112 protein-coding genes, 1 tRNA gene, 3 pseudogenes and 1 riboswitch (2 of these 117 cut by a window edge) are annotated in these 109,096 nt (G+C 71.7%); of the genes and pseudogenes, 65 read left to right on the forward strand and 51 right to left on the reverse strand.

Features of this window, described 5'->3' with window-relative positions:
• Nucleotides 1-221: the 3' portion of a winged helix-turn-helix transcriptional regulator gene (locus OO67_RS03380; RefSeq protein WP_033297077.1), read on the forward strand. It extends 151 nt beyond the left edge of the window; the window shows 221 of its 372 coding nt (coding positions 152-372); its start codon lies beyond the left edge, outside the window; the stop codon is at nt 219-221.
• A gap of 34 nt (nt 222-255) precedes the next feature.
• On the opposite strand, the gene OO67_RS03385 is transcribed toward OO67_RS03380, so the two are convergent.
• The 6 genes from OO67_RS03385 to OO67_RS03410 all read right to left on the reverse strand — a co-directional run bounded on the left by OO67_RS03385 (nt 256) and on the right by OO67_RS03410 (nt 5,783).
• Nucleotides 256-1,680, reverse strand: coding sequence for a sensor histidine kinase (locus OO67_RS03385; protein WP_033297078.1), 1,425 nt, complete (start codon nt 1,678-1,680; stop codon nt 256-258).
• Entirely contained in the window at nt 1,677-2,408 is a 732-nt protein-coding gene (locus OO67_RS03390; protein WP_033297079.1) for a response regulator transcription factor, read from the reverse strand. Before OO67_RS03390 ends, OO67_RS03385 begins: the two co-directional genes overlap by 4 nt.
• Nucleotides 2,409-2,451: 43 nt before the next feature.
• Nucleotides 2,452-2,637 carry a hypothetical protein gene (locus tag OO67_RS03395; RefSeq protein WP_033297080.1) on the reverse strand — a complete coding sequence of 62 codons (186 nt, stop codon included), beginning with the start codon at nt 2,635-2,637 and terminating at the stop codon, nt 2,452-2,454.
• 13 nt (nt 2,638-2,650) lie between these two features.
• Nucleotides 2,651-3,817, reverse strand: coding sequence for a S1C family serine protease (locus OO67_RS03400; protein WP_033297081.1), 1,167 nt, complete (start codon nt 3,815-3,817; stop codon nt 2,651-2,653).
• A 94-nt stretch (nt 3,818-3,911) separates the two neighbouring features.
• Nucleotides 3,912-4,955, reverse strand: coding sequence for a LacI family DNA-binding transcriptional regulator (locus OO67_RS03405; RefSeq protein WP_033297082.1), 1,044 nt, complete (start codon nt 4,953-4,955; stop codon nt 3,912-3,914).
• A 24-nt stretch (nt 4,956-4,979) separates the two neighbouring features.
• Nucleotides 4,980-5,783 carry a winged helix-turn-helix transcriptional regulator gene (locus OO67_RS03410; RefSeq protein WP_033297083.1) on the reverse strand — a complete coding sequence of 268 codons (804 nt, stop codon included), beginning with the start codon at nt 5,781-5,783 and terminating at the stop codon, nt 4,980-4,982.
• A 297-nt stretch (nt 5,784-6,080) separates the two neighbouring features.
• Between OO67_RS03410 and OO67_RS03415 the strand changes: the two genes are divergently transcribed.
• From OO67_RS03415 to OO67_RS03445, 8 genes are all read left to right on the forward strand, one after another.
• Nucleotides 6,081-7,040, forward strand: a complete 960-nt coding sequence (locus tag OO67_RS03415; protein ID WP_078597617.1) for an alpha/beta hydrolase — start codon at nt 6,081-6,083, stop codon at nt 7,038-7,040.
• Between the two features lie 41 nt (nt 7,041-7,081).
• Nucleotides 7,082-7,336, forward strand: a complete 255-nt coding sequence (locus OO67_RS03420) for a MoaD/ThiS family protein (protein WP_033297085.1) — start codon at nt 7,082-7,084, stop codon at nt 7,334-7,336.
• 10 nt (nt 7,337-7,346) lie between these two features.
• Complete coding sequence (locus OO67_RS03425) at nt 7,347-8,756, forward strand: membrane protein (protein ID WP_033297086.1); 1,410 nt, start codon at nt 7,347-7,349, stop codon at nt 8,754-8,756.
• A gap of 156 nt (nt 8,757-8,912) precedes the next feature.
• Nucleotides 8,913-9,608: an LmeA family phospholipid-binding protein gene (locus tag OO67_RS03430; RefSeq protein ID WP_033297087.1), complete on the forward strand. Its 696-nt coding sequence runs from the start codon at nt 8,913-8,915 to the stop codon at nt 9,606-9,608.
• 250 nt (nt 9,609-9,858) lie between these two features.
• A complete protein-coding gene (locus OO67_RS40760) occupies nt 9,859-9,939 on the forward strand; it encodes a putative leader peptide (protein WP_350310325.1) in 81 nt (26 codons plus the stop codon).
• Between the two features lie 139 nt (nt 9,940-10,078).
• Nucleotides 10,079-10,918, forward strand: a complete 840-nt coding sequence (locus tag OO67_RS03435) for a sulfurtransferase (RefSeq protein ID WP_033297089.1) — start codon at nt 10,079-10,081, stop codon at nt 10,916-10,918.
• A 66-nt stretch (nt 10,919-10,984) separates the two neighbouring features.
• Nucleotides 10,985-11,272, forward strand: a complete 288-nt coding sequence (locus OO67_RS03440; RefSeq protein ID WP_014154938.1) for a DUF1416 domain-containing protein — start codon at nt 10,985-10,987, stop codon at nt 11,270-11,272.
• 152 nt (nt 11,273-11,424) lie between these two features.
• Nucleotides 11,425-11,763 (forward strand): DUF3099 domain-containing protein, encoded by a 339-nt coding sequence (locus OO67_RS03445; protein WP_033297090.1) that lies wholly within the window; start codon nt 11,425-11,427, stop codon nt 11,761-11,763.
• 41 nt (nt 11,764-11,804) lie between these two features.
• On the opposite strand, the gene OO67_RS03450 is transcribed toward OO67_RS03445, so the two are convergent.
• A complete protein-coding gene (locus OO67_RS03450; RefSeq protein WP_033297091.1) occupies nt 11,805-12,167 on the reverse strand; it encodes a DsrE family protein in 363 nt (120 codons plus the stop codon).
• Between the two features lie 84 nt (nt 12,168-12,251).
• On the opposite strand from OO67_RS03450, the gene OO67_RS03455 reads away from it, so the two are divergent.
• From OO67_RS03455 to ygfZ, 4 genes are all read left to right on the forward strand, one after another.
• On the forward strand, nt 12,252-12,500 hold the full coding sequence (locus OO67_RS03455; protein ID WP_033297092.1) for a hypothetical protein: 249 nt from the start codon (nt 12,252-12,254) through the stop codon (nt 12,498-12,500).
• A 259-nt stretch (nt 12,501-12,759) separates the two neighbouring features.
• Nucleotides 12,760-13,332, forward strand: coding sequence for a heme-binding beta-barrel domain-containing protein (locus tag OO67_RS03465; RefSeq protein ID WP_033297095.1), 573 nt, complete (start codon nt 12,760-12,762; stop codon nt 13,330-13,332).
• A gap of 76 nt (nt 13,333-13,408) precedes the next feature.
• Complete coding sequence (locus OO67_RS03470) at nt 13,409-13,882, forward strand: Fur family transcriptional regulator (RefSeq protein WP_033298645.1); 474 nt, start codon at nt 13,409-13,411, stop codon at nt 13,880-13,882.
• Nucleotides 13,883-13,912: 30 nt separating this feature from the next.
• Complete coding sequence (gene ygfZ, locus OO67_RS03475) at nt 13,913-14,878, forward strand: CAF17-like 4Fe-4S cluster assembly/insertion protein YgfZ (RefSeq protein WP_033297096.1); 966 nt, start codon at nt 13,913-13,915, stop codon at nt 14,876-14,878.
• Nucleotides 14,879-14,918: 40 nt separating this feature from the next.
• Here the strand turns inward: ygfZ and dtd are convergent, their stop codons facing one another.
• Nucleotides 14,919-15,368, reverse strand: coding sequence for a D-aminoacyl-tRNA deacylase (gene dtd / locus OO67_RS03480; RefSeq protein ID WP_033297098.1), 450 nt, complete (start codon nt 15,366-15,368; stop codon nt 14,919-14,921).
• Nucleotides 15,369-15,483: 115 nt separating this feature from the next.
• Between dtd and OO67_RS03485 the strand changes: the two genes are divergently transcribed.
• The 3 genes from OO67_RS03485 (at nt 15,484) to OO67_RS03495 (ending at nt 18,533) form a co-directional block, all read left to right on the forward strand.
• Complete coding sequence (locus tag OO67_RS03485; RefSeq protein WP_033297100.1) at nt 15,484-16,158, forward strand: RsiG family protein; 675 nt, start codon at nt 15,484-15,486, stop codon at nt 16,156-16,158.
• A 53-nt stretch (nt 16,159-16,211) separates the two neighbouring features.
• A complete protein-coding gene (locus OO67_RS03490; RefSeq protein ID WP_033297101.1) occupies nt 16,212-17,195 on the forward strand; it encodes an asparaginase in 984 nt (327 codons plus the stop codon).
• A gap of 81 nt (nt 17,196-17,276) precedes the next feature.
• The gene (locus OO67_RS03495) at nt 17,277-18,533 is read left to right on the forward strand and encodes a GNAT family N-acetyltransferase (RefSeq protein ID WP_033297102.1); all 1,257 of its coding nucleotides are present in this window, start codon (nt 17,277-17,279) and stop codon (nt 18,531-18,533) included.
• A gap of 93 nt (nt 18,534-18,626) precedes the next feature.
• On the opposite strand, the pseudogene OO67_RS03500 reads toward OO67_RS03495, so the two are convergent.
• The 4 genes and pseudogenes from OO67_RS03500 to OO67_RS03515 all read right to left on the reverse strand — a co-directional run.
• Nucleotides 18,627-18,779: pseudogene (locus OO67_RS03500) on the reverse strand (HAD-IA family hydrolase); the annotation flags it as partial.
• A gap of 41 nt (nt 18,780-18,820) precedes the next feature.
• A complete protein-coding gene (locus OO67_RS03505; protein WP_033297104.1) occupies nt 18,821-19,318 on the reverse strand; it encodes a TIGR03618 family F420-dependent PPOX class oxidoreductase in 498 nt (165 codons plus the stop codon).
• 152 nt (nt 19,319-19,470) lie between these two features.
• Nucleotides 19,471-19,959, reverse strand: a complete 489-nt coding sequence (locus OO67_RS03510; RefSeq protein ID WP_033297105.1) for a MarR family winged helix-turn-helix transcriptional regulator — start codon at nt 19,957-19,959, stop codon at nt 19,471-19,473.
• A gap of 50 nt (nt 19,960-20,009) precedes the next feature.
• Entirely contained in the window at nt 20,010-20,345 is a 336-nt protein-coding gene (locus OO67_RS03515; RefSeq protein ID WP_033297106.1) for a hypothetical protein, read from the reverse strand.
• Nucleotides 20,346-20,423: 78 nt separating this feature from the next.
• Between OO67_RS03515 and OO67_RS40765 the strand changes: the two genes are divergently transcribed.
• Nucleotides 20,424-20,837 (forward strand): hypothetical protein, encoded by a 414-nt coding sequence (locus OO67_RS40765; protein WP_033297107.1) that lies wholly within the window; start codon nt 20,424-20,426, stop codon nt 20,835-20,837.
• A gap of 22 nt (nt 20,838-20,859) precedes the next feature.
• Here the strand turns inward: OO67_RS40765 and OO67_RS03525 are convergent, their stop codons facing one another.
• Together OO67_RS03525 and OO67_RS03530 are read right to left on the reverse strand one after the other, a co-directional pair.
• Complete coding sequence (locus tag OO67_RS03525; RefSeq protein ID WP_033297108.1) at nt 20,860-21,453, reverse strand: DinB family protein; 594 nt, start codon at nt 21,451-21,453, stop codon at nt 20,860-20,862.
• Nucleotides 21,454-21,631: 178 nt separating this feature from the next.
• A complete protein-coding gene (locus OO67_RS03530) occupies nt 21,632-22,519 on the reverse strand; it encodes an NAD(P)-dependent oxidoreductase (RefSeq protein ID WP_033297109.1) in 888 nt (295 codons plus the stop codon).
• A 48-nt stretch (nt 22,520-22,567) separates the two neighbouring features.
• Here OO67_RS03530 and OO67_RS03535 point away from each other — a divergent pair, with 48 nt between their 5' ends.
• From OO67_RS03535 to OO67_RS03550, 4 genes are all read left to right on the forward strand, one after another.
• On the forward strand, nt 22,568-22,918 hold the full coding sequence (locus tag OO67_RS03535) for a winged helix-turn-helix transcriptional regulator (RefSeq protein ID WP_033297111.1): 351 nt from the start codon (nt 22,568-22,570) through the stop codon (nt 22,916-22,918).
• Between the two features lie 386 nt (nt 22,919-23,304).
• A complete protein-coding gene (locus OO67_RS03540; protein WP_033297112.1) occupies nt 23,305-23,814 on the forward strand; it encodes a helix-turn-helix domain-containing protein in 510 nt (169 codons plus the stop codon).
• Nucleotides 23,815-23,842: 28 nt separating this feature from the next.
• Nucleotides 23,843-24,505, forward strand: coding sequence for a hypothetical protein (locus tag OO67_RS03545; protein WP_033297114.1), 663 nt, complete (start codon nt 23,843-23,845; stop codon nt 24,503-24,505).
• Between the two features lie 117 nt (nt 24,506-24,622).
• Nucleotides 24,623-24,958 carry a DUF2516 family protein gene (locus OO67_RS03550; protein WP_033298647.1) on the forward strand — a complete coding sequence of 112 codons (336 nt, stop codon included), beginning with the start codon at nt 24,623-24,625 and terminating at the stop codon, nt 24,956-24,958.
• Here OO67_RS03550 and OO67_RS03555 read toward each other — a convergent pair.
• The 3 genes from OO67_RS03555 to OO67_RS03565 form a co-directional block, all read right to left on the reverse strand.
• Nucleotides 24,940-26,289 (reverse strand): PP2C family protein-serine/threonine phosphatase, encoded by a 1,350-nt coding sequence (locus OO67_RS03555; RefSeq protein ID WP_033297115.1) that lies wholly within the window; start codon nt 26,287-26,289, stop codon nt 24,940-24,942. The two genes, OO67_RS03550 and OO67_RS03555, sit on opposite strands and share 19 nt — an antisense overlap.
• 450 nt (nt 26,290-26,739) lie before the next feature.
• Nucleotides 26,740-27,807: a C40 family peptidase gene (locus OO67_RS03560; RefSeq protein WP_033297116.1), complete on the reverse strand. Its 1,068-nt coding sequence runs from the start codon at nt 27,805-27,807 to the stop codon at nt 26,740-26,742.
• Nucleotides 27,808-28,043: 236 nt separating this feature from the next.
• Complete coding sequence (locus OO67_RS03565) at nt 28,044-28,829, reverse strand: class I SAM-dependent methyltransferase (protein WP_033297118.1); 786 nt, start codon at nt 28,827-28,829, stop codon at nt 28,044-28,046.
• Between the two features lie 191 nt (nt 28,830-29,020).
• On the opposite strand from OO67_RS03565, the gene mshA reads away from it, so the two are divergent.
• Both mshA and OO67_RS03575 read left to right on the forward strand, forming a co-directional pair.
• Nucleotides 29,021-30,370: a D-inositol-3-phosphate glycosyltransferase gene (gene mshA, locus OO67_RS03570; RefSeq protein WP_033297119.1), complete on the forward strand. Its 1,350-nt coding sequence runs from the start codon at nt 29,021-29,023 to the stop codon at nt 30,368-30,370.
• A gap of 46 nt (nt 30,371-30,416) precedes the next feature.
• Nucleotides 30,417-30,923 (forward strand): type III secretion system chaperone family protein, encoded by a 507-nt coding sequence (locus OO67_RS03575; protein ID WP_033298648.1) that lies wholly within the window; start codon nt 30,417-30,419, stop codon nt 30,921-30,923.
• Nucleotides 30,924-30,939: 16 nt separating this feature from the next.
• Here OO67_RS03575 and OO67_RS03580 read toward each other — a convergent pair whose 3' ends face one another.
• Nucleotides 30,940-31,917: a phosphotransferase family protein gene (locus tag OO67_RS03580; RefSeq protein ID WP_033297120.1), complete on the reverse strand. Its 978-nt coding sequence runs from the start codon at nt 31,915-31,917 to the stop codon at nt 30,940-30,942.
• 224 nt (nt 31,918-32,141) lie between these two features.
• On the opposite strand from OO67_RS03580, the gene OO67_RS03585 reads away from it, so the two are divergent.
• Nucleotides 32,142-32,921, forward strand: coding sequence for a hypothetical protein (locus OO67_RS03585; RefSeq protein ID WP_033297121.1), 780 nt, complete (start codon nt 32,142-32,144; stop codon nt 32,919-32,921).
• 21 nt (nt 32,922-32,942) lie between these two features.
• Here OO67_RS03585 and OO67_RS03590 read toward each other — a convergent pair whose 3' ends face one another.
• From OO67_RS03590 to OO67_RS03605, 4 genes are all read right to left on the reverse strand, one after another.
• Nucleotides 32,943-33,185 (reverse strand): hypothetical protein, encoded by a 243-nt coding sequence (locus OO67_RS03590; protein ID WP_033297122.1) that lies wholly within the window; start codon nt 33,183-33,185, stop codon nt 32,943-32,945.
• Nucleotides 33,182-33,430 carry a hypothetical protein gene (locus tag OO67_RS03595; protein WP_033297123.1) on the reverse strand — a complete coding sequence of 83 codons (249 nt, stop codon included), beginning with the start codon at nt 33,428-33,430 and terminating at the stop codon, nt 33,182-33,184. The genes OO67_RS03590 and OO67_RS03595 overlap by 4 nt, the downstream gene beginning before the upstream one ends.
• A gap of 88 nt (nt 33,431-33,518) precedes the next feature.
• The gene (locus OO67_RS03600; RefSeq protein ID WP_033297124.1) at nt 33,519-34,031 is read right to left on the reverse strand and encodes an NUDIX domain-containing protein; all 513 of its coding nucleotides are present in this window, start codon (nt 34,029-34,031) and stop codon (nt 33,519-33,521) included.
• Between the two features lie 47 nt (nt 34,032-34,078).
• Nucleotides 34,079-34,507, reverse strand: a complete 429-nt coding sequence (locus tag OO67_RS03605; RefSeq protein WP_033297125.1) for a VOC family protein — start codon at nt 34,505-34,507, stop codon at nt 34,079-34,081.
• Nucleotides 34,508-34,644: 137 nt separating this feature from the next.
• On the opposite strand from OO67_RS03605, the pseudogene OO67_RS03610 reads away from it, so the two are divergent.
• Nucleotides 34,645-34,982 (forward strand): annotated as a pseudogene (locus OO67_RS03610) (hypothetical protein); the annotation flags it as partial.
• 100 nt (nt 34,983-35,082) lie between these two features.
• A complete protein-coding gene (locus OO67_RS38895; RefSeq protein ID WP_167748630.1) occupies nt 35,083-35,517 on the forward strand; it encodes a hypothetical protein in 435 nt (144 codons plus the stop codon).
• Between the two features lie 176 nt (nt 35,518-35,693).
• Here OO67_RS38895 and OO67_RS03620 read toward each other — a convergent pair whose 3' ends face one another.
• Nucleotides 35,694-36,455 (reverse strand): phosphoglyceromutase, encoded by a 762-nt coding sequence (locus OO67_RS03620; protein ID WP_033297127.1) that lies wholly within the window; start codon nt 36,453-36,455, stop codon nt 35,694-35,696.
• A gap of 205 nt (nt 36,456-36,660) precedes the next feature.
• Between OO67_RS03620 and OO67_RS03625 the strand changes: the two genes are divergently transcribed.
• Complete coding sequence (locus tag OO67_RS03625; RefSeq protein WP_033297129.1) at nt 36,661-37,932, forward strand: MDR family MFS transporter; 1,272 nt, start codon at nt 36,661-36,663, stop codon at nt 37,930-37,932.
• Between the two features lie 73 nt (nt 37,933-38,005).
• Here the strand turns inward: OO67_RS03625 and OO67_RS38900 are convergent, their stop codons facing one another.
• Entirely contained in the window at nt 38,006-38,146 is a 141-nt protein-coding gene (locus tag OO67_RS38900; RefSeq protein WP_167748631.1) for a hypothetical protein, read from the reverse strand.
• Between the two features lie 183 nt (nt 38,147-38,329).
• Nucleotides 38,330-39,007: a phosphate signaling complex protein PhoU gene (gene phoU / locus OO67_RS03630; protein ID WP_033297130.1), complete on the reverse strand. Its 678-nt coding sequence runs from the start codon at nt 39,005-39,007 to the stop codon at nt 38,330-38,332.
• A 198-nt stretch (nt 39,008-39,205) separates the two neighbouring features.
• Here phoU and phoR point away from each other — a divergent pair, with 198 nt between their 5' ends.
• Both phoR and phoP read left to right on the forward strand, forming a co-directional pair.
• The gene (gene phoR / locus OO67_RS03635; protein ID WP_033297131.1) at nt 39,206-40,474 is read left to right on the forward strand and encodes a two-component system sensor histidine kinase PhoR; all 1,269 of its coding nucleotides are present in this window, start codon (nt 39,206-39,208) and stop codon (nt 40,472-40,474) included.
• 5 nt (nt 40,475-40,479) lie between these two features.
• Nucleotides 40,480-41,151, forward strand: coding sequence for a two-component system response regulator PhoP (phoP, locus tag OO67_RS03640; protein WP_465269737.1), 672 nt, complete (start codon nt 40,480-40,482; stop codon nt 41,149-41,151).
• A 55-nt stretch (nt 41,152-41,206) separates the two neighbouring features.
• On the opposite strand, the gene OO67_RS03645 is transcribed toward phoP, so the two are convergent.
• Nucleotides 41,207-41,863, reverse strand: a complete 657-nt coding sequence (locus OO67_RS03645; protein WP_033297132.1) for a hypothetical protein — start codon at nt 41,861-41,863, stop codon at nt 41,207-41,209.
• Nucleotides 41,864-42,524: 661 nt separating this feature from the next.
• On the opposite strand from OO67_RS03645, the gene OO67_RS03650 reads away from it, so the two are divergent.
• From OO67_RS03650 to rlmB, 9 genes are all read left to right on the forward strand, one after another.
• Nucleotides 42,525-43,007 carry a CarD family transcriptional regulator gene (locus OO67_RS03650; RefSeq protein ID WP_006380568.1) on the forward strand — a complete coding sequence of 161 codons (483 nt, stop codon included), beginning with the start codon at nt 42,525-42,527 and terminating at the stop codon, nt 43,005-43,007.
• A 343-nt stretch (nt 43,008-43,350) separates the two neighbouring features.
• Nucleotides 43,351-44,115 (forward strand): 2-C-methyl-D-erythritol 4-phosphate cytidylyltransferase, encoded by a 765-nt coding sequence (gene ispD / locus OO67_RS03655; RefSeq protein ID WP_033297133.1) that lies wholly within the window; start codon nt 43,351-43,353, stop codon nt 44,113-44,115.
• A gap of 13 nt (nt 44,116-44,128) precedes the next feature.
• A complete protein-coding gene (ispF, locus tag OO67_RS03660; RefSeq protein ID WP_382055264.1) occupies nt 44,129-44,671 on the forward strand; it encodes a 2-C-methyl-D-erythritol 2,4-cyclodiphosphate synthase in 543 nt (180 codons plus the stop codon).
• Between the two features lie 216 nt (nt 44,672-44,887).
• Complete coding sequence (locus OO67_RS03665; protein ID WP_033297134.1) at nt 44,888-45,478, forward strand: GNAT family N-acetyltransferase; 591 nt, start codon at nt 44,888-44,890, stop codon at nt 45,476-45,478.
• A 46-nt stretch (nt 45,479-45,524) separates the two neighbouring features.
• Nucleotides 45,525-47,042, forward strand: a complete 1,518-nt coding sequence (locus tag OO67_RS03670; protein WP_033297135.1) for an ABC transporter substrate-binding protein — start codon at nt 45,525-45,527, stop codon at nt 47,040-47,042.
• A 4-nt stretch (nt 47,043-47,046) separates the two neighbouring features.
• Entirely contained in the window at nt 47,047-48,759 is a 1,713-nt protein-coding gene (locus tag OO67_RS03675) for an ABC transporter permease subunit (protein ID WP_033297137.1), read from the forward strand.
• On the forward strand, nt 48,756-50,012 hold the full coding sequence (locus OO67_RS03680; protein WP_033297138.1) for an MFS transporter: 1,257 nt from the start codon (nt 48,756-48,758) through the stop codon (nt 50,010-50,012). The genes OO67_RS03675 and OO67_RS03680 overlap by 4 nt, the downstream gene beginning before the upstream one ends.
• Before the next feature lie 60 nt (nt 50,013-50,072).
• Nucleotides 50,073-51,470, forward strand: coding sequence for a cysteine--tRNA ligase (gene cysS, locus OO67_RS03685; RefSeq protein WP_033297139.1), 1,398 nt, complete (start codon nt 50,073-50,075; stop codon nt 51,468-51,470).
• A 106-nt stretch (nt 51,471-51,576) separates the two neighbouring features.
• Nucleotides 51,577-52,533: a 23S rRNA (guanosine(2251)-2'-O)-methyltransferase RlmB gene (gene rlmB, locus OO67_RS03690; RefSeq protein ID WP_033297140.1), complete on the forward strand. Its 957-nt coding sequence runs from the start codon at nt 51,577-51,579 to the stop codon at nt 52,531-52,533.
• A gap of 34 nt (nt 52,534-52,567) precedes the next feature.
• Here rlmB and OO67_RS03695 read toward each other — a convergent pair whose 3' ends face one another.
• Entirely contained in the window at nt 52,568-53,191 is a 624-nt protein-coding gene (locus OO67_RS03695) for an NUDIX hydrolase (protein WP_033297142.1), read from the reverse strand.
• A 29-nt stretch (nt 53,192-53,220) separates the two neighbouring features.
• A complete protein-coding gene (locus OO67_RS03700) occupies nt 53,221-54,702 on the reverse strand; it encodes a hypothetical protein (RefSeq protein ID WP_033297143.1) in 1,482 nt (493 codons plus the stop codon).
• Between the two features lie 162 nt (nt 54,703-54,864).
• Here OO67_RS03700 and OO67_RS03705 point away from each other — a divergent pair, with 162 nt between their 5' ends.
• Nucleotides 54,865-56,502 (forward strand): DoxX family protein, encoded by a 1,638-nt coding sequence (locus tag OO67_RS03705; RefSeq protein WP_244300034.1) that lies wholly within the window; start codon nt 54,865-54,867, stop codon nt 56,500-56,502.
• A 73-nt stretch (nt 56,503-56,575) separates the two neighbouring features.
• Here the strand turns inward: OO67_RS03705 and OO67_RS03710 are convergent, their stop codons facing one another.
• From OO67_RS03710 to OO67_RS03720, 3 genes are all read right to left on the reverse strand, one after another.
• On the reverse strand, nt 56,576-57,295 hold the full coding sequence (locus OO67_RS03710; protein ID WP_033297146.1) for a nucleotidyltransferase family protein: 720 nt from the start codon (nt 57,293-57,295) through the stop codon (nt 56,576-56,578).
• A gap of 36 nt (nt 57,296-57,331) precedes the next feature.
• On the reverse strand, nt 57,332-57,745 hold the full coding sequence (locus OO67_RS03715; RefSeq protein WP_033297147.1) for a hypothetical protein: 414 nt from the start codon (nt 57,743-57,745) through the stop codon (nt 57,332-57,334).
• Between the two features lie 224 nt (nt 57,746-57,969).
• Nucleotides 57,970-59,106, reverse strand: coding sequence for an ABC transporter ATP-binding protein (locus OO67_RS03720; RefSeq protein ID WP_033297148.1), 1,137 nt, complete (start codon nt 59,104-59,106; stop codon nt 57,970-57,972).
• A 175-nt stretch (nt 59,107-59,281) separates the two neighbouring features.
• On the opposite strand from OO67_RS03720, the gene OO67_RS03725 reads away from it, so the two are divergent.
• A tRNA-Thr gene (locus OO67_RS03725) sits at nt 59,282-59,356 on the forward strand.
• 15 nt (nt 59,357-59,371) lie between these two features.
• On the opposite strand, the gene OO67_RS03730 is transcribed toward OO67_RS03725, so the two are convergent.
• The gene (locus OO67_RS03730; RefSeq protein ID WP_051709113.1) at nt 59,372-60,001 is read right to left on the reverse strand and encodes a TetR/AcrR family transcriptional regulator; all 630 of its coding nucleotides are present in this window, start codon (nt 59,999-60,001) and stop codon (nt 59,372-59,374) included.
• A 316-nt stretch (nt 60,002-60,317) separates the two neighbouring features.
• On the opposite strand from OO67_RS03730, the gene OO67_RS03735 reads away from it, so the two are divergent.
• The 4 genes from OO67_RS03735 to OO67_RS03750 are packed head-to-tail and all read left to right on the forward strand — an operon-like array spanning nt 60,318 to nt 65,173.
• A complete protein-coding gene (locus tag OO67_RS03735; RefSeq protein ID WP_033297150.1) occupies nt 60,318-60,917 on the forward strand; it encodes a (2Fe-2S)-binding protein in 600 nt (199 codons plus the stop codon).
• Nucleotides 60,914-61,906: an FAD binding domain-containing protein gene (locus OO67_RS03740; protein WP_033297151.1), complete on the forward strand. Its 993-nt coding sequence runs from the start codon at nt 60,914-60,916 to the stop codon at nt 61,904-61,906. The genes OO67_RS03735 and OO67_RS03740 overlap by 4 nt, the downstream gene beginning before the upstream one ends.
• Nucleotides 61,903-64,029, forward strand: a complete 2,127-nt coding sequence (locus tag OO67_RS03745) for a xanthine dehydrogenase family protein molybdopterin-binding subunit (RefSeq protein ID WP_033297152.1) — start codon at nt 61,903-61,905, stop codon at nt 64,027-64,029. Before OO67_RS03740 ends, OO67_RS03745 begins: the two co-directional genes overlap by 4 nt.
• Complete coding sequence (locus OO67_RS03750; protein WP_033298652.1) at nt 64,022-65,173, forward strand: XdhC family protein; 1,152 nt, start codon at nt 64,022-64,024, stop codon at nt 65,171-65,173. Before OO67_RS03745 ends, OO67_RS03750 begins: the two co-directional genes overlap by 8 nt.
• A 30-nt stretch (nt 65,174-65,203) precedes the next feature.
• On the opposite strand, the gene OO67_RS03755 is transcribed toward OO67_RS03750, so the two are convergent.
• The gene (locus OO67_RS03755; RefSeq protein ID WP_033297153.1) at nt 65,204-66,604 is read right to left on the reverse strand and encodes an NAD(P)/FAD-dependent oxidoreductase; all 1,401 of its coding nucleotides are present in this window, start codon (nt 66,602-66,604) and stop codon (nt 65,204-65,206) included.
• A 63-nt stretch (nt 66,605-66,667) separates the two neighbouring features.
• Here OO67_RS03755 and OO67_RS03760 point away from each other — a divergent pair, with 63 nt between their 5' ends.
• Both OO67_RS03760 and OO67_RS03765 read left to right on the forward strand, forming a co-directional pair.
• The gene (locus tag OO67_RS03760; protein ID WP_033297155.1) at nt 66,668-67,579 is read left to right on the forward strand and encodes an aminoglycoside phosphotransferase family protein; all 912 of its coding nucleotides are present in this window, start codon (nt 66,668-66,670) and stop codon (nt 67,577-67,579) included.
• Between the two features lie 37 nt (nt 67,580-67,616).
• On the forward strand, nt 67,617-68,093 hold the full coding sequence (locus OO67_RS03765; RefSeq protein ID WP_033297157.1) for a GNAT family N-acetyltransferase: 477 nt from the start codon (nt 67,617-67,619) through the stop codon (nt 68,091-68,093).
• 125 nt (nt 68,094-68,218) lie between these two features.
• Here OO67_RS03765 and OO67_RS03770 read toward each other — a convergent pair whose 3' ends face one another.
• Complete coding sequence (locus OO67_RS03770) at nt 68,219-69,415, reverse strand: FAD-dependent oxidoreductase (protein ID WP_033297159.1); 1,197 nt, start codon at nt 69,413-69,415, stop codon at nt 68,219-68,221.
• 131 nt (nt 69,416-69,546) lie between these two features.
• On the opposite strand from OO67_RS03770, the gene OO67_RS03775 reads away from it, so the two are divergent.
• A complete protein-coding gene (locus OO67_RS03775; RefSeq protein WP_382055271.1) occupies nt 69,547-70,245 on the forward strand; it encodes a pentapeptide repeat-containing protein in 699 nt (232 codons plus the stop codon).
• 15 nt (nt 70,246-70,260) lie between these two features.
• Here OO67_RS03775 and OO67_RS03780 read toward each other — a convergent pair whose 3' ends face one another.
• From OO67_RS03780 to OO67_RS03790, 3 genes are all read right to left on the reverse strand, one after another.
• Complete coding sequence (locus tag OO67_RS03780) at nt 70,261-70,758, reverse strand: hypothetical protein (protein ID WP_033297163.1); 498 nt, start codon at nt 70,756-70,758, stop codon at nt 70,261-70,263.
• A gap of 61 nt (nt 70,759-70,819) precedes the next feature.
• Nucleotides 70,820-71,446, reverse strand: coding sequence for a response regulator (locus OO67_RS03785; protein WP_033297166.1), 627 nt, complete (start codon nt 71,444-71,446; stop codon nt 70,820-70,822).
• Nucleotides 71,443-72,663, reverse strand: a complete 1,221-nt coding sequence (locus tag OO67_RS03790; protein ID WP_078597753.1) for a histidine kinase — start codon at nt 72,661-72,663, stop codon at nt 71,443-71,445. The genes OO67_RS03785 and OO67_RS03790 overlap by 4 nt, the downstream gene beginning before the upstream one ends.
• A gap of 374 nt (nt 72,664-73,037) precedes the next feature.
• Between OO67_RS03790 and OO67_RS03795 the strand changes: the two genes are divergently transcribed.
• A complete protein-coding gene (locus OO67_RS03795) occupies nt 73,038-73,595 on the forward strand; it encodes a GlcG/HbpS family heme-binding protein (protein ID WP_033298653.1) in 558 nt (185 codons plus the stop codon).
• A gap of 270 nt (nt 73,596-73,865) precedes the next feature.
• Here OO67_RS03795 and OO67_RS03800 read toward each other — a convergent pair whose 3' ends face one another.
• Nucleotides 73,866-74,441, reverse strand: a complete 576-nt coding sequence (locus OO67_RS03800) for a TerD family protein (protein WP_033297170.1) — start codon at nt 74,439-74,441, stop codon at nt 73,866-73,868.
• Between the two features lie 172 nt (nt 74,442-74,613).
• Between OO67_RS03800 and arfB the strand changes: the two genes are divergently transcribed.
• Nucleotides 74,614-75,048, forward strand: coding sequence for an alternative ribosome rescue aminoacyl-tRNA hydrolase ArfB (arfB, locus tag OO67_RS03805; protein WP_033297172.1), 435 nt, complete (start codon nt 74,614-74,616; stop codon nt 75,046-75,048).
• Nucleotides 75,049-75,136: 88 nt separating this feature from the next.
• On the opposite strand, the gene OO67_RS03810 is transcribed toward arfB, so the two are convergent.
• Complete coding sequence (locus OO67_RS03810) at nt 75,137-75,643, reverse strand: flavin reductase family protein (RefSeq protein WP_033297174.1); 507 nt, start codon at nt 75,641-75,643, stop codon at nt 75,137-75,139.
• Between the two features lie 347 nt (nt 75,644-75,990).
• Between OO67_RS03810 and cdgB the strand changes: the two genes are divergently transcribed.
• A complete protein-coding gene (gene cdgB, locus OO67_RS03815; protein ID WP_033297176.1) occupies nt 75,991-77,637 on the forward strand; it encodes a diguanylate cyclase CdgB in 1,647 nt (548 codons plus the stop codon).
• Between the two features lie 132 nt (nt 77,638-77,769).
• Nucleotides 77,770-78,765, forward strand: a complete 996-nt coding sequence (locus OO67_RS03820; RefSeq protein ID WP_033297178.1) for a carbohydrate-binding protein — start codon at nt 77,770-77,772, stop codon at nt 78,763-78,765.
• A 124-nt stretch (nt 78,766-78,889) separates the two neighbouring features.
• Here the strand turns inward: OO67_RS03820 and OO67_RS03825 are convergent, their stop codons facing one another.
• From OO67_RS03825 to OO67_RS03835, 3 genes are all read right to left on the reverse strand, one after another.
• Nucleotides 78,890-79,822 carry a 1-phosphofructokinase family hexose kinase gene (locus OO67_RS03825; RefSeq protein ID WP_033298654.1) on the reverse strand — a complete coding sequence of 311 codons (933 nt, stop codon included), beginning with the start codon at nt 79,820-79,822 and terminating at the stop codon, nt 78,890-78,892.
• 160 nt (nt 79,823-79,982) lie between these two features.
• The gene (nagA, locus tag OO67_RS03830; protein WP_033297179.1) at nt 79,983-81,137 is read right to left on the reverse strand and encodes an N-acetylglucosamine-6-phosphate deacetylase; all 1,155 of its coding nucleotides are present in this window, start codon (nt 81,135-81,137) and stop codon (nt 79,983-79,985) included.
• Nucleotides 81,137-82,030 carry an ROK family protein gene (locus OO67_RS03835; RefSeq protein ID WP_244300079.1) on the reverse strand — a complete coding sequence of 298 codons (894 nt, stop codon included), beginning with the start codon at nt 82,028-82,030 and terminating at the stop codon, nt 81,137-81,139. Before OO67_RS03835 ends, nagA begins: the two co-directional genes overlap by 1 nt.
• Nucleotides 82,031-82,256: 226 nt before the next feature.
• On the opposite strand from OO67_RS03835, the gene OO67_RS03840 reads away from it, so the two are divergent.
• From OO67_RS03840 to otsB, 3 genes are all read left to right on the forward strand, one after another.
• Nucleotides 82,257-83,534: an ABC transporter substrate-binding protein gene (locus tag OO67_RS03840; protein ID WP_106972702.1), complete on the forward strand. Its 1,278-nt coding sequence runs from the start codon at nt 82,257-82,259 to the stop codon at nt 83,532-83,534.
• A gap of 14 nt (nt 83,535-83,548) precedes the next feature.
• Entirely contained in the window at nt 83,549-83,803 is a 255-nt protein-coding gene (locus OO67_RS03845) for a DUF3263 domain-containing protein (RefSeq protein WP_033297186.1), read from the forward strand.
• 226 nt (nt 83,804-84,029) lie between these two features.
• A complete protein-coding gene (gene otsB / locus OO67_RS03850; protein WP_033297189.1) occupies nt 84,030-84,878 on the forward strand; it encodes a trehalose-phosphatase in 849 nt (282 codons plus the stop codon).
• Here the strand turns inward: otsB and OO67_RS03855 are convergent.
• Both OO67_RS03855 and OO67_RS03860 read right to left on the reverse strand, forming a co-directional pair.
• A complete protein-coding gene (locus tag OO67_RS03855; RefSeq protein ID WP_033297191.1) occupies nt 84,865-86,256 on the reverse strand; it encodes an alpha,alpha-trehalose-phosphate synthase (UDP-forming) in 1,392 nt (463 codons plus the stop codon). The genes otsB and OO67_RS03855 overlap by 14 nt on opposite strands.
• A 70-nt stretch (nt 86,257-86,326) precedes the next feature.
• Nucleotides 86,327-87,277, reverse strand: coding sequence for a glucosyl-3-phosphoglycerate synthase (locus OO67_RS03860; RefSeq protein ID WP_033298655.1), 951 nt, complete (start codon nt 87,275-87,277; stop codon nt 86,327-86,329).
• Between the two features lie 153 nt (nt 87,278-87,430).
• Nucleotides 87,431-87,558, forward strand: a riboswitch (SAM riboswitch).
• A gap of 18 nt (nt 87,559-87,576) precedes the next feature.
• Between OO67_RS03860 and thrC the strand changes: the two genes are divergently transcribed.
• The 5 genes from thrC (at nt 87,577) to OO67_RS03885 (ending at nt 95,145) form a co-directional block, all read left to right on the forward strand.
• Entirely contained in the window at nt 87,577-88,875 is a 1,299-nt protein-coding gene (gene thrC, locus OO67_RS03865) for a threonine synthase (protein ID WP_033297193.1), read from the forward strand.
• A 28-nt stretch (nt 88,876-88,903) separates the two neighbouring features.
• Nucleotides 88,904-89,179: a MoaD/ThiS family protein gene (locus tag OO67_RS03870; protein ID WP_033297195.1), complete on the forward strand. Its 276-nt coding sequence runs from the start codon at nt 88,904-88,906 to the stop codon at nt 89,177-89,179.
• A 446-nt stretch (nt 89,180-89,625) separates the two neighbouring features.
• Nucleotides 89,626-89,832: a cold-shock protein gene (locus tag OO67_RS03875; RefSeq protein ID WP_003967346.1), complete on the forward strand. Its 207-nt coding sequence runs from the start codon at nt 89,626-89,628 to the stop codon at nt 89,830-89,832.
• Between the two features lie 308 nt (nt 89,833-90,140).
• Nucleotides 90,141-91,763, forward strand: coding sequence for a chaperonin GroEL (gene groL, locus OO67_RS03880; protein ID WP_033297197.1), 1,623 nt, complete (start codon nt 90,141-90,143; stop codon nt 91,761-91,763).
• 595 nt (nt 91,764-92,358) lie between these two features.
• Nucleotides 92,359-95,145, forward strand: coding sequence for a glycosyl hydrolase (locus OO67_RS03885; RefSeq protein ID WP_033297199.1), 2,787 nt, complete (start codon nt 92,359-92,361; stop codon nt 95,143-95,145).
• Nucleotides 95,146-95,177: 32 nt separating this feature from the next.
• On the opposite strand, the gene OO67_RS03890 is transcribed toward OO67_RS03885, so the two are convergent.
• Entirely contained in the window at nt 95,178-96,218 is a 1,041-nt protein-coding gene (locus OO67_RS03890; RefSeq protein ID WP_033297203.1) for a LacI family DNA-binding transcriptional regulator, read from the reverse strand.
• A gap of 390 nt (nt 96,219-96,608) precedes the next feature.
• Between OO67_RS03890 and OO67_RS03895 the strand changes: the two genes are divergently transcribed.
• Nucleotides 96,609-99,200, forward strand: a complete 2,592-nt coding sequence (locus tag OO67_RS03895) for a glycoside hydrolase family 9 protein (RefSeq protein WP_033298656.1) — start codon at nt 96,609-96,611, stop codon at nt 99,198-99,200.
• Nucleotides 99,201-99,292: 92 nt separating this feature from the next.
• Here the strand turns inward: OO67_RS03895 and OO67_RS03900 are convergent, their stop codons facing one another.
• A complete protein-coding gene (locus OO67_RS03900) occupies nt 99,293-100,195 on the reverse strand; it encodes a hypothetical protein (RefSeq protein ID WP_033297205.1) in 903 nt (300 codons plus the stop codon).
• 386 nt (nt 100,196-100,581) lie between these two features.
• On the opposite strand from OO67_RS03900, the gene OO67_RS03905 reads away from it, so the two are divergent.
• Complete coding sequence (locus OO67_RS03905) at nt 100,582-101,151, forward strand: hypothetical protein (RefSeq protein WP_033297216.1); 570 nt, start codon at nt 100,582-100,584, stop codon at nt 101,149-101,151.
• A gap of 41 nt (nt 101,152-101,192) precedes the next feature.
• On the opposite strand, the pseudogene OO67_RS03910 reads toward OO67_RS03905, so the two are convergent.
• Nucleotides 101,193-101,480, reverse strand: a pseudogene (locus OO67_RS03910) (RNA polymerase subunit sigma-24); the annotation flags it as partial.
• Nucleotides 101,481-101,620: 140 nt separating this feature from the next.
• Nucleotides 101,621-102,262, reverse strand: coding sequence for a TetR/AcrR family transcriptional regulator (locus tag OO67_RS03915; RefSeq protein ID WP_033297223.1), 642 nt, complete (start codon nt 102,260-102,262; stop codon nt 101,621-101,623).
• 59 nt (nt 102,263-102,321) lie between these two features.
• On the opposite strand from OO67_RS03915, the gene OO67_RS03920 reads away from it, so the two are divergent.
• On the forward strand, nt 102,322-103,275 hold the full coding sequence (locus OO67_RS03920) for an NAD(P)-dependent alcohol dehydrogenase (protein ID WP_033297225.1): 954 nt from the start codon (nt 102,322-102,324) through the stop codon (nt 103,273-103,275).
• Between the two features lie 15 nt (nt 103,276-103,290).
• Here the strand turns inward: OO67_RS03920 and OO67_RS03925 are convergent, their stop codons facing one another.
• On the reverse strand, nt 103,291-103,944 hold the full coding sequence (locus OO67_RS03925) for a response regulator transcription factor (protein ID WP_033297226.1): 654 nt from the start codon (nt 103,942-103,944) through the stop codon (nt 103,291-103,293).
• Nucleotides 103,945-104,190: 246 nt separating this feature from the next.
• On the reverse strand, nt 104,191-104,784 hold the full coding sequence (locus OO67_RS03930) for a CGNR zinc finger domain-containing protein (protein ID WP_033297229.1): 594 nt from the start codon (nt 104,782-104,784) through the stop codon (nt 104,191-104,193).
• 92 nt (nt 104,785-104,876) lie between these two features.
• On the opposite strand from OO67_RS03930, the gene OO67_RS03935 reads away from it, so the two are divergent.
• From OO67_RS03935 to OO67_RS03945, 3 genes are all read left to right on the forward strand, one after another.
• On the forward strand, nt 104,877-105,671 hold the full coding sequence (locus OO67_RS03935) for an MBL fold metallo-hydrolase (RefSeq protein WP_033297232.1): 795 nt from the start codon (nt 104,877-104,879) through the stop codon (nt 105,669-105,671).
• A gap of 119 nt (nt 105,672-105,790) precedes the next feature.
• Nucleotides 105,791-106,876 (forward strand): LLM class flavin-dependent oxidoreductase, encoded by a 1,086-nt coding sequence (locus OO67_RS03940; RefSeq protein ID WP_033297235.1) that lies wholly within the window; start codon nt 105,791-105,793, stop codon nt 106,874-106,876.
• 276 nt (nt 106,877-107,152) lie between these two features.
• Complete coding sequence (locus OO67_RS03945; RefSeq protein WP_051709118.1) at nt 107,153-108,424, forward strand: MFS transporter; 1,272 nt, start codon at nt 107,153-107,155, stop codon at nt 108,422-108,424.
• Nucleotides 108,425-108,443: 19 nt separating this feature from the next.
• Here the strand turns inward: OO67_RS03945 and OO67_RS03950 are convergent, their stop codons facing one another.
• A protein-coding gene (locus OO67_RS03950) for a sensor histidine kinase (protein ID WP_033297237.1) crosses the window boundary here: on the reverse strand, nt 108,444-109,096 show its end. Its footprint extends 1,033 nt past the window's final position; the window shows 653 of its 1,686 coding nt (coding positions 1,034-1,686); the start codon falls outside the window, past its right edge; its stop codon occupies nt 108,444-108,446.

Here is a 109,096-nt window from a genome sequence, read left to right on the forward strand (position 1 = left end):
TCTACGAGCTGCGCGAGAGCATCCAGGGCATCAGCGAGAAGATGCTCTCCCAGACCTTGCGCGCGCTGGTCGAGGACGGCCTGATCTGGCGGAAGGTGGAGCCGACGACGCCCCCTCAGGTCACCTACGGGCTGACCGAGTTCGGCCGGGACGTCGGCGAGCCGCTGACGGAGCTGTTCGACCGGATCACGCGGCGGCTGTCACCGCGCAGCGCGGGATAGCGGGCCCCGCCGACGGCTCTGAGCCGCCCCGCCCTCACCCCTCCGGCGGTGGCGTCGGCGCCCCCGGCAGTCTGATCGACGCCACCGTGCCGGCTCCGCCCTCCGCCGGGCTCAGGGCGACCTCGCCGCCGGCGTGCTGGACCGTGCGGGCCACGATGGACAGGCCGAGGCCCGAGCCGGGGAGCTGACGGGCCGAGGGGGAGCGCCAGAACCGGTCGAAGACGTGCGGGAGGTCCTCGGCCGGGATGCCGGGGCCGTGGTCCCGTACGGTCAGTTCGCCGCGGTGCAGGTTCACCTCGATCGTTCCGCCGGCCGGGCTGAACTTCACCGCGTTGTCGAGCACGTTGACGACCGCCCGCTCCAGGGCCGCCGGTTCGGCGCGTACGTACCAGGGGGCCAGCTCGGCGGTGATGGTCAGCTCGGGGCCGCGCAGCCGGGCACGCTGCAGGGCGTTACGGGTGATCTCGTGCAGCGCGACCACCTGGAGGGGGCCGGGCTGGGCGGCGTCGGGACGGGAGAGCTCCTGGAGGTCGCCGATGAGGGCGGCCAGCTCGGTCATCTGGGCCTTGACCGAGGACATCAGTGCCCTGCGGTCGTCGGGCGGGATGGCGCGGCCCGTGGCGTCACTGCGGGCGAGCAGCTCGATGTTCGTACGGAGCGAGGTGAGCGGGGTGCGCAGTTCGTGCCCCGCGTCCGCGATCAGCTGCGACTGGCGGTCGCGGGAGGTGGCCAGGGAGCCGGCCATGGCGTTGAACGAGCGGGACAGGCGGGCGATCTCGTCCTCGCCCTCGACCGGGATCCGGACGGTGAGGTCCTCGGTCTCGGCCACGTGCGCGACGGCGTGCGCGAGGTCGTCGACGGGGCGCAGCCCGGTGCGGGCGATCCACAGGCCCGCGGCACCCGCGCCGACGACGCCGATGCCCGAGACGAGGAGCAGCACCCAGGCGAGGGTGGAGAGGGGGTCGGTGACCTCGCTCAAGGGGCGGGCGATGGAGACCGCTAGGCTCCCTGAACCCGCGCCGGGGTCGCCCCGGACGGCCAGGGGGGAGGTGTGGACACGCATGTCCTCACCGTTCTCGGCGGTCGCCGAGTGCAGGGCGTAGGCCCGTTTCCGCTCGGCCACCTCCCGGTCCCGGTCGCCGACAGGCAGTTTCGAGGCGGCGTCGGGAGCGATGCACACCGTGCCCTGGGAGTCGATGAGCTGGACCGTCGCACCGGTGAAGGGCCGGGGCGGCAGCGGGGTGGTGCCCCGGCAGTAGGCGTACAGATCGGCCAGGTAGGGCTCGTCCACCTTGGAGCCGCGCAGCGACTCGTCCAGCTGGTGCTCCAGCTGCTCCCGCGTCACGAACCAGCAGGCGGCGGCCACCGCTGCCACCGCGACCGCGACCGCCATGGCGACCAGCAGGGCGAGGCGTGAGCGGAGCGGCAGTGCGCGGAGCCGGCGGGGGAGGCCGGTCACCCGTCACCGCCGCCGGAGCGCAGGGCGTAACCGACGCCCCGGACCGTGTGGACGAGGCGGGGCTCGCCCCCCGCCTCCGTCTTGCGGCGCAGGTACATCACGTACACGTCCAGGGAGTTGGAGCTGGGCTCGAAGTCGAAGCCCCAGACCGCCTTGAGGATCTGCTCGCGGGTCAGCACCTGCCGGGGGTGGGCCAGGAACATCTCCAGGAGGGTGAACTCGGTGCGGGTCAGCTCGACCCGGCGGGTACCCCGGGTGACCTCGCGGGTGTTCAGGTCCATGCGGAGGTCCGCGAAGGACAGCACGTCGTCGTCGGGGAGCGGTCCGCCCGCCGCGACGGCGTACGAGCTGCGGCGCAGCAGGGCGCGGATGCGGGCGAAGAGCTCGTCCAGCTCGAAGGGCTTGACGAGGTAGTCGTCGGCGCCGGCGTCGAGACCGGTGACCCGGTCGCCGACGGTGTCACGGGCGGTGAGCATCAGGATGGGCGTGGTCGACCCGGTGGACCGGATGCGCCGGGCGGCGGTGAGGCCGTCCATGCGGGGCATCTGGATGTCCAGGACGATCAGGTCGGGGGCGTACGACTCGGCCTTGGCCAGGGCGTCGTAGCCGTCCACGGCCACCTCCGTCCCGTACCCCTCGAACGCGAGGCTGCGTTGCAGCGCCTCGCGTACGGCGGGCTCGTCGTCGACGATCAGGACGCGCTGGGGATCGTCTTCGGCGGGGCTCATCGCTTCTTCGTCCTCTTCCCTCGTTCCGGGTGTGCTGCGGCTCTCAGCCTCGCACGGCCGCCGCGCGGCGTCGCGCGGCACGTCGCCCGCGGCCGGTGCCGCTGCGGACCTCGGACGGGCGGGCACCGGACGCGGCGGCGGTGACCGGGGCGGCCAGTTCTGCGGCCAGGGCCAGCGGGAGGGCCAGAGCGGCCGGGCCGGCGGCCACGGGACCGGTGTCGGGGTTCATCGGGACCTCCTCGTCAGGAGCCGTCGCCGGCGCGCAGGGCGTCCAGGTCGGCCTTGAGGGTGTTGACCGGGATGGCGAAGCCGAGGCCCACGCTGCCCGCCGCCGAACCACCGGAGGCACTGGCCGAACTGGGCGAGTACATCGCGGAGTTGATGCCGATGATCTCGCCGTTCATGTTGATCAGCGCGCCGCCGGAGTTGCCGGGGTTGAGTGAGGCGTCTGTCTGGATGGCCTTGTACGTCGTCTTGGACGAGCCGGTGTCGCCGTTGAACTGCTGTCCGCCGAACTCGAACGGCCAGTTCTGGCCGCCCTGTTGTTGCTGCTGTTCCGGCTCCTCGTCCTTGGCGACCGTGACGTCGCGGTCCAGCGCCGAGACGATGCCGCTGGTCACCGTGCCGGTCAGACCCTCGGGGGAGCCGATCGCCACGACCTGGTCGCCGACCTTCACCGACGAGGAGTCGCCGAGCGAGGCCGTCTTCAGTCCGCTCGCGCCCTGGAGCTTGATGAGCGCCAGGTCCTTGTCCGGGTCCGTACCGACGACGTCGGCCGTGTACGTCTTGCCCGTGCTGAGGGCCACCTCGATCTTGGAGGCGCCGGAGATGACGTGGTTGTTGGTGACGATCTCCCCGTCCGCCGTGATGACGACACCGGAACCGGTGGCCTCGCCCGACGAGGACGTCGCGCTGATCTCGACGATGGCCGGCGACACGGCCGCCGCCACACCGGAGACCGTGCCGGCGCTGCTCTGCGAGACGGTGGTGCCGCTGACGACGCCGCCGGAACCGGAGCTGCCGGAGCCACCGCCCGCGAGCTCGCCGATGAGGGTGGCGGTGCCGCCGCCGATCGCCGCGGCGGCGATCGCCACGGCGGCCAGCAGCGCGAGCGGCCTCTTGACCCGGCGCTCGGGCTTCGGGGTGTCCGGGGCCGGGAAGGGCTGGGGCGCCGGGGCGGGCCAGGCGTAGGCGGCGGTGGGCTCCTCGGCGGTCGGCCGCCCGGGTCCGTAGGCCGGGGGCGGCGGGTAGGCCGCCTCGCCACCGCCGTACGCGGCGCCGGCGTACGGACCGGTGCCGTGCGAAGCGCCGGCGTACGACCCCGTGCGGTAGGCGCCGTCGTCGTACGAACCGTTGTCGTGCGAGGGGGACATCGGGGACTCGCCGCTCGGGCGGTGGCTGTCGGTCATGTCTACGAGAGTGGCCAGCGAACATGAGAGCAGCCTGAGTACGTCCTGAGAAGCCCGGCAGAACCTCGTATGCCCGAAATAAGGAAGCGCCCCGCTACGGCGCGGGCACCGTCGGCTCGCCGCAGCCGCACGACCGGCGCACCACCAGAGCGGACGGGAACTGCTTCAGCCGCTCGCGCCTCGAACCCGAGACCCGCAGCGAGTCGTCGAGGACCAGGTCCACGGCTGCCCGGGCCATCGCCGGACGGTCCGAGAAGACCGTCGTGAGCGGCGGATCGGTCAGCCCGGCCTCCTTCACGTCGTCGAAGCCCGCGACCGCGAGCTCACCCGGCACGTCGATGCGCAGCTCGCGCGCGGCCCGGAGCACCCCGATGGCCTGGTCGTCGGTCGAGCAGAAGATCGCCGGGGGCCTGTCGGGGCCGGAGAGCAGCTTCAGGGCCACCTGGTAGGCGTCGTAGCGGTTGTAGGGGGCGTGGAAGAGCCGGCCCTCCGTCGGCCGCCCGGCCTCCTGCATCGCCCGGCGCCAGCCCTCGATGTGGTCGGCGACCGGGTCACCGACCACCGGGGTCGACTCCATGCCGCCGAGGCACGCCACGTAGGCGTTGCCGTGCTCCAGGAGGTGGCGGGTGGCGAGCTGGGCGCCGCCGACGTCGTCGGTGACGACCGCGACGTCGTCGATCGCCTCGGGGCGTTCGTGCAGCAGGACCACACGGGCGTCCCATGCCTCTATCTCGGCGGCCGCGCGCTCACTCGGACCCTGGCTGACCAGGATCAGCCCGGAGACCCGCATGCCGAGGAAAGCCCGCAGATAGTGGACCTCGCGCTCGTCGCGGTAGTCCGAGTTGCCGACGAGCACCATTTTCCCGCGCTCGGCCGCCGCCTGTTCGACCGCGTGCGCCATCTCGGCGAAGAACGGCTGCCGGGCGTCCGGCACGATCATCCCTATGAGGTCGGTGCGCCGCGAGGCCATGGCCTGGGCGACCCGGTCGGGCCGGTAGCCCAGCTCTTTGATCGCGGCCAGCACCCGCTCGCGCGTGGCCGGGGCGACCGGCCTGGGTCCGTTGTTGATGACGTAGCTGACGACCGCTGTCGAGGTCCCCGCCAGTCTCGCCACATCGTCCCGCGTCACCTTGGCCACGCGCGGCAGTCTACGCGGATCGACCTACCGCTTGGCAGGCCGGACCGGGGCTTCTTCCACGATTTCGGCATCCGCCGACTGCTCCGTACGGGTGACCTCCCCGTCCGCGGGCCTGGACGCCGCCTTGGCCTTGGCGTCCTCGCCTCCCCGGTCCGCCTTCTCGGGGGTGACGAAGCGGTAGCCGACGTTGCGCACGGTGCCGATCAACGACTCGTGCTCCGGGCCGAGCTTGGCCCGCAGCCGCCGTACGTGGACGTCGACCGTGCGGGTGCCGCCGAAGTAGTCGTAGCCCCAGACCTCCTGGAGCAGCTGGGCGCGGGTGAAGACCCGGCCCGGGTGCTGGGCGAGGTACTTGAGCAGTTCGAATTCCTTGAAGGTCAGGTCGAGGACCCGGCCCTTGAGCTTGGCGCTGTACGTCGCCTCGTCGACCGACAGGTCGCCGTTACGGATCTCCATGGGGGAGTCGTCGGCGGTGATCTGCTGGCGGCCGGTTGCCAGCCGCAGCCGGGCTTCGACCTCGGCGGGGCCCGCGGTGTCCAGCAGGACGTCGTCGATGCCCCAGTCGGCGGTGACGGCCGCGAGACCGCCCTCCGTGACGACGAGGATCAGCGGACAGCCGGGTCCGGTGGACCGCAGCAGCTGACAGAGCGAGCGCACCTGGGGGAGGTCGCGACGGCCGTCGATGAGAATGACGTCGGCACCAGGGGTGTCGACGAGGGCTGGCCCCTCGGCGGGGGCCACCCGCACGCTGTGCAGCAGAAGGCCGAGGGCGGGGAGCACCTCCGTCGACGGTTGAAGGGCATTCGTCAGAAGCAGCAGTGAACTCATCGCCGCCCACCTGCCTGGGTCGTCGGTCGATCGTGCACGTTCAGCTCGCCCATTACGTCGGTCCTCCTCGTTCCCTGCGAGAGGGGCACTCCCGGGTCGGACCCGGGGGAGTATGCGGCACTGCTTCGTACTCCCGTACGGCCATCACCCGCGACGGCCGTCATACGGTTCTTACCTTGCGGCCCCGCGCCCGGGGACCGCTGAGCTTGTGGAAACGTCGCCGTAACAACGCTCGGAAAGCACAAAAGGACCCGGGGGCTGCTTTGCCCGGATCCTCTTCGCAGCAGAATAGCCCACATGAGTTCTGTGTCCGAGGGTCGTTTCTCGAGTTCTTCTGTTCCCTCGATCACGCCGGCCCCTCGGCGCACCACGTTGCTGACCGGTGACGGGGTCCGTATCGAGGCGGTGTACACCCCGTGTACGGCGGGTTCCGGGGGCGCCGAAGGCGGTCGGTCCGGAGGGACCGCCGTCGTCCTCGCGCACGGGTTCACCGGCAGCGTCGACCGGCCGGCGCTGCTGCGGGCCGCCGAGGTGTTCGCCCAGCGTACGGCCGTGATCACGTTCTCCTTCCGGGGCCACGGAAGGTCCGGCGGACGGTCCACCGTGGGTGACCGCGAGGTCCTGGACCTGGCGGCCGCGGTCGCCTGGGCGCGGTCGCTCGGACACCGTCGCGTCGTTACGGTCGGCTTCTCCATGGGCGGCTCCGTGGTGCTCCGGCACGCCGCTCTGTATACGGCTCGGGAAGCCGGTGAATCCGCGATCGAGAAACCCGGGACAGCGGGAGCCGAACGGGTGGAGCGGCGCGCCGGAGCGCATAAGGCGCATGAGGGGCGCGTGGGAGCGCGCTTTGGCGGATCGCATGCGCTGGCGGACGCCCATACGGACGTGGTCGTCTCCGTGAGCGCACCGGCCCGCTGGTACTACCGGGGCACCGCCCCGATGCGCCGGCTGCACTGGGTCGTCACCCGTCCCACGGGCCGGCTGGTCGGCCGCTACGGCTTCCGCACCAGGATCCACCGCGAGGACTGGGACCCCGTGCCGCTCTCGCCGGTGGAGGCCGTCCCGCTGATCACCGCGCCCCTGCTGATCGTGCACGGCGACCGCGACCCGTACTTCCCCGTCGACCACCCGCGGATGCTGGCAGGAGCGGCGGGCGACGGGGCGGAGCTGTGGCTGGAACACGGCATGGGCCACGCGGAGAACGCCGCTGACGGGGGACTGCTGGCCCGCATCGCCGACTGGACGGAGTCGGCGTGATTCATGATGGACAGCCGACGTACGACGAAAGGGGTGCTGCCATGGCAGCGGGGACGATCCGCTACTGGGCCGCGGCCAAGGCCGCAGCGGGGACCGCGGAGGAGCCGTACACGGCGGAGACACTCGCCGAGGCGCTCGACGGTGTGCGCGAGCGGCACCCCGGTGAGCTGACGCGTGTACTGCTCCGATGCTCGTTCCTGATCGACGGGGATCCGGTGGGGACCCGAGGTCATGAGACCGTACGGCTTGCCGAGGGCGGCACGGTCGAGGTGCTCCCGCCGTTCGCAGGAGGGTGAACCGCAGACCATGAGCAACAACGATCAGCAGTATCCGTACGACCCGGGACACGGGCGGCAGCAGGACGGGCAGCAGCAGCCCTACGACCCGGCGTACGGGCAGCAGGACCAGCAGCCGGTGTTGGGGCAGCAGGACCAGGTGCCCGCCTACGGGCAGCAGCCCTACGACCCCGCGTTCGGACAGCAGGACCAGGTGCCCGCGTACGGACAGCAGCCCTACGACCCCGCGTACGGGCAGCAGAGCCCTGATCCGGCGTACGGGCAGCCGACCCCTGACCCCGCGTACGGGCAGCAGCCCGCGCAGCCCGCGTACGGGCAGCAGCCCGCGCAGCCCGCGTACGGGCAGCAGCCGTACGCGCAGCAGCCGCCGCTGTACCCGGAGCCCGCCGTGTACCCGGAGCGGGGCGGTCCCCAGGCCGCCGGCGGCCAGGGCGCGGCCCAGACGTGGGAGGGCCAGACCTGGGACACCCGCTACCAGCCGACGATCCAGCCGCAGCACCACCGGGCGGCACCCCCCGCGCAGGTCGCTCCGGGTGCCCACCCGCTGCCGCCCGAGGCTCCGGCGGCCCCGTCCGCCCCGTCCGCCCCGCCCCCACCGAGGGCTTCGGCGACGGCTCCCGGCGGCTCCGACTACAGCGCGCCCACCACTCTGGGCAACAGCCGGATCACCGACGCCCAGCGAGCCCGTGCCGAGGGGCGTTCGCCGATCATCGCGCCGGGGATGCAGCCGGCCGCGATCACCGCGGGACTCGGGCTGCTCCTCGCCCTCGGTGCCTCGGTCGGGCCCTACGCCCTGCTCGTGCCCCTGGTGCTGCTCCAGGCCGTGACGGCCGCCGGGTGGTTCCGGCTCAACGGCATGTGGCCGGCCAGGCAGGGCATCGCGCTCGCGTTCGCCGGCGGTGTCGTGGCCGATGCCGTGCTGCTCGCTGCGGGCCGGAGCAACGCTCCGGCGGCCATCCTCGGCACGCTCGGTGTCTGGGTGCTGCTCACGCTCGTCCTCCAGCTGCGCAGCCGTGCCGGGGCCGACGAGCGGATGTACGGCCTGACGGCCACCGTCGCGTCGGCCGCGCTCGCCGTGCTGGCCGCCGGGCACCTGGCGGCCGTCCCGGACGCGGTGACGGTGGGCGGTGTCGCGGTCGCCGTGGCCGTGCTCGTCAGGGCCCTGCCGCTGCCCGGGCCGGCCTCGGTCGTCGTGGCGCTGCTCGCCTCGGCGGGCGCGGGCCTGGCCGCCGGAGGGCTCACGGACTTCGGTGCACAGGCCGCGTTCCTGGGGTTCGCGGCCGGCGGCTGCGCGCTGATCGGGCTGCGGGTCGCGAGCTACGACTACCCGTCCCGCTTCGTGCACATGACGGCAGGGGTGGCGCTGCCGCTCACCGCCGCTGCTCCCGCCGTGTACCTGATCGGCCGTGCGATCGCCTGACGTACCGGGCGTGCCTGACGTCCCCTCACGCCTTTCCCCGCTGCCGGGGAACCGGCCGGGCCCTCTGCTCGTCGATCATTCCGGGTGCGCCGCACCGGCGGCAGTAGGCTCACGTGCACCAGAGGTCCGGCCGGTCCGAGTGGGGGAACGACAAGCATGCGAGCACTGCGCATACTGCTGATCATCGCCGTGGTGCTGGGCGGCGTCTTCGTCGCCGTGGACCGCGCCGCCGTGTACTTCGCGGAGTCGGAGGCCGAGGGGCGGGTCGCTTTCGGTGGCGCGGAGGCCGGTTCGACCGATGTCTCGATCAAGGGCTTTCCCTTCCTGACGCAGGTCGCCGGGTCGGAGTTCGACCGTGTCGACGTCACGGTCAAGGACATCCGGGCCAGCGCGGCCGGGCGGGCCATACGGATCAGTGAGATCCAGGCCCAGCTGCGGCAGGTCACGCTGGGCGCGGGCTACTCCAGTGCGACGGCCTCCCGGGCCACCGGGACGGCCGTCATCTCGTACGCGGCCCTCACCGAGGCCGCCGACGAGGGCGTCACGGTCGCCTACGGCGGCGACGGCAAGGTCAAGGTCACCGGCTCCGTCCGGATCCCGCTGCTGGAACAGACGGTCACGCGCAGCGTGCTCTCCACGGTCACCCTGGTCGACGGCGACACCGTCAAGGTGCGCGCCGACGAGGTCCCGGGTGAGGGCATCCCCGGCCTGGAGGGCCTGGTCAGGAAGAAGACCGACTTCGAGCGCGGTATCGGCGGGCTGCCCGAAGGCCTGAAGCTGGAGAAGATCGAGGTGGCGCCGGGCGGCCTGGAGATCTCGATGACCGGCGCCGACATCCGGCTGGCGGGATGACAGCGGCACATGGGCGGCTCCGGATGACTTCCGGCGAGGCCGGGTAGAGACGCTGCGGGCGGGCGCACCGGGTGCGATCCAGATATTGAGACGAGCCCGTCCGATCCGTAGATGCCCCTCGGGCCGGGCCGCCGGATCCGAGGACCCCGAGCTGGTCGGGCGGGGCGCTCGTCCCACATCGCGGACGATCGTGTCTCATCATCCGACACGACGGTGACATCTCCGCCCGTACCTCCCTACGATCGGACGCATGAAGCGACAGGCGGACCTCACGAAGCGGCGGGCAGTAGACCTGTGCCGCGTCGCCGCCATGCTCTGTCGCACTTTCTGAGCGGGACCTTCCCCGTTTCCCCCGGCCCTTCGACCACGTCAGGGCCGAATCCGTGCCTTCCGTACGCGTTCCGCTCCGAGCCCGCGCGTACACCGCACTCCGCACCACCCCGCCGCAGACTGCCCCGGAGGAGAAACACATGAGCCGCGCAGACGTTCTGGTCGACGCCGACTGGGTCGAGGCCCACATCGACGACCCGCAGGTCGCGATCGTCGAGGTCGACGAGGACACCTCGGCCTACGAGAAGAACCACATCAAGAACGCGATCCGGATCGACTGGACCAAGGACCTCCAGGACCCGGTCCGCCGTGACTTCGTCGACCAGGCCGGCTTCGAGAAGCTCCTGTCCGAGAAGGGCATCGGCAACGACACGCTGGTCGTCCTCTACGGCGGCAACAACAACTGGTTCGCCTCGTACGCGTACTGGTACTTCAAGCTGTACGGCCACGAGAACGTCAAGCTGCTCGACGGCGGCCGCAAGAAGTGGGAGCTCGACTCCCGCGACCTGACCGACGCGGTCCCGACGCGCCCGGCCACCCAGTACAAGGCCAAGGCCCAGGACGAGTCGATCCGCGCCTACCGCGACGACGTCGTGGCCGCCATCGGCAGCCAGAACCTCGTCGACGTGCGTTCGCCCGACGAGTTCAGCGGCAAGCTGCTCGCCCCGGCGCACCTCCCGCAGGAGCAGTCGCAGCGCCCCGGCCACGTGCCGAGCGCCCGCAACATCCCGTGGTCGAAGAACGCCAACGACGACGGCACGTTCAAGTCGGACGACGAGCTCAAGGCCCTCTACGAGGACGAGAAGGTGGACCTGTCCAAGGACACCATCGCGTACTGCCGCATCGGTGAGCGCTCCGCGCTCACCTGGTTCGTCCTGCACGAGCTGCTCGGCCAGGAGAACGTCAAGAACTACGACGGTTCGTGGACCGAGTACGGCTCCCTCGTGGGCGTGCCGATCGAGCTCGGCGCCAACAAGTAGTCCGACGCCGACACGGCATTCCGCAGGACCCGATCAGCAGGACCCCGACCCGAAGGACAGAACACCATGTGTGGAGCACAGGCCGGCGGCCCCGACGCTTCGACGATCAAGCCGGGCGAGACGACCATCCAGGGCAGCGTGACCCGCGACGGCGAGCCCGTCACCGGCTACGTCCGTCTGCTGGACTCGACCGGTGAGTTCACCGCCGAGGTCCCGACCTCGGCGACCGGACAGTTCCGCTTCTACGCGGCCGAGGGCACCTGGACGCTCCGCGCCCTGGTACCGGGCGGCACCGCCGACCGTACGGTCGTGGCGCAGACCGGTGGCCTCGCAGAGGTCGCCATCGCCGTGTAGTCCGCGCGCACATACGGCCGGAGGGCCGCACCCCAGGGGGTTGGACGCCACCTGGACAGGGGTGCGGCCCTTCGCGCCGTCCGCCCGGCCCCGGCTCAGCCCCGGCTCCGCCCGGCATGCGCTTCCTCGCCGCGGAGCCCTACGCTGGAGACATGTACGCCCGGCGCAGGCGCGCCTATTTCCTGATGATGGGCGGATGCCTCTTCCTCTTCGTCTCCGCCTGGGCCTTCGTGCGGCTCTGGTCCGTACCGGCGGCCGTGGCGATGTGCGTGGTCGCCATGGTCATTCCGCCCGTCGCGGCGGTCGTCGCCAACCGCCGGGGTCCTGAGGACCGTTGGTGGGACGACGCCGCCTCGCCGGACGCAGGGTCCGACGAGTCCCGGCAGCCACGGCGGGAGTCCCGGCCCCGGTCGCCCAGGGAACAGCCCACGGGTGACCCGACGTCGGACGCGTGGTGGGACGAGCTCGACGGCAGGAACCGCCGCCGGTAGCCCGGCGGGGTCTCCGGACCAGTACCGGCAGGGTCTCCGGGTCAGTAGACGAGGGCCTGGGTGCCGTCCGTCATGGCCTCCTGCACGAAGACCTGGGCGCCGGCGATCCGCACGCCCTCCAGCACGTCCTTCTCCGGGATGTCGCGGCGCGCCGCACACTGGGTGCAGAGCGTGATCCCGCCGCCCGCGAGGACCGAGTCGATCAGATCGGGCAGCGGCGCGGCGTGCGGCAGTTCGAATTCGGCGGCGCGTCCCGGAAGGGCGAACCAGGCCGACTCGCCGGTCAGCCACAGCGAGACCTCCACCCCGCTGGCGACGGCCACGGCCGCCACGGTGAAGGCCTGTGAGCAGCGCTCGGGGGAATCGGCTCCTGCGGTCACCTTGATCACGAGCTTCTTCGGCATGTACCGACTGTAATCCCCGGCCGGACGACCTCCCCTGTGACCTGTGGGTCAGTTGTGTGCGCGGGTAATGGAACCCGCTCCCTGGTGATCCCGCTCGCCGGGACGGCCGAACCCTCCTTCGACGAGGAGTGGTCCGCGGCGGACGGACCGGAGTGCACCACGGCGCACGTGTACTCCGAGCCCGAGCCCTACGGGGCCGAGCAGGTCCGCCACGCCTACGTGCTGGCCGGGGACACCGTCGCCCTGGTCGTCCACGGGCGGAAGGGCGCGGCCGGCACGGAGACGGTTCCGTTCCACCAGACCGTGGTCCTGCAGAACCAGCTCCTGGGCTGAACCGGCCGCGCCCGGGGGAAACCCCGGACCGCCGTGCCGGGCCCCCACCCATTAGGCTGGGGGCCCGGCCGCCTGCTGCCGTCACGCCGTTCGTACCGAGGAGCTCCCGTGCTTGAGGTTTTCTTCTCCGCCCTGCTGGTCCTGGTCTGCGTCGGCGTGCTCGCCTTCGCCGCCGTGACCGTGAAGAAGCTGTACCAGGGCCAGCGCTGACCCTCGCCGAACACTTTCCGTACACCCTCACAGATCGTCTGAGCCGCTCATGATCGAGATTCCGTCCGACCTCCACCCGGACCTCGTGCCGCTGGCCTTCCTCCTCGGCAACTGGGCGGGTGCGGGCGTCGCCGACTTCCCCGGCGCCGAGAAGTGCAACTTCGGCCAGGAAGTGACCTTCAGCCACGACGGCCGTGACTTCCTCGAGTACGTCTCGCACTCCTGGGTGCTGGACGCCGACGGCAAGCAGGTCAAGCCCCTCGAGTCCGAGTCCGGCTACTGGCGCATCGACAAGGACCGCAAGGTCGAGATCGTCATGGTCCGCGACCAGGGCGTCGTCGAGGTCTGGTACGGCGAGCTGGCGAAGCAGAAGCCGCAGATCGACGTCGTCACCGACGCGGTGGCCCGCACCGCCGCCTCCGGCCCCTACAGCGGTGGCAAGCGTCTCTACGGCTATGTGAACAGCGACCTGATGTGGGTCGGCGAGAAGGCCACCCCCGACGTGGAGCTGCGGCCGTACATGTCGGCGCACCTGAAGAAGGTCGTCACCCCGGAGGAGGTCGCCGCGATGGCGAAGAGCCTCGGGGACATGCCCGACGACGGCATCGCGTTCTTCAAGTAGTCGGTCCCGGGCCGGCCGACGGGCCCGCCCGCCCGTGTCCGTCGGGCCCGTGCTCACCCCGCCCTACACTGGGGCTGTGGTGAGCACCGACTGGAAGACCGATCTTCGGCAGCGTGGCTACCGGCTGACGCCCCAGCGTCAGCTCGTCCTGGAGGCCGTCGACACCCTGGAGCACGCGACCCCCGACGACATCCTCTGCGAGGTGCGCAGGACGGCGTCGGGCGTGAACATCTCCACCGTCTACCGGACCCTCGAGCTCCTCGAGGAGCTCGGGCTGGTCAGCCACGCCCACCTCGGGCACGGCTCCCCGACGTATCACCTGGCCGACCGCCACCACCACATCCACCTCGTCTGCAGGGACTGCGCGGACGTCATCGAGGCGGACGTCGACGTGGTCGCCGACTTCACGGCGAAGCTGCGGGGCGCGTTCGGCTTCGAGACCGACATGAAGCACTTCGCGATCTTCGGACGCTGCGCCGACTGCACCGCGAAGGCCGGTGAGGCGGCGGCCGCGGCCGGACCGCCGGAGGGCCCCGACAGCGCCGGGTAGTCCGGGCGGCGCGGGTCGTACGCTGGTCGCATGAAGAGCCCCTTGCTGTCCCTGCCCGGCGCCGTCCCCGCCGAGGGGCGCGACGAAGGCGTCGCCGCGCACTACGGCGACCTGTTCCGTGAGCAACGCGCCCTCGCCGACGGCAGCGGCCTCGTCGACCTCTCGCACCGGGGGGTCGTCACGGTCACCGGCGACGACCGGCTGACCTGGCTGCACCTGCTGCTCACCCAGCACGTCAGCGACCTGGCGCCGAACCAGGCGACCGAGGCGCTGATCCTCTCCGCCAACGGCCACATCGAGCACGCCCTCTACCTGGTCGACGACGGCACGACGGTGTGGATGCACGCCGAGCCGGAGACCCGGGAAGCGCTGGTCGCGTACCTGGAGTCGATGAAGTTCTTCTACCGGGTCGAGGTCGCCGACCGCACCGAGGACTTCGCCGTCGTGCACCTGCCGGCCGGTTCGATCGCCCAGGTCCCGGACGGAGTGGCCGTCCGGGAGACGGCACACGGCCGCGATCTCTTCCTGCCCCGGGCCGAGCTGGAGACGTACGCCGCCGCGCACGGCCCGGTGGCCGGGATCCTGGCGTACGAGGCGCTGCGCGTCGAGGCGCACCGCCCGCGCCTGGGCTTCGAGACGGACCACCGCACCATCCCGCACGAACTGGGCTGGATCGGCAGTGCCGTGCACCTCCAGAAGGGCTGCTACCGCGGCCAGGAGACCGTCGCCCGTGTCCACAACCTGGGGAAGCCGCCGCGCCGGCTCGTCTTCCTGCACCTCGACGGCAGCGAGGTGCACCTGCCCGGTCACGGGGCGCCGGTCCGGCTCGCCGCGGACGGGGAGGAGGGCCGTCAGCTCGGTTTCATCACGACCTCGGCCCGCCACCACGAGCTGGGGCCGATCGCCCTGGCACTGGTGAAGCGGAACGTCGCGGTGGACGCGGAACTGCTCGCGGGTGACACCGCTGCGGCCCAGGAGACGGTCGTCGAGCCGTAGAGCGGCCACGCGCGGGCGGCCTGCCGGGCCGCCCGCGCCGCTACACCTCGACCAGCACGGTGAACGGGCCGTGATTCGTGAGCGAGACCCGCATGTCCGCCCCGAACCGGCCCGTCTCCACCCGCGCGCCGAGCGCGCGCAGCTGCGCCACCACCTCGTCGACCAGCGGCTCGGCGACCTCGCCCGGCGCGGCGGCGTTCCACGTGGGCCTGCGGCCCTTCCTGGCGTCCCCGTAAAGAGTAAATTGCGAGATCACCAGCAACGGCGCGTTCACGTCCGAGCAGGACTTCTCGTCCTCCAGTACGCGCAGGGTCCAGAGCTTGCGGGCGAGCTGCGCCGCTTTCTCCCTGGTGTCCCCGTGGGTGACTCCCACCAGCACACACAGTCCCTCGCCGACGATCTCGCCGACCGTCCCGGTCCCCGACGGATCGTCCGCGGCGCCCGCCACGGTGACGCTCGCACCGTCCACTCTCTGTATCACTGCACGCATACAGACCAACCTATCTTGGGCCGAACGGGTACAGAGCACCTGCGTGAACACCCTGCGTAGTGGCACCATGCACGATGTCGGTGTGCCGACGCACCGGTCGAGGGGACGGAACATCATGACGACACGTGGAACCGGGCCATCACCCAGGGCCGTACCAGGGACACGCACAGCCGCCGGCTTGCGGCCGCCGGTGCAGCGGACCGTTGCCGCGCCCGGCCAGCTGCCCGCCCTGCCCGTACAGCTGCCCGGAGCGGTGTCCGTGCCCGGCCAGACCGGGGGCGGTGCGGTCGAAGGCCTGGCGTCCGTCCGTCCACAGCCCGAATTCGGCGGGCTGCGGCTGCCGGATCTGCGCACCCTGCGCCGCGACGCCCAGCGCGACGAGGCGGACCTCAGTTACGTACGCCGTCTGGTGCAGGGCCGGATCGACATCCTGCGGGCCGAGCTCGCCCGTCGGGTGGACCCCGAGTCGCCCGTCGTGGACCGGCTCTCGGAGATCCTCGCCGACACCCCGTCGGTCCACCGTTCCTCCGCGCGGCACGTCACCCTCACCACCCCGCGCAGCGACGAGTACCGGCAGCTGGCGGCGGACACCCTCGCCGAGGTCGAGCTCTCGGATCTCGACGCCCGTACGGACGAAGAGCTGCTGACCGCCATGGCGCGGCTCGTCCGCTACGAGCAGCAGGTGTCTAGGCGCCGTCACCGGCTCCAGCGGACCGTCGACGATTGCAGCGCGGAGATCGCCCGCAGGTACCGTGACGGGGAAGCACAAGTAGAGGACCTGCTCGCCTGAAGCGACCCTTCCGGGGGTGGGTCACGCCCGCCCCCGGAAGGCCACCCGCCAGCATGACGTCCTCCATAGCCCCGTCCCCGTCGCCGTCCTCCGCGCCCGTGCTCCCGGTCCTGGCCGAGGTCGTGCGGTCCGGCTTCACCGAGGGCCACCACAGGGGGTCGCTGGTCGTCCTGGCAGCGGACGGAAGCGTCGAGCTCGCGCTCGGCGACCCGGCGGCCCCGGTCTTCCCGCGCTCGTCCAACAAGCCGATGCAGGCCGCCGCGATCCTGCGGGCCGGGCTGGACCTCTCGGGGGAGCGGCTGGCACTGGCCGCGGCGAGCCACTCGGGTGAGGACTTCCACCTCGCCCTGGTGCGCACGATGCTCGCCGAGCACGGGCTGGAGGCCGGCGATCTGCAGACCCCGCCCGACCTTCCGCTGGACCCGGTCGAGGCGGAGGCCTACCTCGCCGCCGGGGGCGTGCGGGAGCCCCTCACCATGAACTGCTCCGGCAAGCACGCGGCGATGCTCGCCGTCTGCGTACGCAACGGATGGGACACGGCGTCCTACCTCGACCCGTCCCACCCGCTGCAGCGGCTGGTCGGCGAGGTCGTCGCGGAGGCGGCGGGCGAGCCCGTCGCGGCGGTCGGCACGGACGGCTGCGGGGCACCGCTGATGGCGATCGGGCTGGTGGGCCTGGCCCGTGCGTTCCGCGCCTTCGTGCTGGCGGAACCGGGCACGGCGGAACGCCGTGTCGCGGACGCGATGCGGGCGCACCCGGAGTACGTCGCGGGCACGCGGCGGCCGGACACCTGGCTGATGCGGGAGGTGCCGGGAACGCTCTCCAAGATGGGCGCGGAGGCGGTCCAGGCGGTGGCGCTCCCCGACGGCAGGGCCCTGGCCTTCAAGATCGACGACGGGTCCATCCGCGCCCTGGGCCCGGTGCTGGCCCGCTCCCTCGAACTGCTGGGCGTCGACGCCCCCGTGGTGTCCCGCATCGGGCGGGCGCCGCTGACGGGCGGCGACGCGGTGGTGGGCGGTATCCGGGCGGCCTTCTGAGCGAGGGCGGGGCCGCCGGGGCCCCGTGCCGGCCCGGAAATACGGGCGACATCCCGAACGCCCTGTGCCTAGCGTGGCCGCATGAGCCTTGATCGACGTACCGTCTCCGAAGCCGACTTCCCCGACTGGCTGCGGGCCGTGGGCACGGGGTTCCTGCGCTCGGCGTCGGCACCGCCGCCGGAGGAGGAGGTCGCGGTGCGCCTGGCCCACACCGATCTCAGCCGCCTCCAGGGCGTGTTCGACGCCGGGCGCTGTGTGGCCACCTTCCGGTCGTTCGCGCAGGAACTGACCGTCGTCGGGGGCGCCAAGGTGCAGGCCGACGCGGTCACCGCCGTGACGGTGTCGCCCACGCACCGCCGGCGCGGGCTCCTCAGCAGGATGATGGCCACGGACCTGGCGGCCGCGAAGGAGCGGGGCGACGTGGTCGCCTCGCTGATCGCCGCGGAGTACCCGATCTACGGGAGGTACGGCTTCGGGCCGGCGACCTGGACCGCGGAGTGGGAGATCGACGTCCCCCGGGCCGGCCTCGACCCCCGCGCCCCGGTCCCCTCCGAGGCGGACGGCGGCCGGATCGAGCTCGTCGACGGCGCGGACGTGCGCAAGCTCGGCCCGGAGCTCCACGGCCGTCTCGCGGCCCGGCAGCACGGCGTGGTCTCGCGTGACGAGCGCTGGTGGCAGCGCGGCACCGGGGTGGACGTCCCGTCGTTCGAGTCGTGGACGGAGCCGTTCTACGCGGTGTACCGGTCGGCGGACGGCGGGACGGACGGGCTGATCGCCTACCGCGCGGACGACCACTGGGGCGACGGGAAGCAACCCCTCAACAAGGCGACGGTGGCCGGCATGCTCGCCGTGACGCCCGCGGCGGAGCGCGCGCTGTGGCACTTCGTCTGCTCCATCGACTGGATCACCACGGTCCGCTCGGGCCACCGCGCGCCCGACGACGTACTCCCCCTCCTCCTCCCGGACCCCCGGGCCGCCCGCATCGTCACCCAGGCGGACTGGTTGTGGCTGCGCCTACTCGACATCCCCAGGGCCCTGGAGGCGCGCACGTACGCGACCGAGGCCGCCCTGGTCGTGGACGTGCGGGACGCCACCGGTCTGGCGGGCGGCCGTTTCCTGCTGGACGTCTCACCGTCCGGCGCCTCCTGCGTCCCCACGACACGGGACGCCGACCTCACGCTGGACGTGGCGGAGCTCGGCGCGCTCTACCTCGGCGACGAGTCACCGGTGCGGCTGGCCGCGCTCGGCCGGCTCGACGAGCACCGGGCGGGTGCGGCGGCCACGGCGGACGCGGTGTTCCGGACGCCACGGCGGCCCTGGTGCCCGGACGTGTTCTGATTCCTCTGTCATGACGGGTTCGGCAGGGTCCCGGTCGCCGAGGTGACGGCGGCGGCCGGTCTCACGCCTTCGCGCTGCTGAGGAACGGGCTGCTCATGCCTCTGCCCGGATGAGCCCGAACGGCTCGTGCAGGTCGGCCGGTTCACTGAAACGTACGCCGGTCATGCCGAGGGCGACCGCCGCGTCGACGTTCTCCCCGCTGTCGTCCACGAAGAGGCACCGGTCCACCGGCACCCCGGCGCGCGCGCGGTCCGGTCGCTGTCCGGTCCCGTCACCGTCCGGTCCCGTCACCGTCCGGTCCGGTCGCTGTCCGGTCCCGTCACGTCCAGGGCCGTTCCGTAGAGCCTCGACACCCGGATCCGGATGACCACGCGGTGCTCGGCCACCGCCTTCTCCAGAAAGGCGCGTTCCTCCGCCGGGTCGTCGAAGCCCGGTGTCAGGGAGAGGAGTTCCCGGCCGACCGGGTCGCCGGGCTCCACGGTCGGATCCGATACCTCCGCCGTGCCCTCGGCGACGGCGAACGACCAGACGTCTCCACCGTCGACATGCAGGGAGGCGTGCGGGTTCCGCTGCAGGATCCGGGGCTTGAGGCGGCCTTCGGTGGACGAGATGCGCAGGACGCGTTCCTCGTCGTCCCACCGGTAGAGCACGGTCGACAGGTGCGGGTGACCCGTGGAACGGACTGCGGCGAGCACTCCGAACTGCTGTTCCCGCAGGATCCGGGAGAGCGCCTGGTCGGTGAGACGGCGGGGAGTGGGCTCACTCTTCGGTTCCGCGGTTTCCATGAAGCGCACCCTTCGGTATGCGGAATGCAGGGTCCCGCGACGGAGGGGGCGGGGCGCGACGGCCGTCGGGCTGCTCCTGCCGGGCGGGGCGGATGCCGTGACCGTAGCAGATAGTTTTGTTGCAGACTATATTTCGGTGGCGCCCGAGACGGTCACCGTTGCCCCTGGCGGGCCCGGCGGACCGGCCGGGGGCTCTCGGCGGGAGTGGCCAGGTGGCCCGTGGCCAGCTGGGTCAGGGTGCGCAGCAAGGCCTCGCGATCGGTGCCGGGCAGTGCCGCCAGTGCTTCCCGGTGCACGCGGTCGACGATCTCCTGGCTCCGCACGGCGATCCGGGCGCCCTCCTCGGTGACGGCGATGATCCGGGCCCGCCGGTCGCGGCCGGAAGGCCGCCGCTCTGCGAGCCCGGCGCTCTCCAGGGCGTCCACGGTCACCACCATCGTGGTCTTGTCCATGTCGCCGATCTCCGCGAGCTGGATCTGGGTGCGCTCCTCCTCCAGCGCGTGGACCAGGACGCAGTGCATGCGTGCGGTCAGGCCGATCTCGGACAGTGCCGCCGCGATCCGGGTGCGCAGGACGTGGCTGGTGTGGTCGAGGAGGAAGGACAGGTCGGGTGCCGTGCGGGCGGGCGTCAGAGCGGTCATGGCGGCCAGCGTAACAATTCGTACCGTGGCAGATCGTCCGCAAAGGAACTTCAGTTCGGCAGCTCCGGCCTGACCAGCGCCCTCGCGAACGGCTCACCGGACCTTCTCGCGTACGCCGTCCGCTCCTTCACCTCGCGGAGTGTGCGCGGGCGGTAGCCCGGGCCGCCGCAGCAGCTCTTGTGGAAGCGGACGCCCGCGTGCAGGAGCACCGAGAGCGTGCGCCACGCCGCCGTGTCCCGTCGGCGAGGGGCCGCGAAGGCCGATCCGACATGGATCAGCGTCCCGGCGCACCGGGGACAGACGCGGACTCCCCGCTCGCTGTCGTAGGGCTGCTTGTACGAGGCCCGGCACGGCAGGCAGACGTACGAGGTCTTCGAGGGGGGCATGGGGCCAGGGTAGGGCGCGGGCCCCCGCGGTTCGACCCGTTAACGCGGCCCCGCCCGGCGTCCGCACTCAGGCCGTCGGTGGCCCGGCGCCCGGCCTGCGCGGCCCCGCCCGGCGTCCGCGCTCAGGCGGCCGGTAGCGACGCCCGGCCCCGGTCCGGCGTCCGCCTCCGCAGGCGCCCGACCCGGCGCCGTACGCCCGGTCCCGACGCGGGCGCTCCCACGGCGACGGCCCGTCAGCAGGCGTCCGGCGCAACCGGAGTCGGACCTCAGCCGCTCACGCAGCCGCCGTACGTCCTGGCCCTGCTCCCCGGTCTCCCGGAGGAGCCGCGCCTCGCCGAGGGGCCGCGCCTCGCCGAGGGGCCGCGCCTCGCCGAGGGGCCGCGCCTCTCCGAGGAGCCGCGCCCCGCCGAGGGGCCGCCCGCCGCCCAGGTGCTGGTCGTGGAGCACGCCCCCATGCCGTCCATTGCCTCACTCCAGTCAGAGGACGGGTGACGTGTTCCGTGTTCCGCGGGCATCACGCATCCCCTCCGGCTTCGCGGGCTGCACGCTCCACCCGCCCCCGGTGGGCCTCCCACCACGCCGCGTCACCCGTCGGGACGCTGCTGTTGCCCTCGCTCATCCCCACGGAGCCGTCGACGAGCTCCCGGAGGATGTCGGCGTGCCCGGTGTGCCGGTGGGTATCGGCGATCACGCGGATCACGGCGTGATGCAGCGTCACCTCGGCACGGTGGCTCGGCCACCACGGCACCCTGCCGACGGTCTCCAGCGGCAGCGCGTCGATCGTCGCGTCCGCGTGCGCCCACGCCCGGCGGTAGAGCCCGACGAACTGCTCGCGTGGCTCGTCGGCGGTGGCCCACATGTCCGCGTTGGGCTCGGCCCCCTCCTCGACCCACGGCAGCGGCTCCCCGGACGGCCGCCCGAAGGTGTCGCCGAGGTAGCCCAGTTCCACACTGGCCACATGCTTGACCAGGCCCAGGAGATTCGTGCCGGTCGGCGTCAGGGGGCGTCGTACGTCGTACTCCGAGAGCCCTTCCAGCTTCCACAGCAGGGCGTCGCGGGCCGACTGCAGGTAGAAGTGGAGATCGGCCTTGGCGTCAGGTGTCGTCATGGCGCCGAGTCTGCCGCTCACACGGTCTCCGGGTCCCGCCTGTTCGTCCGCGGGGCACGCTGCGGTGTACCGGGGCCGACCTCTGAACGCGGCCCGCCACGCGGGGGATGGAGGGGGAGCTGCCCTCCTCGGGCCCGCGTCCGCCCGGTGGCCGGGCGGACGCGGGGCCCCCGGCCCTTCAGCGGCGGCCGAGCAGCTCGGTGATCCGGGTGAAGCCGTCGGCGCCGTGGCCCTGGCCGATGGCCCGGCGGGCCAGACCCTCTGCCGCGCGCATCACGCCCGCGTCGATCCCGTGAGCCTCGGAGGCGTGGACGATATGGGCCATGGACGACGCCGCCGAAGTCAGGGGGTTCGTCTCGCCGGAGAACGATCCGGCGTCCACCTCCTCCGCGACCTCTCCGAAGATCGGCGGGAGGATGGCGCCGATCCCCTGGGCGAACGGTGCCAGCTCCCGTGCCGTGACCCCTTCCGCCCGCGCCACCGCCAAGGCGTGGGCATAGCCCGTCATGGCCGTCCAGAAGATGTCGAGCAGGGCGACGTCGTATGCGGCCGCCCGGCCGATCTCCTCACCGAGGTGGGTGTGGGTGCCGCCCAGGGCCTCCAGGACGGGCCGGTGCTCCTGGTAGAGGTCTTCCGGGCCACTGTGGATGAACACCGCGTCCGGAGTGCCGATGGTCGTGGGGGGCGTCATGATCGCGCCGTCCAGGTAGCGGACACCGTGCTCGGCCGCCCACGCCGCGGTGGCCCGGGCGCGGTCAGGGATGTCCGCGGTCAGGTTGACCACCGTGCGCCCCTTGAGCGCGTCGGCGACGGCGTCGCTCCGCAGGACGCTGTCCGCCGCGTCGTAGTTCAGCACGCAGACCACGGTCAGGCTGCTCGCGGCAACAGCTTCCTCGGCCGTCCGTGCGCTGACGGCGCCCCGCGCCACCAACGCACCGTCCCGCCCCGGAGTCCGGTTCCAGACGGTGGTGCGCAGGCCGGCCTCCAGGAACGCGCCCGCCAGGGCCCGGCCCATCGGCCCCAGGCCGAGGACGGTTACGGCAGACTGTTCAGGGTGCAAAGGCATGGTTCGACTCCGTAGAAATATGGTCAAGTGCCGCTTGATGGGGGAGATGTGACGCGCAGTCGTGCTCAACAGCCGGAGGTCTGCGGCGTGACCGCCGCGATCGACGTGATCGACGGCAAGTGGAAGACCGCCCTGCTCTGGCTGCTGGAATCCGGCCCGTCCCGCCCCGGCGAGCTGCGCCGGAAGCTGCCGGGCCTCAGCGAGAAGGTGCTGACTCAGGCACTCCGCGAGATGGAGGCCGACGGGCTCGTGCACCGGGAGGTGCACGACGTACTTCCACTGAAGACCCTGTACTCACTGACCGGGTTCGGCCGGGAGCTCTCCGATGCGTTGGCTCCCCTCTCCGACTGGGGTCACCGACGCCTCGAGAGGCTCACGGACGCCCGTTCGGCTTCCTGATACCCCGCCCAGCCACCTCGCGTCCCCTCCGGCCCCGGCGGCCCTTCGGCCGCCTCCACCAGGATCGGTCCGGCTCCGGCCGGCGCCAAGTACCCACAAAAAAGTGGTTACCGCGGGAGGGCGGGGCTCCGCAGGGCGGTCGTCGTCGCTCCCGCATCACCAGGGCTGACGGGCGAGGTGTCCGTTCCCAGGAGATCTGCATGGATGAAGCGCCTGCCTGACAACCATGACTGCCCCGATCCAGAAGTACCTGCCGCTCGTCGCCGTGCGGGCCGGGTGCGGATCGCTGCCGGCCGGCGATGACGATTCCGGCGACGGTCATGGCGTGGAACACTTTTGCAAGCAGACGCTTGCAATAGTTAGCAAACGTGGTGCACTATCGGTCCATGGCATCACTCAACGTCGGCAATCTCGGCGAGTACCTGCGTGAGCAGCGGCGTACGGCGCAGCTCTCCCTGCGGCAGCTCGCCGACGCCGCCGGGGTGTCCAATCCGTATCTCAGCCAGATCGAGCGCGGTCTGCGCAAGCCGAGCGCCGAGGTGCTGCAGCAGGTCGCCAAGGCCCTGCGCATCTCGGCCGAGACGCTCTACGTGCGGGCCGGGATCCTCGACGAGCGGGAGCGGGAGGAGCTGGAGACGCGGGCGGTCATATTGGCCGATCCGTCGATCAACGAGCGGCAGAAGAACGTGCTGCTGCAGATCTACGACTCCTTCCGCCGTGAGAACGGTTTCGATGTCGTGCCCGACACCGGCGCCGAGGTCCACGAGGCCGCCGGTGCGGAGAGCAGAATCGATGCCGACGCGGACGGCGGTACCGGTGACGCGAACGGTGCCCGTCCCGATGCCCGCGGCCCCCGTAAGGCCGGCGGCAGTGATGCAGACCCACCAGCGAACTGACTTCTGATGATCCGGGAGGACCACAGTCATGGCCATCACCGATGACCTGCGCAAGACCCTCACCGACCCCACCCCCCTCTACTTCGCCGCCGGTACGGCCGACCTCGCCGTGGAGCAGGCGCGCAAGGTCCCGGCTCTGATCGAGCAGCTGCGGGCCGAGACCCCCGAGCGGATCGAGGCGGTGCGCAACACCGACCCCAAGGCCGTGCAGGAGCGCGTCACCACGCAGGCCAAGGAGGCTCAGGCCACCGTGCAGGCGAAGGTGACCGAGGTCTTCGGGGCGCTGGACACCGACCTGAAGAAGTGGGGCGAGAGCGCCCAGGACCTGGCGCTGCGCAGCGTGGGCGTGGCCGCCGAGTACGCCGTCCGGGCCCGTGAGACGTACGAGAAGGTCGCCGAGCGCGGCGAGCAGACCGTGCGCACCTGGCGCGGCGAGACGGCCGACGAGATCATCGAGATCGCCGCCGTCGTCGAGGCGGAGCCGAAGTCCGTGCCGAAGCAGAAGTCGGAGGCGGCGGCGAAGCCGGTGACTCCCGCCAGGCCGGCGACCTCCGCGAAGCCGGTGGCCCCCGCCGCGAAGAAGCCCGCGCCCAAGGCCGCCGAGTCCAAGGCCGCGCCCGCCGCACCGGCGAAGAAGCCGGCGCCCGCGCGCAAGCCCGTGGCCAAGAAGACCCCTCCGTCCGCGAAGTAGGCGGAAGCGGTTCCAGGAGTGACGGAAGAACGGGCCGGGCACCTTTGGGGGTGCCCGGGTCGTTGTCCCGGTACCTTGGCCGCGAGGCGCTCATCCACTCACTAGGCGGTGCTCACCGTGTTGCTCGAAGCATTCGGCTCGTTCCTCCAGCTGCTGTACCTGGCCATGCTCGTCCTGGCCGTGGTCGCGCTGGTCTTCGCCGTGACGGCGCGCGAGGACGCCTACCGGGCCGCGGACAAGCAGAAGAAGTCCTTCTGGCTGATCATCCTCGGGGTCACCGTCTTCGTGAACCTCGTCATCCCGATCCTGTTCCTGCAGATCGCGGGTGTCATCGCGTCCATCGTCTTCATGGTGGACGTCCGGCCGGCGATCAAGGCCGTGTCGGGCGGCGGCGGCCGCCGCGGGGGCTCCAGCAGTGACGGACCGTACGGCCCCTACAACGGCGGGCGCTGAGCGCCTGCCGACGAGACGGCACCGGGGCGGGAGCGCGAGGCGCTCCTGCCCCTTCGGCGTATCCGGGCCTCGTCGCGTTCCAGCAGCAGGACCGCCACGTCGTCGGTCAGCTCGCCGCCGTTCAGCTCCTGCACCTGGGTGACCGCGGACTCCAGCAGCGCCTCGCCGCCGAGCCCCTGGTCCAGCCGGCCGTTGACCATCGCGACCATGCCGTCCTGGCCGAGCCGCTGGGTCCTCTCGGGGCCGACACGCCCCTCGATCAGCCCGTCGGTGTACATCATCAGGCTCCAGGAGCCGCCCAGCTCGACCTGCCGGCGCGGCCAGCGGGCGTGCGGCAGCAGGCCGAGGGCGGGGCCGCCGTCCTCGTAGGGGAGCAGGTGCGCCGCCCGTCCCTGGCGGGCGATCAGCGGCGCGGGGTGGCCTGCGATGCACAGGCCCGCGCGGCGGCCGTCGGGGGCGATGTCGACGGTGCAGAGCGTCGCGAAGATCTCCTCGCTCTGCCGTTCGTGCTCCAGGACCTGCTGCAGCGTGGAGAGCAGGTCGTCGCCGCAGAGCCCGGCCAGCGTGAGCGCCCGCCAGGCGATGCGCAGCTCGACGCCGAGCGCCGCCTCGTCCGGGCCGTGCCCGCAGACGTCGCCGATCATGGCGTGGACCGTGCCGTCGGGTGTGCGGACCGTGTCGTAGAAGTCCCCGCCGAGCAGGGCGCGGCTGCGGCCCGGCCGGTAGTGGGCGGCGAAGGCGAGGTCGGAGCCGTCGAGGAGCGGGGTGGGCAGCAGCCCACGCTCCAGCCGGGCGTTCTCCTGCGCGCGCAGCCGGGACTCGGTCAGCTGGTGCTGGGCGATGTCCGCGCGTTTGCGCTCGACGGCGTACCGGATGGCGCGGCTGAGGAGTCGCCCGTCGAGCTCGCCGCGGAAGAGGTAGTCCTGGGCCCCGACCCGCACGGCCTCGGCGGCGCGCTCGGCGTCGTCCTCCGCGGTGAGGGCGAGGACGGCGTGGCGCGGCGCGATGCGCAGGATGTGCTTGAGGGCGGCGAGCCCGTCCGGGCTGCCGGTTCCGTCGTTCGGGCCGTCGGCGCGTACGCCGGCGGGCAGGGCGGCCGCCTCGAGGTCGAGGTCGAGCAGGATGCAGTCGACGTCGTCGGTGAGCAGCCGGCCGGCCTCGGTGAGGTTGCGGGCGGTACGGACGCGGACCCGTGCCCCCGTGGTGGACGACAGCTCGGGGACGGCGAAGTTGCCCGCAGGGTCGTCCTCGATCACCAGGAGTGTGAGGTCGGCGCCGTGAGTGGTCTCCGCAGCGGGTACGGCACGTTGCTGCGGTACGGGTACGGGCATCGGTTCGGGTTTCCTTCCCTCCCCCCGAGGGCGCGGCGGACCGACGAACGACGACCCGCCGACGGGGACGATAGCGGTCCGCGGCATCGGAACGGAATGGCGCCCGGAGATCATCCTCCGTCATATGCGCGGCCATAAGCCGCGTCCCGCCACGGATCCGGCGTGATCGGCGCACACGAAACGGACATGAGGTCATGACGAACATCACGCGCGCGACACGTGGCGCACACATACACGCGTCCACGGGCGCACGGAGCGGTGTCTGTCACGCGGTGGGGTCACGTGGCCCCGTCACACGGTCGGGTCACGCGGCTCCGTCACACGGTCCGGTCACGCGGCCCCGTCACGCGGCCCCGGCTCGCGGTCCGGTCACGCGCGGGCCGTCAGCAGCCCCCGGTACGCGCGGGCCGTCAGGCCCCCGTCACCGGCCCGGCGGCCGCCTCGCGGCGGCTACTTGTCCGGCCGGACCACACCCAGGATCCGCATGGAGCCCGCTCCCGCCAGCGTGACGTGCCGGCCGGGCCGGGGGGCGTGCACGATCAAGCCGTCCCCGACGTACATCCCGACATGGCTGGCGTCACCGTGGTAGATGATCAGGTCGCCGGGCCGCACGTCCTGGACGGGGATGCGGGGCAGCTGCCGCCACTGCTCCTGGGAGGTGCGGGGGATCGGCTGCTTCGCCGCCGCCCAGGCCTGCGAGGTCAGCCCCGAGCAGTCGTACGACCCAGGGCCTTCGGCTCCCCATACGTACGGCTTGCCCATCTGGGCGGTCGCGAAGGCCAGCGCCTGCTTGCCGGCGGCGCTCGCCTCGCGGTTGATGTCCTTGAGCGCGCCGGAGGAGAGCCAGGCGGCCTGTGCCGTGGACGCGGCGTCCTGTTCCAGCTCGAGGAGCCTGGCCTGCTCGTCCTTCGCCAGCTCGGACTCGAGCTTCTCCGCCGCCGCGATCTGCGCGTCGATGCTCTTCTTGGACTTGGCCTGCTTGACGCGATTGGCCTCGATCTTCTCCCAGTTGAGGTTCGCGTCCTTCGTGTACGTCTCCAGGTCCTCCTGGGCCTGCTCGAGTTCGGTCAGCATGCCCTTGGTGGCCTGCTGGCCCTGCCGGGCCTGGTTGATGCCGTCCATGAAGAGGTCCGGGTCGCCGCTCAGCATCAGCTGTGCGCCCGGGGGGAGTCCGCCGGTGCGGTACTGCTCCCGGGCCTGGGCGCCCGCCCTGTCCTTCAGTTCGGCGATCCGCGCCTCACCGTCGGTGATCGCCTTGGTCAGGCGGGCGATCTCGCCGGACTGCTTCTCGGCCTGCTCCTCGGCGAGGTTGTACGCGTCGGTGGCGGCCCCGGCCTTGCGGTAGAGGGTGTCGATCTCCTCGCGGACTTCCTCGAGGCTCTTCTTCGCGGCGGCGGGAGCGGTGGCCGTCGGGCCGGGCTCGGGGACCGGAGCGGCCATGGCCTGGACCGGCGCGGTCAACAGGGCCAGCGCGCAGACCAGAGTGATCGCGGCAGTGGCACAGTGGCGTCGGTTCACAGGCTCCCCCTCCGGGCGAAAGGCAACGAAAGCCGCATCGCTCACATCTGACTTACCGTCAGTAACGTTTGTATGACGACGCGATCGTGCCACGGTGTCCCGTAAAGCAACAGAGGTCCGCGTCATCCTCCCCGTCACACAAGGGGACGAACGGTGATCCGGAGGTGTTCCCGGAACGGCCCCCGGCGGTCGTCCGTCGCCCGGCGCGGCTCACGATCCGGCGCTTTTGGCCCCGCTCACCCCGTGCCAGGCCGCAGGGCCGCCCAGCGCACCGTGATCTCGCCCTGCCGCCACCGCCGTACGCCGTCCGTCACGGGCCAGTCCACGGAGACCGCCCGCGCCGCCGCGATCCAGCGCTGCCGCGCGCCCAGCGACGCGTACGGCGAGGCCGCGGCCCAGGCCCGGTCGAGGTCGCGCAGGAAGGCGTGCACCGGTTCGCCCGGCACGTTGCGGTGGATCAGGGCCTTCGGGAGGCGCTCGGCGAGGTCCGAGGGGCGCTCCAGCGAGCCGAGCCGGGTCGCGAAGGTGACGGTGCGCGGCCCCTCCGGGCCGAGCGCGACCCATACGTGCCGACGGCCGATCTCGTCGCAGGTGCCCTCGACCAGGAGCCCTCCGGGCGCGAGCCGGGCGCACAGCCGCTGCCAGACCGCGGCGACCTCGCCCTCGTCGTACTGGCGCAGCACGTTCGCGGCCCGGATGAGGGCCGGCCGGCCCGCCGTGGGGATCTCGAAGCCGCCGTGCACGAAGGTCAGGCCCTCCCGCTCGTACGGCTGGGCCGCCGCGACCCGCACCGGGTCGATCTCGACGCCGACGACGGCCGTGCGCGGTTCGGCGGTGCGCAGCCGTTGCAGCAGTTCGACAGCGGTCCAGGGCGCGGCGCCGTAGCCGAGGTCGACCGCGACGGGTGAGTCGCTGCGGCGCAGGGCGGGCCCGTGGGTGGCGGCGATCCAGCGGTCCATGCGGCGCAGACGGTTCGGGTTGGTCGTCCCGCGGGTCGCGGTGCCGATGGGGCGCTGGTGCATGGAAGGGAGCGTATGCGAATCACCCGCGGGCACACGCGGAGCCGCAGGGCGACGGGTGGCCTCCGGCACGCCGGAAGGGACCGTAATACTTTGGCAAAACGGAAATGAAAGGCTGGATTCCACTGTTCTGGCTCTTCGAGGGGACCGTGTGCCCCGTACGTGTCATGCCCTGAGCGAGGAGGAGCGGACCCGTGAGCCAGTACGTCTCCCGGCTCGGCAGCAGCCGTGCGGCACCCCGTATCCGCTTCCCGGGCGGTTTCGCCGGACACCGCAAGCCGCGCCGTGTCGCGATGCTCTCCGTGCACACCTCTCCGCTGCACCAGCCGGGCACCGGCGACGCGGGCGGCATGAACGTCTACATCGTGGAGCTGGCCACGCGCCTCGCCGCGATCGGTATCGAGGTCGAGATCTTCACCAGGGCCACCACCGGCGGGCTGTCCCCGGTTGTCGAGCTGGCGCCCGGCGTCCTGGTCCGGCACGTCGACGCGGGGCCGTACGAGGGCCTCGCCAAGGAGGAGCTCCCCGCTCAGCTCTGTGCCTTCACCCACGGCGTGATGCAGGCCTGGGCAGGTCAGCGCCCCGGCTACTACGACCTGGTCCACTCCCACTACTGGCTCTCCGGCCAGGTCGGCTGGCTCGCCGCCCAGCGCTGGGGCGTTCCGCTCGTCCACGCCATGCACACCATGGCCAAGGTCAAGAACGCCGCGCTGGCCGAAGGCGACACACCCGAACCCGCGGCCCGCGTCATCGGCGAGACCCAGATCGTGCACGCCTCGGACCGGCTCATCGCGAACACCGCCGAAGAGGCCGACGAACTCGTCCGCTTCTACGACGCGGACCCGGAGTCGGTCGCCGTCGTGCATCCCGGGGTCAACCTGGAGCGCTTCCGCCCCGGCGACGGCCGCGCCGCCGCGCGAGCCCGCCTCGGCCTGCCGCAGGACGCCCTGATACCGCTGTTCGCGGGACGTATACAGCCGCTGAAGGCCCCGGACGTGCTCCTCCGCGCCGTCGCGGTGCTCCTGGACCGTGACCCCTCGCTGCGCTCGCGCATCCTCGTACCCGTCGTCGGAGGCCCCAGCGGCAGCGGGCTCGCCAAGCCGGAGGGCCTGCAGAAGCTGGCCGCGCGCCTGGGCATCGCCGACGTCGTACGGTTCCACCCGCCGGTCGGCCAGGATCAGCTCGCCGACTGGTTCCGGGCGGCGTCCGTGCTGGTCATGCCCTCGTACAGCGAGTCCTTCGGGCTCGTCGCCATCGAGGCCCAGGCGGCAGGCACCCCGGTGGTCGCGGCGGCGGTGGGCGGTCTGCCGGTCGCGGTGCGGGACGGTGTCAGCGGCTTCCTGATCCCGGGCCACGCCCCGGCGGCGTACGCACAAGCCCTCGGCCGGTTCGCGGACAACCCGCAGCTGGCCCGCCGCATGGGCGAGGCCGCGGCCGCGCACGCGCAGTCGTTCGGCTGGGACACGGCGGCATCGGCCACCGCCGACGTGTACACGGCGGCGATGCACGACCACCGGCGCCGGGCCCGCTCGCACCACGGCTGAGGGGCGGCCCCGGCCCTCCCCCCGCGCGTTGTCGTACGCTCGCACCATGGCTGACGTATCCGACGAAGCAGCAGCGGCGCAGGTCATCGAGACGACCCTGAACGACGCGGAGCTCGAGTGGGAGAGCCCCGGGCCCGGCAACTACGTCGTGAAGCTGCCCGGCACGCGCAAGCTGTCCACGACCTGTTCCCTGCTCGTCGGGCGGCACTCCCTCTCCCTCAACGCATTCGTCATCCGTCATCCGGACGAGAACGACGCCGCTGTGCACCGCTGGCTCCTGGAGCACAACCTCCGCCTGTTCGGGGTGAGCTACGCGATCGACCAGCTCGGCGACATCTATCTCGTCGGCAGGCTCCCGCTCTCGGTCGTCACCCCCGAGGAGCTCGACCGGCTGCTGGGCGTGGTCCTGGAGGCGGCGGACGGAGCGTTCAACCCCCTGCTGGAGCTGGGCTTCGCGAGCGCGATCCGCAAGGAGTACGCCTGGCGGACGGAGCGCGGGGAATCGACCCGCAACCTGGACGCGTTCGCGCACCTGACGCAGCGTCCGTCCTGAGACCGGGTCCGGCGGCCTACGCGAGTCCCCGCAGCGCCGCGACGAGCCGCGGAGCCACCGTCTCCCATGTCCACGCCAGCGCCTCGGGGCCCGCGCCCCGGGGCACCGTCTCCGTGAGCATGATCAGGTAGAGGTAGCTGCGGCAGAGGTCGAGCCGGCGCCGTACGGACGGGGTGAACACGACCGGCGTGCCCGTCGCGGCCGCGTACCCGGCGAGGAAGTCCAGGTCCGTCTCCGGGTCGCCGAACAGGTGCGTGGAGACGAGATCGGCGACCGGATCGCCCCAGAACATCCGCTCGCCGTCGATGATCCCGCCGACGCGCCGGGCGCCGGGCCCGCCGGTCACCAGCAGGTTTCCCTGCCACAGATCGAAGTGGACCAGGGCCGGACGGGTCACCTCGTCCATCACGTCCGCCGCGCCGGCGAGCACCTCACGGATCCGCCGCACCGGGAGCGGCAGCCGCGCCCCGTACCTCTCCGCGTCGCCCAGCACGGCGTCGGTCATCGCGGTGAAGGCCTCGCGCCAGGTGGGGGAGAGCGGTCCCAGCGGCTCGGCGGGATACCCGAACCCGGCGGTGCCGGTGACGCCGTGCAGGCGGCCGACCATGTCCCCGAACTCGGTGCGCAGGGAACGGGTCTCTGCGGCCGTCAGGTCCCCGGCGACGCTGCTCCAGGGCTGCCCCGGGCACGCGGTCATGACGACGTACGCCCCGGCCGGCGCCCCCGGGTCGAGCTCGCTGTGCACGACCCGCGGGACCGCGGCGCCGCCCGCGGTGGCTGCGGCGCCGTAGAAGGTGACCTCGTTGACGAGCAGGCGCTGTTCGTGGCTCAGTCCGTCGCTGTGCGCCGGGGGGATCTTCACGACCCAGTCCCCGCCGTCCTCGAACGTGACGCGTGTGACGGTGTTGTACGTGCCCCCGGCGAGCGACTCCCGGGACACGGGCTCACCGGCCCCGACGGCTCTCAGTACGGCTGCTGTCGCGTCGACGGACACGGACGGTCCCCTCCATGGCTCGGCTGCGGAGCCGGTCGCCCCACAGGGGCTTCACAGGGTGATCACAACGGAATCACGATCACATCCCGTGACGGCTTGAGGCGGTCATCGGACAGGTGTCCGATCGTAGAGTGTCTCGCACCGTGACAGCCCTCCCGTGTCAGCCCTGAAATCCGCTCCGGGACAGGCTTGTTGCTCCTTTCAGACGGAGAGATGAACGAATCATGCGCGCCACCGCCGTACGCCGTACCGCCCTCGTCGCCGCCGTGGCGTCCCTGACCCTGCTCGCCACCGCCTGCGGCGGTTCGGACTCCGACGCGAAGGGTGACGGCGGAGCGTCGGGGGCGAAGGACGACGCCTCCGCCAAGCCCGCGGCTGCCAAGGCGCTGACGTCGGCCGAGCTGGAGAAGGTGTCGCTGGAACAGGGCGACGTCGCGGGCCACAAGGTGACGAAGACCGGCCCCGAGGACATCGCGCAGCCCGGAGACGTCACCGTCGACAAGAAGGAGTGCGAGCCCATCGGCTTCGCCTTCTACGGAGTCAAGCGGGGGACCCCGGTGGGGAACGCAGGGCGCAAGGTCGTCGAGGAGCCCGAGAAGAACGAGTCCGCCGACCCCGAGGACGCGCTCGCCGGCATGCTCGACGTGACGTCGTCCCTGGTCACGCTCGCCTCGTACGAGGGTGACGGCGCGGCCGAGAGCCTTGCCGAGCTTCGCGACTCGGCCGCCAAGTGCGCGACCGGCGGGTTCACCCTGTCCATGAAGGGCTCCAAGCAGAAGGTCACCAAGCTGACCGAGGAGAAGGTGACGGGCGGCGAGGAGGCCCTCGCCTGGCGGGTGCAGATGGGTGAGGGGGACGCGGCGGCTCCCTTCAAGCTCGTGAGCGTGCGTCAGGGCGGCACGGTCGCCACGTTCTTCTCGTTCAACCTCGGCAAGACGGGTGCGGAGTCCGACTTCGCCCTGCCGACCGCGCTGATCGACGCCCAGGTCAAGAAGCTCGGCTGAGGCCTCCGCCGTCACTCCGGGTCACGGCAGCGGCACGAGCCTGACCACGGTGACCGTCAGCACGGACCCGGAGACGTAGTAGAGGACGATCGCCCCGTAGACCGTCGCCTCCCGCCGGTCGCGCTCACGCTTGACGGCGGTCGAGGCGTGTCCGTACGGATCCCGGCCGAGGGTGCGCGCCATCTCGTCGCGGAACGAGTCGCCGTCGCGCATCTTGGCCAGGGTGTCGTCGGCGGGCGGTGCGTAGGAGATGCGGAAACTCAAGCGACGTTCCGCCTCTCGGCCTCGTCCTGCGCGAGCCGGTCCAGGATCTGTTCGGCCTCGGGATCAGGCACGGATTCGAGCATCCAGTGCCGCATGACGGCCTGGATCTCGTGGACCCCGGCCTCGTTGATCGCCTGGTCGAACTCCTCGCGTCTCTCCTCGGGCAGGGCGGCACGGATCGCCGGAATGCTGTTGGGTACCTCGACCTCGGCGCCGCCGACGAAGGTCTTCAGAGACTCGCCCATGACCGCTCTCCCCGATCTCCCTGCTGTCCGCGCCCTGCATGCCCGTACCGCCGGGGGTGTGTACCCGGGTAACAGGCCGGTGTGGGGGTCACGTTAGCGGGTGGCCGCCCGGACGGGCGATCGGCTCCCCGCTCAGCCGGGCGAGGTGTAGGTCGAGCCGCGCGACCCGCCCCGGCGGCGGTGAGTTCGGGTCCCACCAGCAGATGCCCGAGATCTCGGCGTCGGGTTCGAAGGCGCGCAGGCCGCTCGCGCGGCCCGTGAACAGGGCGCCGTACTCCCGCCGTTCTCCTGGCGCCAGGACGAACCCCGCATGTCCGACGAATCGCAGCGGGCCGTCGGGTTCGTGGCCGGTCTCCTCGCGCAGCTCGCGCACCGCCGCCTCGCGGGCGCTCTCACCTGGCTCGATCCCCCCGCCGGGAAGCTCCCAGGCGTCCCGGTACCTGTCGTGGACCAGGAGGACCCGCCCTCCGTGCCAGAGGGCGGTCAGGGCCAGGGGCGTCGGAGCGTCGCCGGGAGGCGCGTCCTCGCCGCCTGCCCGGAAGGAGACCAGAAGGTTGCCACGGCTGTCGACCGCGAGCGGCTCGACCGGATTCCAGGACATGTCAGGCTCCTCCTCGCCGGGCCGGCGGACGGCGGGGCCGTACGCGCTCAGGTGACCGCCTGGCCGATGCCCAGCATGTTCCCCTCGCTGTCACGGAACCACGCCCCGCGTTCGCCACCGGCTCCCTTGCTCGGGTAGTTGCCCTCGATCTCGGCGATGCCGCCGTGCGTACGGAGCCCCGGCAGGTCGACCGTCTCGAACACCACACCGCGCCGCCCGAGTTCCGACACGACCGCTTCGATGTCGTCGACCTGCCATCCCATCTGGGTGAAGGTGCCGGGCGACGCCCCCGTCGACCGGAACACGGCGAACTCCGAGTCCCCGCACCGGTACAGCAGCCCGCCCGGTCGTTCGTCGACGGGTTCCAGGCCGAGCTTCTCGGCGTAGAAGCGCCGCGCCCGCTCCAGGTCCTGGGCCGGCAGCCTGGTCGCGGCGCCGCGCGCCCCGGCGAGGGTGTTCCTGTCGTCTGCGTCCATGTATCCACTGTGCCGTGGGCCGTGGGCGATCACGGGGAGAAGGCGCGGGCGATTCGCTGCGGCCCGCAGTGGCGACGACGGATGGTCCGGTGGGAGCATCGGTGGCTGCCGGAGAGAACGGAAGCGGAGGTGTACTCGTGCCCGACGCGCCGTACGTCCGTTTCCAGGGACCGGTGCGACACCCGCGCGGCCACTTCCCCGGAGTCTTCGCACTGACCAACGAGCTGGCACGGCAGGGCAGGCTGACCGAGGAACAGCACCGGTTCTGGCGCGCGGCCAACGACTGGCACGACGCCGGTTGTCCCCACCCCACCGACGTCGACCCCGAGGTCTACGACCGCGAGATCCCCCGGGCGCCGTGGCGTGGTTCAAGTCCTCGGCCCACGATCTCGTCGAGCGGGTGGATGGGTACCTGGAGATCCTCGCCGCGCACGGTGTCGACTGCCGCCGCCTGGAGTCGTCGAGCCCCGGACGGCCGGACGTGTTGAGGCGCGTGCTCTCCGCGGGGCCAACCGGCGGAGAGCGCTGTGGGAGAACCAATGCAGGGCCGACGGCGACTGATGCAGAGGGACATCTTGAGCGCTCGAGCAGGTTATGGGACCCACCCCGAAGTGATCGCGGCGATCGTGGAGGCCGCTGGGGATGCGGTGATGGTGCTGTCGTACGACGAGGACCGGTCGCTGGCCGAATCGGGCCTGTCCCGTTTCGGTCCGGCGGGGTCGGCCCGGCTCGACTGGAGCGGGGCAGAGGTACTCCACCGCTCCCCGGCCTTCGACGGTGAAGGGCTCAAGGCCCTCATGCGGGAGTTCGCACCTCCGGATGAGCTGGCAGTCGTGTTCTGGGGAAACCTCGCGGTGCCCTCACTCGCCTTGGAGGCCAGCCTGGTGGCAGAGCATGCCGACGCGGTACTGGAGTGCGGCCATCAGTGCTGGGTTCACCTCGTCGACAGCGGGGTCCTGATCGAGTTCCAGGACGGCGAAGGATTCACGGCAGGACGGATACCCGGCTGACCTCCGGCCGCGGTCGTTCACCTGAAGCGGCCCGGCCGGGAGCGCAACCACGATGCTCCGGCCGCCGCTCCAGGCACCGGCCGGCGTCCCGCGTGACGGCCCGGAGACGGCGGCACGACGGCAGCGAGCCCCCCGCTTGCGGAGAATGCGCAGGCGGGGGGCTATGTCAGCTCTGCTTACTTCTTCTTGCCCTGGTTCTTCACAGCCTCGATCGCGGCCTTCGCCGCGTCCGGGTCCAGGTAGGTGCCGCCCGGCTTCAGGGGGCGGAAGTCGGCGTCCAGCTCGTAGGCGAGCGGGATGCCGGTCGGGATGTTGAGGCCCGAGATGGCGTCGTCGGAGATGCCGTCCAGGTGCTTCACCAGGCCGCGCAGGCTGTTGCCGTGGGCGGCGACCAGGACGGTCTTGCCGTCGAGGAGGTCCGGGACGATGCCGTCGTACCAGTACGGCAGCATGCGCTCGACGACGTCCTTCAGGCACTCCGTGCGCGGGCGCAGCTCCGTCGGGATGGAGGCGTAGCGCGGGTCGGCGCTCTGCGAGAACTCGGTGCCGTCCTCGAGCACGGGCGGCGGGGTGTCGTACGAACGGCGCCACAGCATGAACTGCTCCTCGCCGAACTCGGCGAGGGTCTGGGCCTTGTCCTTGCCCTGGAGAGCGCCGTAGTGGCGCTCGTTCAGCCGCCAGGAGCGGTGCACGGGGATCCAGTGGCGGTCCGCGGCTTCCAGCCCGAGCTGGGCGGTGCGGATCGCGCGCTTCTGGAGGGAGGTGTGTACGACGTCGGGGAGCAGGCCGGCGTCCTTGAGCAGCTCACCGCCGCGGACCGCCTCCTTCTCGCCCTTGTCGGTGAGGTCTACGTCCACCCAACCGGTGAACAGGTTCTTCGCGTTCCATTCGCTCTCGCCGTGGCGGAGGAGGATCAGCTTGTACGGTGCGTCGGCCATGGGTCCGAGCGTAATCGAACCCGTGCGGCCGCCGCGCGCTCGGTCAAGGGGCGGACCGGGAGCGGGACCGGGACGTGACGATTGACGGGCGGCGTCAATCGAGTGGCGGCCGGGGATCTCGCCTTCGTAATGTTCGGTCAGTCGTCGGGCCGCTTACACAGGCCCGCGGCCATTCCGTACGCGTACGCCTCCGGGGGGAAGTCCCATGTCTGTCGCCGGCCTCCGAAAGGCGGCACACGAGACGGTCGCCGGGCTCCCCAGGGAGTTCTGGTGGCTGTGGACCAGCACGCTGGTCAACCGCCTCGGGGCGTTCGTCGCCACGTTCATGGCGCTCTACCTGACCCTGGACCGGGGCTACTCGGCCTCGTACGCCGGTCTCGTCGCGGCCCTCCACGGGCTCGGCGGAGTGGTGTCGTCGCTGGGTGCCGGGGTGATGACGGACCGGCTGGGGCGCCGGCCGACCATGCTGATCGCGCAGCTCTCGACCGCGGTGTCCGTGGCCGTGCTCGGCTTCATGGTCCATCCGGTGGCGATCGCGGGTGTGGCCTTCGTCGTCGGGATGGCCAGCAACGCGTCACGGCCGGCCGTGCAGGCGATGATGGCCGACATCGTCCCGCCCGAGGACCGGGTGCGGGCCTTCTCGCTCAACTACTGGGCCATCAATTTGGGCTTCGCCGTCTCGTCGGCCGGAGCCGGATTCGTCGCCGAACACAGCTACACGGCCGGCTTCCTGGGCGAGGCCGCCCTGACCCTGCTCTGCGCCGTCGTCGTCTTCCTCAAGGTGCCGGAGTCCCGGCCGAAGGAGGAGCCCCGGGCCGCCGGGGCGCCCGCGCCGGACGACGTGCGGCTCGGCACCGTGCTGCGCGACGGGCGCTACATGGGTGTCGTCGGACTGTCGTTCGTGGTCGCGCTGATCTTCCAGCAGGGGTACGTGGGCCTGCCGGTGGCCATGGGCACGGACGGGCTGTCCAGCTCCGACTTCGGCACAGCCATCGCTGTCAACGGTGTGCTGATCGTGGCCCTGCAGATTCCCGTCACCCGGTTCATCCAGCACCGCGACCCGCGCAGGCTGCTGATCCTCTCGTCCCTGTTGGCGGGCTACGGCTTCGGACTGACCGCCTTCGCGGGATCGGTCGGGGTGTACGCACTGACGGTGTGCGTCTGGACCCTGGCCGAGATCGTCAACGCGCCGACGCAGACGGGCATCGTCGTGCAGCTCTCCCCGGCGCACGGCCGGGGGCGCTACCAGGGGATGTACACGATGTCGTGGTCCGTGGCGGCCCTCGTCGCCCCGCTGATGTCCGGCTTCGTGATCGACCACTACGGCGCCGCCTGGCTGTGGGGGACCTGCGCGGTCCTGGGCACCGTGGCCGCGTTCGGATACTGGCTGCTGATGAGGAACCTGGACCTGCCGGAGCCGGTCGTCGCGGCGTCACCGGCACCCGGGGACCGGGCGGTCGCCGAGCCCGCGGTCTGAGGAGCACGCAGCGGCGGTGCCGCGCCACGGACACCGGTCCGTGGCGCGGCACCGCCGCAGGATTCGGCCGGGCTCAGCCGCCGCACTGGCACGGCGCACCGGACTGGCAGCCGCACCCGCAGCCCGAGCCGCAGCCGCAGGCTCCCAGCACGGGCAGATGCACCACTTCGGTCGGGGTCTCCTGCTGCGGCTCGGTCACGGGGGAATCGGCCATGGTCCCTCCTCAGGGCGTACGACTCGACGGCGTACGGCACATGCATGGGGCACACATGCCGACGACGGGAGCCGCAGACATGCCACGCCGCCCCCGCACCCCTTGCATGCCCAGCCTGGACGGCGCATCAACGGCGCACGAGGGCTGGGACGGACGTACGACTGCTGTGGCGCCCGTGCCCCCTTACGCCCCCTCGACCGGCGCCGCCGCCTGGATCTCGTCCGCGTGCTCGCCGGTGACCAGGTAGACGACGCGCTTGGCGACGGACACGGCGTGGTCGGCGAAGCGCTCGTAGTAGCGGCCCAGCAGGGTCACGTCCACGGCGGTCTCGATGCCGTGCTTCCAGCGGTCGTCCATCAGGTGCTGGAACAGCGTGCGGTGCAGCAGGTCCATCTCGTCGTCGTCCTGCTCCAGCTGGAGCGCCAGATCGACGTCCTTCGTGATGATGACCTCGGCGGCCTTGGCCATCAGCCGCTGGGCGAGCTGACCCATCTCCAGGATGGTGGCGTGCAGGTCGTGCGGCACCGCCGACTGCGGGAAGCGCAGCCGCGCCAGCTTGGCGACGTGCTGGGCGAGGTCGCCCGAGCGCTCCAGGTCGGCGCTCATGCGCAGTGAGGTGACCACGATCCGCAGATCGGTGGCGACCGGCTGCTGGCGGGCCAGCAGTGCGATGGCGCGGGCCTCCAGGTCGTGCTGGAGGTCGTCGACCTTCTGGTCCCCGGCGATCACGCTCTCGGCGAGCTTGAGATCGGCGTCGAGCATGGAGGTCGTGGCCCGTCCGATCGCCGAGCCGACGAGCCGGGCCATCTCGACCAGGCCTTCGCCGATCGAATCGAGTTCCTCGTGATAAGCGTCGCGCATGGAAGTCCCTCTCCAGATCCTTACTGAGGCCGGGGTCTAGGGCCGACCCCCACGTTGCCACGGTGCGGGGCCAACGCGTCGGGTTCCGGCCGCCTAAATGAACCGTCACTATCCCCTTGGTGAACTCTGGGCGACGAGTGTTCGAGATGGCACCCGGATGGCTGGGAGAGTGTCGGCGAGCCCGCATAACCTTGAGGCATGGACGTGAACGCGGCGGTCGCCGCAGCTGCTGCGATCGCCGGGCTGTGTACCGGTGTGATCGCCATGCTGGCGTTCCGCTGGAGCGAACGTGAGCAGAGGCGGCCCACGCGTACGTCCCTGCGGCCCGACGGCAACGCCGCTCTGCCTCCCGGGGTGGACACGGTCCTCTCCGTGCTCAGCTCGTCCGCCGTCGTGCTCGACGAGAGCGACAGCGTCGTCAAGGCCAGCTCCGCCGCGTACGCGCTGGGCCTGGTCAGGGGCGGACGGCTGGCGGTCGAGCCGATGCTCCACATGGCGAGGGACACCCGACGCGACGGCGAGATACGACAGGTCGAGCTGGACCTGCCGCGCCGGGGTACGGGCCGGGGTGAGGCGCTCGCCGTCTCGGCCCGGGTCGCCCCGCTGGGCTCGCGTCTGGTCCTGCTGCTGGTCGAGGACCTCACGGAGGCCCGCCGCATAGAAGCGGTGCGGCGCGACTTCGTGGCCAACGTCAGTCATGAGCTCAAGACCCCGGTCGGAGCGCTCTCCCTGCTCTCCGAAGCCGTCATGGACGCCTCCGACGACCCGGAGGCGGTGCAGCGGTTCGCCGGCCGCATGGAGATCGAGGCGACCCGGCTGACCAACCTCGTGCAGGAGCTCATCGACCTCTCCCGGGTCCAGAACGACGATCCGCTGGAGGACGCCGAACCCGTACGGGTGGAGCAGCTGGTCGCCGAGGCCATCGACCGCTGCCGGCAGCAGGCCGGGTCCAAGCAGATCACCATGGCCTCGGGCGGCACCGACGACCTCTCCGTGTGGGGGAACCGGAGTCAGCTCGCGGCCGCCCTCGGTAATCTCGTGGAGAACGCCGTCAACTACAGCCCCGCCCGCACCCGCGTCGGCATCGCCGCACGGAGGATGACCGCGCCCGGCGGGGATCTGATCGAGATAGCCGTGACCGACCAGGGCATCGGCATCTCCGAGAAGGACCGCGAGCGCGTCTTCGAGCGGTTCTACCGCGTCGACCCGGCCCGGTCACGGGCCACCGGTGGCACCGGTCTCGGCCTCGCCATCGTCAAACACGTGGCCGCCTCGCACGGCGGGGAGGTCACCGTATGGAGCTCGGAAGGACAGGGCTCCACGTTCACCCTGCGACTGCCCGAGTCAGGCGTCGTACGGGGTCGTGCCACCGGCGGACCCCTCGTCGTCAACGGTGCCGTCGATGACGACGGGCCGTACGAGACCGATTCTCACGAACCATTTCCTGCCCCGGAGGCCCTTCCGTGACCCGAGTGCTTGTCGTCGAGGATGAGGAATCCTTCAGCGACGCCCTGTCCTACATGCTCCGCAAGGAAGGCTTCGAGGTGGCCATCGCGGCCACCGGCCCGGACGGCCTCGACGAGTTCGAGCGCAACGGCGCCGACCTCGTGCTGCTCGACCTGATGCTCCCGGGCCTGCCCGGTACGGAGGTCTGCCGGCAGCTGCGTGTCCGGTCCAACGTCCCGGTGATCATGGTCACCGCCAAGGACAGCGAGATCGACAAGGTCGTGGGCCTGGAAATAGGAGCCGACGACTATGTGACCAAGCCCTTCTCCTCGCGGGAGCTGGTGGCCCGCATCCGCGCGGTCCTGCGCCGCCGCGGGGAGCCGGAGGAGGTCACTCCGGCGGCCCTGGAAGCCGGCCCGGTCCGGATGGACGTGGACCGCCACGTCGTCACGGTCTCGGGCGGCAAGGTCGACCTCCCGCTGAAGGAGTTCGACCTGCTGGAGATGCTCCTGCGCAACGCGGGGCGCGTCCTGACGCGCATGCAGCTGATCGACCGGGTCTGGGGCGCTGACTACGTGGGCGACACCAAGACCCTGGACGTCCACGTCAAGCGGCTCCGGGCGAAGATCGAGCCCGATCCCGGGGCGCCGCGTTACCTGGTGACGGTGCGGGGTCTGGGCTACAAGTTCGAGCCGTAAACCGAGGGCTGCGGGCCAGGGGGTGTCTCCGCCGGAGGCACCCCCGCGCGCGCTGTCAGTGGGTGGCGGCCGCGTCGTCCGCCGGGTCGGCCTCCGCACCTGCGGCCGGGTCGGTCTCCGTGCCCGCCGGGCTCTCGGACTGCCCGTCCGACGGCGTCTCGGACGCGGCGTCCGAGGGGGTGGGCTTCGCCGACGGCAGCGTGCCCGGGCCGAAGCCCTCGAAGTAGCCGGTCGCCGGGACGATGGAGGCGCCGAGTTCGACGTCGCCCGTCTCGCTGAACGTGAAGGCGACGGTCTGCACGTTGCCGCTGGTTCCCGCCTGGCGCCCGTTCTCGATGACGGCCGAGGCGTTGTCCTTCCCGCCGATGACGACCCGTCCGCCGGCCGGGACCACGAGGGGGCCCTTGCCCTTGGCGGGCTTCAGCTCCACCGTGGCGTCGGTGCCCGGCAGGGTGATCTTCTCGACGACCTCACGCTTCGTGCCGTCGTTGAAGAGGGTGGCGGCGATGACCGCCGGGCCCTCGGCGTCCGGCTCGGGCTGGGTGATGATGTTCAGGTTCTGGATCTTGATGGAGTCGACAGCGGTGGCTGCGTTGTCCGGCCTGACCTGAAGCGTCTGCGCGTCGTTGCCGGCACCGCATGCGGACAGCGTGGCGATCGAGAACACGAGGGCAGTGGCGGCGAGGGCGCCGTGTCGAAGGCTGCGGCTCACGGCGGCGGCAACTCCTTGAACGTTCGGACTGCGGACTTCGGACTCTGCGGACAGGAAGGCCCGAGCGGCGTTATGGCCGCCCTAAGTGTGTGTCAGCGGCCTCAGGTTACCGAGCCGCCGTGCCGGGCCCGCACCCGACCCGCCCCTTGGGCCGCCCGACCTGTGGACCGGCCCCCCGGGCCGATGCGCTCACTTCTCCCGGTCACGGCACGGCCGCCCCGCGGGCCTCGATGATTCGCACGGTGTTCACAAAACGCGGCTGAGCGGTGCGACGGCCGGCCGGTGATCGATTTCCGGGCGGTGGCGCATTTCTCGCGCATAATCCACCCGGTCCAGGTCGTTGATCAATTTCAATGACCATCGACGCTAAGAGCCGTACGGGTGATCGAGGGCCGAACGGAGTACAGAAAGTTCACCATCCGGAATCCGGCAAAACGGGACGTTCGGCTCCTTCTGGCGGGCTTCCGGCACCTGTGACGGGGGCGTTTCGACTCGGTCGCATGCCCGCTCCGACCTGCGAATATCGGGTTCCGGAAGGCTCCCGCAGCACGTTCGTGTTGTAGTTGTCAAGCCCCGAGATATGCCCTGACCTGCGAAAACGCCATTCAGGAGAAGCCGTTCTCGTGTTACTCTGGATAGCCACGGAAGGGGTACCTGTCACATGACGTTCAAGGTTGGCGACACCGTGGTCTATCCCCATCACGGGGCCGCGCTGATCGAGGCTATCGAAACTCGCCAGATCAAAGGCGTGGACAAGACCTACTTGGTGCTCAAGGTCGCCCAGGGCGACTTGACGGTTCGTGTGCCGGCGGACAATGCGGAGTTCGTCGGTGTGCGCGACGTAGTCGGGCAGGAAGGGCTGGACCGGGTCTTCGAGGTGCTGCGCGCACCGTACGCCGAAGAGCCGACGAACTGGTCCCGACGCTACAAGGCAAATCTCGAGAAGCTCGCCTCCGGCGATGTCATCAAGGTCGCCGAAGTGGTGCGTGACCTGTGGCGTCGCGAGCGCGAGCGTGGACTCTCCGCAGGTGAGAAGCGCATGCTCGCCAAGGCCCGCCAGATTCTGGTGAGCGAGCTCGCTCTCGCGGAGAACACGAACGAGGACAAGGCCGAGGCACTGCTCGACGAGGTCCTCGCGTCCTGAACCGGACGACGGTGACCGGATGACGCCGGCAAACCGAATCCGGTCGTAGTAGATATGCCGCGGTGCCCGCTGACCACCCGTTTTCACGGTAAGTCGTCGGGCGCTGCGGCATGTTCGGATCCGAAAAGGAACCGTCCCGAGAGCTGGTCGGCGTGCCCCGGCCGGTTTCGGGCAGCCTCCACCGAGCCTCGCTTCGGCTCGGCCGACCAGGGTTCACGGAAGGGTCCCGGTCAGCTCGAGGCGTCGCGCCCGGCTCTCCCCCCAACCTACGGTCGGGGGCACGCCCAGGCCATACCCATGCCGGCCGTGGAAACAAACCTGCCGAAGCTTCGGAGTGCAACCGATGTCACCGATGTCACCGACACCCGCTGAACCGAGCCCCTCCCGCACCGCGGCGGTGATTCCCGCAGCGGGCCGCGGTGTCCGGCTCGGCCCCGGGGCCCCGAAGGCGCTGCGCGCGCTCGGCGGTACGCCCATGCTGATCCACGCCGTGCGGGCCATGGCGGCGTCCCGCGCGGTCTCCCTCGTCGTCGTGGTCGCGCCGCCGGACGGCGCGTCCGAGGTCAAGAACCTCATCGACGGGCACGCGCTGCCGGAGCGCACCGACTACGTCGTCGTCCCCGGTGGCGCGACACGCCAGGAGTCCGTGAAGCTCGGGCTCGACGCCGTGCCGGATGACATCTCCGTCGTACTCGTCCACGACGCGGCCCGGCCCCTCGTGCCGGTCGACACCGTGGACGCCGTGATCGAAGCCGTACGGGACGGGGCTCCCGCCGTGGTGCCCGCGCTTCCGCTCGCCGACACCGTCAAGGAGGTCGAGCCGGGTGAGCCGGGTGTGCCGGAGCCGGTGCTCTCGACCCCCGTGCGGGCGCGGCTGCGAGCCGTGCAGACGCCCCAGGGCTTCGACCGGGAGACGCTCGTCCGGGCCCACGGGAGCGTGGCCGTCGACGGCGAAGGCGCGACCGACGACGCGGGCATGGTCGAGCGGCTGGGATCGACGGTCGTCGTCGTACCCGGACACGAAGAAGCGTTCAAGGTGACGCGGCCCCTGGACCTGGTTCTGGCCGAGGCCGTTCTCGCGCGCCGGAGGGCGAACGATGGATTCTGAGGCACCGGGAACGATGGATACCGAGGCACCGGGAACGATGGATTCCGCGGCACAGGAGCGGCAGCGGCCGGCTCCCGTGATCCCGCTCGTCGGCATCGGGACCGACATCCACGCCTTCGAGGAAGGCCGCGAGCTCTGGTGCGCCGGGCTGCTGTGGGAGGGCGAGGGCCCCGGCCTCGCCGGGCACTCCGACGCCGATGTCGTGGCGCACGCCGCCTGCAACGCCCTGTTCTCGGCCGCCGGCCTCGGTGACCTCGGGCAGCACTTCGGCACCGGCCGCCCGGAGTGGTCGGGTGCGTCGGGCGTCACCCTGCTCACCGAGGCCGCCAGGATCGTGCGTGCCGAAGGCTTCGGGGTCGGCAACGTCGCCGTGCAGGTCGTCGGCCTGCGGCCGAAGATCGGCAAGCGGCGCGACGAGGCCCAGAAGGTGCTGTCCGACGCCGTCGGCGCCCCCGTGTCGCTCTCCGCCGCCACCTCCGACGGCCTCGGGTTCACCGGCCGGGGCGAAGGCATCGCGGGCATCGCGACCGCCCTGGTCTACCGCACCGCCGGCTGACGCCCGGGCGCCCGGGCCGCACCGCCGGCTGACGCCCGGGCGCCCGGGCCGCACCGCCGGCTGACGCCCGGGCGCCCGGGCTCCTCGGTCCGGGCCCCGCCCTCGCCGTCCCGGCGATGGCGGCCTCGCAACCCCGGCACCTTATTGCACATGGCTTGCACGTACGCTGGTACGGCAAGTCATGTGCCGTAAGGCCGAGAGCGAGGGTGAGCGTCAGTGGTGACCGCGACCGCCGGGGCGACAAGGGCGCCGGACGCGCCGGCCGATGCGGACGGATACGTCCTGCGGACCGCCACCGCGCAGGATGTCGGCGGCGCCCGGGCCGTGATGCTGGACACCGTCTACCACGACCTGCGCTCGGGCTACGTGCCCCGCTGGCACGCCGACATCATCGACCTCGAGGGCGCCTATCTGCGCCCCGAACGCTGCACGCTGCTGGTCGTCGTGTGCGGCGACGAGGTCGTGGCGACGGGTGCGGTGCGTGACCGGGGCCCGCAGGCGCCGCCCAATCCGCAGTGGGTCGCGGACCGCTTTCCCTCCGGTTCGACGGCTCAGCTGTGCCGGATCTACGTACGCCCCGAACACCGTCGCCACGGGCTGGCCCGCAGGCTGGTGCGAGAGCTCGGGGGCTTCGCCGCGCGGGCGGGCGGCTACACCTCGCTGTACCTGCACACCGATCCGGCCGTGCCGGGTGCCGAGCCCTTCTGGCGGTCGCTCGCCCACGAGGTCTGCGACGAACGCGCGCTGCCGGGCGGCGGTCAGGGCATCGTCCATTTCGAGCTGCCGATGCCTCTTCCCGGGGCCTGACCTCTCCGGATATCTGATGATAATCGTTTTCATATAGGGTGCCGACATGCCTACGTCCCGAACCCGTCGCTCTCCGCTGCCGGTCATCGCCGTCGCCGCCGCACTGCTGCTCCCGCTCGCCGCGTGCTCCTCGTCGAGCGGTACCGGAGCCTCCGGCGACGCGCAGCGGCTCCGGGTCGTCATGGCGTTCCCGCCCGCGCAGGCCATGTCCCCGTACGGGGACGACGCGGTCACCCTCAGTCGCCTCGCCGTGATCGAGGGCCTCACCACCCTGGACAGGAACGGTGCGGCCAAGCCCGCGCTCGCCGCTTCCTGGAAGCAGGAGAACTCCACCACCTGGACGTTCACGCTCCGCGACGCGGTCTTCCAGGACGGCGGGAAGGTCGACGCCGATGCCGTCGTCCGGTCACTCACCGCCGCGAGCAAGGCGTCCCCGCTGCCCAGGGTCCTGTCCGACACGACCCTGGAGGCAACCGCCACGGGTGAGGACACCGTACGGATCGTCACCGGGGAAGCGGATCCGCTTCTCCCTCAACGGCTCGCCAACCCGTCCCTCACGATCCTGTCCGCCGGCGCCTACAAGAACGGCAAGGCCGACCCCGCCGGGCACGCCACAGGACCGTTCACCCTGACCGACGTCAAGGGAGCGGTCGCCGCCACCCTCCAGCGGAACGCCGATTACTGGGGTGACAAGGCGAAGGCCCCTGGGGTCGACGTCACCTTCGCCGCGGACGGCACCGCCCGCGCCAACGCCCTGCGGACGAAGGCCGTCGACGTCGCCGAGTACGTACCGATCTCGCAGGCGTCCCTCCTCGGCGACTCGTACGTCCACGAGTTCCCGTCCGCCCGGACCAACGGCCTCTCGCTCAACACCCGGCGCGGTGTCTTCGCCGACCCGGCCGTGCGCGCCGCCGCCCGCGAGGCCATCGACTCGAAGGCCCTGGTCGACGGGGTGTACGAAGGACGGGCCGACACCGCACGAGGGCTCCTCGGCCCCGGCATCCCCTGGGCCGCGGAGAAGCGCACCGCGCCCACCGGCCGGACCCAGGCGGCAAGCCGCGAGGACGTGGCGAAGACGAAGGAGATCGTCCTCGCCACCTACACCAACAGGCCCGAGCTGCCCGAGGTCGCGACGCTCGTCCAGCAGCAGCTCGAGAAGCGCGGCTTCACCGTCAAGCAGGTCGTCCGCGACTACGCGCAGATGGAGGCCGACGCGCTCGCCGGGAAGTACGACGCGTTCATCCAGGCGCGCAACACCCTGCTGGACACCGCCGACCCCCTCTCCTACCTCGCCTCCGACTTCACCTGCGACGGCAGCTTCAACATCTCCCAGCTGTGCGACAAGCGTGTCGACGCCGCGGTGAACAAGGCCGGCGCGGCGGTCGGCACCGACGCCCGCCACCGCGCCGAGATGACCGCCGAGGCCGCCGTCCTCGGCGCCGACGCCCTCGTGCCGCTCGTCCACGAGCGCTTCGTCCAGGGCTACGACGACACGCGCGTCGAAGGCGTCGCCCTCGACCCGATGGAACGCACCCTCATCACCGCCGACACCCGCGTCGGGTGACCGCGTGAATTACCTGGCCGGACGGCTCGGCGCGCTCCTGGCCGTCGTCGCCGTCATCGGCCTGCTGCCCTGGCTGACCCGCACCGATCCGGCGCTGACCATCCTGCACGCCCGCTACGCGGACCGCCCTCCCACACCGGCCGTGCTCGACGCGATCCGCACCGAGACCGGACTCGACGGCGGCCCGCTGCACGTCCTCGGCGCCTGGGCCTCCGGGCTGCCGCGCGGTGACCTGGGGGAGTCCTGGGTCTCCGGACAGCCGGTCGGCCCCGACGTCACGTCCGCGCTGGGTGTCTCCCTCACCCTCATGGGGGCCTCGCTCGCCGTCGCCGTCCTCCTGGCACTCGCCCTCGTCGCAGGAACGCTCCGCCGGGGCGCACGGCGCCGGCTCGTCACCACCCGGGCGGGCGTCGGCGCCGCCGTGCTGGCCGCACTGCCGGAATTCCTTCTCGCCGCGGTCCTGGCCACCGTCCTCGCCGTCCAGCTGGGCTGGTTCCCCGCCCTCGGCTGGGGCGGGCCGGACCAGCTCGTCCTGCCCGCCCTCGCCATGGGCGTCCCGGCAGGCGCGCTGCTCGGGCGGCTGCTGGACGACGCGCTGCCCGCCGCGTTCGCCGAGCCCTGGGCGCGCGCCGCCACCGCCCACGGGATGCCCGCCCGCCGGATCGCGGCCCACGCCCTGCGCCGCGCCCTGCCCGCGCTGCTGCCCCAGCTCGGCCTCGTCGTCGTCGGCCTCACCGGCGGCGCGGTCGCCGTCGAGACGCTCTACGCCATACCCGGCCTCGGCGGCACGGCCCTGGCCGCCGCCCTGGCCCAGGACCTGCCCGTCCTCCAGGGCTGCGTACTACTCCTGCTCCTCCTGGGCGTCGCCGCCGGACTCGCGTCCCGGCTCGGCTCCAGGGCCCTGCTCGGCCCCGCACGGACCGACGGAGCCCTCCCCCCGCTCGTGGCGCCGCCGCTCCCCGCACGCCGCACCGTGGCTGTCGGAGCGGTGGTCCTGGGGGCCCTCCTCGTCGCCGTCGCTGTCGCGGGCCTGCTGCGCGACCCCCTCTACGCCGATGCCGCCGCCCGCCTCGCCCCACCCTCCGCGGCTCACCCGCTCGGCACCGACTCCCTGGGCCGTGACGTCCTCGCCCGCCTCGGCCACGGCGCGGCCAGGACGGTGCTCACCGCGGTCGCCGTCGGAGCCGCCACGCTGCTCCTGGGACTGCTCGCCGGCGCCGTCCGCGCCGGGGCCCTCACGGAGACGGCCAACGCGCTGCCCGCGGTGCTGGCCGGCCTCGTCGTCGCGGGGATCGCCGGCCCCGGCCCCTGGGGTGCGGCCGCCGCCGTCGCGGCCGTCGCCTGGGCCCCGCTCGCCGCCCACACCTCGGCGCTGTACGCACAGGAGCGCGCCGCCTCGCACGTCACCGTGGCCCTCGCCCTCGGCGCCGGGCCGTGGCACCGGCTGCGCCGCCACATCCTGCCCGGCGTCGTGCCACCCGTCGTACGCCACGCCGTCCTGCGGATCCCGGCCGTCGCCCTGGCGCTCGCGTCCCTCGGCTTCCTCGGCCTCGGAACACCGGCCCCGGCGCCCGAGTGGGGCCGCATGCTCTCGGAGAACATGCCCTACGCCGAACGCGCCCCCTGGGCCGTCCTCGCCCCCGCCGCCGCCCTCGCCGCCCTCGGCGCGCTCGCGGTGCTGACCTCGGCGGCCGTACGCGGCAAGCGGCGCGCGTGACGACGTCCACGGCGCGCACCCGCACCGGTGTCACCCCGGCGCTCAAGCCCTATCTCCGGCTCCTGACCGCCACCCAGTTCGCCTTCAACACCGGCTTCTACGCGGTCCTGCCCTACCTCGCCGCCCACCTCGGTGACGGACTCGGCATGGCAGGGTGGCTCGTCGGACTCGTGCTCGGGCTGCGCACCTTCAGCCAGCAGGGCCTCTTCGTCGTCGGAGGCGCCCTCACCGACCGCTACGGCCCGCGGCCGGTCGTCCTCACCGGCTGCGTCCTGCGCATCGCCGGATTCTGCTGGCTCGCGCAGGCGGGTACCACCGCCACCGTCATCGGCGCCGTCCTCCTCATCGGCTTCGCTGCCGCGCTCTTCTCACCCGCCGTCGAATCCGAGACCGCCAGGGCCGCGGTCACGTACGAGACCGAGACCGGGACACCGCGCGCCCAGGTGCTGGCCGTCTTCTCCGCCGCCGGCCAGGCCGGGGCGTTCCTCGGCCCCCTGCTGGGCAGTCTGCTGCTGCTCCTGGGAGGCGGATTCCGGACGGCGTGCCTGGCCGGGGCCGTCGTCTTCGTCGGCGTACTCGCCGGACACGCCCGTCTGATGCCCCGCCGGCCGCGCCGCGTCCCCGTCCCCGGAGCGGGCGTCGTCCTTCCCCGCGAGGTCTTCGCCAACCGGCCCTTCCTGGTGCTCTGCCTCGTCTACAGCAGCTACCTCGTCTCGTACAACCAGCTCTATCTCGCCCTGCCGATGGAGGTGGAGCGGGCCACCGGATCCCAAGGCGCACTCGGCGGACTGTTCGCGCTCTCCTCCCTGCTCGTCGTCGTCGCCCAGCTCCCCCTGACCCGCTGGTCCGCCCGCCGCATCGCGCCCCGGGCCGCCCTCCCGGCGGGGCTCGTCGTCGTCGCCGCCGGATTCGCCGCGGTACCCCTCGCGCCGGACGGGCCCGCCGGGCTGCTCCCCGCAGCCGTGCTCGTGGTCCTGCTCACGCTCGGCCAGATGCTGCTGGTCCCCGCCGCGCGTGGTCTCGTACCCGACCTGGTCGACGACCACCGGCTCGGACTCGCCACCGGCGCCCTGTCCTCCGTGTCCGGTGCCGCCGTCCTGGTGGGGAGCGCCGCCACCGGGACGCTCCTCGGCGCGCCCGGCCCCGTCCTGTGGGCGGTGCTCGCCGCCGTCCCTCTGGCGGGCGCCGCACTCGCCCTGACCCTGTCCGGAAAAGGGCGCACGCCGGTGGCCGGTACCACCGTCACCGATTAGTTGTGACACGTTTTCCACAGGGGGCGCTGGGCACAGGTGCGGGCCCACTACCCTTGAGGGGTGACTATTCGCCTGTACGACACCGACGCCCGGCAGATCCGTGACTTCGTCCCGCTCACAGCGGGCTGTGTCTCGATCTACCTCTGTGGCGCCACCGTCCAGGCCGCCCCGCACATCGGGCACATCAGGTCCGGGCTGAACTTCGACATCATGCGCCGCTGGTTCGACTACCGCGGCTACGACGTGACGTTCATCCGGAATGTCACCGACATCGACGACAAGATCATCAAGAAGTCCGCCGAGCAGGGTCGCCCCTGGTGGGCCATCGGCTACGAGAACGAGCGCGCGTTCAACGCGGGCTACGACGCCCTGGGCTGCCTCCCGCCCACGTACGAGCCGCGGGCCACCGGCCACATCACCGAGATGGTCGAGATGATGCGCGGCCTCATCGAGCGGGGCCACGCGTACGAGGCCGACGGCAACGTCTACTTCGACGTCCGCTCGTACGAGGGATATCTCCAGCTCTCCAACCAGGACCTCGACGACCTGCGCCAGCCCTCCGGTGACGGAGAGACCGGTAAGCGCGACCAGCGCGACTTCGCCATGTGGAAGGCCGCCAAGCCCGGCGAGCCCAGCTGGGAGACCCCCTGGGGCCGCGGCCGTCCCGGCTGGCACCTCGAGTGCTCCGCGATGGCGCACAAGTACCTCGGCACCGCCTTCGACATCCACGGCGGCGGCATCGACCTGATCTTCCCGCACCACGAGAACGAGATCGCGCAGGCCAAGGCCTTCGGGGACGAGTTCGCGAAGTACTGGGTGCACAACGGCTGGGTCACCATGTCCGGCGAGAAGATGTCGAAGTCCCTCGGCAACTCCGTGCTGGTCAGCGAGATGGTGAAGGCCTGGCGCCCGATCGTCCTGCGCTACTACCTCGGCACCCCGCACTACCGGTCCATGATCGAGTACAGCGAGGAGGCCATGCGCGAGGCCGAGTCCGCCTTCGCGCGGATCGAGGGCTTCGTCCAGCGCGTGGTGGAGAAGGCCGGACCGGTCGAGGCCGCCGCCGAGGTGCCGCCCGCGTTCGCGGAGGCCATGGACGACGACCTCGGTGTCCCGCAGGCGCTCGCGATCGTCCACACCACCGTCCGCCAGGGCAATTCGGCCCTCGCCGCCGACGACAAGGAAGCCGCGGTCGCCCGCCTCGCCGAGGTGCGCGCGATGCTCGGCGTCCTCGGTCTGGACCCGCTCGACCCCCACTGGGCGGGCGAGAGCGACCGGGGCGAGGATCTGCACGGCGTCGTCGACACCCTCGTACGGCTCGTCCTCGACCAGCGGCAGTCCGCCCGCGAGCGCAAGGACTGGCCCGCCGCCGACGCGATCCGCGACCAGCTCAACCAGTCCGGCCTCGTCATCGAGGACAGCCCCACCGGACCCCGATGGACTCTCGGACCCCGCTGAGCGGACCTTCGCACCATGCGTGAGCAGCGCAAATGTGCCGCCCGGCCGTCCGGGCGGCACACTTTCACTTGACGACGTCTTTCTGAAGCAACGAAACAGGTAGGTCATGGCCGGGAACAGCCAGCGCAGGAACCGCCGCACGTCCAACAAGAAGGGCATGCAGGTCGGCAGCGGCGGTAACCGACGCCGTGGTCTCGAAGGCAAGGGACCGACGCCGCCCGCCTCCGCCCGCAAGGGACACAAGAAGAACAGGGTGGCGAGCGCCCAGGCCAAGCAGGCCGCCGCGCGCCGCCCCGCCCCCCGCCGAGGTGGCGCCAAGGGCACGTCGGAGATGGTGGTCGGCCGCAACCCGGTCTTCGAGGCGCTGCGTGACGGCGTGCCCGCCACCACCCTCTACGTCCAGCAGTACATCGACAACGACGAGCGGGTCCGCGAGGCGCTCCAGCTCGCCGGCGAGCGCGGCAACATCCACCTCATGGAGGCGCCGCGCCCCGAGCTCGACCGGATGACGAACGGCCTGAACCACCAGGGCCTCGTCCTCCAGGTCCCGCCGTACGAGTACGCGCACCCGGAGGACCTCACCGCCGCCGCGTACGACAACAACGAGGACCCGCTGATCGTCGCCCTCGACGGCGTCACCGACCCCCGCAACCTCGGCGCGATCGTCCGCTCCGTCTCCGCCTTCGGCGGCCACGGAGTCGTCGTCCCCGAACGCCGGGCGGCCGGCATGACGGCCGGGGCCTGGAAGTCCTCGGCCGGCACCGCGGCCCGTACGCCGGTCTCGCGTGTCACGAACCTGACCCGCGCCCTGGAGGGCTACCAGAAGGCGGGCCTGACCGTGGTCGGCCTCGCCGCGGACGGCGAACACACGGTCGAGGACCTGGAGGCCCTTGCGGGCCCCGTCGTCATCGTCATCGGCAGCGAGGGCAAGGGCCTGGGCCGCCTCGTCGGCGAGACCTGCGACTACCGGGTCCGGATCTCCATGCCGGGTGGCGCCGAATCGCTGAACGCCGGTGTCGCCGCGGGCATCGTCCTCTACGAGGTGGCGCGCCGCAGGGCGTGAGGAGTGACGACGCGGCAGCCGGGCCTGGCCGCCCTCAAGCAGTCAGGCCCGCCAGCCGCGCCCTCAGCAGTACCGCGATCGTGAAGCCGTCCGTGATCCGCCCGTCGCCCACCATCGCCTCGGCCTCCTCGAACGGCACGGTCACGCACATACGGATCGCCTCGCCGGTCTCCAGGGGCCCGGTCCCGGCGACCCGCGCCGCGAAGAGCGACACACGGTCGGCCGTCGTGCCCGAATCAGGGTGCAGCTCACCGAGCGGGACGATCTCCAGCGCCTGAGCGCCGATCTCCTCCTCCAGCTCCTTGGCCGCGTTCTCCTCGGCGGACAGCCCCGGCGTACCGAAGCCGCGCGGCACCTCCCAGTGCCAGGAACGCGTCGCATGGCGGAAGTGCTCGATCAGCACCACCCGGCCGTCCAGCAGCGGGAGCACCGCGCAGCCCGGAGCCGGCGTGGCGCTGACCGACCGGATGTACGAGCCGGTGGACCCGTCCGGAAAGCGCACCGGATCGCGTAGCAGCGTGATGTAGCGGTCGCTGTACATCACCCCGCCGGCCTCGGCGACCGCTTCCGGATCGCTGAGGATCTCGATGCCCCCGGCCTGGTTGACGAACAGGTCAGGGCGCTCCACGCGCAGCCGCTCGTAGTACTCGGTACTCATCTGGTGTGTTTTCCCGGGCTCCGCCATGTTCAGACATTCGGCGACTGCTGGTCGGCCTGGCCTCGCCGCGGGCTCGACCCCGTCTCCGCGACGCGGCCCCCGTACGACTTGAGGATCTCCTCCCAGTCCTTCCTGACGTTGCGCAGCTGGAGCGACGGCAACGTCAGCGAATGCCCGAGGCCACTGCGCGCACCGCGGCCCTCCCGGTCGAAGAACTCCAGGCGCACGCTCAGCGCACCCGCGAGGGCCGTGGCCATCTGGAGCGAGCCCGCCAGCAGGGACACCTCCTCACCGGCCGTCACCTGCAGGGCGATCCCCGCGGACTCGAGGACCAGCGCCACCTTCATCTCGCGCTGGAAACCCCGCTGCGTACCGCTGGTCCTGCGCGCGGCCCGCAGCATCCCCCGGTGCAGCTTGGCGACGTCACCCGTGCCGGCCCGGAACTCCTCCGGTGTGGGCATCCGCCCGTCCCTGAAGCTGCCCCGCACGAACGAGTCCAGCGCGTTCACATAGCTGTTCCACTCCTCGGTGGTACGCAGGCGTGTGATGTCGGACAGCGACAGCGAGCCGTAGGAGCGGGGGCCGTCGACCGCCCGGTGCAGCGCGTCGGCGAACACGTCACGCAGCAGCAGGCCGATCTGCTCCGGGTCGTCGGGGCGACTGCGGACGTCGTCACGCAGCTCCTGAAGCGTGGACCTCGGCGGGGAGCCCGGAGGCGTAAGGGCGGTGACCCCGCTCGCCTTGGGTACCCCCAGGTTGTACAGAAGGTCGATGAGCTGCTTGGTGGCCACGACGTGCTCGCCCTCCCTCAGCAACCCCTCGTGCACCTCCGTGCCCGGCCGGGTGAGGAACTCCTTGTACACGGCCTCCCGGGTGATGGTCGCGTAGAGGTCCTGCTGCGTCGCCCACCGGGCGATGTCGGTGAGGACGCCCTCCTTCATGGCCCGTGCCTGGGCGAGGGAGATGTTCAGGTGCGTCCTCAGCGGAGCCTCACGAAGCCGCATTAGGGTTGTCAGCCTGCTGGAGAAGAACTGGTTGATGCTCTCGGTGGCCTCACGGTTCGCCTCGTCGTCCCAGTCGAAGCGGACCAGGGCCGGTTCGGCCTCGTCGGCGAGCAGACGCTGCCACGCGCGGTGCACCTGTGCGTCGTTCGTCCAGGCGAACTCGGCTGCGGGATCACGCTCGGAGTAGAGGAACGGGACGAGGGCTCTTCCGTTCAACAGCTCTACGAAGGCCTGACGTTCGGACGCGTCGGCAGAGGGAAGGTAGTTGGCCGAAACCGCTTGGTTGTTGATGAAGTACGCCCGGTTGACCACCAGGGTCCCGCTGTTCACCAGCGCTCGGCGCAGCTCGGCGGCGGAGGCGTCCACGTCGTCCGGCGAACGCCCTGACGGGGCGTTCGCACGCTGACGTGCGGCAGCGAGATCGCTGGGAAGCCACTGGTTGTCCAACGCCTGGGCCATGACCGGATAGCGGGAGAGGTCCTTGAAAATGAGCTGTTGTCCCGCCACTGTGTCCCATCCCCCTGCGCTCAATGTCCGCGAAAGCTGTGGTGGTTGACGTACGGCAGGCGCACAGGAGTTCCCACCCGCCGCAGGTTGGCCGGATCTTGACGGGTCTCGGACACTCTGGGCGCGTCAAGGCAGTGTCCTAATCACACATCACTCGGTTAGATGAGTGTGGACACCAGAACGCCTCGGTTCGACGACCAACCCGCCCTGAGCATGACGAAGGTGGACAGCGACCCCGCGCAGGTCATCGTCAGCCACGCCAGCTTCCGGGTGCAGCTCGCCCCGGGTCAGCGCACCCGTCTGCGCCCCCTGGGCTCCGCCGCGCCGGTCAGGATCCCCGCCATGGGCGGCGCGGGCGGCCGCAGGCGGGCTCCCGTCGTGTGGAGCGGCAGGTCGGAGCCGGGCGACCCCGGAGCGACCGGACTCCTTCAGGCCGTACGGAACTCCACCGCCGGCCATCTCGACACCCGCCACGGCGGCGACTTCGGCGCGGACTACGACGACACGGGCGGCGGCACGCAGGTCATCCCGCGTCTCGACGAGACCCAGCCCACCCCCGTACTCCGGACGCCCCACCAAGCGGGGGGCCCTCGTACGGGACCCCTGCTGCCCCCCATGCGCCAGGCCGTCGGCGCCTACGACGCCGTCGAGACGCCGCCTCACGACGCATACGTCGCCTACGAGGACACCCCCGACACCGAGGGCCAGGAAGGCGCCTCCGCCGGGGAACGGCGCCAGGCCGGCGACACCGTCCGGCACGCCTACTACCCCGACCGCCGGATGAACCTCGGCGTCGTCCTCCTCCCGCTGCGCGTCATCCTCGGCTTCCTCTCGATCTACGCGGGCATGGGCAAGCTCTGCGACCCCGCCTACTTCGACGGCGGCGACCGCGGCTCCATGGTCAAGTGGCTGACCTCGCTGCACCCCTCGACCGCCGCCGAGCCCCTGCGTGACTTCGCGCTCTCCCATCCTGTCGCCGCGGGGCTCTCCGTCGCCTTCCTCCAGGTCGTCGTCGGCGTCCTCACCCTCCTCGGACTCTGGCAGCGGGTCGCGGCCGCCTTCGGCGTCCTCCTCTCCGCCGCCGTGCTGGTGACGGTCAGCTGGCGCGGTGCCGCCGCCTACGACGCCCCCGACATCCTCCTGCTGGCAGCCTGGAGCCCGCTCGTCATCGCCGGTGCCCCCGTCTACTCCCTCGACGGGCGCCTCGCAGGAGAGGCCTGGCGCAAGCTCGGCCCGCGCTCCGGCATCTGGGACCTCCGCCGCCGGGTGCTGCGCCGCGGCACCGTGGTCGCCACCGTCGTCGTCGGCCTGACCCTGCTGGTCGGCTCCATGCTCGGCGGTGCCGTCCGCTCCACGGAGGTCGTCACCGTGCCGGGCCCCGACAGCTACCCGACCAACCAGCTGCCCGGCTCGCCGCTCCCCGACGAGTCCAAGGACAAGAAGCGCAAGCCCTCCCGGACCCCGGACGACCGCACCCCCGAGACGTCCCCCTCCAGCGCTCCCGGAACCCCGTCGGCCGAGGAATCCACCCCCGGCTCGGACTCCGTGCGCGAGTCCGGCCCGACGGCCGGGGCGAGCTCCGGTGAGCCCAGCCAGACCCAGGGCACCGGCCAGGCACCCCCGCAGGAGCCGGCCCCGGAGGAGCCCCCGGCCGGCGACGCCGGCCCCAGCTCGTCCGGTTCCGCCGGTTCCGGTGGGACGACCGGCGGTTCGGACGAGGAGGGCTCCACCGGCGGCGGGTCCGACGGCGGCTCCACCGGCGGCGCCGGCCAGAACCCCATCGGCGGCCTGCTCGGCTGACTCCCCGCACCGCACACGACGAGGGCGGTCACCGGACATCCGGTGACCGCCCTCGCATATGTGCTCGGGTGGGTCAGCCGCCCGCGTGGGCGCCCAGCTCCTTCGCCGCCTCCGTCAGGTCCTTCGCGGTGTCGATCGCCCGCCAGTACGCCCCGTGGGGCAGCGGGTAGCCTGCCAGCCGCCGCTCACGGGCCAGCCGGGGGAACGTCGTCCGCTCGTGGTCGCCCCGCTCCGGCAGCATCGAGGTGAACGCGGGCGCGAAGACGTACACGCCCGCGTTGATCAGATACGGCGACGGCGGCGACTCGATGAAGTCGGTGATGTGCCCGAAGGCGTCCGTCTCCACGGCGCCCCACGGGATCCTCGGGCGGGCGAGCGCGAGCGTCGCGGTGGCGTCCCGCTCGGCATGGAAGGCGGCCATCTCCCGCAGGGAGAAGCGGGTCCAGATGTCGCCGTTCGTCGCGTACCAGGGCTCCGACGGATCGGGCAGCCGCGCCGCGGCATGCTTGAGACCGCCGCCCCGGCCCAGAGGCTCGGTCTCGACGACGGTCGTGACACGCAGCGGAAGATCGGCCGAGTCCAGCCACTCCTGCAGCACATCGGCAAGATGGCCGCACGAGATCACGGCGTCGGTGACGCCCTCGGCGGCCAGCCAGGACAGCTGATGGCCGATGATCGGGGTCCCGGTTCCAGGGATCTCGACCATCGGCTTGGGGCGGTCATCGGTGTACGGGCGCAGCCGCGAGCCCTGACCACCCGCCAGGATCACGGCCTGCGTCGGATACGTATGCATGCCAGGCACGATATGCCGTGCCCGGCCACGCCCGGCTCAGCTGAACTGCGCTACGCCCGAGGCGAACGAGGTGTCGCAGACCGGACGGGAGAACCGGTGGGCACGCGTCGGGCCGTACTGGTCGACGGCGGCCTTGCCCAGCGCCTTGGCGAGCGACATGCAGTGCTTCGCCAGAGAGGGACGCCCCTCGACGGTGCGCTGGAGGCTCGTCAGCGCGACACCCGGGTCCTTCTCACGGAGCTCCAGCAGGAGCTTGTCCCGCAGAACGTCCTGAGGTGCCCGGGCCTTCGCCTGCTTGGACACGGTCTCCGAAGCGGCGGTCAGCAACTGGGTCTCGGTGTCCTGCCCCGACCACTGCACGCGGGTGACCGCGAGGGTCCCGGACAGGACCATGACGACGGGCAGTACGAGAGCTAGGGTTCGGCCGATGCGGCGCGCGGTGTGGGTCACGCAGGCGAGCGTAGCGGGCAGTGATGACCTGGCGACATTTCGTCACCCTTGCGGGGGATGGTTCGAGGGGTCTTTTCGAATCGCGCGTTGACGGGTCGGGGTGAATTGACCGATGTGCCGGGGTATTTGGCACGCGGCGGATCCGAAACCCGATCCCGTACCGCGACACGCGAACGGCCCCGCGTCCTCGTGGACGGGGGGCCGCAGCGGCTGGATCGGACGGATCAGGCGGTCAGGCGCTCACCGGTCGACGTGGCGAAGACGTGCAGCTCCTCCGGGCGCGGCACGACGTGCAGCTCGGTGCCCTTCTCCGGAACGGCGCGGCCGCCGACGCGGACGACCAGGTCCTTGTGCTCGCCACCGACCTGGGCGGCACCGTAGACGAAGCCGTCGGCGCCGAGCTCCTCGACGACGTTGACGGAGACGGCCAGACCCGCCGGGGCGTCGGACGAGGCCTTGGAGAGGCCGGTCGCCGCGGCGCCGCCGTGCTCGACGATGTCGAAGTGCTCGGGGCGGATGCCGACCGTGACGGTGCGGTCACCGCGGTCGGCGGCGGCGGAGAGCGCCGCACGGGAGACCGGGACGACGCTGTTGCCGAACTTCACGCCACCGTCGGTGATCGGGACCTCGACGAGGTTCATCGCCGGGGAGCCGATGAAGCCGGCCACGAAGAGGTTGGCCGGGCGGTCGTACATGTTGCGAGGCGAGTCGACCTGCTGGAGCAGACCGTCCTTGAGGACCGCGACGCGGTCACCCATGGTGAGGGCCTCGACCTGGTCGTGGGTGACGTACACGGTGGTGATGCCGAGGCGGCGCTGCAGCGAGGCGATCTGCGTACGCGTCGACACACGGAGCTTGGCGTCGAGGTTCGACAGCGGCTCGTCCATGAGGAAGACCTGCGGCTCACGCACGATGGCGCGGCCCATCGCCACACGCTGACGCTGACCACCGGAGAGCGCCTTCGGCTTGCGGTCCAGGTAGTCGGTGAGGTCCAGCATCTTGGCGGCCTCTTCGACCTTCGCCCGGATCTCCGTCTTGTTGATCCCGGCGATCTTCAGCGCGAAGCCCATGTTGTCCGCGACGGACATGTGCGGGTAGAGCGCGTAGTTCTGGAACACCATGGCGATGTCCCGGTCCTTCGGGGGCAGGTGCGTGACGTCGCGGTCACCGATGCGGATCGCACCGCCGTTGACGTCCTCGAGACCCGCGAGCATGCGCAGGGAGGTCGACTTGCCGCAACCGGAAGGACCGACGAGGACGAGGAACTCGCCGTCCTCGATGTCGATCTCGAGCTGGTCCACAGCCGGCTTCGTGGAGCCGGGGTAGACGCGGGACGCCTTGTCGAACGTGACACTGGCCATGACGGTTCTTCTCCTCCACCGGCAGGAACGTGCCGGACGATCCGAGTAGGGAGCGGTGTGGTCCACTGGAGTGAACCTGAGGTGACGCTACCTGGCGTTTTCGGATCTGTCAGTAGTCCTTGGTCCCGAATATCGAGCAGGTTCCGGTCCCGGCGTTGGTTACACTGCTTCCGCTGCCTCCTTAGCTCAGTCCGGCCAGAGCAACGCACTTGTAATGCGTAGGTCGTCGGTTCGAATCCGACAGGGGGCTCAACAGAAGCCCAGGTCAGACACCATCTGGCCTGGGCTTTTCCGTTGTTCCTCCATGCCTGGGCCCTTCTCCGCCGGAGGCCCCCGCGCGCAGGCCGTCCATGACGAGATCCAGGAGGCGGGCGGCGCGCGGTTGCCAGTCGCCGTGGGGGCCGAGCTGCCAGAGGCCGGCGATGGCGAGGAGGAAGTCGTCCGCGGTCACGCCCGGGCGGATGGTGCCTGCCTCCTCGTTGGTGCGGAGCAGGAGTTCCGCCGCGGACGTCACCGGGGTGTGGCCCGGTTTCGCCGGGCTGTCCGGTGCGCTGGTGGCCTGGCGTATGGCGTCCGCCAGACCGGCCTTGGTCATGGCGAACCTCGCGAGGTGGTCCATCCACTCGCGCAGGGCCCGGTCGGGCTCATGAGTCCTGATCAGCTCGGTCGCGGCGTCGGCGACCTGCTGCATCTCGTGGCGGTAGATCTCGAGGACGAGGGCTTCGCGGCTGGGGAAATTGCGGTAGAGCGTGCCCTGTCCGACGCCTGCCTTCCTGGCGATCACGCTGAGAGGGGCGTCCGCGCAGAGCGTCAGCTCCGCCAGGGCGACTTCCAGGATGCGTTCGCGGTTTCGCTGCGCATCCGAGCGCAGAGGTGCGTCCTTGTTCTGCCGCACTCGTCCTCCTCGCGGGTCCGTGGCCGAATCCCGCCCTTGCGTAAGCGGACAACTGTCCACTAATTTTTCTGTGAACGGACAGCTGTCCGGTTAGGTCACCATAGCGGCGGGCGGCCGGGACGGACAGCTGGCGGCCGGCAGCGGCGTCTTCTCCCATGCGTCCCGCGTGCTCCCGGCCCGCCGTCGCAGCGTGCGGCGTCGCCTCCCCCCTCGACACGTCTCCGCTTCCTCTCCGGCACGCCTCCGCGTCTTCCGTTTCCTCTGCCTGCCGGACCTTCCTCCCGAGGTGGTCCGGGAATGCGAAAGAAGGCTGATCATGGCCCCAACGCCCCTGTCGACGCACAGCGCCGTCACCTTGAACGTCAACGGCGAGAAGCACACGCTGACCGTCGACCACCGCACCACCCTGCTCGATGCCCTGCGCGAGCGCCTCGATCTGACCGGCACCAAGAAGGGCTGCGACCAGGGGCAGTGCGGTGCGTGCACCGTCCTGCTCGACGACCGCCGGGCCGTCGCCTGCCTGCAACTCGCGGTGGCGGCCGAAGGCCGGGAGATCGTCACCGTCGAAGGCCTCGCCGAGGGAGAGCAACTGCACCCCGTGCAGCAGGCGTTCCTCGACCTCGACGGCTATCAGTGCGGTTACTGCACGCCTGGACAGATCTGTTCGGCCGTCGCGGTGATCGAGGAGCACGCCGCCGGCTGGCCGAGCGCCGTCACCGACGACGTACGCCCCGAAGCGGGGCCACCGCCACTGACGGCCGAGGAGATCCGCGAGCGTATGAGCGGCAACCTGTGCCGCTGCGGCGCGTACGTGTCGATCGTGCAGGCGGTCGAACGCGCGGCCGGGATCCGTGCGCAAGCCGCCCGGACCGCGGAGGGCGCGCAGACTGCGAAGGGCCGGGGGGCGGCGGCATGAAGGAGTTCGGATACGAGCGCGCGGCCGATGTCTCCGGCGCCCTCGCACTGCTCGACGGCGACCCGGACGCCCGTTTCCTCGGCGGCGGCACCAACCTCGTCGACCTGATGAAGACCGGCGTCGAACGGCCCGGCCGACTCGTCGACGTGCGCGAACTCCCGCTGGACCGGATCGAGGCCACGGAGGACGGCGGGCTGCGCATCGGTGCGACCGTCACCAACAGCGACCTCGCGGCACACCCCGACGTGCGCCGGAGCTACCCGGCCCTGTCCCAGGCGGTGCTGGCCGGTGCGTCCGGGCAGCTGCGCAACGTGGCCACCGTCGGTGGAAACCTGCTGCAACGCACCCGCTGCGGCTACTTCGCCGACGTGGCCGCGCCGTGCAACAAGCGTGTTCCCGGCAGCGGCTGTCCCGCGATCGAGGGCGAGCACCACAACCACGCGATCCTGGGCGCTTCCGACCACTGCGTGGCCACCCACCCCTCCGACCTGGGCGTGGCTCTGACGGCCTTCGGTGCCGTGGTCTCCTACGAGACACCTGACGGACCGGGCCGTCTTCCCTTCACCGAGTTCTACCTGCCGGTGGGCGACACCCCGCACCGGGAGACCGCCCTGCCGCCGGGAGCGCTGATAACCGGCGTGACTCTGCCGGCCGCCCCGGTGGCGGCCAACTCCCGCTACCGCAAGGTGCGCGAGCGGGCCTCGTACGCCTTCGCGATCGGTTCGGTCGCCGCCGCGCTCGACGTCCGTGACGGCGTCGTACACGAGGTACGCCTGGCGTTCGGGGCGGTCGCCTCCCGGCCGTGGCGGGCGCACACGGCCGAACAGGCCCTGACCGGCGGCCCGGCCGACGCCGGGGCCTTCGCCGCCGCGGCGGACGCCGAACTGGCGGCCGCCCGGCCGTTGCCGCACAACGCGTACAAGGTGACGCTGACGCGCAACCTCGTCGTCGCCGTGCTCAGTGAACTCGCCGAGGAGGCCACCCGATGACCACCACCACGACCGGGACCAGGGTGACCAAGGCCGTCGGTACCGCGCACGCACGCGTGGAGGGCCGCGACAAGGTCACCGGAGCGGCCCGTTACGCGGGTGAGGTCCCCTTCGCCGGCCTCGCGTACGGATGGATGGTGCTCTCGACGATCACCCGCGGCCGTGTGCGCTCGGTGGAGACCGGGGCGGTCCTGGAGATGCCGGGCGTGCTCACCGTCCTGCACCACGGGAACGCCCCACGGGTCGACATCGACTACGTCGGCATGCTCGGAGTGCCGGACCCGACCGTCGCCGTCTTCCAGCACGACCGGGTGCCGCACGCGGGCTGGCCGGTCGCGCTGGTCGTCGCGGAGACCTCCGAGCAGGCCAGGGAAGCCGCCGAAGCGCTGGTGGTGCACTACGAGGAGGAGCCGCACGACGTCACCTTCGCCGGAGAACACCCGGACGCGTACACGATGCCCGGCCCCGGCGGGCCGGCCGTGACGGGGAAGGGGGACCTGGAGGCCGAACTGGCCGCGTCGGCCGTGGTCGTGGACGCCGAGTACTCCACGCCGGAGGAGCACCACAACTCGATGGAGCCCCATGCGGCGACCGCCCTCTGGGACGGTGGCCGGCTGGAGGTGGTGGACTCCAACCAGGGCACGGTGTGGGTCGCGAACGAGCTCGCGAACCTCTTCTCGCTCGATCCTGCCTCGGTGCGCGTGCGGTCCGAACACGTCGGCGGCGGGTTCGGGAGCAAGGGTGTCCGCGCGCACCAGGTGGCCGCGGTGATGGCGGCCACCGTCCTGTCGCGCCCGGTCCGGGTCGTCATGACGCGCCGCCAGCTGTTCTCGCTCGCGGGTCACCGGAGCCCCACGACCCAGCGGGTCCGGCTCGGTGCCGACGCCGAGGGACGGCTGCGCGCGCTGGAACACAGCTGTCTGAGCCGCACCTCGACCGTGTACGAGTTCATCGAGTCGGGGGCCGGGGTGGCCCGCGTGATGTACGACGCCCCCGCCCACCACACCGCCAACCGGGTCGTACGGCTCGACGTGCCGAGCCCGACCTACATGCGTGCTCCCGGTGAGGCGCCCGGCTCGTTCGCCCTGGAGTCGGCGCTCGACGAACTCGCCGAGAAGTGCGGCATCGACCCGATCGAGCTGCGCGTGCGCAACGAACCCGAGCGGGGCCCGGTCTCGGGGCTGCCGTTCAGCACCCGCAGCCTGCCCGCCTGCTTCCGGGAGGGCGCCCGCCGGTTCGGCTGGGCGGACCGGGACCCGCGTCCCGGCCTGCGGCGGGAGGGGCGCTGGCTGCTCGGTACCGGGACGGCGGCGGCTTCGTTCGGCGCGGGAGCGATGCCGTCGACGGCGGCCGCGACCGCGGAGGCCGACGGCACCTTCACCGTGCGGATCAGCGCCGCCGACATCGGAACCGGGGCACGCACGGCGCTCACCCTGGTCGCCGCCGACGCCCTTCAGGTGCCGACCGACCGGGTACGCGTGAGGATCGGTGACAGCGACTTCGGCCCGGCGATGATCGCCGGCGGCTCGATGGGCACCCGGTCGTGGGCCTGGGCGGTCACGGCCGCGGCCGAGGAGCTGCGGGAGCGGCTCGCCCTGAGCGACGGGATCCCGCCCGAGGGCATCACCGTGAGGTCGGACACCACCGAGGCCCTCGGAGCACTCGCGCAGACGGAGCGGCACTCCTTCGGGGCGCAGTTCGCCGAGGTCGCCGTCGATGTGGCCACCGGGGAAGTACGGGTGCGCCGCATGCTCGGCATCTTTGCCGCCGGCCGGATCGTCAACCCCCTCACCGCACGCGGTCAGTTCACCGGCGGGATGATCTGGGGCATCTCCATGGCCCTGCACGAGGAGGCGGTCAGGGACCGGAACACCGGAGCCCTCTACGGCGCCGACCTCGCGGGTTACCACGTCGCCACGAACGCCGACGTCCCGCTCGTCGAGGCGGACTGGGTCGACGACCCGGACCCGGACGACCCGGTCGGGATCAAGGGGATCGGGGAGATCGGGATCGTGGGGGCGGCGGCGGCGATCGCCAACGCCGTCTGGCACGCCACCGGTGTACGCCACCGCAGCCTGCCCATCCGGCCGGACCGTGTCCTCACGGCAGGCCCGCATGCTTGACATCGCCGAGGAGCTGGCCCGCTGGGCCGAGGAGGGCAGGACGTTCGCCGTAGCCACCGTCGTGGCCGTCGGGGGCAGCGCGCCGCGCGGCCCGGGCGCGGCCCTCGCTGTCGACAGCGAGGGCACGGCCGTCGGTTCGGTCTCCGGCGGTTGTGTGGAAGGGGCGGTGTACGAGCTGTGCGTCCAGGCGCTCGAAGACGGTGAGACCGTGGTCGAACGGTTCGGCTACAGCGACGAGGACGCCTTCGCGGTCGGGCTGACCTGCGGTGGGGTCATCGACGTCATGGTCACCCCGGTCGACGCGCACGCGCCCGCCGGGGAGGTGTTCCGGTCGGCGCTGTCGGCCGCCGCGTCGGGCGCACCCATGGCCCTCGCCCGGGTCGTGCGAGGGCCGGCCGGACTCCTGGGCAGTGCACTGCTGGTGGACTCCGGCGGGTCCTACGAGGGCTCGTTCGGCGGCTCCCCGGATCTGGACCGGGTGGCGGCGGCCGAGGCGCGGGCGATGCTGGACGCCGGACGCACCGGTGCCCTCGACCTCGCGGAGGACGGAACACGCTGCCCCGGCGGCCTCACCCTCCTCGTCGAGTCGAACGTGCCACCGCCCCGGATGATCGTGTTCGGTGCGATCGACTTCGCCGAGGCTCTCGTCCGCGCGGGCAAGTTCCTCGGCTACCACGTCACCGTGTGCGACGCCCGGCCCGTCTTCACCACCCGGGCCCGCTTCCCCGAGGCCGACGACGTCGTCGTCGACTGGCCGCACCGCTATCTGCGGCGCACCGCGACCGACGGGCGCACGGTCCTGTGCGTGCTCACCCACGACGCCAAGTTCGACGTCCCCCTGCTGGAGCAGGCCTTGCGGATGCCCGTCGCGTTCGTCGGGGCGATGGGCTCGCGCCGGACCCACGCGGACCGTGACCGGAAGTTGCGGGAAGCGGGGCTGCGCGAGGCCGAGCTGGCCCGGCTGAGGTCGCCGATCGGCCTCGACCTCGGCGCCCGTACGCCCGAGGAGACCGCCCTGTCCATCGCGGCGGAGATCGTAGCGGCCCGGCGGGGCGGGACGGGTGCCCCCCTCACGGGTTCGGCGGCACCGATCCACCGCGACGGGAGACGGCGGGACGCGGCGGGGACGGCGGAGGCCGCCTGAGGGCCCGGTGAACGGGCCCGGCCGCCGTTCTCAGTGCCGGCCCGCGATGCGGTCCGCCGCCTTCGCGAGCCGGTCGGTGCCGAGGTGCGGTGAGGCGGACTCGCGGCGGTCCGCCGTGCGGTAGGCCGCGTGGAGCGTGTGCACGCCGAGCCAGCGGAGCGGTTCGGGTTCCCAGCGGCGGACGCGGTGGTTGACCCAGGGGAGGGCGGTCAGGTCGGTGGGGCCGGCCTGGCCGGAGTCCTGCTGGATCAGGTCGCGCAGGGTGCGGGCCGCGAGGTTGGCGGTGGCGACGCCGGAACCGACGTAGCCGCCCGCCCAGCCGAGACCGGTGGAGCGGTCGAGGGTGACGGTGGCGCACCAGTCGCGGGGGACGCCGAGCACGCCGGACCAGGCGTGGTCGATACGGGTGCCCGCGGTGGTGGGGAAGAAGCGGACGAGCAGGTCGCGCAGGGCCTCGACGGTCGCGGGCCGGGTGCGGCCGTCGTTGTCGGTCGCCGAGCCGTAACGGTAGGGGACGCCCCGGCCGCCGAGTGCGATGCGGTCGTCGGCGGTGCGCTGGGCGTACATGTAGGCGTGGGCCATGTCGCCGAGGGTTTCGCGGCCGTCCCAGCCGATGGTGTCCCAGAGGCTCTCGGGGAGGGGCTCGGTGACGATCATGGAGGAGTTCATGGGGAGCCAGGTGCGCTTCTGGCCCTTGAGGGCGGCGGTGAAGCCCTCGGTGCAGCGCAGGATGTACGGGGCGCGGACCGTGCCGTACGGGGTGACGGCGTGCTTGGGCTTGATCTCGGTGACGGGGGTCGACTCGTGGATCGTGACGCCGAGGGCTTCCACGGCGTCGGCGAGGCCCTTGACCAGCTTGGCGGGGTGGAGGCGCGCGCCGTGCGGGGTCCAGCTGGAGCCGACGGCTCCGGAGACGCGGATGCGTTCGGCGGTCTCGCGTGCGCCGCGCAGGACGCGGTCCGTCTCGCCGAAGGCGATCTCGACGGAGTGGAAGTCCTTGAGGCGGGCGAGCTGGGAAGGGGTGTGGGCGACCTCCAGGACGCCGCCGTGGTGGATGTCGGCGTCGATGCCCTCGTCGCCGGCGATCCGGATGACCTCGCCGACGGTGTCGTTCATCGCCTGCTGGAGGCGTACGGCGGCGTCGTGGCCGTGCAGCTTGGCGTAGCGGTCGCGGCCCGCGATTCCGTTGTAGAGCCATCCGCCGTTGCGGCCGGAGGCGCCGTAGCCGCAGAACCTGGCTTCCAGGACGGTGATGTTGAGGAAGGGGACGGCCTTCTTGAGGTAGTACGCCGTCCAGAGCCCGGTGTAGCCGCCTCCGACGATGCAGACGTCGGCGCCGGTGTCGCCGGGCAGGGGCTCGCGTGGGGCGGGGGTGCCTTCCTTCGCGTACCAGAACGAAATGCCGCCGTTGACGGTACTGACGGTGCTCATGTGTCCCCTGCTTGTCCGTGTGCAGCCCAGTCGCTGGAGGGACGTTACCCCTACGCTCGCGGGGTGATCGACGTTCCGGACGACCTGGTCGTGAATCTGGGTGCCCACAGCGGTGCGGCGGGGCGCGCGTTCGCCGACGCGTTGCCGGAGCTGGCGGAGAGGTTCCTGGCCGGGTGGGGACTGCGCCTCGACGGGGCCGCGATGAGCGGGATGTGCGCGCTGGTGCTTCCGGTGGTGCGGGGGGCGGATGGCCGCAGGGGTGCGCTGAAGCTGCAGATGGTGGACGAGGAGACGGCGGGGGAGCCGGACGCCCTGCGGGTGTGGGGTGCGGCGGGCGCGGGAGCGGTGGGTCTGCTGCAACATGACGCGGCGAGCGGGACGATGCTGCTGGAACGGCTCGATGAGCAGCGGCCGTTGACGGGGGTGGCGGACGCCCGGGAGGCGGTGCGGGTGCTCGCGGAGTCGTTGTCCCGGCTGGTCCGTGTGCCGGCCCCGCCGGGGATGCGGCGGCTGGGGGACGCGGCTGCCCGGATGCTGCAGGAGGCGCCCGGGGCGGCCGGAGGGCTGGCGGACGAGGAGGAGCGGCGGCTGCTGCGGGACTGCGCGGCCGCGGTCAGGGAGGTGGCGGGGGAGCCGGGGGACCGTCTGCTGCACTGGGACCTGCACTACGGCAACGTTCTGGCCGGGCGTGCGGAGGAGGGCCGGGCGGGGGAGTGGGTCGCGCTGGATCCGAAGCCGCTGTCCGGCGATCCGGGGTTCGAGCTGTTCCCGGCGCTGCACAACAGGTTCGACGCCTCCGAGGTGCTGTGGAGGTTCGACCTGCTGTCCGGGGTGCTGGGACTGGACCGGGAACGCGCGCGGGCGTGGACGCTGGGGCGGGTGCTGCAGAACGGGTTGTGGGGGATCCGGGGCGGGGCGCGGCGGCTGCCCGCGGATCATGCGGAGATCGCCCGGCGGTTGCTGGGCCGCAACTGAGGGGCGCGGGGCGGGCCCGCGTGTCTAGGCTGCCCGCATGATTCGTACTGCCACGTCCGAAGACGTTCCTGCCATCTACGCCATGGTCCGTGAGCTCGCCGAGTACGAGAAGGCGCTCGACGAGGCGAACGCCACCGAGGACCAGTTGCGTGAGGCCCTGTTCGGCGAGCGGCCGGCCGCGTACGCCCATGTCGCGGTGTCGGACGACGACGGTGACGTGGTCGGGTTCGCGCTGTGGTTCCTCAACTTCTCCACGTGGCGCGGGGTGCACGGGGTGTATCTGGAGGATCTGTACGTGCGCCCCGAGAGGCGCGGCGGCGGTTACGGGAAGGCGCTGCTGACGGAGCTGGCGCGGATCTGTGTGGAGCGCGGGTACGGGCGCCTGGAGTGGTCGGTGCTGGACTGGAACGCCCCGTCCATCGCGTTCTACGAGTCGCTGGGTGCGCGTCCCCAGGAGGAGTGGACGGTCTACCGGCTGACGGACGGGGCGCTCGCGGAGCTCGGGGCGGCCTGAGCGGGGTCTCGGTACGAGGACGGCCTTGCCCACCGGGCCGCGGGTTTCCAGCTCGCGGCGGGCGGCCACCGCGGTGCGGGTGCGTGGCTGCCGCCTCCACCCTTCGGCCTCAGCTGCGCGCGGGGTCAGGGAGTCCCTGCCGTGCGGGGGGCGTCCGGAGCCGTCCGGCCGAGGAGTTCGACGGCCAGGACCGCCGCTTCGATCCCGCTGTTGAACGCGACCTCGCTGAGGAGGCCCGGGGCGGCGACCTGGTCGCCCGCGAGCAGGATCCCGCCCCCGCGGTCGACGGCGGGCCGGTCGCGCCAGGTGGTGCCGGGTCTGTCGACGGCGCCGGTGCGGCCGGACGCGACTGCCTCGCGGCGCCAGGTGGTGCGGTCACGCCGGCCGGGGAAGCCGAGGTCGAGCAGGTCCTCGGCGCGGCGGACGGCGTCGGCGCGCGGGGTGCCGGGGGCGATCGGGATCTGGGCCTGGACCAGTTGTTCGCCCGGTGGGGCGAGGGCCGGGTCCTGGGCGGTGAACCGTTCGATCCAGCCCGGGGCGTCGAGGTCGGAGATGATGAACGGGTCGCCGCGCCGGGTCCGCAGGGCAAGGTCGAGCAGGGCGGTCCGGCCGCTCTCCCAGGTCAGTGCGGGGTCCTCCAGCAGGGCACGGGCGGAGTCGAGGTGGGTGGCGACGATCACGGGACCGTCGCGCCGGAGGCCGTCCAGATCCCTGGGGCCGATGCGTGTGGCGGTCTCGACGCGTACGCCGAGATCCCGGGCGCGGGAGGCCATCCGGTCGACGAGCCGCGCCCAGCCGCCGACGGGGTAGTGGGCCTCGGGCGGAAGGGCGGTGGCCCGGCGCAGGCGTTCCTGGACGAAGGCGGCGGAGAGTGAGCCGGGGTCGTGGTGGAAGAGGGCCACGCCCATGTAGTGCGCCGCCGCGCGGGCGCCCTCTTCCCCCACCTGGCCGGTGGCCCAGCTGAGGAAGCCGGCGTCGACGGGTGCCGTGCGGGAGCTGCGGCGGGCGAGGCGCAGCATGGCGAGGGGCGGGGTCCTGCGCAGGGCGCCGTCGCGGTGGAAGCGGAAGCGGGTGCCTTCGAGGGGCGGTACGGAGGCGAGAGGGCCGAGGAGTTTCCGGTGTTCGAGCCAGGTCCAGTGCGGTCCGCGGCGGTACAGGGCGTGCGGCCCGTCGTTGGTCAGGTAGGGGCCGTCCGAGGTTCTGGCCCGTCCGCCGAGGGTGTGGTGGGCCTCGTGGAGGGTGACCGGGACCCTGGATTCGGCTGCGGTGACGGCGGCGGTCAGTCCGGCGAGGCCGCCGCCGACGATGTGGATGCGCGGCATGGCTGGGTCTCCTTGCGGTGGGCGCTTCTGCATGGAGGACGGTCCGGCCGGCTGGTTCTGTGACATGGGCGGGGGCGATGCCGGTGGGGTGCGTCCCGCTGATGTCGGTGGTGTCCGACACGATGGGGGGCATGGCACGTACAGGCAACGGGAACAGCAGGGGCGCGGGCGCGAGGAGCGGGATGGCGGAGGCGCGGCGGCCGGAGGTCCGGCTGCCGCCTCTCGTGGCGTACGACGGCGAGGGCCTGGAGCCCGACGGGGACTACGACGGTGTGCGCTTCGAGGAGACGGATCTCGCCGACGCGTCGGGGCCCGGGTCGCGCTTCCTGGACTGTGAGCTGCGCGGCTGTGCCCTGGACCGTGCGGAGCTGGGGCGGGCCAGGTTCATCGACTCGGTGCTGACGGGCGTGCGGGGCGTGGGCACCGATCTCGCGGGGGCATCGCTGCGTGACGTGGAGGTGGTGGACGCGCGGCTGGGCGGGGTGCAGCTCCACGGTGCGGTGCTGGAGCGGGTGCTCGTGCGGGGCGGGAAGATCGACTACCTGAATCTGCGCACGGCACGGCTGAAGGACGTCGTGTTCGAGGGGTGTGTGCTCTCGGAGCCGGATTTCGGGGAGGCCCGGCTGGTGCGGGTGGAGTTCCGGGACTGTGTGCTGAAGCGCGCCGACTTCTCCGCCGTGCGGATGGAGTCCGTGGATCTGCGGACGGTCGCCGAGCTCGACATCGCCCGGGGTGTGGAGCGGCTGGCGGGGGCGGTGATCAGCCCGTCCCAGCTGATGGAGCTGGCTCCGGCGTTCGCGGCGCAGATCGGGGTGCGGGTGGAGGCGTAGGGCCGCCGGGCTTCGTCAGAGGCGGGGGAAACGGGCCTGGAGATCCCAGACGACGGGGTTGTCGGCGAGGCCTTCGTGCATGTCGGCCAGGTCGGCGATCAGGTCGTGCAGGAAATCGCGGGCCTCGCGGCGCAGCAGGGAGTGGCTGAACGTGAGCGGGGGCTCGTCACCGGGCATCCAGTCGGCCTCGACGTCCACCCAGCCGAAGCGTCGTTCGAAGAGCATGCGGTCGGACGATTCGGTGAAGTCGAGCTCGGCGTACTGCTGGCGGTGCGAGCGGTTGCCCCGGGGGTCGCGGTCGATCTGTTCGACGATGTCGCAGAGTGCCCAGGCGAAGTCGAGCACGGGGACCCATCCCCAGGCTGTGGACACTTCCCGGTCGGCCTTGGTGTCGGCGAGGTAGACGTCGCCGGAGAACAGGTCGTGCCGCAGGGCGTGGACGTCCGCGCGGCGGTAGTCGGTCTGCGGGGGGTCCGGGAATCGCCGGGAGAGGGAGTAGCCGATGTCGAGCACGGTCCGATGGTGTCATGCCGCGTGAGCGCCCCGCGCCGTGCGGCGCCCGGGGGCCGCACGGCTACGGGAGCAGCCGTTGTTCCTTGGCGACGGCGACCGCTCCCGCCCGGGTGTCCACCCCGAGTTTCTCGTAGATCCGGCCCAGGTGGGTCTTGACGGTGGCCTCGCTGATGAAGAGGGCACGCGCGATGTCCCGGTTGCCGAGGCCCTGCGACAGCTGGCCGAGGATGTCGCGTTCGCGTTCGGTCAGGGTGGGCCGGGGGCTGCGCATCCGGGCCATGACCCGGCTGGCGACGGGCGGTGAGAGTGTGGTGCGGCCCTGCGCGGCGGCGCGGATCGCGGCGAAGAGCTCCTCCGGGCGTTCGGCCTTGAGCAGGTAGCCGGTGGCTCCCGCCTCGATGGCGCGGGTGATGTCGGCGTCGGTGTCGTACGTGGTGAGGACGAGGACGTGGCCGGTCCCGGCGGCCGCTATGCGGCGGGTGGCTTCGACGCCGTCGATCCCGGGGCCCAGCTGCAGGTCCATCAGGACGACGTCCGGGCCGAGCCTGGCGGCGAGGGCGACGGCTTCCTCGCCGCTGCCCGCCTCGCCCACGACCTCGATGTCGGGTTCGCCGCCGAGGAGGGCGAGCAGTCCGGCCCGTACGACGGCGTGGTCGTCGCAGAGCAGGATCCGTACGGGCGGAGTCATGCGCGTTCCTCCGGGGCGGGTGGGGCGGTTGGGGCGGTGTTGGGGTGGGGCAGGGGCACGGCGGCGGACAGGACCGTGCCTTCGCCCGGTGCCGATTCGACGGTCAGGGTGCCGCCGAGCTGCTGGACGCGGGCCCGCATCGCCGGCAGCCCGTGGCCGCGTACGCCCTCGGGCGGGCGGGACGCCGGCCGGCCGGCGTCGAAGCCCCGCCCGTCGTCGGCGATGTCGAGGACGACCCGGTCGCCGAGGTGGGTCAGGGTCAGCGCGGCGACGGTGGCCTCCGCGTGCTCGGTGACGTTCGCGAGGGCGCCCTGCGCGATCCGTAGCAGCGCCGACTGCACCCGGTCGGGGAGCGCGGCGGCCGGGACGCCCTCCACATGGCAGCGGACGGTGAGGCGGCCGCGTGCCTGGGAGGTCTCCCGGGTGGCGAGCGCGTGCAGGGCCGCTTCCAGTCCGCCGCCTTCCGCCAGGTCGGCCGGGGCGAGGTCGTGCACGAAGCGGCGGGCCTCGGCGAGGTTGCGTTCCGCGATGCCGGTCGCCGTCAGGACGTGGCGCCGGGCGGTGGCCGGGTCGGTGTCCCAGGAACGGTCGGCCGCCTGGAGCAGCATCTGCTGGCTGGAGAGGCCCTGCGCGAGGGTGTCGTGGATCTCCATGGACAGCCGCTGGCGTTCGGCGAGGGTCCCTTCCCGGCGTTCGGTGGCGGCCAGGTCCCTCCGGGTGCGCAGCAGGTCGTCGATCAGCTCCCGCTGACGTGCGGCCAGGTCCCGCTGGCGTACGGCCTGCCGCTGCATGTGGACGAAGACGGCGGTGGCGACGGCGGCGACGGCGGGCGGGGCGAGGACGAGGTTCGGGTCGAAGCCGGTGGCGAGCCGGAGCTGGGCGGCGACGACGAACACGGTGAGCAGGGCGACGAGTGCCAGGGCGGCGCGTGGCGGCAGGATCCGCAGTCCCGTGTAGAAGAGCGGAACCGCGCACCACGCGAAGCTCGGCGCGAGGACGACGAGGACCATCCACACCACGACCAGGACGCCCAGCCAGGTCAGCCGGCGGGGAGTGGGGCGGGAGCCGAGCACCGGGCCCAGGAGGTACAGCACGGCGAGTACGGCCGACAACGCGATGATCCAGGGGGTCCGGGTCTCGCCGGGGTGGCGCATCAGGAAGCGCGTGAGCGAGGCGCCGAGCAGCAGGAAGAACGCGGCGTGCATGAGGAGGGCCATCCACCGGGCGTCGGGGTCGCCCGTGGTGCCCGGTGGGTCCGTGGTGCCCAACCGGTGCGCGGTGTCCGGCGGGTCCGTCGGCGCCGGCCGCCGTGCGTCCGGCTCGCTCGCGTTCCGCCGCACCTCGTACCCCGCGCTTCCTCGACCATGACCTGCGCTGCCGCATCACCGCGCTGCTGCTGACCTGCGCGGACACCCCATGGTCACCCGCCGGGGCCACCTCCGCATCAACCGATCGGCTGACGGAGCGGTCGGCCGACGCGGGTGCCGCTTCCAGCCGGTACGCCGACGGCTCGGGCACGGGACCGGCCGGAGGATCGATAGCGGAAGCCGAACGGTTCGAGGCCGAGCCGAAATCACCCGAGGAGACCACCATGAAGAAGATGTCGCTGCGCACCCGTGTCCTGACCGGTGCCGTCGCCGCCGCAGCCCTCGGCGCCGGTACGTTCGGCGCGATGTCCGCGAACGCGTCCGCCCCCGCGGCCGCGCCCGCCGCCGCCGTGAAGGCCGACGCCTCCGACCGGAACCTCCAGCAGTCCACCCACCTGACCGTCGCCGCCGCCACCAAGGCCGCGCAGGCCGCACTGGACGCCGCGAAGAAGGAGAACCAGCGCATCTCGGTGGCCGTCGTGGACCGCAACGGCAACACGCTCGTCACCCTGCGCGGCGACGGTGCGGGCCCGCAGTCCCCCGAGTCCGCCGTGAAGAAGGCGTACACCGCCGTCTCCTGGAACGCGCCCACCTCCGAGCTGGTCGAGCGCCTGGAGCAGGCCCCGAACCTGAAGGACATCCCGGGCACCCTGTTCCTGGCGGGCGGGGCCCCGGTGCAGGCCAAGGGAGCCCCGGTCGCGGGCATCGGCGTGGCGGGAGCCCCCAGCGGCGCCCTGGACGAGAAGTTCGCCGCCGCGGGCGTCGCGGCCGTCTCGAAGTAGTCGGGGCCGGGGTCACCCGCCGGGCCCGCAAGCAGAAACCCGCAGGCCGCCCGACGCCTCGTCAGGGGCCGGCTGACGGCGCACCGGCACGGCAACGCCCCGACGGACTACTTCACCGCGTACGCCGAGAAGGCCTCCGGCCCGGATCTGACGGAGCTGTGGGACACCTGGCTGGACGGCGGGAGCCGGCCTCCCGGAGGCCGACCGGCGACGCACGGGAGCCCCCGGCCGACCGGAGTCGGGCGGGGGCTCCCGTGAAGAGCCGTGACGTCAGAGGTTGACGCCGAAGTCCTGGGCGATGCCGCGCAGGCCCGAGGCGTACCCCTGGCCGACCGCGCGGAACTTCCACTCGGCGCCGTTGCGGTAGAGCTCGCCGAAGACCATGGCGGTCTCGGTGGCGGCGTCCTCGCTGAGGTCGTAGCGGGCGATCTCGGTGCCGCCGGCCTGGTTGATGATGCGGATGAAGGCGTTCCGCACCTGGCCGAAGTTCTGGCTGCGGGCTTCGGCGTCGTAGATGGAGACCGGGAAGACGATCTTGTCGATGTCCGCCGGGAGGCCCGCGAGGTTGACGTTGATCTGCTCGTCGTCGCCCTCGCCCTGGCCCGTGACGTTGTCACCGGTGTGGACGATGGTCTGGTCCGGCGTCGCCTTGTTGTTGAAGAAGACGAAGTGGCCGTCGGAGTAGACCTTGCCGGCCGGGTTCACCGCGATCGCCGAGGCGTCGAGGTCGAAGTCGGTGCCGGTGGTGGTGCGGACGTCCCAGCCGAGGCCGACCGTGACGGCGGTCAGGCCCGGGGCCTCCTTGGTGAGCGAGACGTTGCCGCCCTTGGACAGGCTTACAGCCATGGGAAGTCCCTTTCCTCGTCATGTGCGGGCTTCGTGCCATCACGAAAGCTACCGTCACCCGTCCTAACGCAGACAAGAGACCACGAGGTTCCTGCTCGCTTTACTTTCTTTGCCGAACTTCTGGCCGAACGCTCGCAAAACAAGGTGACGAACCGGTCGTGGGCCGGGGAACATGGGTGTCATGTCCGGGCCCTATGTCATCCGCGGTTCGGTCTCCCTGCCGGAGGCCGAACTCATGTGGCGTTTCTCGCGGTCCTCCGGGCCCGGCGGGCAGCACGTCAACACGAGCGACTCCCAGGTGGAGCTCCGCTTCGACCTCGTGGCCACCGAATCGCTGCCCGAGGTGTGGAAGGCCCGCGCGGTCGAGCGGCTCTCGGGCCGGCTGGTCGGCGGCGTCGTGTCCGTACGCGCCTCGGAGCACCGCTCCCAGTGGCGCAACCGCGAGACGGCCGCCGTGCGGCTCGCCGCGCTCCTGGCCGAGGCCACGGCGCCGCCGCCCAAGCCGCGCCTCAAGAAGAAGATCCCGCGCGGCATCAACGAGCGCCGGCTGCGGGAGAAGAAGCAGCGGGGCGACACGAAGCGCGGGCGGTCCGGCCGGGACTGGTGAAACCCGGGCGGTCCGGCCGGGACCGGTGAAACCGGGTGCTCCGGCCGGGGCCGGCGGGAGCGCGTCGCGCACGGCGGTGGCGTACGGGTCAGCCGAGCTGCCGGTAGCGGCCCTTGAAGTACGTCAGGGGCTCGCCGTCCGAGCTCGGCAGTGACGCGGTCAGCACCCGTCCGATCACCAGGGTGTGGTCGCCGGCCGGGACGCGCTGCTCCGTGCGGCACTCCAGGGTGGCCAGCGCCCCGCCCACCAGGGGCGCTCCGGTGACCTCGCCGCGTATGCAGGGGATGTCCTCGAACAGCAGCCGGTCGCTGATCCGTCCCTTCATGGCGAACCGCCCGGCGATCTGCCGCTGGTCCTGCGTCAGCACCGACACCGCCCACAGGGGCTGTTCGGCCAGCAGGTCGTCCATGCGTGAGTCGTTGCGCAGGCTCACCATGACCAGCGGCGGATCCAGGGAGACCGACATGAACGCGGTCGCCGTCATCCCGACGTCCTCGCCCCGGCCGTGCTCGTCGAGCGGTGGCTCCTCGGCGGTGATCAGCACCACGCCGGCGGCCAGGCGGGACAGGGCGGCGCGGAATTCGTCGTTGCTCACCCCTTCAGGATGGGGGACGGCTTCGGGGCGCGGGGCGGGGGGAGTCTTCTGCAGCACACCGGGCACGGTAGTGCCGCGGGGCGCGGCCTCGCATCGGGCCAGGGGACCAGCCGGGTCCTAGGACTCCGGAACCACCCGTACCGCTTTGCGTTCGGCAAGCAACGGGAGCCCCAGGGGGTGTTTCGGCCAGTCTTTACCATCTGTTGTGACTTGAGTCACAGAGAGCAATATTTGTTGACCCTGTGTACCGGGTGCACAGCTCACTGTGATTCAGTGGCCGGGACAGTGCAACAAGTACGTCGATATGAAACCTGGAGTTGCTGTCGAGGTCTCAGGGAGTGCGAGCAATGGAGGCCGAGTCGGAGCCGTACGTCCGTCTTGCGACCATGCGGCAGTTGCACCAGGCCGTCGCTGATCTCAACACGGCGCGGAGCCTGGCGGACACGCTGCAGTCCGTGGCCGACGGCATCGTCACCGGTCTCGGTTACGAGCTGGGCTGTGTGAACCTCGTCCGCCCCGACGGTGATCTCGTCGTCGCCGCTTTCGCCGGCAACAGTGCCGCGGAAGCCCTGATCACCGGCCGTGTCGGCTCCCGTGAGTCCTGGGAGCGCAGGCTGTCCATGGGCGAGGAGTGGGACGAGCTCCGGTTCATACCCCACACCGAGGGCTGGGTGCTCCTCGACGACGACGTACCGCAGTGGCACACCGAAGGGCCGGAGCCCCGTTTCGAGGACGAGTGGCACCCCCTGGACCGCCTCTACGCCCCCATGTACGCCTCCGGCGGAGGTCTGGACCTCCTGGGTGTCATCTCGGTCGACAGGCCGCGCAACGGCCGCCGGCCCGGCGCCTGGGGGCGTGAGGCCCTCCAGATGTACGCCTCCCAGGCGGCCATTGCGATCAGTAACGCCCGCCTCCGAGCAAACATGCAGCGCGCCCTGGTCAGGCTCGAACGCGAACAGCAGGCGCTGCGGGCCAGTGAGGAATCCTTCCGCCAGGCGTTCGAGTACGCCCCCAGCGGCATGGCCATCGCCGAGATGGGCGGTGACCAGCACGGCAGGCTGCTGCGCACCAACGACGCGCTCTGCCGGCTCCTGGGGCGCCCCGCCTCCGTCCTGCGGCGCTACTCCTTCGCCGACCTCGTCCACCCCGAGGACATCGGCACCCTGCTCCGCACGTCCGCCGAGGGAGGCCGGGCGGAGCTGCGGCTGGGGCGCAGGGACGGGACGTATCTCTGGGTCTCGCTGCGCAACTCCGTGGTCGCCGACACCACCGACGGCCCGCGCTTCCTCCTCACCCATGTCGAGGACATCGAGGAGCGCAAGCGCAACGAGCTGAACCTCGCGCACCGCGCCTCGCACGACGCGCTCACCGGCCTGCCGAACAGCGCCGAGCTGCGCTCCCGGCTCAGCGCGCGGCTGTGTGAGAGGCCTCACTCGGTCACCTCCTCGGCGATCGAGGCGCTGGACGCGGCGTACGGCGACAGCTCGGTGCACGGCTACCGGATGGACGGCTACGAGGGCGAGGTCGCGCCGGGTGTCGGCCCCTACGACCACCATGTGCACATCGCGGCGCCCGACCCGGACCACGACGACGGGACCAAGGGGCTCGCGGTGCTCTTCTGCGACCTCGACGGCTTCAAGTCCATCAACGACCGCTTCGGGCACCACGCGGGTGACGCGGTTCTCATCGAGGTCGCCCGGCGGCTCACGACCTGCGTACGGGACGGTGACACCGTCGCGCGGCTCGGGGGTGACGAATTCGTCGTCCTCGCGGACGGTCTCGGGGCGGCAGATGCCGCGGATCTGGCCGTACGCTTGCGTAACGCCATCATTCCGCCCATCAGGGTGGACGGCCGGGCAGTCAGGGTCGGGGCGAGTTTCGGTATCGGCTGGGCCGAGTGCGGCATGACGGACGAAGAGGTCCTGCACTCCGCCGACCAGCGGATGTACGTGGAGAAGCGGTCCCGATCGAAGGTTCACCGCAGAGCCGGCTGACGTTCACGCCCTGGCTGTCCCCGTACACCGCCCGGTTTTCCGGGGGGCCGAAGGCAATTCGACGCGTGCTCCGTTCGGGGTAGGCTCGGCCGGTCGGCGACGGCTGGCGACATGGTGAGGAGTGACCCAGGGATGACGGCCGGAAACAACGGCGCGAGCAAGCCCGAGGACGACGATCCGTTCGGCTATCTGTACGAGGACGGCAGGGCGGCAGGCGCACAGCCGCCCGGACAGAGTGGTTACGGCTACCCCGGTCCGGCCTCGCAGCCCGGCGTGCCCAGAACGTCGTACAACCAGGTGCGGACGGTAGGCGAGCGCCAGTACGGGCAGGTCCCGCCGCAGCAGGCCTACGGTCAGCAGCAGCCGCAGTACGGCCAGCAGCCCCAGCAGTACGGCCAGCCGAACCCGCAGTACGCGGCGCCGGAGACCTACCCCGGCGGCGCGGTGACCGCGCAGCACGGGTCGGTGCCGAACGGCGGCGGCAGGAACGGCGGCTCCGGCCGTGGCGGTCCGAACACGAAGGCGCTGCTGATCGCGGCCGTCGCCGTGGTCGCGGTGGTGCTCATCGGCATCGGTGCCGCGCTGATGACGGGCGACGACAGCGAGGGCAAGAAGGACGAGGCCGGTTCGTCGGCGGGTCCGGCCGACGAGGTCGAGGAGTCCCCGGAGCCGGAGAAGTCCACGAAGCCGTCCCAGGAGCCCGTCGACCTGCCCGAGCAGGACGCGGCGACGCTGTCGCTCGGGGGTACCGCCTCCCTGGACAACACCGTCAAGGGCGCCAAGAGCGCGAACGGCCAGTACATCAGCCTCAACGAGGTCGGCCGGTCGGCCACCTGGACGGTCGACGTGCCGGAGAGCGGCGCGTACACGCTGTACGTGACCTACGGCGTGCCGGGCAGGGACGCCAAGACGTCCCTCACGGTCAACGACGAGGCCCCCCGCTCGATCAACATGAAGAACTTCGCGCGCGCCGCGGAGGGCGACCTGGAGAAGGGCTGGACGAACACGTACGCGTACGTGCAGCTCAAGGAGGGGTCGAACACACTGATGCTCTCGTGCAACGAGGGTGACTCGTGTGACGCCAACCTCGACCAGCTGTCGCTGAAGTCGGGCCACGTCAAGGGCTGACCCGCTGCCGCAGGAACCAGTACCACCGTCGTCCCGGTCATCGCCCAGCGAGCCGGGACGCGGTGTTTCCGGACGCCCCTGGGAACGGCCGGGCGCCCCCGCCCGGCCGGGAGCCGGAGGACGCTCAGGCGGCCGGTGTCTGCTGTTCCACGGTGACGCGGGCCAGCAGGTCCTCGTAGGCCGCGCGGTCGAACTCGCCGGCCGCGGGGGCCATCACGGTCGCCGTCGACAGGGCCACGGCGCGGGCCAGCCGTTCCGGCCAGCCCAGCCCTTCGGCGAGGGCGGAGAGCAGCCCGGCCACCGCGGAGTCGCCCGCACCCGTCGGATTGCCCCGCACGGCGGACGGCGGTGCGGCCCGCCAGACGCCCTCGGGGGTGACGGCGATGAGCCCGTCCGCGCCCAGGGACGCGACGACACTGCGCGCGCCCCGGCGGCGGGCGTCGTGGGTGGCGCGCAGGGGTTCGCGGGCGCCGGTGAGCTGGGCGAGTTCGGCGGCGTTCGGCTTGACCAGGTCGGGGCGGGCGGCGATGCCGCGGCGCAGGGGTTCGCCGCCGGTGTCCAGGAGGACGGGTACGCCGGCGGCGCGGGCGAGCCGTATGAGTTCCGCGTACGCGCCCACGTGGATGCCGGGCGGCAGGCTGCCGCAGAGGGCGACGGCCTCGGCCCGGGGCAGCAGTTCGCCGAAGGTTTGGAGGAAGGCCGCCCATTCGTCGGCGCCGATGTGCGGACCGGGTTCGTTGAGCTGGGTGGTGTCACCGGTGGAGCCGTCGACGACGGCGACGGTGCGGCGGGTGTTCCCGGAGACCGCGACCAGCGCGTCGACGGGGCCGTGGGGGAGCGCGCCGAGCAGGTCGCGCAGGACGGCACCGGTGGCACCTCCGGCGAAGCCGGTGACCACCGTTTCGTGGCCCAGGGCGGACAGCACCCGGGCCACGTTGACGCCCTTGCCGCCGGGGCGTTCGGCCACGGCGTGGATCTTGTGGCTCGTGTGCGGGACCAGGGCGGGGACGGCGTACGTCAGGTCGAGTGCCGTGTTCAGCGTGACGGTCAGTATCACCTGCACCGGCCCCCGGTTCCTTGGTAGTCCGTCCACGCGCCGTCTCCCTGCGGCGCTGACCTGGTGATCATGCCAAAAAGGCGGCGGCCGCCCCAGGGCCCCGGGACAACCGCCGTCTCTTCGTTACGTGTTCGACAGGGCGCCGGAAGGTGGCGCACCGTCACCCGAGGCGGGGCTCCACGATCCACTCGCCCCGGCGCATGACGCCCTCGACCGTGAAGTCGGGTCCCAGGACCACCAGATCGGCGTCCTTGCCCGGATCCAGCGAACCGACCCTGTCGTACAGGCCGAGGAGCCGGGCCGGGTTGGCGGAGATGGAGCGGACGACGTCGTCGACGGGGATCCTGTCGATCGTCACGGCCCTGCGGAACGCGGTGTCCAGGGTGAGGGTGGAGCCCGCGATCGAGCCGCCCTCCACGAGACGTGCGACACCGTCCTTGACCTCGACGGCGAGCGGTCCGAGCTCGTAGTGGCCGTCGCCCGAGCCGGCCGCGTCCATGGCGTCCGTGATCAGCGCGACCCGGTCGGCGCCGGCGTGGTGGTAGGCGAGCTCCAGGGCTGCGGGGTGCAGATGCGTACCGTCGTTGATCAGCTCGACGGTGATCCGCTCGTCCTCCAGGAGGGCCGTGACCGGTCCCGGGTCGCGGTGGCCGATGGGGGGCATCGCGTTGAAGAGGTGCGTGGCGACGGTGGCCCCCGCGTCGATCGCCTCGACGGTCTGCTCGTACGTCGCGTCCGTGTGGCCGACCGCGGCGATCACCCCGTGCTCGGCGAGCAGCCGTACGGAATCGATGCCGCCGGGGAGTTCGGTGGCGAGGGTGACCATCCTGGCGCTGCCGCGCGCCGCGTCGAGCAGCTTGCGGACCTCGGCGGGGTCGGGGTCGCGGAGGAGTTCCTCGCTGTGGGCGCCCTTGCGGCACGGGGAGATGAAGGGGCCTTCGAAGTGGATGCCGGCGAGCTCGCCCTGCTCGACCAGCTCGGAGAGCATCCCGGCCTGGCGGGCCAGGAAGTCCATGTCCCCGGTGACGGTGGAGGCGACGACGGTCGTCGTGCCGTGTTCGCGGTGCGCCCGGACTCCGGTCAGGACGTCCTCGGCGGTGCCGGTGGCGAAGGACGCGCCGCCGCCGCCGTGGTTGTGCATGTCCACGAACCCGGGGACCACCCAGTGGCCCGAGAGGTCCACGGTCCGGGCGCCGTCCTGCGTACTGCCGGCGATCCGGGTGCCCTCGACGATCACCCGGCCGTTCTCGACGGTGCCGGTGGGAAGCACCACCCGGGCGCCTGCGAGAACGGTGCTGTCTGCGCGTCCGGCCATCAGGCGGATACCTCCGTGGAGAGTAGATCCCAGGCGAGCAGCCCTGCGCCCAGGCATCCGGCGGTGTCCCCGAGGGCCGCCGGGACGATGTGAGGCAGCTTCTGGAACGTGACCCGTTCCTCGACGGCCGCACGCAGTGGTGTGAACAACGTTTCCCCTGCCTCGGCAAGACCGCCACCGATGATGAGTGTGCGGGGGTCCAGCAGAGTGAGCGCGGTGACCAGTCCGGCGGCCAGCGCGTCGACGGCGTCCTGCCACACGCGCCGCGCAGCAGGGTCGCCCGAGGCGACGGCCTTCGCACAGTCCGCGGCGTCCGCGCCGGGGTCTCCGGACGCGGCGGCCCAGGCCCTGGAGACGGCGGCTGCCGAGGCGAGGGTCTCCAGGCAGCCGCGCTGACCGCATCCGCAGTCCGGGCCGTCCGGCCGGACCACGACGTGGCCGATCTCGCCCGCGTAGCCGTGGGCGCCCGCCTCGATGGTGCCCCCGATGCCGATGGCGCCGGCGATCCCGGTGCCCAGCGGTACGAACAGGAAGCGGTCAGCGCCCTTGCCGGCGCCGATCCGTCCTTCGGCGAGGCCGCCGGTGCGGACGTCGTGGCCGAGTGCGACCGGTATGCCGCCGAGCCGTTCGCCGATCAGTTTCCGCAGGGGCAGGTCGCGCCAGCCCAGATTGGCGGCGTAGACGGCGATCCCGCGTTCCGCGTCGACGATGCCGGGCACGGCCACGCCCGCGGCGACGGCGCCTTCACCGAGGCGCTCCTCGCCGTAGGCGTACAGATCCGCGGCGAAGCCCAGGATCGTCTCCACGACGGCGTCGGCGCCGCGGTCCCTGCCCGTGGCCCGGCGCGCCTCGTGGAGCAGGGTGCCGTCGGCCCCGACCAGAGCGGCCTTCATTCCTGTGCCGCCCACATCGAGGGCGATGACGTGTCTCACGGAAGACAGTTTCGCCCGTCGACCCCTAAAAGGTCTAGTCCACTATCGAGGTTTGTTGAGCATCCATACAAAACGGCCCTGCTAGATTGCCGAATCGATACACCGGTGGTGTAGACCTCCGTGTGGACGTGAGGCAGGATCGCGGGTCCGTCGCCTGAGGGCGGCATCCGCGTCGAACGACGTAGGGGTGGACAGGGCTGTGCAGCGGCGCTTTGTGGGTTTGACCGCGGTAGTGGCCGCACTCGGCATGACGGTGACGTTGTCCGGGTGCGCTTCGGACGACGGAGGCGGCGACGTCACGCTGCGGCTGGTGGCGGCCGACTACGGCACCGGTGCGGAGAACACCTCCAAGAAGTACTGGGACGACGTCGCCGTGAAGTTCGAGAAGGCCAACCCCGGCATCGACGTCGACGTCAGCGTCTACTCCTGGAAGGACGTCGACCGCGAGGTCGCCGAGATGGTGAAGGCCGGCAAGGCCCCCGACATCGCGCAGATCGGGGCGTTCGCCGACTACGCGCAGGCGGACAAGCTCTACACCGCCGACGAGATGATCGCCATCCGCACCGGGTCCAACTTCCTGCCGTCGCTCACCTACGCCGGCGAGGTCGACGGCAAGCTGTACGGCCTTCCGTTCGTGGCCAGCACCCGGCTCCTCTTCTACAACAAGGGCCTCTTCGACAAGGCGGGCCTCGGGGCCCCGCAGACCCGGGACGACATCAGGAGCGACGCCGCCGCGCTCAAGAAGAGCGGCGTGACCTACCCCTTCGCCCTGCCGCTCGGCCAGGAGGAGTCCCAGGCCGAGACCTTGATGTGGCTGCTCAGCGGAGGCGGCGGATACACCGACGAGGTCGGCAACTACGACATCGACTCCCCTGCCAACGTGGCGACCTTCCAGTGGCTCCAGAACGACCTCGTCGGCAAGGGCCTCACCGGACCCGTCGCCCCCAAGGAGCTCGACCGGGCCAAGGCCTTCGACGCGTTCACCAAGGGTGAGGTGGGCATGCTCAACGGCCACCCGACGCTGATGCAGGAGGCCGAGAAGAAGGGCATCGAGGTCGGCATGGTCCCGCTGCCCGGGATCGACGGGCCGACCAAGGGCTCGATGGGCGTGGCCGACTGGATGATGGGCTTCAAGCAGAACGGCCACCGGGTGGAGATAGGCAAGTTCCTCGACTTCGCCTACAAGGACGAGAACGTGCTGGCCTTCGCCGACCAGTACGACCTGCTTCCCGTGACCAGCAGCGCGTCCCTCGCGATGGAGGCGGACAGCAGGCACGAGCCGCTGCACGAGTTCCTGGCGGCGCTGCCGAACTCGCAGCTGTACCCCTTCGGCAAGACGTCGTGGGCCCAGGTCAGCGAGTCGATCAAGGAGAAGATCGGCTCAGCGGTCGAGCCCGGCGCCAGCCCGGAGAGCGTACTCGTGCAGATCGCGTCCCAGGCCCGGCAGGCGGAGAGCGCGGAGTAGGTAGGTTGGCCGACATGACCGCCCACCCCCCGGACCCCGCCGACGCCCCGCTCACCGGTCAGGAACGCGCGGTGCTGGCCCTGGAGCGGCGCTCCTGGCCGGGACCGGGTGCGAAGGAACGGGCGGTCCGGGAAGAGCTGGGAATCTCGCCGGTCCGCTACTACCAGCTGCTCAACGCGCTCCTGGACGACCGCCGGGCGCTGGAGGAGGACCCCGTCACGGTGAACCGCCTGCGGCGGGTCCGCGAGGCCAGGCGCGACCGCCGCTGAGACGTGATCCGTCCGGCGGACGGCGGCGCGCCGTGCCGGAGGCACGGGCAGCGGTCCCGGGGCGGGCCCCGGGGCCCGGCACCCGCGCGGCGGGCATGACCCCAGGGGCCCGGGAGCCGGAAGCGGGGCGGCGGGCAGGGGCCCCGGGGTCACGCGGCGCGGCGGGCATGACCCCAGGGGCCCGGCACCCGCGCGCCGCCGCGGCCCGCCCGCTACGCTCACCCGCATGGGCAATCCGGCACATCCCCTCCCGACCCCGTCCACCCAGGCCGGCCGCGAAGGCCTCGCCGCACTCCTCGCCCGCCCCTCCCGCGCGGTCGTCGCACTGGACTTCGACGGCACGCTCGCCGACATCGTCCCGGACCCGGAACAGTCCCGGGCCCACCCTCACGTCGTCCCCGCGCTGTCCGCGCTGGCTCCCCGGGTCGCCGCCGTCGCCGTGATCACCGGCCGTCCGGCCCGCACCGCCGTTCGGTACGGCGGCTTCGCCGGGGTGGCGGGCCTGGACCACCTCGTCGTCCTCGGCCACTACGGGGCCGAACGCTGGGACGCCGCCACCGGATCCGTCCACGCCCCCGCCCAGGACCCCGGCGTCGAAGCCGTCCGGGCGGAGCTCCCTGCCGTGCTGGCGGAGGCGGGCGCCGACAGCGGCACCTGGATCGAGGAGAAGGGCCGCGCGGTCGCCGTGCACACCCGCCGCGCCGCCGACCCGCAGGCCGCCTTCGAGGCCCTGCGCGCCCCGCTGGCCGGCCTCGCGGCCCGGCACGGCCTGATCGTCGAACCGGGCCGCCTGGTGCTGGAACTGCGGCCGTCGGGCATGGACAAGGGAGTGGCGCTGGAGGAGTACGTGAAGGAGACCGGCGCCGAGACGGTGCTGTACGCCGGCGACGACCTCGGCGACCTCGCGGCGTACGCCGCCGTGGAGAAGCTCCGCACCCGGGGCATCGCCGGGCTGCTGGTGTGCAGCGGCACCGAGGTACCCGAACTCGCCGAGCGCGCCGACCTGTTGCTACCGGGCCCGGCAGCGGTGGCGGACCTGCTCCACACCCTGGCCCGGCGGCTCACCCAGGGCTAGGGGTCTCCTTCAGCGCGTCCAGCTGGTCCAGGAACCACTGCTGCGGCGGCAGTGCGGTCGCCGCGGCGGCCAGGCGCTTCGAGCGGGCGGCCCGCTCGTCGGGGTCCATCGTGAGCGCCTCGTGCAGCGCCGCCGCCGTGGCGGAGACGTCGTACGGGTTGACCACGATCGCGTCCTCGCCCAGCTCCTCGTACGCCCCCGCCTCCCGGGAGAGCACCAGGGCGCAGCCGTGGTCCGAGACGACCGGGACCTCCTTGGCCACCAGGTTCATGCCGTCGCGGATCGGGTTGACCAGTGCCACGTCCGCCAGCCTGTACGCCGCCAGGGAGCGGGCGAAGTCGTCGTCGACGTGGAGCAGGACCGGGGTCCAGCCCTCCGTGCCGTACTCCGCGTTGATGGCGTCCGCGACGCGCTGGACCTCCGCCGTGTAGTCGCGGTAGACCGTGAGGTCCTGCCGCGAGGGGTAGGCGAAGGCGATGTGCACCACGCGCTCGCGCCATTCGGGGCGCTCCTCCAGCAGCGCCCGGTAGGCGTGCAGCCCGCGGACGATGTTCTTCGAGAGCTCGGTGCGGTCCACCCGCACGATCGTGCGCCGGTCCGCGCCCACCTGTTCCCGCAGGAGCTCCATGCGCTCGTCCACGTCCGCCTCGCGGGAGCGGCGGCGCAGGAAGTCGGCGTCCGCGCCCAGCCCGTGCACCCCGATCCGGGTGCCGCCGGTGCCGCCGAGGATCTCCGTGCAGCAGCTGATGAAGGCGTCCGCCCAGCGGCGGGTGAGGAAGGCGGCGCGGTCGGCGCCCAGGATGCCGTTGAGCAGCTGCTCGCCGATGTCGTCGGGGAGCAGCCGGAAGTAGTCGACGGGGGCCCACGGGGTGTGCGAGAAGTGCCCGATCCTCAGGTCAGGGCGGAGCTCGCGCAGCAGGCCGGGGACCAGTGAGAGGTGGTAGTCCTGGACCAGGACGGCGGCGCCCTCGGCCGCCTCCTGGGCGAGTGCCTCCGCGAAGGCCCGGTTGTACGCCTCGAAGGAGGCCCACTGCCGGCGGAACTCCGCGTCGAAGACGGGCTCCAGCGGTGTCTGGTAGATCATGTGGTGGACGAACCAGAGCACCGAGTTGGCGATGCCGTTGTACGCGTCCGCATGGACCCCGGCGTCGATGTCGAGCATCCGGACGCCGGGCTCGGACACACCGCGCCGGACCGCCTCGCGGTCACCGTCGCTGAGTGCGGCGCACACCCACAGCTTGTCGTCGACGGCGCTGAGGCCGGAGACGAGCCCGCCCCCGCCCCGTTTCGAGTCGAGCGTGCCGTCCTCCCGCCGGGTGTACGACACCGGACCGCGGTTGGACGCGACGAGGACCTGGGCAGCGTGCTCGGAGACCATGTACCCGAACCTAGCCCGTTCGGCCAGCCGCCAAACGTGAAGGGTGGGGGATGCCCGGCACGAGGAGCCGTCACGCCGCTCTGCGCGCGGCGTACTCCGCGATGTCCCGCATCGGCGGCCTCTCCTCCGTGTCCACCGCATGGGTGTGCGGGACGAATCCGGAGGGCCCCCGCTCGAACTGGGTGATCTCGGGCCGTACGAGCGGCCCCCGGGAGAGCCTCAGCTGCGCCGTGCGGTAGATGGTGGCCGCCATCCGGCCGAGGGCCTGGCCGTCCTGGTGGCGGTGCCTGCGTACGCCCACGTCGACCTGGGCCAGCGCGTCCAGGCCGACCGTGTGCAGCGCGTCGACGAGGAGGCCCAGCTCCACTCCGTAACCGACCGGGAAGGGGAGCCGCTCCAGCAGCGAGCGCCGCACCGCGTATTCGCCGCCCAGCGGCTGGACGAAGCCGGCCAGGAGGGGCCAGTGCAGATTGAGCAGCGGACGGGCCACCAGCTCGGTCACCCGGCCACCCTGGCCCGCGGTTTCGCCCAGCGGCCGGTCGTACATGGCCTTCACGAACTGGACCGAGGGGTCGGTCAGCAGCGGGCCGACGATCCCGGAGACGAAGTCCGCGGAGAAGTCCTTGAGGTCCGCGTCGACGAAGCAGACGACATCCCCGCTGGTCACCATCAGTGACCGCCACAGGACCTCGCCCTTGCCGGGGAGGGCGGGGATCCGGGGGAGTACCGCGTCCCGGTGCACGACCCGGGCGCCCGCCCGCCGTGCGGCTCCGGCGGTGTCGTCGGCCGATCCGGAGTCGATCACCACCAGCTCGTCGACGAGCTGGACCTTCTCCATCAGCTCGCGCCGGATCTCCGTGACGATCGCGCCGACCGTGGCCTCCTCGTTCAGCGCGGGCAGGACGACGCTCACGCGCGAGCGGTGCGGATCCCTCGCCCGCGCGGCCGTCAGCCGGTCGAGCGGGCGGTCGGCGGCGGACCAGGAACGCCTGGTCAGCCAGCGTTCCACCTCTTCCAGCACGGTCGGTACTCCCTGTATGTGATCCATCTCGCGGGTCGGACGACTATCTCAACCGTCCAGTGCTTCGGTTACAGTCTTGAACAACGCGGATGGCCCTCGCATGTCGGGGTCGGTCCGCGGACAAACGCCCGGATCCATGGTCCGGTGCCATAGCGCTCATCCAGAGGGACTGAGGGAACGGCCCGTTGAAGTCCCGGCAACCCTCCTGCCGACCGCGAGGTCACGGTGGGGAAGGTGCCAATTCCGTCTTGTGGCGAAATACGTCGCAAGGAAGATGAGGAGAAAGGGCCTCCGCCATCATGGCCGTGCAGACAGTTGTAGCGAACACCAATTCTTCCGCCGTGGACCTCGGTCCCGCATCGGCGCTTTCCTGCCGCGAATGCGGCGAGCGTTTCGAGCTCGGTCCGATCTTCGCCTGTGCGTCCTGTTTCGGGCCGCTCGAGGTGGCGTACGACCTGCCGAGCGGCTCCCCCGAAGAGCTGAAGAAGCGCATCGCCGAGGGACCGAACAACATCTGGCGCTACGCGCCGCTGCTGCCCGTCCCCTCCGACGTCGCGGACAAGCCCAACATCAACCCCGGTTTCACGAAGCTGGTCAAGGCCGACAACCTCGCCCGCGAGCTGGGCGTGACCGGCGGCCTGTACGTCAAGGACGACTCCGGCAACCCGACGCACTCCTTCAAGGACCGTGTCGTCGCCATCGCCGTCGAGGCCGCCCGCGCCTTCGGATTCACCACCCTCTCCTGCTCCTCCACCGGCAACCTCGCCGGTGCGGTGGGTGCCGCCGCGGCCCGCGCCGGCTTCCGGTCCTGCGTGTTCATCCCGCACGACCTGGAGCAGGGCAAGGTCGTCATGGCCGCGGTGTACGGCGGCGAGCTGGTCGGCATCGAGGGCAATTACGACGACGTCAACCGCTTCTGCTCGGAGCTCATCGGCGACCCGCTCGGCGAGGGCTGGGGCTTCGTCAACGTCAACCTCCGCCCGTACTACGGCGAGGGTTCCAAGACCCTGGCGTACGAGATCTGCGAGCAGCTCGGCTGGCAGCTGCCCGACCAGCTCGTCATCCCGATCGCGTCCGGCTCGCAGCTCACCAAGATCGACAAGGGTCTCCAGGAGCTGATCAAGCTCGGCCTCGTCGAGGACAAGCCGTACAAGATCTTCGGCGCCCAGGCCGAGGGCTGCTCTCCGGTGTCCACCGCCTTCAAGGCCGGCCACGACGTCGTGCGCCCGCAGAAGCCGAACACCATCGCCAAGTCCCTGGCGATCGGCAACCCTGCCGACGGCCCGTACGTCCTGGACATCGCCCGGCGCACCGGTGGTGCGGTGGAGGACGTCAACGACGAGCAGGTCGTCGACGCGATCAAGCTGCTGGCCCGTACCGAGGGCATCTTCGCGGAGACCGCGGGCGGGGTGACGGTCGGCGTGACGAAGAAGCTGATCGACGCCGGTCTGCTCGACCCGTCGCTGACCACCGTCGTCCTGAACACCGGCGACGGGCTGAAGACGCTCGACGCGGTCGCCCCCACGACCGGCCTGTCGGCGACGATCCGGCCCAGCCTGGACGCGTTCCGCGACGCGGGCCTCGCCGCCGCCAACTGACCACCCGAGACCGAAGGAAGGCACCCACATGAGCGTCAAGGTCCGTATCCCCACCATCCTCCGCACCTACACGGGCGGTCAGGCCGAGGTCCCGGCCGAGGGTGCGACCCTCTCCGAGGTCATCGCGTCCCTGGAGCAGAACCACCCGGGCATCGGTGCCCGCGTCCTGGACGACCAGGGCAAGCTGCGCCGCTTCGTCAACGTGTACGTCAACGACGACGACGTGCGCTTCGAGGGCGGCCTGGACGCGAAGACCCCGGACGGCGCCGGTGTCTCGATCATCCCGGCCGTCGCCGGAGGCTGATCGCCGCACGGTCACGGGCCCGCTCGGCTGCCCGAATGCACAGCGTGAACAGAATGGCCCCCTCCGCGAGAGAAGCGGAGGGGGCCATTCTGCATGGTTGAGCACGGTACAGTTGGGGAAGTCCCCGCAGCTGCCCGTGCCGCCCGCATATGAGAATGCGCCCGGCCGCGACAAGAAGCAGCCAAAGTACGTGAACCCCTTGCGGCATAAGCGGCCTTTGTCAGGCCCGACTTGCCCTGGAATCCCATGAATTCCTCCTATGCGTGCGGTCACGTGTGCCCAGAATTCTCGTCCGATTGACCTGTTGCAGAGGGCAGTTGGGCAGATACATTCGGCCGCGGTCGACGCGTTCCGGCGCACGCCACCCTCTCCTGTCGGAGGGTGAGTTCTGACCCGGGCCCGCGAAGTGCGGTCTCGTGCAAGGGCCAGTAATAGGGGAGTTAGGCATGGCTCAGGGCACCGTCAAGTGGTTCAACGCGGAGAAGGGGTACGGCTTCATCGCGGTCGACGGTGGTGCGGATGTTTTCGTCCACTACAGCGCGATCCAGATGGACGGGTACCGCACCCTCGAAGAGGGTCAGCGAGTTGAATTCGAGATCTCGCAGGGCCAGAAGGGGCCGCAGGCGGACATGGTCAAGCTCGCCGTCGGCTGAGCTCGGCGCGGTCGGCCAACGACACCACTCACACACGTGAGGCCCGCACTCCCACCGGAGTGCGGGCCTCACGTGCGTCCCCGTCCCTCCCGGAGGTTGTCCACAACCGGGGGGTGAAGCTTGCACTCGCGGGGGTCGAGTGCTAATCATTGGCGTTAGCACTCTCCAGGTGAGAGTGACAGAATTTGGACCGGGCCGGTGAGGCCCGCAGGCACGGTGGGGCAAGGAACCACCGAGCACGCTGGCCGTCCGTCGCGGGCGCCTCTCGGTCCGGAGAAATCCACCCCTGTCCGGGAGGACCACTTCACATGGCCAAGATCATCGCGTTCGACGAGGAGGCACGGCGCGGTCTCGAGCGCGGGATGAACCAGCTCGCCGACGCCGTCAAGGTCACCCTCGGCCCGAAGGGCCGTAACGTCGTCCTCGAGAAGAAGTGGGGCGCGCCCACGATCACCAACGATGGTGTTTCCATCGCCAAGGAGATCGAGCTCGAGGACCCGTACGAGAAGATCGGTGCGGAGCTGGTCAAGGAGGTCGCCAAGAAGACGGACGACGTCGCCGGCGACGGTACGACCACCGCCACCGTTCTCGCTCAGGCGCTCGTCCGCGAGGGCCTGCGCAACGTCGCCGCGGGTGCCAACCCGATGGCTCTGAAGCGTGGCATCGAGAAGGCCGTCGAGGCCGTCTCCGCCGCTCTGCTGGAGCAGGCGAAGGACGTGGAGACCAAGGAGCAGATTGCTTCGACGGCCTCCATCTCCGCTGCCGACACCGAGATCGGCGCCAAGATCGCCGAGGCGATGGACAAGGTCGGCAAGGAAGGCGTCATCACCGTCGAGGAGTCCCAGACCTTCGGTCTGGAGCTCGAGCTCACCGAGGGTATGCGCTTCGACAAGGGCTACATCTCGGCGTACTTCGCCACCGACATGGAGCGTATGGAGACGTCGTTCGACGACCCGTACATCCTGATCGTCAACTCCAAGATCAGCAACGTGAAGGACCTCCTTCCGCTGCTCGAGAAGGTCATGCAGTCGGGCAAGCCCCTGCTGATCATCGCGGAGGACGTCGAGGGCGAGGCTCTGTCGACGCTGGTCGTCAACAAGATCCGTGGCACCTTCAAGTCCGTCGCCGTCAAGGCTCCGGGCTTCGGTGACCGCCGCAAGGCCATGCTCGGCGACATCGCCATCCTCACCGGTGGCACCGTCATCTCCGAGGAGGTCGGCCTCAAGCTGGAGAACGCCGGCGTCGACCTGCTCGGCACCGCGCGCAAGGTCGTCATCACCAAGGACGAGACGACCATCGTCGACGGTGGCGGCGACAGCGACCAGGTTCAGGGTCGCGTCAAGCAGATCCGTGCCGAGATCGAGAACTCCGACTCGGACTACGACCGCGAGAAGCTCCAGGAGCGCCTCGCGAAGCTGGCCGGCGGCGTGGCCGTCATCAAGGCCGGCGCCGCCACCGAGGTGGAGCTCAAGGAGCGCAAGCACCGCATCGAGGACGCGGTGCGCAACGCCAAGGCCGCCGTCGAGGAGGGCATCGTCGCCGGTGGTGGCGTGGCTCTGCTCCAGGCCTCGGCCGTCTTCGAGAAGCTCGACCTGACCGGTGACGAGGCCACGGGCGCCAACGCCGTGAAGCTCGCCCTGGAGGCCCCGCTCAAGCAGATCGCCGTCAACGGTGGTCTCGAGGGTGGCGTCATCGTCGAGAAGGTGCGCAACCTGCCGATCGGTCACGGCCTCAACGCCGCGACCGGCGAGTACGTCGACATGATCGCCGAGGGCATCATCGACCCGGCGAAGGTCACGCGCTCCGCTCTGCAGAACGCCGCCTCCATCGCCGCGCTCTTCCTCACCACCGAGGCCGTCATCGCCGACAAGCCGGAGAAGGCCTCTGCGGCCGCTCCGGGCGGCATGCCGGGCGGTGACATGGACTTCTGATCCTCGGATCAGCAGCTCCAGGCAGTACCCGCAGTATCCGTACGACGCCGGCCCCCGGGACTCTTCCCGGGGGCCGGCGTCGTTCTCCCGTACGGGGCCGAGGCGCGGCCGGCACGCGCGGGAGCGGCCTCGCCGCACCGCTCGCCGTCGCCGTTCACCGGCCTTCCGGCCTCCCGGCCTCCCGGCCTTCCGGCCGGCCTTCCGGCCTTCCGGCCTCCCGAGCGCTGGGCCGCCCGGGGCGGGGCGAAGGCTCCGGCCGGTCGGCCATCGAGCCGCGTGGACCGTCGTCGGCGCGCGTCCGACCAGCGAGCAGGCGGACCAGCCGTAACCCGGGTTCCGGGGGCGGGCGTGGCGGCCGGCCCCAGGGGCCGCACGGCCGGGCAGCGGGGCAGCTCGTTGAGAGCGCTCTCGAAATCTGCGGCCGATTCGGTCTCCGTCGCCCTCTCTCCGTCAAGACTCGAACGCATGGCGACTTTGCGTAGACCCAACTCCCTTGTGTGTCAGCTCTATTGACACTTACGTTTCAAAGGTTTTACGTTCCTGGCACTTGAGAGCGCTCTCGAACGCTCCGACCCCCCATGACGAGGTGCTGCCCATGCAAGCCTCCCTCTCCAGACCAGCAGCGGCGACGGTCCTGGCCATCGCCCTGGCCGCTGTGGGCCTGGGCCCTGCCGCATCCCCGGCGGCAGCCGCCACCATCCCCGCGGGCTCCGGCAGCTACACCGACAGCCGCCCCGCCGGTACCTCCGGTCCCACCACCAACACCGGCGCCCCCGTCACGCCCAAGCTCACGGCGGCGGCCAAGGACAAGCCGGTCCCGACCAACGACTGGTGGTCCTCCCTCGCCTACCAGCGTTACGGGGACAACCCGTACTCCACCCCGATGTACGGACACCCGCTGACCTACCAGGCGACCTCCGGCGGACTGGAGGTCGGCTACCCGACCACGCCCGCCGTCGTCGGGGCGGGCCGCCAGTACGAGTACGCGCACAAGGCGGACCTCACCGTCGGCCTCAGCGGTCTGAACTCCCCGGACACCAAGGCCGACGACTGGTCCGACTGGACGGTCACCCCCTACTGGTCGGACGGCACCCGCACCCTGCGCACGACCATCGGGCACGGCATGCCCTTCGTGTACGCCAAGGGCTCCGGCGGTGACGCCCGCATCACCACGGCCGGCACCCCCACCGTCTTCGCGGACAACGGCAACGTCCTCGGCGTCACCGTCGCCGGCCACCACTACGCCCTCTTCGCCCCGACCGGCAGCGACTGGGCCGTCTCCGGCTCCACGATCACCGCGGGCCTCGGCGGCAAGGACTACTTCTCGCTCGCCGTGCTGCCGTCCACGGACGCGCTCGCGACCTACCGGAAGTACGCCTTCAGCTTCGTCACCGGATCCAAGGTGGCCTGGGAGTCCACCGGCGGCGCGGTCAAGGCGACGTACAGCCTGACCACGGAGGCGAAGGAGGGCACCGAACGCGGCACGCTCCAGGCGCTCTACCGCCACCAGTGGCTGCACACCACGGACGCGCTCACGCCGTACACGTACGTCTCCCCGCGCGGCACCATGAAGGTGCGGGAGTCCGCGTCCTTCACCACGAGCCAGAAGAACCAGGGCGTGCTGCCCGCCCTGCCCGCGTCGAGCGGGGTCGACAAGGCGCGGCTGACGGGCTATCTGAACGAGGTGGCGAACGCCTCCGACCCGTTCTCCGGGGCCAGTGACACGTACTGGACCGGCAAGGCGCTCGGCCGCCTCGCCCAGCTGGTGCCCGTCGCCGACCAGATCGGCCAGACCGGCATCAGGGACAAGCTGCTCGGCCTGATGAAGGGCCGCCTGCAGGAGTGGTTCACGGCGGGCGGAGCCAGTGAGTTCAGCTACGACAAGAGCTGGAAGACGCTCACCGGCTACCCGGCCTCCTACGGCAGCGACACCGAGCTGAACGACCACCACTTCCACTACAGCTACTACGTGTACGCGGCGGCGATCGTCGCCCAGTACGACCAGGCGTGGGCCGCCGACTCCGCCTGGGGCACCATGGTCAAGACGCTGGTGCGGGACGCCGCCAACCCCAGTCGCACGGACGCCGCGTACCCGTTCCTGCGCGGCTTCGACGTCTACGCGGGCCACAGCTGGGCCTCCGGCCACCAGGGCTTCGCGGCGGGCAACAACCAGGAGTCCTCGTCGGAGTCCATCAACCTCAGTGCGGGACTCGTCCTGTGGGGAGCGGCCACGGGCGACACCGGGCTGCGTGACCTCGGCAGCTACCTGCTGACCACCGAGTCGGAAGCGATCACGCAGTACTGGTTCGACGCCGACCAGCAGGTCTTCCCGGGCTCCTTCGGGCACGACACGGTCGGCATGGTGTGGGGCAGCGGCGGCGCGTACTCCACCTGGTGGACCGCGAACCCGGAGGAGATCCACGGCATCAATGTCCTCCCCGTCACCGGCGGTTCGCTGCACCTGGCCCGCGAGAAGGCCGCCATCAAGCGGAACATCGCCGAGATGGAGCGGGAGAACGGCGGGCCGGCCGTCGAGTGGCGCGACCTCCTGTGGGAGTTCGAGTCACTGGCCGATCCGGCAGCGGCCAAGGCTAAGTGGGACGCGGGCAACGCGGGCTACACCCCGGAGCAGGGTGAGTCCAAGGCGCACACGTACCACTGGATCAGCACGCTCGACAGCGTGGGCGCGCCCGACCTGACCGTCAGCGGGAACATCCCGACGTCGGCGGTCTTCACCAGGAACGGCGTCCGTACGTACAGCGCCCACAACCACGGTTCCACCGCCCGCACCGTCACCTTCTCCGACGGCGCGACCCTCTCGGTGCCGGCCCGTTCCACGGCCACCGGCACGGGTACCGGCGGCGGAGACCCCGACCCGGATCCCGAGGAGCCGGGCCCGTCCACCGGCAACACCTTCCGGCTGAAGTCCGGCGGAACCCTCACCACGGCCACGGACGGCACGGCGGGAGCCGACACGCTGGCCTCGGCCGACGGTGTCAACCGGGACGGCACGCCGTACAGGCCGACGGTCTACGAGATCAAGAAGGTGGACGGAACACTCGCTTCGGGTGCGTCCACCGCCTTCCGCCTGCGGGTCGACGCGGGTACGAAGGTGGGTCTCGCGCCGCAGGTCAGGGTGAGTTACGACCTCACCGGCGACGGCTCCTTCGACCGGGCCGAGACCTTCCGCTACTTCGCGACCGACCCGGTCACGGGGTGGGAGGAGTACACCCAGGCCGTGGGCACCAGGTCGGTGACCGGGAGCCTGGGCAACCTCAAGGGCGGAACGGTCCGCCTGGAGATCTGGAACGCGCTGGGCAACGGCACGTCCCAGGTGCAGACCGGCACGGACGCGGCGGTCGTGAAGATCCCGTTCGTCTAGGCATTTTGGTGTGCGGCGGGTCCCGGCCTCTCTCAGGCCGAGGCCCGCCGCACGAGCGTGGTCGGGGTGATCACGGAGTCCGGGCGGCCTGCCCCCGTGCGGGCCCTGTCCAGGCCGCTGAGCAGCAGCCGGGCCATCAGCCGGCCCTGGCCCTCGATGTCCTGCCGGACGGTGGTCAGGGGCGGGTCGGTGGTCTCGGCCACCGAGTCCATGTCGTCGAATCCGACCAGGGCGACCTGCTCGGGCACCGTGATCCCGCGCTCGCGCAGGATCCGCAGGGCGCCCGAGGCCATCAGGTCGCTGGCCGCGAACACCGCGTCCAGGTCGGGCCGCCGCTCCAGCAGCTGCGCCATCGCCCGTGCCCCGCTCTCCACGGTGAACGCGCCCTCGGCGACGAGCGTCGGGTCCGTCTCCGGCAGGATGTCCCGGTAACCGTCGAGGCGGTCCATGGCCGAGGTCTGGTCGGGCGGCCCCCCGATGTACGCGATCCGCTCCCGCCCGAGGCTCCGCAGGTACTGAACGGCTGCCCGCGCCCCGCCCCGGTTGTCGGCGTCCACGTACTGCACGGCCTCTTCACCGGGGCCCGCGGTCCAGCTCGGCCGGCCTCCGTAGACCGTCGGCACCCCGGCCCGCCGGGTGATCGCGGGCAGCGGGTCGTCGGTGTGCAGGGAGAAGGCGAGGGCCCCGTCGACATGGCCGCCGGACAGGTAGCGCGCGATCCTGTCGAAGTCCGCGGGACCCTCCACGATCAGCAGCACCAGCTGGGTGTCGTGGGCGGCCAGCTCCTTGCTGATGCCCCGGAGCTGCTGGGAGAAGAACGGGTCGGAGAAGATCCGGATCTCCGGCTCGGCGATGACCACGGCCACCGCCCCGGTCCGCCGGGTGACCAGCGTCCGGGCGGCGTGATTGGGGATGTACTGGAGCTCCTCGACCGCCTTGCGCACCTTGTCCACCAGCGGTTTGCGGACTCCGTCACCCCCGTTGACGACCCGGGACGCCGTGGCACGCGACACGCCCGCCAGCGCCGCGACAGCTTCCAGGGTGGGCCGGGACCCGGGGTGCTGCTCTGGCAAGGCGGGCGCTCCTCGTTGCTGGGCGGCGGCACGGGCGGACAGGGTGCCGCCTGGTCGACTACAGCGTAATGCCGGGGTCCGTCACAGGGCTGAGAGCGCTTCCAACCAATTGCCGGAGGAGTGGGCGGCGCCGGGAGCGATCCTCCGGACAGAGTCGGCCGCGATCCCCCGGACAGGGCCGGGGGCGATCCTCCGGACAACCCCTGATTCTCTGTCATGACCCTGGCGGAACGCGCGATCCACCTCCACAATGCGAATGGGAGCGCTCCCATCACGGGGCGCCCCGCTCCCCACCGCATCTGTCGACGAAAGGCCTTCCCGGTGAATGCCTCACCACTCTCCGCACGGCCCGTGCGTGTCCGCCCCCGGTACGGGCGGCGCGTGTTCGGGATGTCAGCCGCCGCCTTACTGTTCGCGGCGGCGCTGGCGGCGCCCGGCACGGCCATGGCCGAGGACGCCGAGCCCGGCCCCGAGCAGGTGGTCAACGGCGACTTCGCCGCCGGTACCGCCCCCTGGTGGTGGACGGCGAACGCGCCGGCGGCCGTCTCGGACGGCCGGCTGTGCGCCGAGGTGCCCGCCGGCACGTCCAACGCCTGGGACGTCATCGTGGGCCAGAACGACGTCCCGATCGCCGCGGGCGAGAGCTACGAGCTGTCCTACACGGCCAGTTCGACCGTGCCCCTGACCGTCCAGACCCGGGTCCAGGAGGCGGTCGAGCCGTACACGACGGCGCTCGCCACCGCCGACCCGGTGGGTACGGAGGCCACACGGGTGACCCGTACGTTCACGGCCTCGGTGGACCTGCCGGCCGCGTCGGTGCAGCTGCAGATCGGCGGCGGTGAGCGGGCGACGACCTTCTGCCTGGACGACGTGTCGCTTCGCGGCGGGGCCGAACCGCCCGTGTACGTACCGGACACCGGGTCGCCCGTCCGCGTGAACCAGGTCGGCTACCTGCCCCGCGGACCCAAGAACGGCACGGTCGTCACCGATGCCGACGCGCCGCTGACATGGACGGTGAAGGCCGAGGACGGGACGACGGCCGCCACCGGGAAGACGGTTCCGCAGGGCGAGGATCCCAGCTCGCTGCAGCGTGTCCACACCTTCGACTTCGGCGCCCTCACCACGGCGGGCGACGGGTACACCGTCGAGGTCGACGGTGAGGTGAGCGAGCCGTTCTCGGTCCGCGGCGACCTGTACGACGGGCTGCGCTCCGACGCGCTGGCGTACTTCTACCACAACCGCAGCGGCACCCCGATCGACGCGGACCTCGTCGGTGAGGAGTACGCGCGCCCGGCCGGCCACATCGGTGTCGCGCCCAACAAGGGCGACACGGACGTCCCCTGCCAGCCAGGGGTCTGCGACTACCGGCTGGACGTGTCGGGCGGCTGGTACGACGCGGGCGACCACGGCAAGTACGTGGTCAACGGCGGTATCTCGGTGGCGCAGCTGATGTCCACCTACGAGCGCACCCTGACCGCCCCGAACGCCGAGTCGGCAGAGCTCGGCGACGGTGAGCTGCGGGTGCCCGAGCGCGACAACGGGGTGCCGGACATCCTGGACGAGGCGCGCTGGGAGATGGACTTCCTGATCAAGATGCAGGTCCCGGCCGGGAAGCCGCTGGCGGGGATGGCGCACCACAAGATGCACGACGCCGCGTGGACCGGGCTGCCGATGAAGCCGCACCTCGACCCCCAGCAGCGTGAGCTGCACCCGCCGTCGACGGCCGCCACGCTCAACCTCGCCGCCTCGGCCGCCCAGTGCGCCCGGCTCTACGCCCCCTTCGACAAGGCGTTCGCGGACCGCTGCCTGCGGGCCGCCGAGACCGCGTGGGGCGCGGCGAAGCAGCACCCGGACGTGCTCGCCGACCCGAACGACGGCACCGGCGGCGGCGCGTACAGCGACAGCGACGTCTTGGACGAGTTCTACTGGGCCGCCGCCGAGCTGTTCACCACGACGGGCAAGGACACCTACCGCCAGGCGGTGCTCTCCTCCGCCCTGCACGGTGACGCGGACAAGGTCTTCCCGGCGGGCGGCGGCATCTCCTGGGGATCGACCGCCGGCCTCGGGGTGCTCACCCTGGCCACCGTCCCCAACGCCCTGACCGCCGCCCAGCTGACCGGGGTGCGCGCCGTGGTGACCACGGGCGCCGACCGCTACGCCGCGCAGTCCCGTGAGCAGGCGTACGGGCTGCCGTACGCGCCGAACGGTGAGGACTACGTCTGGGGTTCCAACAGCCAGGTGCTCAACAACATGGTGGTCCTGGCCACGGCCCACGACCTGACCGGTGAGGCCGCCTACCAGGACGCCGTGCTGCGCGGCGCCGACTACCTGCTCGGCCGCAACCCCCTCAACCAGTCGTACGTCACCGGCTACGGCGAGCGGGACTCCCGGAACCAGCACCACCGTTTCTGGGCGCACCAGAACGACTCCACCCTGCCGCACCCCGCGCCCGGTTCGATCGCGGGCGGTCCCAACCTCACCGCGATCGCCTCCGGCGACCCGGTGGCGGCGGAGAAGCTGACCGGCTGTGCCCCGGCCATGTGCTACATCGACGACATCGGCTCCTGGGCGACCAACGAGATCACCATCAACTGGAACGCCCCGCTGGCCTTCATCGCCTCCTACCTGGACGACGCGGGCGAGGGTGGGCAGGCCGCACCGGCCCGCACGTGCGAGGTCACGTACTCCTCACACCCGTGGAACAGTGGCTCGACGGTCACGGTCCGCGTGGAGAACACCGGCTCGGAGCCGGTCTCGCCGTGGTCGCTGACCTGGCTGATGCCCGGTGAGCAGCGGCTGAGCCACACATGGAGCGCCGAGTTCACCCAGCACGGCCGCACGGTCAGCGCCAGGCCGCTGTCGTGGAACCGGGCCCTGGCGCCGGGTGCGGCGGTCGACTTCGGCTTCAACAGCTCGGCCCCGGCCCCGGCGCCGGACCCGGGGGCGTTCAAGCTGAACGGCCGGGCCTGCACCTCGGGCTGATTCGCGCGTACGACTCCTGCGGGCCCGGGTGTGGCCGTCCTTCGCGGGACGCCGTGCCCGGGCCCCCGCCGTACGCGGTACCGGTGCGGGGCTCAGCGCCGGGACCGTCGCACGCCCCGGGCGCGTTCGGTCCGCTCCGACCGGGGGACGAGTCCGGCACGGACCACCGCCACCCGCTGCCGTACGTCCTCGGTGGGCACGGCTCCCGGTGGGCACGGGCGCGCGTTCACCGCCTCGCCCCTGCACGGCGCGCAGAGCCCGCCGCGCAGCGCCTCGGGACTGCCCGGTGCGCGGCACTCGCCGCATTCCAGGGTGAGCAGTCCCGTCCGCCGTTCCGGAGCCGGCCGGTGCGGGGGCAGCTTGTCGGTCAGCCGCCTGCGGATCAGCGAGGCCGCGTGGTGGACCGGTACGGGAAGCCCGTCGGTCAGTGCCCGGAGCAGCTCCGCCTCCGTGGCGCCCCGGTCGAACCACTCGCCGACCTGCGGTTCCAGGCTCGCGCACTCCGCCGCCGAGAGGCTCAGCGCGGGCGCGGTGCGCCCGAGGGCTGCCAGCAGGACGAAGGCACGTGAGCGGGTGGGCCGGCGCCGCGCCTCTTCCGGGACGTCGCCCCGGATGAACGCGGCCCACCAGTCGTCGTCGCGCGCGGTGCGGGAGAAGAACGTCCGGGTCACCCAGAGCAGGGCCTCGTCGGTGGCGACGCACTCACTGCCCCGGCGCAGATGACCGGCGGCCTGGAGCCTGTTGAGCGCGGTCCGCAGGGCGCACTGGCCGTACGGGAGCCACTTGGCCAGCGTCTTCACGGAGATGTCGGAGCCGTCCGGAAGCCGGTCGATGTACGCGGCCACGGCGGCCTCACGGGGCGGCAGGTGCGAGAAGTCGCGTTCACCGCGCGGGCGCTGGTCCGGAGCGGAACGCTTGCCGTAACCGGGGTTCGCCATCGGGTGCGGGAGCACGTGGACGGAGGAGGGGGCGGCACTAAGCTGGTCGACAGCCATCAGATCGTTTTCCTTCACTCGTCGATCTCGTTGGTCAGACCCCTGTCAGGTGTTCCCGCACCGACGGGGGTCGCTTGTGTCCGCACGCTAGAGCGTCGCGACGGTCCGTCGCAACTCGGTCACAAACGGTCAACTCGGCAGGTGGGGAGGGTGGGTGGGTGGGAAGAGACCCGCCAACCATTCCCTGGAAAGAGCGCTCGGAGTCCGCGGCTTGAGCCCCGGGAGTCAACTCGCGGTGCCTGCGTACCCGATCGGATGATCTCCGTCGCGCGGTCGGGCGTGGCGCGGCACGAGATCGCCAGGATGACCGTTGACGGCGCCCTGACCAGCAGGTATCGGGAACAGGGGCAGTCGCATGCCGTCGACCGATCCGAGTGGGAGCGACCATGGCGAACGAGCTGAAGTACGGCGACAAGATCCACCTGCAGAACGGCTACAACAGCTGGGCCGGCGGTTACCTGGACACCAACGGCCACAGCAGCGACTCCGGCGGCAAGTACGCCGTCTCGACCGCCGACTCCCCCACGCGAGGGGAGGGGACCGGTACGTGGGAGGTACTCTCCCCGACCGGCAAGGCCGCCGGGACCCCGGTCGTCAGCGGTGACGTGATCCAGCTGCGCAACCTCTACGGCGGGGACGGCGGTTACCTCGACACCAACGGCCACGCCTCGGCGGACCAGCGCAACGCGGGCGCCAAGTACAACGTCTCCACGTCGAAGGACCAGGACCGCGCGTCCGGTACCGGCCGCTGGCGCATCACCGCGCGCAGGTCCACGCCCGCCGACGGCAGCATCCGCCCCGGCGACGTCATCCAGCTGTGGAACCTCTACGCCGACAACGGCGGCTTCCTGGAGACGAACGGCGGCGGTCCGTCGGGCGGCAAGTACGACGTCTGCACCAACGCCTACTCCAACCGTGCGGAGGACGTGGCAGATTGGAAGATCCAGCGTCCGTAGCCGGTCGGGAGCCCTACGGCCCGGCGACCGGGCCGTAGGGATCAGCGCGTCCGGATCGGGTAGGGCGTTCCCGTGCCGACAGCCCGCAGTTTGTCGGGGTTGGCGACGTTGTGGATGGCGGAGATGCGCCCCTCGGCGTCGAAGTCGAAGGTGAGCGTGGCGATCACGCGGTCCGGCGCGCTGAAGACCATGCCCGGCCCGCCGTTGATCTCGACCATCTCGGCGGCCATGTCGGCCGGTTCGACGCCCTGGTACGGGACCGTCGCGATCGCCGCGAACCAGGTCGCCACCCTCGACGCGCCCACGACCGGCCGCAGGGCCTGGCGGACCGTTTCCTTGTCCCTGCCCGGGCCTGTCAGGCAGATTGCCCTGGGGCTGTTGTCGGCCGGGTGAGCTGCACGACCGCCCGATCCGTGACACGGAGAAATGTGGTCTGCGTCGCAGCGGGGTGGGGATGTCCGGCGTTCGCCTAGGCGGGGATCCGGTCGAGTCCCAGAGGTGCGGGAGGCGGCAACGGGGCGGTTGCCTCCGCACGGAAGGACTGGAGCAGATAGGCGACCAGGCGCCGGGACGCGGTGGCGGCCTCCTCGCCCGAGCCGACCGTGACTCCGCCGTTGGCGAGCAGCAGCAGGGTGATGTCGCCCGGTTCGAAGTCCTGGCGCAATCCACCCGCTTCCTTGGCGCGCTGGACCAGCAGGGCCAGGCGCTCCTCGGCGCGGGTGCGTTCGAGCGTGAAGTCCGTCTGGTCGGGGAATTCCTTGAGGAACGCCTGCGTGAACCCCCGGTCCGCCGCCTGCAACAGGCAGACCTTCTCGATCACGGTCCAGAACCCGCGCCAGGGATCCGGATCCGCCAGCCCGTCGTCGAGCACGGACACGCAGTGGCTGAGCTCCTCCGCGAACGCCTCCGTCACGAGCGACGCGCGGGTGGGGAACCGTCGGTACAGGGTGGCGACCCCGACCCCGGCCCGCCGGGCGACCGCCGCGACGGGGACGTCGACGCCCTGCGCGGCGAACGCCTCGCGTGCCGCCCGGAGGATCTTGGCCCGGTTCTCCCGGGCGTCGGCGCGGAGGCCGTCACCGGGCGGCTTGTGAGAGGTCTGATCAGGCATGTTTCTCACTTTACGGTAAATGGAGGGGGTCATCCGTTTACCCGCATAGCCTGGAGGACATGAACGACATGCGCGCGGCGCTCTACGACCGCTACGGCCCTCCCGAGGTGCTCTACGTGGGCAAGGTCCCGGTACCGGCACTCCAGCAGGGCCAGGTGCTGGTCCGCGTCCACGCGGCGAGCGTCAACGGCGGTGAGCTGCACGGCCGGGCCGGACGCGTCCGCCTGGTGACCGGCCGCACGTTCCCTCAGCGCACCGGGCTCGACTTCGCCGGCGAGGTGGCGGAGGTGGACCCCGCGATCACCGGACTGCGGCCGGGCGACCGGGTGTGGGGCGTCCTGCCCCGCACCTTCGGCAGCGCCGCCGAATACGTGGCGGTCCGCCCCCGGAACCTCTCGTACGCCCCCGAGAACATCGGTCTCGTCGAGGCGGCATCCCTCCCCGTGGGCACGACGGCCATCACCGCCCTCCGGGCCAAGGCGCGGCTGAAGGCGGGCGAGCGTCTGCTCGTGCGCGGCGCCGCAGGGGGAGTCGGCAGCATCGCCGTCCAGCTCGGCAAGGCCCTGGGAGCCCATGTCACCGCTCTCGCGGGCTCGAAGAACCTCGGCTTCGTCCGGGGCCTGGGTGCCGACGAGGCCCACAGCTACGCCACCACCGGGCCGTCCGACCTGGGCCGTTTCGACGTCGTCATGGACACCGTCGGCACCGAGCACCGTGCCTTCCGGCGTCTTCTGGCGCCGGGGGGACGCATGGTCTCCATCGCCTTCGACCTCGACCACATGGCCGCGAGCCTCGGCTATCTGCTCGCCTCGACGGTCCACGGCCCGGGACGCGTCCGGTTCTTCAGCGGCAATCCGCAGCACGATCTGCTCGCGGAGCTGGCCGGCCATGTGGAGAGCGGTGCGATCCGGCCCGTGGTGGACACCGTCCACCCGCTCTCCGGGATCGCTGACGCGCACCGGGCACTGGAGGCCGGAGGTGTGCGGGGGAAGCACGTGATCCAGGTGGTCTGACACCTCCCCGCGCGCTCACACTCCGAGGCCGGCGTCCCGTGCCAGCAGGGCGGCCTGCACCCGGTTCTCGCATTCCAGCTTGGCGAGGATGCGGCTCACGTACGCCTTCACCGTGGCCTCGCTCATGTGGATCCGCTGGCCGGCGTCCGCGTTGGACAGGCCTTCGCCCAGGAGGGCCAGGACGTCCCGTTCGCGGTCGGTCAGCTTCTCCAGCCGGCGACGGGCGCCTTCCGCGCGCTGCGTGGTCCCGCCGGAGGCCAGCGAGTCCACGACGTGCCGGGTGGCTCCCGGCGAAAGATAGGCCTCCCCGGCCGCCGCCGCCCGCACGGCGCGCATGAGCTCAGCGGGCGCCGAGTCCTTGAGCAGGAAGCCCGCGCTGCCCTCGGTCAGGGCGCGCAGCACGTTGTGCCGCTCCCCGAACGTCGTCAGTATCAGCACCCGCACCTGGGGAGCGGTCCTGCGCAGCTCGGCCAGAGCGGTCAGCCCGTCCATGACGGGCATCTGGATGTCGAGCAGGGCGACGTCGACCCGCTGGGCGCGGGCGAGTTCGACCGCATCGCGGCCGTTCGCCGCCTCCGCGACGACCTCGATGTCGTCGGCCGAGGAGAGGATCATCCTGATGCCCGCCCGGATGAGCGGCTCGTCGTCCGTCACAAGAACCCTGATCACGACTCTCCTGAGCGGTCCTGAGCGTTCATACCTGCGGGCATCCGGTCATCATCCCCGATCGCCCGGCCGGACGGTACCGGCACCATGTGGCGGTGGCTGAGCGCTCCACCCCGCGCCGATCGCCAAGTAACCGCGCCCGCCTTCCGCAAGGGTGACGCGACGGGTCGGTACGCAGTGGCCCGTGCCGCCCCGTCGGACCGCCGGTACTCGCACGTGACGCCGGACGGAGCGCCCGGCGACGACGCGTCACTCCGTCGCGGTGCGGCGGGCGTAGGCGCGGGCGGCGCGGGCGCGGTCGCCGCAGCGGGTGGAACACCACTGGCGGCGGCCGTGCTTGAGCAGGAAGCGGTTGCAGGGAGGGGAGGCGCAGGCGGTCAGGCGGGCGGCGTCGGGGGAGGTGAGCAGGTCGGCGGCGTCGGCGGCGATGGCCGCGAGGGCGTGCTCGACGATCGCGGTGGTGGGGTGGGGCGTGGCCCGGTAGGGGCCGGTCTTCTCGTCCCAGAGCAGCAGTGGTGCGGTGGAGACGCGGGTCATGGCGTCGTTGACCGCCGTGACGGCGGCGGGCAGGGCCGGCTGCCCGGCGACCCGGGAGGCGAGCAGCGACCTGACCTGTTCGCGCAACGCCCGCAGTTGTGTCGCGCACACCTCCGCAAGGCCGGCGGCGGCCGGGGCGAGGCCGCGCCGCGCCAGCCACTGCTCGGCCCGGGCCGGGGTGCCCAGGAGGTCGGCCGTGTGCCCGCCGGGCAGTGTGACGGCGCTGTTGACCAGGGCCAGGGCGGGGTGCTCCGCCTCGCCCGGCGACGCCGGCAGGGCGGCTTCTTCCCGCACGAACTCTTCCATGCTTCTCATGGTACGGGTTGCGTTCATCCGTGAGGCATGCGTACAGTCCGACTCACGGTTGAAACGCAATCTATCCGTGAGGAAATTCTTTCGTGTCTTCCCAGACCCCGCAGACCACCCCGTTCCCCGTTCGTGTCTTCGGCGGCCCGACCGCCTTCTTCGAGTACGGCGGCCTGCGCGTTCTCACCGACCCGACCTTCGACGGCCCCGGTGACCACCAGGCGCCGGCCGTCGTGCTGACCAAGACGGCGGCGGCCGACGGCAGCCCGGCCGATCTCGGCCGCGTCGACGTGGTCCTGCTCTCCCACGACGAGCACGCCGACAACCTCGACAGCTCCGGCCGTGCCCTGCTCGCCGGCGTCCCGCTGACGCTCACCACCCCCGGCGGCGGGGAGCGTCTCGGGGAGACGGCCACCGGCCTCGCCGACTGGCAGTCGGTCGAGCTGGAGCGCCGGGACGGCGGGCCCGGCACGGTCACCGTGACCGGCGTGCCCGCCATACACGGCCCCGGCCCGCGCGAGGAGGTGGAACCGATCACCGGCCAGGTCGTCGGCTTCGTACTGACCGGCGAGGGCCTGCCCACGGTCTACGTCAGTGGCGACAACGCCTCCCTCGACGCGGTCGAGGACATCGCCGCACGCTTCGCCCCGGTGGACACGGCCCTTCTCTTCGCCGGCGCGCCCCGTTTCGCGGAAGTCTTCGACGGTGAGGTGATCGTCCTGGACAGCGCACAGGCCGCAGAGGCTGCGAAGATCCTCGACGCCGGCCGCGTGGTCCCCGTCCATTACGACAGCTGGGCCCACTTCACCGAGGGCCGCGACGAGCTCGTCGCCGCCTTTGCCGCCGCCGGCCTCGCCGACCGCGTCGACTTCGGCGTCCGCGGCTGACCTCTGGTACGCCGGGCCGTTCGCCGGACACGCCGGGCGCCGGCCGGCAGAGACCCGCCGCAGCTGTCGGCCGGCGCCCCCACGCACCGCACATCCCGAAACCGAAGGACCGCACGACCATGGCCGACACGATCCGTGGCACCCGCCACGGCTCCGCCCCCGCCGCCCTGTCCGTCCTGGACTCCGCCATGACCGGCACCGGCCGGACCGCGGCAGAGGCGCTGGCCGGCAGCATCGAACTCGCCCGGCTCGCCGACCGGCGCGGCTTCACCCGCTACTGGATCAACGAGCACCACGCCATGCCCGGCGTCTCCACCTCCAGCCCGCCCGTCCTGCTGTCCCGGCTCACCGCGGAGACCAGCAGGCTGCGGCTCGGCGCGGGCGGCATCATGCTGCCCAACCATCCGCCCCTGGTCGTCGCCGAACAGTTCGGCATGCTGGAAGCCCTCGCCCCCGGCCGCATCGACCTGGGCCTGGGCCGCGCGCCGGGCACCGATCACGCCACGGCCGACGCCCTGCGCCGGGGCGCGGGCGGCGCCGAGGACTTCCCCCGCCAGGTCCTCGAACTGCTGCACTTCCTCGGCGACGACTTCCCCGCCGAACACCCCTACGCCGACCGCGTGTACGCCGTTCCCGGGCCCGCCCAGGACCGGTTCAACGGCGTCACCCCGCCCACCGGCCGCCTGCCCGTGTGGCTGCTCGGCTCATCCGGCTACTCGGCGCAGCTCGCCGCCCGGCTCGGCCTGCCGTTCGCCTTCGCCGCACACTTCAACCCGCGCGACGTCGTGACCGCCCTGCGCCTGTACCGCGAACGGTTCACTCCGTCCGAGGCCTTGTCCGAGCCGTACGCGCTGGTCAGCTTCACCGTCGCGGCATCCGACGACGAGCGGGAGGCCCGCCGTCAGGCCGGCACCCTCGCGCACGCCATGCTCCGCATGTTCCAGCGCAAGTCCTACCTGCTGCCGTCCCCCGAAGAAGTGGACGCCTACACCTACGACGCCCAGGAACGCCAGGCCGTCGACAGTTGGCTGACCCACGTCCCGCACGGCACCCCCGAGCAGGTCACCGCCCACCTCGACCAGGTTCAGCGGGACTCCGGCGCCGACGAACTCATGATCGGCAGCGTCGGCCACTCCGTCCAGGCCCGGCTGCGCTCCACCGAGCTGATCGCCGACGCCTACGGCATGCCCGACAGCCCGCACTGACGCGGGACGGGTGGGCCTCCGCCCGTTCGTGGCCGACAGCCCCTCACCGCCAAGGCCCCCTGATGTAGCAGGAGTTCCCGAGGAGCTCCCGTGGCAACCGTCCTCGCCTTGTCCGGCAGCCCGTCCCGTACGTCCCGCACCGCTCTCCTGGCCGAGCACACCACCGCGGACCTGCGGGCCTGCGCACACCTGACCGCCGCTTGACGGCCTTCGGACCGCCCCACCCGGTGGTACCCCGCCGGCCCGGTCTTCCAAGCACCTGAAAGTACGGACCACATGGCCCACCCGCCCTCCACACCCACCCGCACCCCGCCCACCGCCGCTCTCGCTCCCGCCATATCCGCAGTGCAGAAGCGCACCCTGACCGTTCTGCTCGTCTCCCAGGTCCTCAGCGGCCTCGGCCTCGCCGCCGGTGTCACCGTCGCCGGGCTGCTGGCCGGGCAGATGCTCCACAACACCTCACTGTCCGGACTGCCCATCGCCCTGCTCACCGCGGGCTCCGCCGGCGCCGCCGTCGTCATCGGACGCCTCTCCCAGCGACTGGGCCGTCGCCCGGGACTGGCCGCCGGATACCTCACCGGCGCTCTCGGCGGTGCGGGGGTGGTCGTCGCGGCCGCGCTCGGCAGCCCCGCGCTGCTGTTCGTCTCCCTGTTCCTCTACGGCGCCGGCACCACGTCCAACCTCCAGGCCCGATACGCCGGAGCCGACCTCGCCGCGCCCCACCAGCGCGCCCGCGCCACCTCCACCGTCATCGTCGCGACCACCGCCGGCGGCATCGCCGGACCTCTTCTCACCACCCCCGCGGGGCACCTCGCGACCGCGCTCCACCTGCCCGAGCTGACCGGCCTGTTCCTCCTCTCCACGGTCGCGTTCACGCTGGCCGCACTCACCCTTCTCGTGTGGCTGCGCCCGGACCCGCTGGTGCTCGCCCGCAACCTGCCCGCGACCTCGGACGAAGACGCACCCGCGCGTTCCTCCTCCCGGTCGGGCCCCGGCCTGCTCATCGGCGTCGTGGTCCTCGTCCTCAGCCAGCTCGTCATGGTCGCCGTGATGACCATGACCCCCATCCACATGCACGCCCATGGCTTCGGCACCGCCGCGTCCGGCCTGGTCATCGCCCTGCACACGGGTTCCATGTATCTGCCGTCACCGCTGGCCGGCCGCCTCGTCGACCGCTTCGGCACCACTGCCATGAGCGTGGTGACGGCCGGCACGCTGCTCGCCGCCGGAGCGGCCGCCGCCCTCGCGCCAGGCGACTCCTTCACCCTGATCACCGTCGCCCTCGTCCTGCTCGGCATCGGCTGGAGCTTCGGCCTGGTCACCGGCACCGCCATCGTCACCGACAGCACACCCCTGGCCACCCGGGCCAGGGTCCAGGGACTGGTGGACGTCGCCATCGCCGTCGCGGGTGCCGTCGGCGGCCTGGCCTCCGGCATCGTCGCCGCCGCGACCAGCTACCCGGCCCTCGCCGCCCTGTGCGGTGCCCTCGCCTTCGTTGCCGCACCTGCGGCCGTCGTCGCGGCCCGGAAGGACTCCGCGCGCTCCTGACCGCTCGGTCACGGTGACCTCAAGCCGTCTCGAAGGACTTCTTCTCGATCAGCTTTCCGTCCCTGAAGCAGAACCGGAAGACCGGTTCCGCGTCCCAGCTGCTCCCGATCTCCGTGGAGAGGAGGGTGAGGCACTGCGCACCGTCGGGCTCCGGCGGTGCGCCGTCACCCGGACCGGTGTTCAGGAACGAGTCCCCGTCCGGCAGCCGGTCGCGGACGGAGGCCTCGGACTGACCGATCTTCACGGCGTCGTACTGCCCGGGCTCGATCATCGCCTTGTCCGCCTCACGTACGAGGAAGACCCCCGCGACGACCACCGCGATCACGAGCACGACGGCGACCAGAGCCACCACTCCGCACCCGATGGCTATGCCGTTGCCCCTCTTGGTCCTGTTCACTGCCTTGGCCAACTCCTTCGGGAGACCGTTCCAGTCGATGACCGGATCACTGTCACCCGCGGAGCCCGCCCGGTTCTGCGCCCGAAAGTCGTCCGGTGGAGCGACGAACGTCGGCTTCGCGTCGCCGGCCGGCGAGCTCGGGAAGCCCTCACCCGCCGACGTGTACGGCAGCACGCCCGCGAGCCGGAATCCACCCTCCGCCGTGGGGCCCGCGTGCACCATCCCGCCGACGAGCCGGGCCCGCTCCGCAAGACCGGTCAGCCCCTGGCCCCCGC

The organism is Streptomyces atroolivaceus (genome assembly GCF_000717025.1).
In the GTDB taxonomy this organism is placed as follows: Bacteria; Actinomycetota; Actinomycetes; order Streptomycetales; family Streptomycetaceae; genus Streptomyces; species Streptomyces atroolivaceus.

What these genes read in the sequence shown, in the direction of transcription:
- OO67_RS03390 (WP_033297079.1), bottom strand. Translation starts at nt 2,408, where the DNA reads ATGAGCCCCGCCGAAGACGATCCCCAGCGCGTCCTGATCGTCGACGAC.
- OO67_RS03395 (WP_033297080.1), bottom strand. Translation starts at nt 2,637, where the DNA reads ATGAACCCCGACACCGGTCCCGTGGCCGCCGGCCCGGCCGCTCTGGCC.
- OO67_RS03400 (WP_033297081.1), bottom strand. Translation starts at nt 3,817, where the DNA reads ATGACCGACAGCCACCGCCCGAGCGGCGAGTCCCCGATGTCCCCCTCG.
- OO67_RS03410 (WP_033297083.1), bottom strand. Translation starts at nt 5,783, where the DNA reads ATGAGTTCACTGCTGCTTCTGACGAATGCCCTTCAACCGTCGACGGAG.
- OO67_RS03415 (WP_078597617.1), top strand. Translation starts at nt 6,081, where the DNA reads ATGAGTTCTGTGTCCGAGGGTCGTTTCTCGAGTTCTTCTGTTCCCTCG.
- OO67_RS03420 (WP_033297085.1), top strand. Translation starts at nt 7,082, where the DNA reads ATGGCAGCGGGGACGATCCGCTACTGGGCCGCGGCCAAGGCCGCAGCG.
- OO67_RS03425 (WP_033297086.1), top strand. Translation starts at nt 7,347, where the DNA reads ATGAGCAACAACGATCAGCAGTATCCGTACGACCCGGGACACGGGCGG.
- OO67_RS03430 (WP_033297087.1), top strand. Translation starts at nt 8,913, where the DNA reads ATGCGAGCACTGCGCATACTGCTGATCATCGCCGTGGTGCTGGGCGGC.
- OO67_RS40760 (WP_350310325.1), top strand. Translation starts at nt 9,859, where the DNA reads ATGAAGCGACAGGCGGACCTCACGAAGCGGCGGGCAGTAGACCTGTGC.
- OO67_RS03435 (WP_033297089.1), top strand. Translation starts at nt 10,079, where the DNA reads ATGAGCCGCGCAGACGTTCTGGTCGACGCCGACTGGGTCGAGGCCCAC.
- OO67_RS03440 (WP_014154938.1), top strand. Translation starts at nt 10,985, where the DNA reads ATGTGTGGAGCACAGGCCGGCGGCCCCGACGCTTCGACGATCAAGCCG.
- OO67_RS03445 (WP_033297090.1), top strand. Translation starts at nt 11,425, where the DNA reads ATGTACGCCCGGCGCAGGCGCGCCTATTTCCTGATGATGGGCGGATGC.
- OO67_RS03450 (WP_033297091.1), bottom strand. Translation starts at nt 12,167, where the DNA reads ATGCCGAAGAAGCTCGTGATCAAGGTGACCGCAGGAGCCGATTCCCCC.
- OO67_RS03465 (WP_033297095.1), top strand. Translation starts at nt 12,760, where the DNA reads ATGATCGAGATTCCGTCCGACCTCCACCCGGACCTCGTGCCGCTGGCC.
- ygfZ (WP_033297096.1), top strand. Translation starts at nt 13,913, where the DNA reads ATGAAGAGCCCCTTGCTGTCCCTGCCCGGCGCCGTCCCCGCCGAGGGG.
- dtd (WP_033297098.1), bottom strand. Translation starts at nt 15,368, where the DNA reads ATGCGTGCAGTGATACAGAGAGTGGACGGTGCGAGCGTCACCGTGGCG.
- OO67_RS03485 (WP_033297100.1), top strand. Translation starts at nt 15,484, where the DNA reads ATGACGACACGTGGAACCGGGCCATCACCCAGGGCCGTACCAGGGACA.
- OO67_RS03490 (WP_033297101.1), top strand. Translation starts at nt 16,212, where the DNA reads ATGACGTCCTCCATAGCCCCGTCCCCGTCGCCGTCCTCCGCGCCCGTG.
- OO67_RS03495 (WP_033297102.1), top strand. Translation starts at nt 17,277, where the DNA reads ATGAGCCTTGATCGACGTACCGTCTCCGAAGCCGACTTCCCCGACTGG.
- OO67_RS03505 (WP_033297104.1), bottom strand. Translation starts at nt 19,318, where the DNA reads ATGGAAACCGCGGAACCGAAGAGTGAGCCCACTCCCCGCCGTCTCACC.
- OO67_RS03510 (WP_033297105.1), bottom strand. Translation starts at nt 19,959, where the DNA reads ATGACCGCTCTGACGCCCGCCCGCACGGCACCCGACCTGTCCTTCCTC.
- OO67_RS03515 (WP_033297106.1), bottom strand. Translation starts at nt 20,345, where the DNA reads ATGCCCCCCTCGAAGACCTCGTACGTCTGCCTGCCGTGCCGGGCCTCG.
- OO67_RS03525 (WP_033297108.1), bottom strand. Translation starts at nt 21,453, where the DNA reads ATGACGACACCTGACGCCAAGGCCGATCTCCACTTCTACCTGCAGTCG.
- OO67_RS03530 (WP_033297109.1), bottom strand. Translation starts at nt 22,519, where the DNA reads ATGCCTTTGCACCCTGAACAGTCTGCCGTAACCGTCCTCGGCCTGGGG.
- OO67_RS03540 (WP_033297112.1), top strand. Translation starts at nt 23,305, where the DNA reads ATGGCATCACTCAACGTCGGCAATCTCGGCGAGTACCTGCGTGAGCAG.
- OO67_RS03545 (WP_033297114.1), top strand. Translation starts at nt 23,843, where the DNA reads ATGGCCATCACCGATGACCTGCGCAAGACCCTCACCGACCCCACCCCC.
- OO67_RS03555 (WP_033297115.1), bottom strand. Translation starts at nt 26,289, where the DNA reads ATGCCCGTACCCGTACCGCAGCAACGTGCCGTACCCGCTGCGGAGACC.
- OO67_RS03565 (WP_033297118.1), bottom strand. Translation starts at nt 28,829, where the DNA reads ATGCACCAGCGCCCCATCGGCACCGCGACCCGCGGGACGACCAACCCG.
- OO67_RS03575 (WP_033298648.1), top strand. Translation starts at nt 30,417, where the DNA reads ATGGCTGACGTATCCGACGAAGCAGCAGCGGCGCAGGTCATCGAGACG.
- OO67_RS03585 (WP_033297121.1), top strand. Translation starts at nt 32,142, where the DNA reads ATGCGCGCCACCGCCGTACGCCGTACCGCCCTCGTCGCCGCCGTGGCG.
- OO67_RS03595 (WP_033297123.1), bottom strand. Translation starts at nt 33,430, where the DNA reads ATGGGCGAGTCTCTGAAGACCTTCGTCGGCGGCGCCGAGGTCGAGGTA.
- OO67_RS03600 (WP_033297124.1), bottom strand. Translation starts at nt 34,031, where the DNA reads ATGTCCTGGAATCCGGTCGAGCCGCTCGCGGTCGACAGCCGTGGCAAC.
- OO67_RS03605 (WP_033297125.1), bottom strand. Translation starts at nt 34,507, where the DNA reads ATGGACGCAGACGACAGGAACACCCTCGCCGGGGCGCGCGGCGCCGCG.
- OO67_RS03620 (WP_033297127.1), bottom strand. Translation starts at nt 36,455, where the DNA reads ATGGCCGACGCACCGTACAAGCTGATCCTCCTCCGCCACGGCGAGAGC.
- OO67_RS03625 (WP_033297129.1), top strand. Translation starts at nt 36,661, where the DNA reads ATGTCTGTCGCCGGCCTCCGAAAGGCGGCACACGAGACGGTCGCCGGG.
- OO67_RS38900 (WP_167748631.1), bottom strand. Translation starts at nt 38,146, where the DNA reads ATGGCCGATTCCCCCGTGACCGAGCCGCAGCAGGAGACCCCGACCGAA.
- phoU (WP_033297130.1), bottom strand. Translation starts at nt 39,007, where the DNA reads ATGCGCGACGCTTATCACGAGGAACTCGATTCGATCGGCGAAGGCCTG.
- phoR (WP_033297131.1), top strand. Translation starts at nt 39,206, where the DNA reads ATGGACGTGAACGCGGCGGTCGCCGCAGCTGCTGCGATCGCCGGGCTG.
- OO67_RS03650 (WP_006380568.1), top strand. Translation starts at nt 42,525, where the DNA reads ATGACGTTCAAGGTTGGCGACACCGTGGTCTATCCCCATCACGGGGCC.
- ispD (WP_033297133.1), top strand. Translation starts at nt 43,351, where the DNA reads ATGTCACCGATGTCACCGACACCCGCTGAACCGAGCCCCTCCCGCACC.
- ispF (WP_382055264.1), top strand. Translation starts at nt 44,129, where the DNA reads ATGGATACCGAGGCACCGGGAACGATGGATTCCGCGGCACAGGAGCGG.
- OO67_RS03670 (WP_033297135.1), top strand. Translation starts at nt 45,525, where the DNA reads ATGCCTACGTCCCGAACCCGTCGCTCTCCGCTGCCGGTCATCGCCGTC.
- rlmB (WP_033297140.1), top strand. Translation starts at nt 51,577, where the DNA reads ATGGCCGGGAACAGCCAGCGCAGGAACCGCCGCACGTCCAACAAGAAG.
- OO67_RS03695 (WP_033297142.1), bottom strand. Translation starts at nt 53,191, where the DNA reads ATGAGTACCGAGTACTACGAGCGGCTGCGCGTGGAGCGCCCTGACCTG.
- OO67_RS03705 (WP_244300034.1), top strand. Translation starts at nt 54,865, where the DNA reads ATGAGTGTGGACACCAGAACGCCTCGGTTCGACGACCAACCCGCCCTG.
- OO67_RS03710 (WP_033297146.1), bottom strand. Translation starts at nt 57,295, where the DNA reads ATGCATACGTATCCGACGCAGGCCGTGATCCTGGCGGGTGGTCAGGGC.
- OO67_RS03720 (WP_033297148.1), bottom strand. Translation starts at nt 59,106, where the DNA reads ATGGCCAGTGTCACGTTCGACAAGGCGTCCCGCGTCTACCCCGGCTCC.
- OO67_RS03735 (WP_033297150.1), top strand. Translation starts at nt 60,318, where the DNA reads ATGGCCCCAACGCCCCTGTCGACGCACAGCGCCGTCACCTTGAACGTC.
- OO67_RS03740 (WP_033297151.1), top strand. Translation starts at nt 60,914, where the DNA reads ATGAAGGAGTTCGGATACGAGCGCGCGGCCGATGTCTCCGGCGCCCTC.
- OO67_RS03745 (WP_033297152.1), top strand. Translation starts at nt 61,903, where the DNA reads ATGACCACCACCACGACCGGGACCAGGGTGACCAAGGCCGTCGGTACC.
- OO67_RS03750 (WP_033298652.1), top strand. Translation starts at nt 64,022, where the DNA reads ATGCTTGACATCGCCGAGGAGCTGGCCCGCTGGGCCGAGGAGGGCAGG.
- OO67_RS03755 (WP_033297153.1), bottom strand. Translation starts at nt 66,604, where the DNA reads ATGAGCACCGTCAGTACCGTCAACGGCGGCATTTCGTTCTGGTACGCG.
- OO67_RS03765 (WP_033297157.1), top strand. Translation starts at nt 67,617, where the DNA reads ATGATTCGTACTGCCACGTCCGAAGACGTTCCTGCCATCTACGCCATG.
- OO67_RS03770 (WP_033297159.1), bottom strand. Translation starts at nt 69,415, where the DNA reads ATGCCGCGCATCCACATCGTCGGCGGCGGCCTCGCCGGACTGACCGCC.
- OO67_RS03775 (WP_382055271.1), top strand. Translation starts at nt 69,547, where the DNA reads ATGGCACGTACAGGCAACGGGAACAGCAGGGGCGCGGGCGCGAGGAGC.
- OO67_RS03785 (WP_033297166.1), bottom strand. Translation starts at nt 71,446, where the DNA reads ATGACTCCGCCCGTACGGATCCTGCTCTGCGACGACCACGCCGTCGTA.
- OO67_RS03790 (WP_078597753.1), bottom strand. Translation starts at nt 72,663, where the DNA reads ATGGCCCTCCTCATGCACGCCGCGTTCTTCCTGCTGCTCGGCGCCTCG.
- OO67_RS03795 (WP_033298653.1), top strand. Translation starts at nt 73,038, where the DNA reads ATGAAGAAGATGTCGCTGCGCACCCGTGTCCTGACCGGTGCCGTCGCC.
- OO67_RS03800 (WP_033297170.1), bottom strand. Translation starts at nt 74,441, where the DNA reads ATGGCTGTAAGCCTGTCCAAGGGCGGCAACGTCTCGCTCACCAAGGAG.
- arfB (WP_033297172.1), top strand. Translation starts at nt 74,614, where the DNA reads ATGGGTGTCATGTCCGGGCCCTATGTCATCCGCGGTTCGGTCTCCCTG.
- cdgB (WP_033297176.1), top strand. Translation starts at nt 75,991, where the DNA reads ATGGAGGCCGAGTCGGAGCCGTACGTCCGTCTTGCGACCATGCGGCAG.
- OO67_RS03820 (WP_033297178.1), top strand. Translation starts at nt 77,770, where the DNA reads ATGACGGCCGGAAACAACGGCGCGAGCAAGCCCGAGGACGACGATCCG.
- nagA (WP_033297179.1), bottom strand. Translation starts at nt 81,137, where the DNA reads ATGGCCGGACGCGCAGACAGCACCGTTCTCGCAGGCGCCCGGGTGGTG.
- OO67_RS03835 (WP_244300079.1), bottom strand. Translation starts at nt 82,030, where the DNA reads ATGAAGGCCGCTCTGGTCGGGGCCGACGGCACCCTGCTCCACGAGGCG.
- OO67_RS03845 (WP_033297186.1), top strand. Translation starts at nt 83,549, where the DNA reads ATGACCGCCCACCCCCCGGACCCCGCCGACGCCCCGCTCACCGGTCAG.
- otsB (WP_033297189.1), top strand. Translation starts at nt 84,030, where the DNA reads ATGGGCAATCCGGCACATCCCCTCCCGACCCCGTCCACCCAGGCCGGC.
- OO67_RS03855 (WP_033297191.1), bottom strand. Translation starts at nt 86,256, where the DNA reads ATGGTCTCCGAGCACGCTGCCCAGGTCCTCGTCGCGTCCAACCGCGGT.
- thrC (WP_033297193.1), top strand. Translation starts at nt 87,577, where the DNA reads ATGGCCGTGCAGACAGTTGTAGCGAACACCAATTCTTCCGCCGTGGAC.
- OO67_RS03870 (WP_033297195.1), top strand. Translation starts at nt 88,904, where the DNA reads ATGAGCGTCAAGGTCCGTATCCCCACCATCCTCCGCACCTACACGGGC.
- OO67_RS03875 (WP_003967346.1), top strand. Translation starts at nt 89,626, where the DNA reads ATGGCTCAGGGCACCGTCAAGTGGTTCAACGCGGAGAAGGGGTACGGC.
- groL (WP_033297197.1), top strand. Translation starts at nt 90,141, where the DNA reads ATGGCCAAGATCATCGCGTTCGACGAGGAGGCACGGCGCGGTCTCGAG.
- OO67_RS03885 (WP_033297199.1), top strand. Translation starts at nt 92,359, where the DNA reads ATGCAAGCCTCCCTCTCCAGACCAGCAGCGGCGACGGTCCTGGCCATC.
- OO67_RS03895 (WP_033298656.1), top strand. Translation starts at nt 96,609, where the DNA reads ATGTCAGCCGCCGCCTTACTGTTCGCGGCGGCGCTGGCGGCGCCCGGC.
- OO67_RS03900 (WP_033297205.1), bottom strand. Translation starts at nt 100,195, where the DNA reads ATGGCTGTCGACCAGCTTAGTGCCGCCCCCTCCTCCGTCCACGTGCTC.
- OO67_RS03905 (WP_033297216.1), top strand. Translation starts at nt 100,582, where the DNA reads ATGGCGAACGAGCTGAAGTACGGCGACAAGATCCACCTGCAGAACGGC.
- OO67_RS03915 (WP_033297223.1), bottom strand. Translation starts at nt 102,262, where the DNA reads ATGCCTGATCAGACCTCTCACAAGCCGCCCGGTGACGGCCTCCGCGCC.
- OO67_RS03920 (WP_033297225.1), top strand. Translation starts at nt 102,322, where the DNA reads ATGAACGACATGCGCGCGGCGCTCTACGACCGCTACGGCCCTCCCGAG.
- OO67_RS03930 (WP_033297229.1), bottom strand. Translation starts at nt 104,784, where the DNA reads ATGGAAGAGTTCGTGCGGGAAGAAGCCGCCCTGCCGGCGTCGCCGGGC.
- OO67_RS03940 (WP_033297235.1), top strand. Translation starts at nt 105,791, where the DNA reads ATGGCCGACACGATCCGTGGCACCCGCCACGGCTCCGCCCCCGCCGCC.
- OO67_RS03945 (WP_051709118.1), top strand. Translation starts at nt 107,153, where the DNA reads ATGGCCCACCCGCCCTCCACACCCACCCGCACCCCGCCCACCGCCGCT.